Here is a 113,633-nt window from a genome sequence, read left to right on the forward strand (position 1 = left end):
TCCTCGCCGCGCCAGCGGATGGTGCCGGTGTCGGGCTGGTGGGCGCCGGCCAGCACCTTGATCAGGGTGGACTTACCGGCGCCGTTCTGGCCGAGCAGGCAGTGCACCTCGCCGGCCTGGACGTCGAGGTCGACGCCGTCCAGGGCCCGGACTCCGGGGAACGACTTGGTGATGCCGGACATGCTGAGCAGCGGTGGTTGTGGTGCCATGCGGATTCCCCTCGGCGGGCGTTCGGGCCGGTGTCAGGGCGATCCCCTTGCGGGGCAGGCGTTTTCGGGCAGGGCGGAGCAGGGCGTTGACGGTGCCTGGGTATGGGTGGAGGTTGCTGTGACGGGCGGGTGCGGTGGTACACGGCGTGCGGGTGGTGCGAGTGCGGGACAGACGGGTGGTGCGGGTGCGGTCGCAGGTGGTGCGGGACGCGCGGGTGGTGCGGGTGCGGGCCGTGCAGGGTGCGCGGGTGGAGCGAGTGCCGTGGTGCGGGTGCGGTGGGGCTGCCGGTCTACGCGGGTGAGAACAGGTGGTCGCTGATGAGGCGGGCCGCGCCGATGACTCCGGCGGTGGGGCCCAACTCCCCCAGGACGATGGGCAGGTTGCCCGTCGCCAGGGGCAGTGAGCCGCGGTAGACCTGGGTGCGGATCGCGGCGAGCAGGGTGTGGCCGAGGCCGGTCACCCCGCCGCCGATCACCACCAGGCCGGGGTTGAAGAAGCTGACCAGGCCGGCGATGACCTGGCCGGTGCGGTTGCCGCCCTCGCGGATGAGATCGAGGGCGGTGGCGTCACCGGCCGCGGCCGCGGCGGCGACGTCGACGGCGCTGAGCGTGCCGTTCGCCTCCAGCCGGCCGGCGAGTTCGGTGGAGAGCCGCTGCTCGGCGGCCTCCATGGCGTCCCGGGCGAGGGCCGCGCCGGAGAAGTGTGCCTCCAGGCAGCCCCGGTTGCCGCAGGCGCACGGACGGCCGTCGGGCACGGCCTGGATGTGTCCGATGTCGCCCGCGCTGCCCGTCGTACCGCGGTAGACCTCACCGCCGACGACGATGCCGCAGCCGATGCCGGTACCGATCTTGACGACGAGGAAGTCGTGCACGGTGCGGGCGACGCCCGCGTGCTGCTCCCCCATCGCCATCAGGTTCACGTCGTTGTCGACCATGACCGGGCAGCCGAGGTCCTGGCTGAGCGCCTCCCGTACGGGGAAGCCGTCCCAGCCGGGCATGATCGGCGGCGCGACCGGGATGCCCTCGGGGAAGCGGACCGGGCCCGGGACGCCGATACCGGCGCCGTCGAACCCCTCCGCGAGCCCGGAAGCCCTCAACTTCGCGGCCATGGCGAGTACTTGCTCGAAGACCGCGACGGGCCCCTCGCGTACGTCCATGGGCTGGTTGATGTGCCCGAGGATCTCCAGCTCGGCGTTGGTGACGGCGACGTCGACCGAGGTCGCGCCGATGTCCACGCCGAGGAACCGAAGGTGCGGGTTGAGGCGGATGTTGTGGGAGCGCCGGCCACCGCGCGAGGCGGCGAGTCCGTCGGCCACGACGAGTTCCGTCTCCAGCAGCCGGTCCACCTCCACGGCCAGTTTCGACCGGGAGAGGTCGACCTGGTCGCCCAGCTGGGCACGGGAGTTGGGTCCACCGTCGCGCAGCAGCCTGAGCAGTCGCGCCTGGTGGGCGTTGGCGGGTCGGGCTGTCATACGTCTCACGAACCCCTCCCCGCCTCGATCGGCTTGTGCGCGCCGGATTCCGGCCACGTGTGTGGCGTGCTTTCGGATGGGAAAGTAGCAGCGCCTGCCGGAGGTGGGAAGAAGTCGCGCAGGAATTGACCCCTACTTTTTCCACTCACAGGACAAAGGAGCGGACGGGGTGCCGGACATCGGCCGACAAGGCGGGCGAAAAGGTGCGGGCCGCGGACTCAGGACGTCTCGCGTGCGTGGTACGAGCGCCGCGTGTGTTCGGTGTGTTCACGCATCAGCCGGGTGGCCAGCTGCTCATCGTGCGCGGCGACGGCCGCGATCAGCTCGCGGTGCTCCACCCAGGACTGGCCGCCGCGCTGCCGGGCGACGGGTGTGTAGTACCAGCGCACGCGCCGGTCGACCTGCGCGGCGAGCTCCGCGAGCACGGCGTTGCCGGCCAACTCCATGATCTTGGCGTGGAACCGTGCGTTGAGGACGACGGCGGCATCCACGTCGTCGGCGTCGACGGCCTTCAGCCCTTCGGCGAGGATCTCCTCGAGGGCCGCGACGCCCGCCTCGTCGGCGTTGCCCGCGGCGAGCCGGGCCGCCTCCGCCTCCAACAGCGTACGCACCGTGAGGAGCTGGTCGGCCTCCTGCTCGGTCGGCTCGTGCACGAACGCGCCCTGGGCGGGCCGCAGATCGACCCAGCCCTCGGTGTTGAGCCGCTGCAGCGCCTCCCGCACCGGCTGGCGGGAGACGCCGAGATGGCCTGCGAGTTCACTCTCGACGAGATGCTGGCCGGGCTGGAGGGCGCGGGTGGTGATGAGTTCGAGCAGTGCCTCGTAGACCCGGTCGCGCAGCGGGCCCGGCCTCTCCAGCCGGGGCACCGCCCCCTGGGGCAGTCCGGTGGACAACATCACGGTCCCCCTCCTCCGCCGCGCACCGCCGCGAACGCCGGTGCACCGCAACGCCGGTAGCGATTGTCTTTCGTCTACAGTCTACGGCGCATCGAGGGCCGGTGGGCGGACGAGTCGGCCACGTCACACCCGTCCGGGGGGCCGAACAGACTCCGGCTCAGGGGCAGCGTACGACCTGCCCCGCGTACGACAGGTTCCCGCCGAAGCCGAACAGCAGCACCGGGTCGCCGGTCGTGACCGCGCCCTGTTCGACGAGCTTGGAGAAGGCGAGCGGGATGCTGGCGGCCGAGGTGTTGCCGGAGTCGGTGACATCGCGGGCGACGACGGCGTTGACGGCGCCGAGCCGGCGCGCAAGGGGTTCGATGATCCGCAGGTTGGCCTGGTGCAGCACCACACCGGCGAGATCCTCGGGGGCCAGTCCCGCCTTCTCGCAGGCCTGGCGGGCGACGACCGGCAGCTGCGTGGCGGCCCAGCGGTAGACGCTCTGGCCCTCCTGGGCGAACCGGGGCGGTGTGCCCTCGATCCGCACCGCGTGCCCCATCTCGGGCACCGAGCCCCACAGCACCGGGCCGATCCCGGCCTCCGCGCCCGGTGCGCAGGCCTCGACGACGGCCGCGCCCGCACCGTCGCCGACGAGGACGCAGGTGGTGCGGTCGGTCCAGTCGGTCACGTCGGTCATCTTGTCGGCGCCGATCACCAGGACCCGGCCGGCGCCGCCGGCCCGTACGGCGTGGTCGGCGGTGGCGAGGGCGTGGGTGAACCCGGCACAGACCACGTTGATGTCCATGACGGCGGGGCCCGGCATGCCGAGGCGGGCCGCGACACGGGCGGCCATGTTGGGCGAGCGGTCGATCGCGGTGGATGTGGCGACCAGGACCAGGTCGATCTCGGCGGGGGTCCGGCCGGCCGCCGCGAGGGCCTTGGCGGCGGCGTGCGCGGCGAGTTCGTCGACCGGCTCGTCGGGTCCCGCGATGTGACGGGTGCGGATGCCCACCCGGCTCGTGATCCACTCGTCGCTGGTGTCCACCATGCCCGCCAGGTCCTCGTTGGTGAGGACCCGTGCGGGCTGGTAGTGGCCGACGGCGACGATGCGCGAGCCGATCATGGGTGGATCCCCCTCGGTGGGTCAGGTGCGGGATGCACCAGTCTGATCAGTGACTCACCGGTACGAGGACAGGTGAAGCGACAGGAAACGGGGGTGAGCCTTGTCGGCTTCCGTCAGCCCCCGGGCGGTCCCGTGACCGCCCGGGAACCCCCGGTCACCCGGTGAACAGCTGCGTCGCCTTCCGTACGAGTTCGTACAGGCCGTAGGCAAGGGGCAGGCCCACCCACAGCCAGGCGAAGGTGATCAGCGCGCGGCGGTCCGGGCTAGGCGGACTCTGGCTGTTCTCGCCGGTCATCGGCGGCCTCCTTCGGGGTGTCGGTGCCGGGGACGTGGTGGCGGGGGTCGACGGGCCGGACCAGTTCGTTGGCGATGAAGCCGACGACGAGCAGCCCGATCATGATGATCAGCGACACCCCGTACAGCGAGGCGCCGTGCCGGCCGGCCGCCTCCTGCCGGTCGGCGACCCAGTTGACGATCAGCGGGCCGAGCACACCGGCGGTGGACCAGGCGGTGAGCAGCCGGCCGTGGATCGCGCCGACCTCGTAGGTGCCGAAGAGATCCTTCAGATACGCCGGGACCGTGGCGAAGCCGCCGCCGTAGAAGGAGAGGATCACCAGCGCGCACAGCACGAACAGCGGCTTGGAGGAGTCGCCGAGCAGGGCGATGAGCGCGTACATCAGCGCGCCGACGCCGAGGTAGACGCGGTAGATGTTCTTCCGGCCGATCAGGTCGGAGGTGGTCGACCAGCCGATCCGGCCGGCCATGTTGGCCGCCGACAGCAGGGCGACGAACCCGGCGGCCGCGGTCGCCGACACCGGCGCGGAGGTGTCCGCGAAGAAGTCGGTGATCATCGGCGCGGCCTTCTCCAGGATGCCGATGCCCGCGGTCACGTTCATGGTGAGCACGATCCACAGCAGCCAGAACTGCGGGGTGCGCACGGCGGAACGCGCCGACACCTGCGGCCCCGAGAGCGCGGCGGGCGCGCCCTCCACCGGCCGCGCGCTGCGCGGCACCCGGACCAACAGCACGCCGAGCAGCATGAACACGGCGTACGTCAGCCCGTGCACGAGGAACGCGTAGGCGATGCCGACGTTGTCCGTGCCGAAGGACTCGAGCATCTGCGCCGACCAGGGCGAGGCGATCAGCGCGCCGCCGCCGAAGCCCATGATGGCGATGCCGGTGGCCATGCCGGGACGGTCCGGGAACCACTTGATGAGCGTCGAGACGGGTGAGATGTAGCCGATACCGAGTCCGATGCCGCCGACGAAGCCGTAGCCGAACACGATCAGCCAGTACTGCTCGGTGGCCGCGCCCAGCGCGGAGAGCAGGAAGCCGGAGGAGAAGCAGATCAGGGCGACGGTCATGGCCCAGCGAGGGCCCCGGCGTTCCACGAGCGTGCCGCCGAACGCGGCGGACAGGCCGAGCATGACGATGCCGAGCTGGAAGGGCAGTGCGCTCTGGGTGCCGCTGAGATCGAGCGCGGACTCCAGCGGCGGCTTGAACACGCTCCACGCGTAGGCCTGGCCGATGGAGAGATGGACGGAGAGTGCGGCGGGCGGCACGAGCCAGCGGCTCCAGCCCGGCGGTGCGACGGGGGGACTCATGAGTCCCCAACCGTAGGGACGACGGGGGCCCTTGAGAAGACAGTTGAGCGGACAACCACCGGGACTGCACAAAGCCCTTGCGGAAAGCCTTGTCGGCACCCCCTCCATACTGTAGACAATATTTCGTCGACAGAGATTCGGCTGTTCCCGTCGTTCCTCGGTATCCCTCGACCGGACGGAGCTCCTCTCGCCATGAAAGTCGCAGTCCTCGGCGCCGGGGCGATCGGCGCCTACGTCGGTGCCGCCCTCCACCGTGCGGGCGCCGACGTGCATCTCATCGCCCGTGGACCCCATCTGGCGGCCATGAGGCAGTACGGAGTACGGGTGCGCAGCCCGCGCGGTGACTTCACCGCGCACGCCCGCGCCACCGACGACCCGGCCGAAGTCGGCCCGGTCGACTATGTGTTCCTGGGTCTGAAGGCCAACTCGTACGCGGCGTGCGGGCCGCTGATCGAGCCGCTGCTGCACGACACCACGGCGGTCGTGGCCGCCCAGAACGGCATCCCCTGGTGGTACTTCCACCGGCACGGCGGGCCGTACGACGGCCGTCGGCTGGAGAGTGTGGACCCGGACGGCGCGGTCAGTGCGGTGCTCGCGCCCGAACGGGCCGTCGGCTGCGTCGTCTACGCGGCCACCGAGCTCGAACAGCCCGGTGTCGTACGGCATGTGGAAGGCACCCGGTTCTCGATCGGCGAGCCCGGCCGTGCCGTCTCGGCACGCTGTCTGGCGCTGAGCGAGGCGATGCGGGCGGGCGGGCTGAAGTGCCCGGTCGAACCGGATCTGCGCAACGACATCTGGCTGAAGCTCCTGGGCAACATCTCCTTCAACCCGATCAGCGCCCTGGTGCGCGCCACCATGCGGCAGATGTGCCTGCACGGCGGCACCCGCCAGGTGATCGAGACGATGATGGCCGAGACGCTGGCGGTCGCCGGGGCCCTCGGCTGCGAGGTCGGCGTCTCCATCGAGCGCCGGCTCGCGGGCGCCGAGAAGGTCGGCGACCACCGCACCTCCACGCTCCAGGACCTGGAGCGCGGCAAGCCGCTGGAACTCGACGTGCTGCTCGCGGCCGTCGTGGAACTGGCGGAGATCACCGGTGTGCCGGTGCCCACCCTGCGCACGGTGCACGCCCTGTCGGACCTGCTCGCGCTGAGGAGCGCCGCATGAGCGAACGCGACCGAGACCGAGGCGGCCGCAAGCGCCGCGACCGGAGCCCGAAGACCTACACCCGCCTCACCCACCCACTCGTGCGGGACTCCCGCGACGAGCCCTTCCGCCGGGCGACATGGGACGAGGCCCTGGACCGTACCGCGCGGGGCCTGGCGGCGGCACAGGGTGCCTTCGGGATGTTCTCCTGCTCCCGCGCGACCAACGAGATGAACTACGTGGCGCAGAAGTTCGCCCGCGTGGTGATGCGCACCAACAACGTCGACTCCTGCAACCGTACCTGCCACGCCCCGTCCGTCGCCGGTCTGTCGGCGGCGTTCGGCTCCGGCGGCGGCACCTCCTCCTACGAGGAGATCGAGCACACCGACGTCATCGTGATGTGGGGCTCCAACGCCCGCTTCGCGCACCCCATCTTCTTCCAGCACGTGCTGAAGGGCATCCGGGGCGGCGCCCGGATGTACGCGGTGGACCCGCGCCGCACGTCCACCGCCGAGTGGGCGGAGAGCTGGCTCGGGCTCAACGTCGGCACGGACATCGCGATGGCGCACGCGATCGGCCGCGAGATCATCCACGCGGGCCTGGTCAACGAGGCGTTCGTCCGGCGGGCCACCACCGGCTTCGAGGAGTACCGGGAGCTGGTCGAACCGTGGACCCTGTCCCTCGCGGAGAAGGTGACGGGCGTACCGGCGGCGGCGATCAGGGAGCTGGCGCACGCCTACGCCCGCGCGGAGCGCGCCCAGCTGTGCTGGACCCTCGGCATCACCGAGCACCACAACGGCACGGACAACGTCCGCGCGCTGATCAACCTCTCCCTGCTGACCGGCCATGTGGGCCGCTACGGCTCGGGACTTCAGCCCCTGCGCGGCCAGAACAACGTCCAGGGCGGCGGCGACATGGGCGCGATCCCCAACCGTCTGCCCGGCTTCCAGGATCTCCTCGACCCGGGCATCCGGCTGAAGTTCGAGTCCGCCTGGGACTCCGCCATCCAGCCGCGCTACGGCATGACCCTCACCGAGATGTTCGAGGCGATGGAGGACGGCTCCCTGCGGGCCGTGTACTGCATCGGCGAGAACCCGGCCCAGTCGGAGGCGGACAGCGAACAGGCGGTACGCCGCCTGCGGTCGCTGGACTTCCTGGTGGTCCAGGACATCTTCCTGACGAAGACCGCCGAACTCGCCGACGTCGTCCTCCCCGCGACCGCCGGCTGGGCCGAGACCGAGGGCACCACCACCAACAGCGAGCGCAGGGTGCAGCGGGTGCGCCGGGCGGTACTGCCGCCCGGCGAGGCCCGCGAGGACATCGACATCCTCTGCGACCTCGCCGGCCGTCTCGGCCACGACTGGAAGTACGCGGACGCCGAGGCGGTGTGGAACGAGCTGCGCTCGGTCTCCCCGGACCACTACGGGATGACGTACGACCGCCTGGACGAACACCAGGGCATCCAGTGGCCGTGCCCCACCACGGACGGCCTCGAACCCCCCTATCTGCACGGCAGGTTGTGGGAGAAGGACCCGGAACTGCGCGGCCGGGCGGCGCCCTTCGGCATCGTGCGGCACGATCCGCCGGTCGACCTCACGGACGAGCACTATCCGATCCGGCTGACCACGGGCCGGCGTCTCGACTCCTACAACACCGGTGTGCAGAGCGGCAGTTTCGCCTCCCCGCTGCGGCGCGGCGAGTACGTCGAGCTGTGCCCGGAGGACGCCGAGCGGTACGGGGTCGTGGTGGGCGAACAGGTACGGGTGTCCTCACGCCGGGGTTCCGTGCTGGCTCCGGTGTGGGTGGACACGGGACTGCGGCCGGGCCTCGCGTTCATGACGTTCCACTTCCCCGACGAGGTGGACACCAACCAGCTGACGATCGAGGCGAACTGCCCGATCGCGGGGACGGCGGAGTTCAAGGCGTCGGCGATCCGGATCGAGAAGGTGAGCACCAGTGGACCTGCACTTCGGTGACAGCAAGCCGACGGACGACGAGCGCGCGGCCGTGGACGCCCTGCTCGGCCCGCCCGAGTCGTCCTGGGAGGGCGCCGACCGCTCCGACGCGGACCTCAGGTGGGCCCGCGGCGGCCGCGAGGCCCGTGACCGCCGCGACCTGCTGCTACCGGGACTGCACGCCGTCAACGACCGGATCGGCTGGATCAGCGAGGGCGCCCTGGACTACCTCTGCCGCCGTCTGACGGTCCCCCCGGCAGAGGCGTACGGAGTGGCCACCTTCTACGCGATGTTCTCCCTCCGCCCCCGCCCGTCCACGGTCCTGCACCTCTGCACGGACCTGGCCTGCACGGCGGCGGGCGCGGCGAGGCTGTGCACGGAGGTCGAATCCGGCCTGGGCCCGGGTTCCGGAGTACACGTGGAACGCAGCCCCTGCCTGGGCCTGTGCGAACGAGCACCGGCGGCACTGGTGATCCGGGCCGGTGAACCGGCCCGTCCGGCGCTCGAGGACGAGGCCCGAAGGGCCGAAGAGGGGTCCGGGGGCGAAGCCCCCGGGGACGGGACCGGCAAGGGGCGGCGGGGGCGAACCACAGCGGTATGCGCCCCGGCCACCCCCACCACGGCGATCGAAGCGGCGACCGCCCCCGAAAACGCGCCCCCCGAACCCGCCCCCGCCACCGCGGTCCCCCAATCCGGAGACCCGGCCCTCACCCTCCTCCACCGCATAGCCACCACGGACCCCACCGACCTCGACGACTACCGGGCGCACGGCGGCTACACAGCCCTGCGACGGGCTTTCGACATCGGCCCCGCCGCGGTCATCCGCGAAGTCACCGACGCCGGCCTCGTGGGCCGGGGCGGCGCCGCCTTCCCCACCGGCCGCAAATGGCAGGCCACGGCCTCCCAGCCCGACCACCCCCACTATCTGGTCTGCAACGCGGACGAATCCGAACCGGGCACGTTCAAGGACCGCGTCCTCATGGAGGGCGACCCCTTCGCCCTCGTGGAAGCCATGACCATCGCCGCATACGCGACCGGAGCCCACCACGGCTACCTCTACCTCCGCGGCGAATACCCGCGGGCCACCGCCCGCATGGAGCACGCCATCGCCCAGGCCCGCTCCCGCGGCCTCCTCGGCGACGACATCCTCGGCCAGGGCTACACCTTCGACATGGAGATACGGCGCGGCGCGGGCGCGTACATCTGCGGCGAGGAGACCGCCCTCTTCAACAGCATCGAGGGCTACCGGGGCGAGCCCCGCACCAAACCCCCCTTCCCCGTGGAGAAGGGCCTGTTCGGGAAGCCGACGGTCGAGAACAACGTGGAGACGCTGGTCAACGTCCTGCCCATCCTCACCATGGGCGCCCAGGCGTACGCCGCGATCGGCACGGAGAAGTCCACCGGCCCCAAACTCTTCTGTGTCTCCGGCAGCGTGGCCCGGCCCGGCATCTACGAACTTCCCTTCGGCGCCACCCTGGGCGAACTCCTCGGCCTCGCGGGCGTCCGCGACAACCTCCGCGCGGTCCTCCTCGGCGGCGCCGCCGGCGGTTTCGTACGCCCCGACGAACTGGACATCCCGCTCACCTTCGAAGGCACCCGCGAGGCGGGCACGACCCTCGGTTCCGGTGTCGTGATGGCCTTCGACGACACGGTCCCGCTCCCCCGGCTGCTGCTGCGCATCGCCCAGTTCTTCCGCGACGAGTCGTGCGGCCAGTGCGTGCCCTGCCGGGTCGGCACCGTCCGCCAGGAGGAGGCCCTGCACCGGATCGTCGACCGGGCCGGCGCCGACGCCTGTGCCGACATCACCCTGCTGCGCGAGGTCGGCCGGGCGATGCGGGACGCCTCGATCTGCGGTCTGGGGCAGACCGCGTGGAACGCCGTGGAATCCGCCATCGACCGTCTGGGGGCGTACGAATGACCGTGACACCGCTGGGGATCCCCCGCCGACTGCTGGAGTTCACCCTCGACGGAGACCCGGTCCGGGCGCCCGAGGGGTCGACGATCCTGGACGCCTGCCGGGCCGCCGGGAAGGACGTCCCGACGCTCTGCGAGGGCGACACCCTCACCCCCAAGAACGCCTGCCGGGTCTGTGTGGTGGAGGTGGAGGGCTCCCGCACCCTGGTCCCCGCGTGCTCGCGCAAGGCCGAGCCGGGCATGGAGGTGCGCACCGGCACCGAGCGGGCCCGGCACAGCCGCAAGGTCGTCCTGGAACTCCTCGCGTCCTCGGTCGACCTGTCGACCACTCCCCGGGTCGCCGAGTGGCTCAAGGAGTACGAGGCGAAACCGGACCGCTTCGGCCCGGACGCGGCCCGCCTCGACGAGGAGCCGAGGGTCGACAACGACCTGTACGTCCGCGACTACGGCAAGTGCATCCTCTGCTACAAATGCGTGGACGCGTGCGGCGACCAATGGCAGAACAGCTTCGCGATCTCGGTGGCCGGCCGTGGTTTCGACGCCCGGATCGCCGTCGAGCACGACGGCCCGCTCACCGACTCGGCGTGCGTGTACTGCGGTAACTGCATCGAGGTGTGCCCCACCGGGGCCCTGTCGTTCAAGTCGGAGTTCGACATGCGGGCGGCGGGTACCTGGGACGAGGCACGGCAGACGGAGACCACGACCGTGTGCGCGTACTGCGGAGTGGGCTGCAACCTCACCCTCCACGTGCAGGACAATGAGATCGTGAAGGTCACCTCGCCGCACGACAATCCGGTGACCCACGGCAACCTGTGCATCAAGGGCCGCTTCGGCTATCAGCACGTACAGAACCGGGACTGAGCGGAACTGGTGGGACGATGGGACGAGTCACGGAACGACGCAAGGTGCTCCGCATCCGCGACGGGGTGGTCTCCAGCCGCCCCGACACGCTCGTCGCCGAGGAACCACTCGAGATCAGACTGAACGGCAAACCGCTCGCGATCACCATGCGCACGCCGGGCGACGACTTCGCGCTGGCGGCGGGCTTCCTGGTCAGCGAGGGTGTGCTCGCGCACGGCGCGGACCTGCAGAACATCGTCTACTGCGCCGGGGCGACCGAGGATGGTTCGAACACGTACAACGTCGTCGACGTGCGGACGGCGCCGGGGGTGGTGATCCCGGACATCACGCTGGAACGCAACGTCTACACCACGTCCTCCTGCGGGCTGTGCGGCAAGGCCAGCCTGGACGCCGTACGCACCACGGCCCGCCATCCCATCGCGGACACTCCCCCGCTGCGCGTGGAGCCGGAGCTCCTCGCGGGCCTGCCGGACCGGCTGCGCGCGGCCCAGCGGGTCTTCGACCGCACGGGCGGGCTGCACGCGGCGGCCCTGTTCGACGAGGCGGGCGAGCTGCTCGACGTACGGGAGGACGTGGGCCGGCACAACGCGGTCGACAAACTGGTCGGCCGTGCCCTGCAGAGCGGGAACCTGCCGCTGTCCCGGACGATCCTGCTGGTCTCCGGCCGGGCCTCGTTCGAGCTGGCGCAGAAGGCGGTCATGGCCGGCATCCCGATGCTGGCGGCGGTCTCCGCGCCGTCCTCCCTGGCTGTGGACCTGGCGGCGGAGACGGGCCTGACCCTGGTGGGATTCCTGCGGGGCGGTTCCATGAACGTGTACGCGGGTGAGGACCGCATAGCCCTGCGAGCCGCGGCCACCCAGGGCTGACCGATCCCCCCGCCACACGGCGGCGGGGCCCCACCCGGCGGGGAGCGCCCCCTGCGCCGAGGGCCCCGCCGCACCCTTCCCCGGGCAGCACACACCCGCGAGCAACATGCCCCCGGCCCACCACCCAACCCCCGCGACTACGGACAGTCGCGCCGCCCGGGCGACACCCCGACCCACCACCCAACCCCCGCCGCCGCAGACAGCCGCGCCGCCCGGGCGACACCCCGACCCACCACTCGACCCCCGCCGCCGCGGGCAGTCGTGCCGCTTGGGCGGCACGGGTGGGCGCAGCGGCACCGCGTCCCGGCGCGCACCGGAACTCAGCCGGAACGGGCCCCCGTACCCACCCCGGCCCGCGACCGCTCGCCCCGGTCCACGACCGCGACCTCCTCCGCGGCGGCGGAGTCCCGCGACCGCCGCTTGGCGATCACCGCACACACCATCAGCTGCATCTGATGGAACAGCATCAACGGCAACACGGCCAACGACGCCTGCGCCCCGAACAGCACACTCGCCATGGGCAGCCCCGCCGCCAGCGACTTCTTCGAGCCCGCGAACTGGATCGCGATCCGGTCCTCCCGCCCGAACCCCAGCCCCTTCGCCCCGTACCAGGTCAGCGCCAGCATCACGGCAAGCAGCACCGCCTCCACCACCAGCAGTCCCCCCAGCCGAGCCGCGCTCACCTGATGCCAGATCCCCCGCACCATCCCCTCACTGAACGCCGTATAGACGACCAGCAGGATCGACCCCCGGTCGACCAGCCCCAGCACCTTCCGATGCCGGGCGACGAACCCCCCGATCCACCGCCGCAGCACCTGCCCCGCCACGAACGGCACCAGCAGCTGGACGACGATGCTCCCCACCGACCCGCCGGAGAACCCGCCCCCGCTGCCGCCGAGCAGCGCCGCCGCGAGCAGTGGGGTGAGGACGATGCCGGCCAGCGAGGAGAAGGACCCGGCACAGATCGCGGCCGGCACGTTGCCGCGGGCGATGGAGGTGAAGGCGATCGACGACTGGATGGTGGACGGCACCAGGGTGAGGAAGAGCAGACCCTGATACAGCGGCTCGGTCAGCAGCACCGGCACCAACCCGCGAAAGGCCAGCCCCAGCAGCGGAAAGACGACGAACGTACAGGCCAGCACGGTCACATGGAGCCGCCAGTGCTTCAGCCCGTCCAGCGCCTCCCGGGTGGAGAGCCGGGCGCCGTACAGGAAGAACAGGAAGGCGATCGCCCCCGTGGAGGCCCCGGAGGCGACGTCCGCGCCGGCACCCCGCGCGGGAATCAGCGCGGCCAGCCCCACGGTCCCGAGCAGAAGCACGATATACGGGTCGACCGGCATCCAGCTCGGCCACTGCAGGCGTTTCACGGTGCTCCACTTACTCAGGTGCTCGGACGGTCACGGGTGTCCCCTCCCCATCCTGCTCCCCCGTTCCGTGATCGGGAATCCCGTACACCGCTCTCACTGTCATCACGTTCCGCGATGAGCACCCCTTACGCTTACCCGCATGTACGACCCGACGCAGCTGCGCACGTTCCTGTCGGTCGCGCAGACCCTGAGCTTCACGCAGGCGGCGCGGCGCCTCGGCCTGCGCCAGTCGACGGTGAGCCAGCACGTGCGGCGGCTGGAGGAGGCCACCGGGCGTCAGCTGTTCACGCGGGACACGCATTCGGTGGAGCTGACCGAGGACGGCGAGGCGATGCTCGGCTTCGCCCGGCGGATCCTGGACGTGCACGAGCAGGCGACGCAGTTCTTCGGCGGCACCCGGTTGCGCGGGCGGCTGCGGTTCGGCGCCTCGGAGGACTTCGTGCTGACCCGGCTGCCGGAGATCCTGGAGCGGTTCCGGCACGAGCACCCGGAGGTCGATCTGGAGCTGACGGTCGAGCTGTCGGGCACCCTGCACGAGCGGCTGGCGGCGGGCGGGCTGGACCTGGTGCTGGCGAAGCGGCGCCCGGAGGACCCGCGGGGCGAGCTGGTGTGGCACGACGAGCTGGTGTGGATCGGCGCGCCGGGACTGCGGCTGGACCCGAACCGCCCGGTGCCGCTGATCGTGTATCCGCCGCCGGGCATCACGCGTGCCCTCGCCCTGCGGGCGCTGGAGGAGGAGGGCCGCCCATGGCGGATCGTGTGCACCAGCGGCAGCCTCAACGGGCTGCTCGCGGCGGCCCGCGCCGGGCTGGGCGTGATGGTGCACTCGCGCGGGCTGATCCCGCCCGGGCTGGTGCGGATGCCGGAGCGGGCAGGGCTGCCGGAGCCCGGCGAGGTGGACTTCGTGGTGGTGCACGGGCGGCGCCGCCCCTCCGCGCAGGGCGCGGCGGACGCGCTGGCGGCGGCGATCCTCGCGGGCGGCGACCGGCTGCACCGGGGCGGCCGGGGGTGACGCCCGCGAGCCTCGGGGCCCCGGCCCTCGGCCCTCGGCCCCTCGCCCAAGCGCCGGTCATGGGGGCGTACAGATTCCGTGGAGATTAACGGCACCGATACTTACCCGACCGTCAGGTTTGTGTCCGACCCTTCCCCATGTGGGGGTTTTTTCCTTCACTGACCAGCGGGAACGAGAGCTTTGCTCAGCTCTCCACCCCCTCCCGCCCCCCGATCGCGTGGGGTAGCTTTCACGGCGCCGTGCGGGACGAGGGCGTCACCGCGTCAGTGCGAGCGCTGAGGAGCGGAGAGCGGGATTGCGCGAATTCACCAACCCTCCGTTGGCCTTGGAGCCTCCGGTGGGCGGTCTGGCCGACGTGGTCTTCCGCTATGCCGCGGAGGACCCGTCGCGCATCGCGCTCGGCCGCAAGGACGACTCCGGCGAGTGGCGGGACGTGACCAGCGCCGAGTTCCGCGACGAGGTGCTGGCCCTCGCCAAGGGCCTCCTCGCCGGCGGCGTCCGCTTCGGCGACCGCGTCGCGATCATGTCCCGTACCCGCTACGAGTGGACGCTGTTCGACTTCGCGCTGTGGGCGATCGGCGCGCAGGTCGTCCCCGTCTATCCCACGTCCTCCGCGGAACAGTGCTTCTGGATGCTGTACGACGCCGAGGTGACTGCCGCGATCGTGGAGCACGAGGACCACGCGATGACGATCGCCACGGTCATCGACCGGCTGCCGCACATGCGCCGGCTGTGGCAGCTCGACGCGGGCGCTGTGCAGGAGCTGTACGACGCGGGCGCGCACCTCGACGACGAGGTGGTGCACCGGCACCGGCGGGCGGTCACCCCCGAATCCGTGGCGACGATCATCTACACCTCGGGCACCACGGGCCGCCCCAAGGGCTGTGTGATCTCGCACGGCGGCTTCATGTACGAGGCGGACACCGTCATCGAGCGCTGGGAGCCGGTGTTCCACTCCCGCCGGGGCGACGAGGCGGCGACGCTGCTGTTCCTGCCGCTCGCGCATGTCTTCGGGCGGATGGTGCAGGTCGCGGCGATCCGCGGCAGGGTGAAGTTCGGGCATCAGCCGCAGCTGAACGCGGCGGCGCTGATGCCCGATCTGGCGGCGTTCCGGCCGACGTTCTTCCTGGCCGTGCCGTACATCTTCGAGAAGGTGTTCAACGCGGCGCGGCGCAAGGCCGAACGGGAGGGCCGCTCGGGGCCGTTCGAGAAGGCCGTCGACGTGGCCATCAAGTACGCGGACGCGATGGAGGCGAAGGCGTGGGGGGACGGGCCGGGCCCTTCGGCGTCACTGCGGATGCAGCACCAGCTCTTCGACAAGCTCGTCTACGCCAAGATCCGGGCGGCGATGGGCGGCAGGATCCGGCACGCCATGTCGGGCGGCTCGGCGATGGACCGGCGGCTCGGACTGTTCTTCGCGGGCGCGGGCGTGCACATCTACGAGGGGTACGGCCTCACCGAGTCGACGGCGGCGGCCACCGCCAACCCGCCCGAGCGCACCCGTTACGGCACGGTCGGTCAACCCATTCCCGGGGTCACCGTGCACATCGCGGACGACGGCGAGATCTGGCTGCACGGCGACAACATCTTCGACGGTTACCTCAACAACCCCAAGGCCACCGACGAGACGCTGCACGACGGCTGGCTGGCCACCGGTGACCTCGGCTCCCTCGACGAGGACGGCTATCTCACCATCACCGGCCGCAAGAAGGAGATCCTGGTGACCTCCGGCGGCAAGAGCGTCTCACCGGGGGTGCTGGAGGAGCGGGTGCGCGACCATCCGCTGGTCAACCAGTGCATCGTCGTCGGCAACGACCGCCCGTACGTGGCCGCGCTGGTCACCCTGGACCAGGAGGCCGTCGAGCACTGGCTGACGATGCGCGGCAAGCCGCGGATGCCGCCGTCCGAGCTGGTGCGCGACACGGATCTGGAGACGGAGGTGCGACGGGCCGTGGTCGCGGCCAACACCCTGGTCTCGCAGGCCGAGTCGATCCGCACCTTCCGCATCCTGGCGCAGCCGTTCACCGAGGAGCACGGGCTGCTCACCCCGTCGCTGAAGCTGAAGCGCAAGGCGATCGAGAAGACGTACGAGACCGAGGTGGAGGCGCTCTACCGGGCCTGAATTTCCCGGTCAGGAATGCGCGGCGGGCCGTGATCACCGACGATGGGGGGTGACACCTGTCCACAACCTAAGGATCGAGAGCTCGTGAGCAAGGTCCCCCCGATCATCCTGAACAACGGCGTCGCGATGCCCCAGCTGGGTTTCGGCGTCTGGCAGGTTCCGGACGCGGAGGCCGAGACGGCCGTGACGACGGCACTGGAGGCCGGCTACCGCAGCATCGACACCGCGGCGATCTACGGCAACGAGAAGGGCACCGGCAGGGCCATCGCCCGGTCCGGCGTGCCCCGCGAGGAACTCTTCGTCACCACCAAGCTCTGGAACAGCGACCAGGGGTACGACTCCACCCTGCGGGCGTTCGACACCTCGCTGTCGAAGCTCGGCCTCGACCACGTCGACCTGTATCTGATCCACTGGCCGATGCCCGCGCAGGGGCGGTACGTCGACACGTACAAGGCGTTCGAGAAGCTGCTCGCCGACGGCCGGGTCCGGGCCATCGGTGTGTCCAACTTCCTGCCCGACCACCTGGACCACCTGCTCGCCGAGACGTCGGTGGTCCCCGCGGTCAACCAGATCGAGCTGCACCCGCATCTGCAGCAGCACACCGCGCGTGAGCACCACGCGGAGCAGGGCATCGCGACCGAGGCGTGGTCGCCGCTGGGTTCCGGCAAGGGCATCCTGGAGATCCCGGCGATCGTGGCGATCGCGCAGAAGCACGGCAGGACGCCGGCGCAGATCGTGCTGCGCTGGCATCTGCAGCTGGGCAACGTCGTCATCCCGAAGTCGGTGACGCCGTCGCGGATCGCGGAGAACATCGACGTCTTCGGGTTCACCCTGGACACCGAGGACCTCGCCGCGATCAGCGCGCTGAACGAGGACCGGCGCACCGGTTCGGACCCGGCGGACGTCAACAGCTGACCGTACGCGTGCGACGGCCCTCCCCGCGGTGGGGAGGGCCGTCGCACGTTCGCGGGTCAGTTGGGCTGGCCGAGCGGCCGTACGACCACGGTGTTGACGTCGACACCGGCCGGCTGTTCCAGGGCCCAGACGATCGAGTCGGCGAGCTGGTCGGCGGTCAGCAGGTGGCCGGGCGGGAGGCTGCCGAGGGAGTCCCAGAAGGGGGTCTCCACGCGGCCGGGAGCGATCAGGGTGACGCCGACGCCCCAGTCGGTGACCTGCCGCCGGGTGTTCTCGGCGAGCCCGGTCACCGCGTACTTGGTGGCGCCGTAGATGTTGCCGGGTGTCGGCACGAAGCCCGCGACGCTGCCCACCAGGACGATCCGGCCGCGCGTCTCCTTGAGGGCGTCGATCGAGGCCCTGATCAGCAGGGCGGGCCCGAGAACATTGGTCAGCACCATGTCGGTCCAGCCCACCGGGTCACCCTCCGCGACCGAATCGCCGGTGGCGAAACCGGCGTTGGCGACGACGGCGTCGAGCCGGCCGAACTCCGCCAGCGTCGTCTCCACCGCCGTCGTCACGTCGTCGTACTCTGCCGCGTTCCCGGTGAGCGTCAACAGCTCGCCGGGCTCCCCCAGTTCCTTGGCGAAACGGCGCAGCCGTTCCTCGCCGCGCCCGGTGACGGTCACCCGCCATCCTGTGTCGAGCAGCCGTCGGGCGACGGCGGCGCCGATGCCACTGCCGCCGCCGGTGATGAGCGCGACCGGAGAGTCGGTCATGGAAACCCCCTGTGTTGTCGTTGCGTGCCGGGGAGTCCATCACTTGGAGTGCTCTCCAGGTCAAGTCGTCACACGGGCCGTACCGCCGCGTGCACGGTGTGCGCCGCGAGGACGAACACGTCGGGGCGGTGGTGGACGCTCGCCTTGTCGTCGGCGTCGAGGAGCCGGTCCAGAGTGGCGCGGTCATCGGCGTCGAGGTGTTCGCCGATGACCGCGCGGGTGCGGGTGAGGGCATCGGTGACGTAGGCGCGGGCGCGGTCCGTGGCCGGGGCGGGGAGATCGAGGAGGAAGGTGCGCGAGCGGGTGTGGCGCAGTCCGGCCGAGGCCAGCAGGGCCTGCCAGTCCTCGACGACGGCCACCGAGCCCGGCAGTTCGGCGCGCATCAGGCTGAACCGTTCCTCCTCCACCGCGTCGATGCGCGCCTGGAGGCCGGGGCGGCCGAAGCCGATGTCGCGGGGCAGGAACCGGGGCGCCATACCGCCCTCCATCACGGCCAGCGTGCCGCCGGGCGCCAGCCGCTCGGCGCAGGCGGCCAGTGCGGCGGCCTGGTCGCCCAGGTGGTGCACACTGCGGCTGGCCCACAACAGGTCGGCCGGATAGTCCAGTTCGCCCAGCACCTCGGGGAGGTCACCGGCGAGGGTGTCGAAACGGTCGGCGGCGCCCCGGCGTGCGGCCCGGTCCCTGGCCCGCTCCAGCAGCGGGGCGGAACCGTCGACGGCCACGACCCGGGCGCCCGGGAAGGTCTCGGCGAACAGAGAGGCGATGACTCCGGGGCCGCTGCCCGCGTCCACGATCAGTCCCGGTTCCGTCACCTCCTTCGCCAGCCAGTTCAGGGCCCGCTCGTACAGCGGGGTGAACAGCTCCGCCTGGGATTCGAGCAGGGGCGCCATCTCGGCCCAGTCGATGTCACCGTGGTCGTGGCCGTGACTGTGCCCGTGCCGCTGCTCGCGGTCGTTCCCGTGGCGGTCGTGCCCCTCGTCGTGCCTGTGGTCGTGCTTGTGGTCGTGCGCCATGGTGGTCAGCCTCTCCGCTCGGATGCCGTCAGGGTGCGACGACGCACCGGGAGGAAGCAAACGGTGTTGCCACTCCCGCAAAAGAGCGGGGAAGCGCGCGGTGGTCCGCCGGGGCGGGGCCCCGGCGGACCGGTGGTTCAGCCCGTCACGACAGCGGCGGGTACGCGTTCTTCATCAGCTCCTGGAACTGGGCGGAGAACCAGTGCCCGGAGATCGGGGCGTCGGGCAGCGCACCCGACATGTTGTCGTTGTTGCGCGGGTTACCGGTGTACGTCGGGTCGCACATCCGGTCGAAGCCCTTGCCCTCGTCGTTGTCGATGGCCTCGCTCGCGCCGTCGGACTCACCCGGCGGCTTCATCCAGACGTAGGCGTCGATCCCGGTCGCCGGGGAGGCCTGGGGCCGCTCGCCCAGTCCCGCACCCGACTGGTTGCACCAGTTGCCGGTGTTGAAGCGGCGGTCGTAGCGGCCGCCGTCGACGTAGGTGTTCACATCGGTCGTGGCACCCGGTCCGGTGGGCCGGTCCGCGCCGCCCCAGCCGTTGCGGGAGGTGTCGATCAGCATGCCGATGTTCGAGTCGAAGCCGATCGAGACCAGCTGGCTGCGCAGGGCCTGGGCGTACGACAGCTCGTCGACGTAGCGGTTCCAGCTGACCCAGTCCGACTCGCGCACCGACTTGCCGGCCACGTTGTCGTTGATGGAGAAGTTCTGCTCCTTCAGCGCGCTGTAGTTGGCCGTGTTGGCGATGAAGCCGTGCACGTCGGCGACGGTCGCGCCCTCGGCGGTCGCGGCCTGCTTGAACATCTGGGCGGAGGGGGCGAAGTTGTCGTCCCAGCCCAGCCAGCCGTGGTGGCCGGCGTCCACGTAGTTGTAGACGTTGCCCACGTCGCCCAGCTTGTTCAGGGCGTAGCCGACGCCCTTCACGTAGTTGCCGTTGGCCTTCATCACATCGCAGTTGGGCGTGACGGTGGGCCGCGGACTGACGTTGGTGACCAGGTTGGGCAGGGAGTCGATCTCGACCGTGGTGACGATCCGCAGCGAGGCGTACTTCGAGTCGGAGAGGATCTCCGCGATCGGGTCGATGTACTCCGTCTTGTAGCGGTCGATCTCCGTCGGGCCGAGCTCGCCGTTGGAGGCCAGGGCGGCACAGTCACGGCCGGGCAGGTTGTAGATGACGAGCTGGACGACCATCTCGCCCGAGCCCTTCTGGGCGAGCGCCTCGTCGAGGTGGTCGCGCAGGCTCATCTTGCCGCCCGCGCCGTTGATGGCGGCGATGCGGTCCAGCCAGACACCGGTCGGCTCGTCCGCGATACGGCTGCCGCCCGGCTCGGCGGCGGCGTTCGCGGACCATTCCGGGTTCACGTACACCTGGGCGCCCTCGTACGGGTTGTTCACCCGGTCGCCCTCTGGCGGATCGGTCGGGTCCGGCGGGTCGGTGGGGCCGCCGGAGTCGACGTTGCAGGTCACGCCGTCGAGGGTGAAGGTGGCGGGGATCGCGTTGCTGCCGCTGTACGTGCCCTGGAAGCCGAAGGAGGCCGATCCCCCGGTGGCCAGGGTGCCGTTGTAGGACTCGTTGGCGGCGGTGACGTTCGCTCCGGACTGGCTCACCTTGGCGTTCCAGCCGCTGGTGACCTTCTGGCTCCCGGCGTACGACCACTTCAGCGACCACGACGACTTGGCGGCGCTGTTGTTGGTGATCGTCACGGCTGCGGTGAAGCCGGAGCCCCAGTCGTTCTGGATCTTGTAGTCCACGGTACAGGGGACGGCTGCCGCGCCGGTGTCGCCGGGGACGGCGGCGATCGCCGTCCCGGTGGCGCCGGCGACCAGCGCCATGGCGGCGAGAAGCGCGGTTCTGGTGCGACTCATGGTGCGGGTTTCCTATCCGTAGGGGGCTGTCCTTCTCGGGCGCGCGCAGACGATCGCGCGGCCTGGTGCCTTACGGGGTGGGGGTACCGTCCGGGCCCGGTCGGGACAGGCCCGCGGTGCCGGCCGGAGATTCCGGGCAGCACGGACGGCAAGGGGATCCCACGGGATGAGCGACCCCGCGTCAGGTGCTCCACACAAACACGGGGAAGGCTAAAAGTACTGAACGCGGGGGGTGGCGCATGAGCGACTCCTTGCAGCTCGGACGCGTCGTGGCGGACGCGTCGACTGATGGAACCGCTCCCACTGGTGCACATGAAGCTAGCGCCAAGTGACGGCAAAGAACAGAGGGACCGCTGACTTTCACTCAGCGGGAACCGTCGAATGTTTTCGATTCGCCACAAGGCTTGACCGCTCACTACCCCATCCCCACTATGGGAGCGCTCCCACTGGTTCAAGGCTTGACATCTCCGAGTCGCAGGAGGAACCAGCACCATGCATCCCCCACCCAGGAGACCCCGAGGCTTACGGCGGTTGCTGACCGTCGCCGCCGCTGCTCTCGCGCTTCCGCTGGCGATGCTGTCGGCCGGTTCGACCCCCGCCCAGGCGGCGGCCGTCCAGTGCAGCGTCGACTACAAGGCGAACGACTGGGGCTCCGGCTTCACCGCGGAGCTGACCCTCACCAACCGCGGTACGGACGCCATCGACGGCTGGACCCTGACGTACGACTACGCGGGCAACCAGAAGCTCTCGAACGGCTGGAACGGCAGCTGGTCGCAGTCCGGCCGGACCGTCACCGTGAAGGACGCCGGGTACAACGCCCGGATCGCCGTCGGCGCCGCCGTCACGACCGGCGGCCAGTTCACCTACAGCGGCAGCAACGCCGCTCCCACGTCCTTCGCGATCAACGGCACCACGTGCGCCGGCGCCCACCAGCCGCCGATCGCCGTGCTGACCAGCCCGCAGGCCGGCGCCGTCTACTCGCAGGGCGAGACGGTCCCGCTCGCCGCCACCGCGGCGGCGGCCGACCAGGCCACCATCAGCAAGGTGGAGTTCTACGACGACACCGAACTGCTCGGCTCCGACAGCAGCGCGCCCTTCACTCTCTCGGTCGCTGGTTTGACCGTGGGCAGTCATTCGCTGGTGGCGAAGGCGTACGACAGCATGGGCGCCTCCGCCTCCTCCACCCCGGTCGGCATCACCATCGCCTCGGGTCCCGCCGTGGTGGCGACGCCGTCCCAACTCGGCGTGCAGCAGGGCGAGTCGGGCACGTACGAGGTAAAGCTGTCCAAGCAGCCCAGTTCGAACGTGACGGTCACGACGGCCCGCGCGAGCGGCAACTCGGGGCTGTCGGTGTCGGGCGGCGCGTCGCTCACCTTCACCTCGTCCAACTGGAACACCGCGCAGAAGGTGACGATCGCGGCCGACGCCTCGGGCAGCGGTACGGCGGTCTTCGAGTCCTCGGCGCCCGGTCACGCCAAGGCGGCGGTCACGGTGACGCAGCTGGGCGCCCAGAAGGCGTACGACGCGCGCTTCCTGGAGCTGTACGGGAAGATCACCGATCCGGCGAACGGCTACTTCTCGCCGGAGGGCATCCCGTACCACTCGGTGGAGACACTGATCGTCGAGGCGCCGGACCACGGCCACGAGACCACCTCGGAGGCGTACAGCTATCTGCTGTGGCTGCAGGCGATGTACGGCAAGGTGACCGGTGACTGGACGAAGTTCAACGGGGCCTGGGACATCATGGAGAAGTTCATGATCCCGACCCACGCCGACCAGGCGACGAACTCCTTCTACAACGCCTCCAAGCCGGCGACGTACGCGCCCGAGCACGACACCCCGAACGAGTACCCGTCGCAGCTCGACTCGGGTGTCTCGGTCGGCCCCGACCCGATCGCGTCCGAGCTGAAGTCCGCGTACGGCACCGACGACGTCTACGGCATGCACTGGATCCAGGACGTCGACAACGTGTACGGCTACGGCAACTCGCCCGGCAAGTGCGAGGCGGGCCCCTCGGACACCGGACCGTCGTACATCAACACCTTCCAGCGCGGCCCGCAGGAGTCGGTGTGGGAGACCGTCCCGCAGCCCACCTGCGACGCCTTCAAGTACGGCGGTAGCAACGGCTATCTGGACCTGTTCACCAAGGACGCGTCCTACGCCAAGCAGTGGAAGTTCACCAACGCCCCGGACGCCGACGCGCGCGCCGTGCAGGCCGCGTACTGGGCGGACCTGTGGGCGGAGGAGCAGGGCAAGGCCGGTCAGATCGCCGGTACCGTCGCCAAGGCCGCGAAGATGGGCGACTATCTGCGCTACGCCATGTACGACAAGTACTTCAAGAAGATCGGCAACTGCACCAGCCCGTCCTGCCCGGCCGGCACCGGCAAGGACGCCTCGCACTATCTGCTCTCCTGGTACTACGCCTGGGGCGGTGCCACCGACACCTCGGCCGGCTGGGCCTGGCGCATCGGCTCCAGCCACGCGCACGGCGGCTACCAGAACCCGCTGGCCGCGTACGCGCTGAGCTCCTACGCCGACCTGAAGCCGAAGTCGGCCTCCGGCCAGGCGGACTGGGCCAAGTCCCTCGACCGGCAGCTGGAGTTCTACCGCTGGCTGCAGTCCGACGAGGGTGCCATCGCGGGCGGCGCGACCAACAGCTGGGGCGGCAGGTACACCGCGCCGCCGTCCGGGACGCCGACCTTCTACGGCATGTACTACGACGAGAAGCCGGTGTACCACGACCCGCCGTCCAACCAGTGGTTCGGCTTCCAGGCGTGGTCCATGGAGCGGGTCGCCGAGTACTACCAGCAGACGGGTGACGCCGACGCCGGAACGGTCCTCGACAAGTGGGTCGACTGGGCGCTGTCGGAGACCACGGTCAACCCGGACGGATCCTTCCGGATCCCGGCGACGCTGCAGTGGTCGGGCAAGCCCGACACCTGGAACGCGTCGTCGCCCGGCGCCAACAGCGGGCTGCACGTCACTGTCGCCGACTACACCAACGACGTCGGTGTGGCCGCGGCGTACGCCAAGACGCTGACGTACTACGCCGACCGCTCCGGTGACACGGAGGCCGCCTCGACCGCGAAGGCGCTGCTCGACGGCATGTGGGAGAACAACCAGGACGCGCTCGGTATCGCCGTCCCGGAGACCCGCTCCGACTACAACCGCTTCGACGACCCGCTCTACGTCCCGAACGGCTGGAGCGGCACGATGCCGAACGGCGACACGGTCGACTCGTCGTCGACGTTCCAGTCGATCCGGTCCTTCTACCAGGACGACCCGGCGTGGTCGAAGATCGAGTCCTACCTCGAGGGTGGCGCGGCACCCACCTTCACGTACCACCGGTTCTGGGCCCAGGCCGACATCGCGCTGGCCATGGGCTCGTACGCGGAGCTTCTGGAATAGCCCCCGCGAAGCGCTCCGCGGGGTAGGCGGTACTTCTACCGGGCTGTGTGCGTGGCTGGGCGCGCACACGCGGCGGCAGCCGCACATCGATACAGCCCCGCGCCCCTCGAAGGGGCGTTGCAGTACCGCTCTTCATCCGTTGAGCGCTTGACGGCTCCGCAGCTGGTCCCGTCACAGGACGGCGGGATCGTCCGGCCGGGCGGCCCCCACCCACGCCAAGGGCCGCCCGGCCCTCGCACGCTCTCCCCGCTCCCCCTCCCCCCAAGAGGAAGGAACCCCGTGCGAAGAACCCGTGTTCTCACGGCCGTGCTCGCGCTGGCGGCCGGTCTGCTCGCGGGCGGCCCGCCCGCCCTCGCGGCCGACGCCCCACAGCCGGCCGCCCCGCTCGCCGCCGACACCTACACCTGGAAGAACGCGCGCATCGACGGCGGCGGCTTCGTGCCCGGCATCGTCTTCAACCGCGGCGAGAAGGACCTCGCCTACGCCCGCACCGACATCGGCGGCGCCTACCGCTGGCAGGAGTCGTCCCACACCTGGACGCCCCTGCTCGACCACGTCGGCTGGGACGACTGGGGGCACACCGGTGTGGTGAGCCTCGCCTCCGACTCCGCCGACCCCGACCGGGTGTACGCGGCGGTCGGCACGTACACCAACGACTGGGACCCGACGAACGGAGCCGTACTGCGCTCCACCGACCGGGGCGCCAGCTGGAAGAAGGCCGATCTTCCGTTCAAGCTGGGCGGCAACATGCCCGGCCGGGGCATGGGCGAACGGCTGGCGGTCGACCCGCACGACAACGACGTGCTGTACCTGGGCACGCCCAGCGGCCACGGGCTGTGGCGGTCCACCGACGCGGGGGCCACCTGGGCCGAGGTGACGTCCTTCCCCAACCCCGGGAACTACGTACAGGATCCGAGCGACACGTCCGGGTACGCGTCCGACAACCAGGGCATCACCTGGGTCACCTTCGACGAGTCCACGGGCAGCGGCGGCACGGCGACGAGGACCGTCTACGTCGGCGTCGCCGACAAGGAGAACGCCGTCTACCGGTCGGCCGACGCGGGCGCGACCTGGCAGCGCGTCGCCGGGCAGCCCACCGGATACCTGGCGCACAAGGGCGTCCTGGACGCCGGGAACGGCTACCTGTACCTCGCCTACAGCGACACCGGCGGCCCGTACGACGGCGGCAAGGGCCGGCTGTACCGGTACGCGACGGCGACCGGCACCTGGACGGACATCAGCCCGGTGGCGGAGGCCGACACCTACTACGGTTTCAGCGGACTGACCGTGGACCGGCAGCACCCGGGCACGGTGATGGCGACGGCGTACAGCTCCTGGTGGCCGGACACCCAGATCTTCCGCTCGACGGACAGCGGCGGCACGTGGACGCAGGCGTGGAGCTACACGTCGTACCCGAACCGGGAGAACCGCTACACGATGGACGTCTCGTCGTCCCCCTGGCTGACCTGGGGCGCGAACCCGTCCCCGCCGGAACAGACGCCGAAACTGGGCTGGATGACGGAGGCGCTGGAGATCGACCCGTTCGACTCGGACCGGATGATGTACGGGACGGGCGCGACGGTCTACGGCACGGAGTCCCTGACGAACTGGGACGACGACACGTCGTTCACCATCACGCCGATGGTGCGCGGCCTGGAGGAGACGGCCGTCAACGACCTGATCTCCCCGCCGTCGGGCGCCCCGCTGGTCAGCGCGCTCGGTGACATCGGCGGCTTCCGGCACACGGACCTCGCCAAGGTCCCGGCGATGATGTTCACCCAGCCGAACTTCACCTCGACGACCAGTCTCGACTTCGCCGAGTCCAACCCGAACACGATGGTACGGTCCGGCAACCTCGACTCCGGTCCGCACATCGCGTTCTCGACGGACAACGGCGCCAACTGGTTCGCGGGCACCGACCCTTCGGGCGTGAGCGGCGGCGGCACGGTCGCGGCGGCGGCCGACGGCAGCCGCTTCGTGTGGAGCCCGCAGGGCGCCGGTGTGCACTACGCGACCGGCTTCGGTACGTCCTGGTCGGCGTCGTCGGGCATCCCGGCGGGGGCGGTCGTCGAGTCCGACCGGGTGGACCCGAAGACGTTCTACGGTTTCAAGTCCGGGAAGTTCTACGTCAGTACGGACGGCGGCGCGACCTTCACCGCGTCGGCGGCGACAGGCCTCCCCGCCGGTGACAGCGTGCGCTTCAAAGCGCTGCCGGGTGCGAAGGGCGACGTGTGGCTGGCCGGCGGGGCGGCTGACGGCCCGTACGGGCTGTGGCACTCCACCGACTCGGGGACGACCTTCACCAAACTGCCGAACGTCGAGGCCGCCGACACCGTGGGCTTCGGCAAGGCGGCACCGGGCGCCTCGTACCGGACGCTGTTCACCAGCGCGGAGATCGACGGCGTTCGCGGCATCTTCCGCTCGACGGACAAGGGCGTGAGCTGGACCCGGGTCAACGACGACACCCACCAGTGGGGTTGGACGGGCGCGGCCATCACGGGTGACCCGAGGGTGTACGGCCGGGTCTATGTGGCGACCAACGGACGCGGTGTCGTGTACGGCGACACCTCGGACACCGGCGGCACCGACCCGGACCCGGAGGACCCCGACCCCGAGGACCCGGACCCCGGGCCGACGGGGGCCTGCGAGGTGACCTACACGATCACCAACCAGTGGCCCGACGGCTTCCAGGCCGACGTCAAGCTGACCAACACGGGCTCCAGCGCCTGGAACGGCTGGTCCCTGAACTGGTCCTTCGCCGATGGCCAGAAGATCTCCCAGTTGTGGAACGCCTCCCACACCCAGTCGGGCGCGGCGGTGACGGTCCGCAACACCGACTGGAACGGCACGGTGGCGGCGGGCTCCTCGGCCGCCTTCGGTTTCACGGCGACCAGGTCGGCGGCCAACGGTGAGCCCACCACCTTCCAGGTGGGCGGGGAGACCTGCACGGTAGGTTGACCCCCACTGAGCCCCGGCCCGTCCGTACCCGGTACGGACGGGCCGGAGTCGTGGGGCACCACCGGAGGGGAAAATGATCACCAACAGGCTTGTGAGACCCGCTCTCGCCGTCGCGATGCTGACGGCGGTCGCCGCGTGCGGGGGATCGTCCGAACCGGAGCGGGCGGCGGACCGTGCGGAGAAGCCGTCCGCCGAGGCGAGCGCCCCGGCGGACGCCACGCCGGTCACCGCCGCGATGCCCGACCTGACCGGGGGCAACGCCGGACGCGCCGCCGAGCAGTTGAACATGGGACGCGAGCTCGTCTTCGAGGACGCGAGCGGGCAGGGCCGCCCGGTGGACGACCCCGCCGGCTGGAAGGTCTGCGGTTCCCACCCGGGCCCCAACCAGCAGATCACCGTCTACCCGGTGGTCCTCGACGTGGTGAAGACCTCCGAGGACTGCGCCTAGTACGGCCAGAAGGCCACGGCGGCACATGCCACGGCCCCGAACCGGACCGGTTCGGGGCCGTGGCGGAGCGGAGCGGGTCAGGCGGCGACGTCGATGTACGTCGAGGGCCCGTAGCTGCCGCCCTTGACCGGGGTGACGTACATGCGGACGCCCTTGCCCTCGGGCAGGTCCCCGCCCTTCCAGGGGCTGCAGTAACCGGCGTTGTGGCCGCGGGTGTCGACGTACCGGTCGATGACACCGTCGTAGTTGTAGTCGAGGGCGGCTTCGATGCCCCAGCCGTCCGACTTGGTGTCACAGGCCCGGATGGCGTCACCGGGGGTCGAACCGGACGGGTCCTGGTTCCAGGTGGCGCTGCCCGCGTCGCCGGGGGCGTAGATGGTGACGGTCCCCGCCCATGCCTGGCCCTGCAGACCGACGGCCAGACCGATCGCGCAGGCGCCGGTGACCAGCGTCCGGAGTGCGGCTCTTCCGGTCTTCATACTGACTCCTCCCCAGGCCCGGGACCCACGCCCTGGCATGCGCGGATCAATATGCCACACCTTGATCAACTTCAGTAGTGCCTGGTGACACCGCGTGGCCGCGGCCGCTCGGGTTACGGCGTGTACACCGACGGCCTGGGCGGGGCCGGCATGTCGGCGCCGATGAAGAAGCCCGTGTGCGGGGGCTGGTTGTACGCCGTGTTCTGCCAGGCCAGGGCCGTGCGGTAGAGGGTGTCGTGGAGGAGCGTGGTGATCCTGCGGTCCGTGTCGTGCGGGGTGGAGTAGATCCGCAGGTTCTTGTTGTCGCCGGTCCGCCAGACGACCTCCTCGCGCCAGTCGCCCAGGATGTCACCGGACAGCACGGGCGTGGCCTTGGTGCCGTTGTTCGACGCCACGCCGGAGCCGGTCAGCAGACGGGTGTCGGACGACGTGCCGTACTTGTCGATGTGGGTCTGGTCGAGGAGTTCGCGGACCGGGTCACCGTCCCACCAGGCAAGGAAGTTGGTGGAGGAGGGCTTACGGCCCTTGGTGCCGCCGCCCTCGTCCCGGATGCTGCCGTCGGACGAGGACCACATCTCCGGACCGGAGTTGCCGGCGTGGATGTCCCCGGCGACGCCACGGCCGTTGTCGCAGCACGCGGAGAGCTTCCAGCGCACCGAGCCGTTCGAGGGGTTGATGTACAGCGCGGCGGGCTGGCCGGTGGATTCGGAGACCTTGTAGTACTCCAGGCCGGACGTCGACGCGTCCAGGTCGCCGAGGTGCTGGGCGTCGCCGTGGCCGGTCCTGGTGGTCCACAGACCGTTGCCGTTGTCGTCCACGGCCATCGCGCCGTAGACGATCTCGTCCCGGCCGTCGTTGTCGACGTCGCCCACGGAGAGGCTGTGGGAGCCCTGACCGTCGTACCCCTTGCCGCTGTTGGTGGAGGAGTTGGTGTCGAAGGTCCAGCGGCGGGTGAACTGCCCGTTGCGCCAGTCCCAGGCGGCGATCACCGTCCGCGTGTAGTAGCCGCGGGCCATGATCAGGGAGGGGCGGGCGCCGTCCAGATAGGCGGTGCCGGCAAGGAAGCGGTCGACGCGGTTGCCGTAGGAGTCGCCCCAGGAGGAGACGGTGCCGCGGGCCGGGACGTAGTCGACGGTGCCCATCGCCCTGCCGGTCTGCCCGTCGAACATGGTCAGGTACTCGGGGCCGGACAGGATGTAGCCGCCGGAGTTGCGGTGGTCGGCGGAGGAGCTGCCGATGACCGCGCCGGTGCCGTCCTTGGTGCCGTCGGCGGTCTTCATGGCGACCTCGGCCTTGCCGTCGCCGTCGTAGTCGTACACCTGGAACTGTGTGTAGTGGGCGCCCGAGCGGATGTTGCGGCCCAGGTCGATCCGCCACAGCCGGGTGCCGTCCAGCTTGACGCCGTCGACGATCGTGTTGCCGGTGTAGCCGGACTGCGAGTTGTCCTTGGCGTTGGTCGGCTGCCACTTGAGGACGATGTCGAGGGCGCCGTCACCGTCCAGGTCGCCCACCGAGGCGTCGTTGGCCTCGTAGGTGTACGCGACGCCGTCGGGGGTGGTGCCGCCGGACGGGGCGCTGACCGGTACGTCCTTGTAGCCGGCCCGGAACTGGATGGCGTGCGGCGAGTCACCCTGCTCGGTGCCGTTCACCACCGCGCGGACGGTGTAGTCGGCGTGGGACGGGGCGCCGGAATGGAAGTAGGTCGTGGTACCGGTGATCGGACTGGAGTTGACCTTGGTGCCGGCCCGGTAGACGTTGAAGGCGACGTTGTCCGGATCGGTGCCGAGCCAGCGCCAGCTGACCAGGTTGCCGCTGCCGTTGTGGACGCTGACGACGCCGCGGTCCAGCTTCTCGACCTGCCGTGCGGTCGCGGCCTGGGCGGGCGTGCCCGACAGCGCGGTCAGACCGGCGCCGGCCAGGACCGCCGCGGCGAGCGCCGCCGGCAGCACGAAACGGCGTCTGCGGTGACTGTGGGGGTGGGTCACGGGACGGACCTCCTGGGAGGACGGATGGATTCCGCCTCTCAGTCGCCGCCGGAGCGCTCCGGGTTGCCGTCGAACGGTTTCCGGTACGCCCGGAGCCGGAACACGGGGTCGGGGCGGGGCCGGTCCTGGTCGGGGAGCCCCGCCAGCCGGGCCGCGAACCCGTCGGCGGCCGGTGCGCCCGGCGGCAGGGTGACGAACCAGCCGCGGCGCAGGTCCGCGAGGGCGCGGCGGGGGCTGCGCCCCTGGCCGTGCCCCCGGAAGCGGGCCTCCCCGGCGGGCAGCAGCCCCTGTGCGGCGGCGCGTTCGTCGACGGCGTCGGCGGCGTCGGACACCGGGCTGGGCGGGCGGTCGGCGAGCACGGCGTCGATGTCGCTGCCGACGTTGTGCGAGGCACCCTTGTGGACGCTGGTGATGTACACCCCGCCGGGCCGCAGTACCCGGGCGCACTCGCCGACGACCGCGTCCACGTCCTCGGGGCCGGACATCAGATGCAGCAGCCACACACTGACGACGGCGTCGAACCGGGCGCCGGCGAAGGGCAGCCGGCGGCTGTCGGCGCGGAGCACTCCGCCGGGCAGGCGGGCCGCGGCCATTCGGGTCATCGCCGGGGAGAGGTCGACGCCCGTCACCCGGAGCCCGGCGCGGGCGGCGGCGAACCGCCGGGTCACGATGCCGGTGCCGCAGGCCACGTCCAGCAGTTCCCGCGCCCGCCCCGGTATCAGGCCCAGTACGGCGTCCGCGGCGGCCGCCGCCCGTGGTTCACCGCCGCGCAGGACGTCGTAGCGTTCCGCTTCCTCGTCGTAGTCCAGCACACGCCTCAGTGTGCACCGTGTCCGGGCGCCAGGTCCTCCACCCTGCGGGCGAGCCCGAGGTCCTTCTCGGTGACGGCGCCGCCCGCGCTGTGGGTGTGCACGGACAGGGCCACGGTGTTGTAGCCGAGGGTGAGGTCGGAGTGGTGGTCGAGCTCCTCCTGCACCTGGGCGATGTGCACGACCATCGCGGTCGCCGCGAAGTGCGAGGCGAGCCGGTAGGAGCGGGTGAGCCGGCCGCCGTCGAGCGACCAGCCCGGCAGTTCGGCCAGCCGGTCCTCGATCTGCTGCCGCGACAGCGGTTCCACGGGCATGGGCTGCGCTCCTTCGCCGGTGACGGTCTCCTGCCGGGTCCCAGGCTGCCACAAAAAGCACCGGCTCCCCGGTGGAGCCGTTTCTCGATTACGGTCCTGGCATGACTGTGACGTCCGGTACCGCTTCCCGCACGGGAGGCGTGGGACCGCTGCTGCGCTCCTGGCGGGACCGGCGGCGGGTCAGCCAGCTGGAGCTGGCCCTGCGCGCCGACTCCTCCGCCCGCCACATCAGCTTCATCGAGACCGGCCGCTCCCGGCCCAGCGAGGAGATGCTGCTGCGGCTGGCCGAACACCTGGACGTGCCGGTGCGTGAGCGCAACGCCCTGCTCCTGGCGGCCGGTTACGCGCCCCACTACCCGAAGACCCCGCTGGACGACCCCGCGCTGGACGTGGTGCGCGAGGGCATCGAACGGCTGATCACCGGCTTCGAGCCGTATCCGGCTCTGGTGGTCGACGCGATGTACGACGTCGTGGCGGCCAACCGGGGGGTCGTGAAGCTGTTCGACGGTGTTCCTCAGGAACTGCTGACGCCGCCGCTGAACTCGGTACGGCTCACCCTGCACCCGCGCGGGCTGGCACCGCGGATCCGGAATCTGCGGGAGTGGCGCGGCCATCTGCTGGAGCAGATGCGGCGGCAGATCGCCCTGCACCGCTCGGACGGGCTGCGGGCACTGTACGAGGAGGTGGCCGCCTACCCCGTACCGGACGACACCGCCGACGGGCCGAGGGAGCCGTCCCGGCCTGTGGCGCACTTCGCGCTGCCGATGGTGATCGACCACGAGGGGCGGACGCTGTCGTTCGTGTCGTCGATCTCCACGTTCAACACCCCCATGGACGTGACCGTGGCCGAGCTGGCCATAGAAACGCTGCTCCCGGCGGACCCGGCGACGGCAGCGTACGTCAGGTCCTGGCTGTGACGGCGCGGACCAGTGAAACTGGGCGGCGGCCCGCGGCGCGTGAGAGTGTCGGGGCAACATGACAGACTGAGCGCATGCCCGGGCGCGTTGGGGAGGCGTGGCGTGAGTGAGCGGCGGGCCGCACCGACCGTGGGCCAGGTGGTTCTGGGAAGGCGGCTGCAGGAGCTGAGGGAGTCCGCGGACCTCTCGCGTGAGGAGGCGGCCCGCATTCTGCGGGTGGCGCCCGCGACCGTACGGCGGATGGAGACCGCCGAGGTAGCGCTGAAGATTCCGTACGTCCAGCTGCTGCTGAGCGCGTACGGAGTGCCCGAGGAGGACTCCGAGGCGTTCGTGGAGCTCGCCGAGGAGGCGAACCGGCCGGGCTGGTGGCAGCGGTACCACGATGTGCTGCCCGAGTGGTTCAGCATGTATGTGAGCCTGGAGGGCGCCGCCCGTATCATCCGCGCCTACGAGCCGCACTTCGTGCCGGGGCTGCTGCAGACCGAGGGGTACGCGCGCGCGGTGCTGGAGGCCGGGACGATCGGGAACATCGGGCCCGAGGCGGTCGAGCGGCATGTGGCGCTGCGGCTGGAGCGGCAGCGGCTGCTGGAGCGGGCCGATCCGCCGCATCTGTGGGTGCTGATGGAGGAGACCGTGCTGCGGCGTCCGGTGAGCATCGACGGGCGGGTGATGCGGGACCAGTTGGACAAGCTGCTCGAATACTCCGAGCGGGACCGGGTCACGCTGCAGATCGCCGAGTTCGCGGACGGGCCGCATCCGGGGACGTACGCGCCGTTCTCGCTCTTCCGGTTCGCGGAGCCGGAGCTGCCGGACATGGTGTTCACGGAGTACCTCACCGGGGCGCTGTACCTGGACTCCCGGCGGGAGGTCTCGGCGCACCTCGAGGTCCTGGACCACATGACGGCCCGAGCGGCCTCGACCCATCGCACGCAGAAACTCCTCCGCGAATGCAGAGAGCACTACTGACCGCACCCCGCCGACACCACGCTCCGCCGACACCGCCCAGCCGCCCAGCCGCCCAGCCGCCCAGCCGCCCAGCCGCCGGCCATCGTGCCGCGTTCCGCCCCTCCGCGCGCAGGGCACGCCCCACTCCGCCCCTCCGCGCGCAGGGCACGCCCCACTCCGCCCCTCCGCGGGCAGGCGTGCCGCACTCCGCCGATCCGCGGGCAGGCGTGCCGCAGGGCGGCACGGGTGGGCGCGACGGCACCCGCCGGCGCCGGGCTGCGCTCCGTCCCCCCGCTCAGCCGTCACCCCGGGTGACTGCTGGACGGGGGTGGGTGAGCGCTCGCCCCGCTGGAGGGGGTGCCGCTGCGCCCACCCGTGCCGCCCCAGCGGCACGACTGCCCGCAGCTACGCGGACTGCGGCGGGGTGCGGCGGCACGACTGCCCGCAGCCACGCGGCAGGGCCGCACGCAGCGGCGGGGGTGCGGCGAGCGTTCAGGCCGGGTCGTTCGGGCGGGAGTTCGAGCTCCGCTCGTCGTCGACTATCTCCGCGTCGACGACTCCGTCGTCCGAGGGCTCTTCCGTCGGCGACGCCGACGGCGACGCGCTCGCGTTCGCGTACATCGCCTGTCCCATCCGCTGACTGACCGCGCCCAACTTCTCGACCGCCGCACGCAGTTCGGTGGCGTCCCCGTCCAGAAGCCCCTTCACCGACTCCACCGCCGCCTCCACCTCCGCCCGCGTCTCCCCCGGCACCTTGTCCCCGTTGTCCCGCAGGAACCGCTCGGTCTGGTAGACGAGTTGCTCCGCCTGGTTGCGCGTCTCGGCCGTCTCGCGCCGCTTGCGGTCCTCTTCCGCGTACTGCTCGGCATCCCGCATCATCCGGTCGATGTCGTCCTTGGGAAGCGCCGACCCCCCGGTCACGGTCATCTTCTGCTCGCGCCCGGTGGCGAGATCCTTGGCCGACACATGCATGATCCCGTTCGCGTCGATGTCGAACGCCACCTCGATCTGCGGCACACCACGCGGCGCCGGCGGCAGCCCGGTGAGATCGAAGACGCCGAGCTTCTTGTTGTACGCGGCGATCTCCCGTTCACCCTGATAGACCTGGATGCCCACCGACGGCTGATTGTCCGTCGCCGTGGTGAAGATCTCCGAACGCCGGGTGGGAATCGTCGTGTTGCGCTCGATCAGCGTGGTCATGATCCCGCCCTTCGTCTCGATCCCCAGAGACAGCGGCGTGACGTCGAGCAGCAGCACGTCCTTCACATCACCCCGCAGCACACCCGCCTGCAGAGCCGCACCGACGGCGACCACCTCATCGGGGTTGACGCCCTTGTGCGGGTCCTTCCCGGTGAGTTCACGCACCAGGTCGGTCACCGCCGGCATGCGCGTGGAACCCCCCACCAGAATCACGTGATCGATCGCGGAGAGCTCCACACCGGCGTCCTTGACGGCCTGGTGGAACGGCTTCTTGCAGCGCTCCAGCAGATCCTCGGTCAGCTCCTGGAACTGTGCACGCGTCAGCTTCTCGTCCAGATGCAGCGGGCCGCCCGCGGAAGCCGTGATGTACGGCAGATTGACCGTCGTCTCCGTCGACGACGACAGCTCGATCTTCGCCTTCTCCGCCGCCTCCCGCAGCCGCTGCACCGCCATCCTGTCCTGCGCGAGGTCCACGCCGTACTGCCCCTTGAACCGCTTCGCGAGGTACTCCACTACCCGCTGGTCCCAGTCGTCGCCACCGAGACGCGTGTCACCGTTGGTGGCCTTCACCTCGATGACGCCCTCGCCGATGTCGAGCAGCGACACGTCGAAGGTGCCACCGCCCAGGTCGAACACCAGGACGGTCTGGTCGTTCTCCTTGTCCAGGCCGTACGCCAGTGCCGCCGCCGTAGGCTCGTTGACGATCCTCAGCACCTTCAGGCCGGCTATCTCGCCGGCCTCCTTGGTGGCCTGCCGCTGGGTGTCGTCGAAGTACGCCGGTACGGTGATCACCGCGTCGGCGACATCCTCGCCGAGGTAGGACTCCGCGTCCCGCCGCAGCTTCTGCAGCACCCGCGCGGACAGCTCCTGCGCCGTGTAGCGGGTGCCGTCGACCGAGCCCTGGTCGGGGAACCGCCAGTGCGCGTCGCCCATGTACCGCTTGACCGAGCGGGCGGTGCGGTCGACGTTCGTCACGGCCTGCCGTTTGGCGACCTCGCCGACCAGCACCTCCCCGTTCTTGGCGAAGGCCACCACCGAGGGGGTGGTCCGGGCGCCCTCCGCGTTGGCGATGACGGCGGGCTCACCGCCCTCCAGTACCGCGACCACCGAGTTCGTGGTTCCCAGGTCGATTCCGACCGCCCGTCCCATCGCTGTCCCCTTCCGCCAGGGCACCTCTCCGGACTTCCAGCACAAAACTTGAGCGGCTCATTGTCAAGACCGCATGCCGGTCAGCGGGAGGGGCGGGCGTCACGCAGTGCCACCGCGCGGCGCGGACGGTCGGTGATCAGCACGTCCACACGCGGGTCACCGAGGAAGCCGCGCAGCGCCGCGTCCTCGTTGACGGTCCACACCATGGTGAACAGTCCGTTACGGGCCGCCTCGCGCAGCACTCCGGCGCGGGCCAGCCGCCAGTGCGCGGCGACCCCGTGGGCGCCGCAGGCGCGGACGCGGCGCATGGGCAGCAGCTCGGCGATCCGGGTCCGCACCAGCCGGCCGGGGGTGATGCCGTCGCCGTCGCGGCCGAGGGAGAGCAGGGTGCGTACGCGCGGGCGCGCGGCGGTGAGGGCGGCGACGGAGCGGTCCTCGAGGGTGGTGGCGACAAGTCCGTCCTCGCCGAGCACGGCGACCGCGCGGTCGATCAGCTCCCGCTCGTGCCCGGTCTCCTTGAGGTCCAGCTGGGCGACGAGCCTCCCGGCGACCAGCTCCATCACCTCGTCCGCGACGGGCACACGGTGCCCGGCGCGGGCGTTCAGCTCGGCGTGGGTGAGTGTGGACAGCGGCGGCCCGGTGCGCCCCGCGCGGGCGTCGTGGTGGACGACGAACACCCCGTCGGCCGTACGCCGTACATCGAACTCGACGTACTCCGCGCCGGACGCGAGCGCGTCCTCGTACGCCTCCCAGGTCGCCGGGGCGGCATGTTCGCAGCCGCCCCGGTGGGCGGAGACGGCGGGGCGTGGCGTCATGGCGGCGGCTCCGGGGGCGGGACGTGCCGCAGGCCGCCCCGGAAAAAAGGGGGCGGCCTGCGGTGGTGCGGCGGGCTGATCAGGCGAGCTTCGCCGTCAGGGTGATGTTCGTGCCCTTGAGGGCCTGGCTGACGGGGCAGTTCACCTTGGCGTCCTCGGCGGCGGCGGTGAAGCCGGCCTCGTCCAGGCCGGGGACGGTGCCCTCGACGGTGAGGTGGATGCCGGTGATGCCCTCACCAGGCACGAAGGTGACGTCGGCGGAGGTGGTCAGCTTGGTCGGCGGGGTGCCGGCCTTGTCGAGGCCGTTGGAGAGGGCCATGGAGAAGCAGCTGGAGTGGGCGGCGGCGATCAGCTCCTCGGGGCTGGTCCTCCCGTTCGCCTCCTCGGCACGCGACGCCCAGGTGACCGGCTGCTCGGCGATGGCGCCGGAGGAGTCGAAGGCGACGACCCCGCTGCCCTTGAAGAGACTGCCTTCCCAAACGGTGTGTGCGGAGCGCGTGGCTGCCATGACGCATCCTTTCGAAAATTCCGGCCGTGTGTCCGGGGTGCTGGGTCCGGGCGCCCATGTCACCGGGTGCCCTCCCCCATCCGATCACATCACGGCTCAACTCACCCGGAAGACGGGCCCTCTCGCGGTGAACGGCAGCCGCGCCCCGCGCGGAATCAGATAGGCGTGCTCACGCCGGACCCGCAGCACGTCGCACCAGCCGTCGGTGATGACGAGGACCGGCGCGCCGGGCGGGAAGTCGTCGGCGCGCTGGAGGAGGTCGACGCCGGGCTGCAGAACGGTGCCGCCCCGCCCGTGCACCCGCACACGTCCGGCGATCTCGGTGACCGGCACATAGCCGGCGTCGTGGGGTGCCGCGTCGCAGAACACCACGCGCGCGGCCGGTACGTCCCGGGCCTCGGCGTAGGAGGCGATGGCACCGAGCGCCTTGCCGAGCAGGACGCGGTCCATGGAGCCGGAGGTGTCCAGGACCACGCCGAAGGTGCAGCGGGCGATCTCCTCGGGCGGGAAGTGGCGTCCCGCGCGGGGGACGTCGGGGGTGGACGCCTGGCGCCGGGAGGGACGCGCGTACGACCGCAGCGGTTCGGGGCGGGGCACGAACTCGTCGAACCAGCGGGCGAGCCGGGCGTCCCAGGGCAGCGGCGGATGGCTGAGCGCGCGGATCTCCTGGACCAGGCCGGCGGGCAGGAAGCCGCGCTCCTGCCGGTCGTGCAGGTCCAGACCCTGGGCAAGACCCCGGCGGTAGAAGCCGTCGAGGTCGACACAGTCGCGGGGCGGGCCGAGGGGGCCGCCGAGGATGTCTCCGAGCCCCTTGCCGCGCGGAGTGGCGAGCCGGCGCATCCGGCGGAGGTCGCCGGCGATCCGGTCGTAGACCTCCTCGGCGGACAGTCCGGCCAGCTCCTTGTCGTGGAGCAGGCCCTCGGGCATGGTGCCGACGCGCATCTCCTCGAGCCAGCCGTTGATGACGAAGTCGCAGGCCACGTTGAAGAGATAGGGGTCGCGGCCGCCGCAGCGGTCGCCGTGGCGCAGGGCGGCGTGCAGCATCTCGTGGGCGAGGACGAAGCGCCACTCCTCGTCGTCGTACCGGCGCAGCGGGTTGATGTAGATCTCGCCGGCCTCGGCGTCGACGGCGGCGACGGAGATGCCGTGGGCGCGGGCGAGTTCGGCGTCGGCGACGATCGTGATGCCGGAGGCGATGCCGCCGAGCAGCGGGTAGGAGGAGACGAACCAGCCGAGCGCGCGCTCCCAGGGGCGCCGCGGGACCGGTGTGCCGTCCAGGCTGTCGAGGCGGCCGGCGGCCATGTCCATCGCGGCGGACACGGTGCGGGTGAGGGCGGTGGCGAACGCCAGCTGGTGGTCGGGCGGCTGCCCGTACCAGCCGTGCCACTCCTGGAGGAACAGGTCCGCCTCGCCGCCCGCCGTGCCGCAGCGCTCGTACACGGCCGGGACGCCGTCGCGGCGCCAGCGGGCGGCGAGCCGCTCCTCGTCGCCGTCGGGGTAGGCGGCGGGCAGGTGGTCGGGGGTCCGGCCGATGGGAAAGCCGAGCAGGAAGCGGTCGACGACGACGCAGCGGGCGGCGAGCTCGCAGTGGTCCGGCTGCTCACGGGTTCCCTTGGCGGCCGGGACGTGACCGAAGCCGAGGTGGAGGACGGCGTGGGCGAGGGCCCACGCCCAGGCGTCCGGGTCGGCCATGCGGTCCGGGTGGGCGTGCAGCACGGCCTCGGAGTCGACGCGCACCAGTCCGTCGCGGGGCGCGAGCGCGCAGTCCTCCCGGCGGCAGACGTCGAAGTCGACGGCGGCCAGTGCGGGGTTCGCCCGCACAAGCCGCAGTCCCGCGTCGAACGCCTCCTGGGCGAGGTCGCGCTTCTTCGGCCCCTTCGCGCGGGCGCGGCTCACCGGCGGGCCTCCACCAGGCGGGGCATGTCGCGGGCCGCCTCGACGAGGAACCAGGAGGGCAGCACCGGGTTGCCGTCACGGTCGGAGGCGATGACGGTCTGGGCGACCTCGACGGAGATCTCGGCGAGCTGCACCAGCAGCGACTTGGCGCGGTACGCGGTCTGGCGGCCGTTCGCCGACATGTGCTCCTTGGTCGCCGGGAGTTCCTTGACGAGGCGGCCGCGGAACGACTCGGCGAGGTAGTAGAGCAGGTCGCGGTCCTCCAGGCGGTGCGGCCAGCGGGCGTCGCCCTTGATGACGGCGTCGATGCCGAAGCGGCTGCGGACGATCTTGACGTAGCCGCAGAAGGCGGTGGCGTGCGCCGGGGTGAGGGTGCCGTGGGCGAGGACCTTCAGGGTGTCCTCGTCGAGGTCGCGGCCGAAGGAGTGCAGCGCGTCGGAGAGCATGTGCCAGGAGCGGGGCGTGGAGAACGGCTCCTCGGTCTTCGGCGGCTTGGACCACAGCTGGTCGGGGCGGTCGGTGAGGTGGTCGGTGATCCACGGGTGGATGCCGTTGTTCGCCGCCCAGACGAGCCAGTCCGTGGAGGACGCCTCCAGGTGGACATGGGTGAGGCGGTTGACGAGGGCCGAGGCGATGGGGCGGGCGAGCGCGTTGTCGGTGGAGCGGTTGCCGGCGCCGATGACGATGGAGCCCTTGGGCAGTTCGTAGTCGCCGATGCGGCGGTCGAGGATCAGCGAGTAGAACGCCTTCTGCACGTCCGGGGTGGCCGCGTTGAGCTCGTCCAGGAAGAGGCAGTACGGCTCGTCGCGGGCGATGGCCTCGGGCGGGCAGAACACCGAGCGGCCGTCGCGGATCTGCGGGACGCCGATCAGGTCCTCGGGGGCGAGCTGGGTGCCCAGCAGGCTCACGCACTCCAGCCCCAGCGACTCGGCGAACTCCCTGACCAGGGAGGACTTTCCGATGCCGGGCGCTCCCCACAGGAACACCGGCCGCACGGTCGCGAGACCGAGCAGCAGCTCCGGGATACGGGCGGGGGTGACGGTGACGGCTGCCTGCACGCGGCGAACTCCAGGGTCCGGAAACGGTCGAACACGCCCAGTGTGGGCCGGGCCGGACGCTCACGCAGCCGAATTTCCGGCGCCCGGCGGGGTGTTCAGGCCGCGCGTTCCTGATCCGGGGCCGCCGGTATGTCCGACTCGTCCGCCTCGGTGAGCCAGCGGCGCAGCACCCGGTGGATCTGTTCGGCGCCGGCGAGGTCCGTGCCGTCGTGGACCGGCGGGGACAGTACGAGCGGGGACAGCAGGAAGGGGCGGGACTGGGCGCCGCCGAGGCCGCCGTGGGAGCCGATCTGCTCCTCGAAGGCGAGGACCTCGCCGTCGGCGGGGTCGTGGAAGGAGTTGACCATGATGTCGGCGGTGTGCGGGAAGGTGTGCGTGCGGCGTACGGCGTCGGCGGCGCCGGGGCCGAACGCGGCCAGCGGGCCGGGGTCTTCGTCCAGCCGGTCCAGCGGGATCTCCGCGCCGTACGCGCCGAGGACGACCCCGCCGTGGCGTTCGCTGCGGACGAGCAGGAAGCCGATGCCGGGGTGGTTGGCGAGGGTCGCCAGCAGCGCGGGGTGGCGGGCGTCGATCTCCTCCTTGGTCATCCGGTGCGGCACGTCCGGGAAGGAGATCAGGCCCAGGTTGCCGGAGGCGAGCACGATCGGTTCGGAGCCGCGGGAGGGCCGGTACTGCCCTGCGCCCTCCTCGACGGGCCGGCGCAGCGCCGCGCGGACGGCGGCGCGGGCCTCGGCGCCGCTGTGGGTGCGGCCGGCGCTGCGCGGCACGGGCAGTCCGCAGCCGGCCCGCACCAGGTCGCCCAGGGTGAGGCCGTAGCGGAAGCGGAAGGTCTCGCCGGGGCTCTGGCCGTGGTCGGAGAGGACGACGATCCGGTACGGGCGGGGGGCGTGCTCGGCGACGTGCTCGATCAGGGCGAGGGCGCGGTCGAGGCGCTGGAGGACCTTCTCGGTGTCCCTGCCGGCCGGCCCGGAGTGGTGGGCGACCTCGTCGTAGGCCACCAGGTCGGCGTAGACGGAGGTGCGGCCGGCCAGCAGGTCGCCGGTGACGGCGGCGACCACGACGTCCCGCTGGACGACGGTGGCGAAGGCCCGGACGAGCGGGTAGAGGCCGCCGCGCGAGACCCGCGGACGCTGCCCGCGGAACCGGGTCCGGGTGGACTGGCCGATCTCCCGGCCGACCTCGGCGATGAAGGACAGCGCGGTGCGTACCGCGTTGGCGGGGTCGGAGAAGTAGGCGAAGTAGCCCGCGCGGGAGCGGGCGGCGGGGTCGCGTCGGCGGGTGGCGATGGACAGCACCAGGGCCTGCTCGTCGGCGCCGCCGCTGAAGAGGTTGCCGCGGCTGGCGCCGTCGTCGGCGAGGAGTCCGGCATGCCCGGAGTTCTCGATGGCGCGGGCCTGGAGTTCGGCGGCGCTGGTGGGCCGGTTGCAGACCATGACCTCGCGGCGGGCCTTCTCGTACCAGCGGAAGGCGGGGATGTCGTGGTTGCTGCCGTGCAAGATGCCGAGCTGGCTGGAGCCGGTCTGGCTGGACCAGTCGGTGCGCCAGGGGGTGAGCCGGTGGGAGGGGTGGTCGCCGCCGGTGCCGGTGCCGAGCCAGCGGGCGACGGTGGGCATGAGCCCCTTGTCGACGGCGGCGAGCAGGATGTCGTGGCCGACGCCGTCGAGCTGCACGAAGACGGTGCCGGGGGTGGTGGGGCAGGGCGGGGCGGAGCCGCGTCTGCGGTGGGCGAGGCGGTAGAGGCGGCGGCGGTAGGCGTCGTCGTCGCGTACGGCGAGGGCTCCGCCGGTGGCGGAGGCGACGGCGGACATCACGGCGGCGACCACGACCGCCGTCTCCGGCGCCGCGGCGCCCCGTTCGACGGGGTTGACCCGCAGAGCGAGCCACAGCAGGGCGCCGTTGAGGAAGAACACCAGCAGGCCGAGGACGAGCGCCGGCACGAGCAGCAGCAGTCGGACGAGCAACGGCCAGACCAGGGCGGAGAGCAGACCGAAGGCGCCGGCGCCGAGCGCCGCGGTGACCGCGATGTCGGTGGCGCTGTCGCCGTCGGCCGAGCGCAGCCGGAAGTCGGGCAGGATGCCGGCGAGCAGCAGCATGGTGAGGGTGGAGACCACCCATACGGCGACACTCCGCCCGATCTGACTGGCGACCCGTCGCCACCGCCCGCCACCCACGCCCCGCACACCTCACGTCCCGGCCGACCTGGCCCTCTCCACCCTGTCACAACGGCCGGACGGGGCGTTTCGTCCCCGTACGCCGCCGTGGTTCAGCGGCCGTCGTAGCCGGCCGTGGGCAGCGACAGCCGCCGGTGCACGCATGCCTTCATCGCCGCGTCGTACGACGGTTCGGCGGTGCCGGCCGTCTCCAGCCGGGCGCCCCGCCGGGCGCACTCCTCGGTGAACTCCGCCACCGAGGACAGCGCGCGTTCCAGTACCCGCAGACTGGGCGCCACGAACAGATCCGTTCCGGGCCGCACGCCGTCCCACAGCAGGCAGTGGTCGGAACGCAGTCCCCGTACGAGGAGTTCCCTGGCCACCTCGTAGCCGTGCTCGGCGGCCCAGCGGGCGCACATGGCGTGCTGGCTGCGGGAATCCACCAGGAAGGGATCGGCGTCCAGTTCCTCCAGCGGCGTCAGACTCGCGATCGCCGTCACCCGCACCGGCCCCATGGCGCCCCCTCACCTCCGGTTTCCGCCGCCGACCCTACTCCTGCGCGTAGGCTTCGGGGAGTCGTGCGAAGGAGGCGGAGAGGTGCCGGTGGAGGTCACCTGGTGGGGTCACGCGACCTGCACGGTCGAGGACTCGCACACGCGCGTGCTCACCGACCCCCTGTTCGCGCGCCGGCTCGCGCATCTGCGGCGCCGGCGCGGGGAGGTGCCGCCGCCGGAGGCCCGGTACGCGGACGTGGCCCTGGTCTCCCATCTGCACGCCGACCATCTGCATGTGCCGTCGCTGGCCCGGCTCGCCCCCGGCACCCGTCTGCTCGTGCCCCGGGGCGCGGCCCGCGCGGTGCCGGGACTGCGCCGGCTGACGCATCTCGCCGTGCGCGAGATGGTGCCCGGCGATGTGACGACCGTCGGGGCGCTGGCCGTGAGGGCCGTGCCCGCGCGGCACGACGGGCGCCGGCTGCCGGTGGGACCGCACCGCGCCCCCGCCCTGGGGTATGTCCTGGAGGGCGAGGCGCGCACGTACTTCGCCGGGGACACCGGTCTGTACGACGAGATGGCCAAGGAGGTCGGGCCGGTCGACGTGGCGCTGCTCCCGGTGGGTGGCTGGGGGCCGTATCTGGGCGAGGGGCATCTGGACGCCGGACGCGCGGCCGAGGCGCTGGCCCGGCTGGGGGCGTCCAGCGCGGTGCCGGTGCACTACGGCACGTACTGGCCGATCGGGATGGACGCCGTGCGCCCGCACGAGTTCCACGCGCCGGGGTACGAGTTCGAGCGGCAGGCGGCCCGGCACGCACCGGGTGCGTCGGTCCACCGGCTGGGGCACGGGGAGCGCGTGCGCCTGGAGGCCGCGCGGTGATACTACCCGCGCTGGGCCGGGCGGCCGGTGCGTCGCTGTCGCCGGTGGCCGGCGTACCGTCGGTGGCGCCCGACTTCACCCAGCAGGCCGTCGGTTATCCCTCGCTGTTCCTGCTGGTGCTGATCGGGGCGCTGGTGCCGGTGGTGCCGACGGGCGCGCTGGTGAGTTCGGCGGCCGTGGTCGCCTTCCACCGGGCGGCCCCGCTGTCGATGCTGCTGGTGTTCGTGACGGCGTCGCTGGCTGCGTTCCTCGGTGACGTGGCGCTGTACTGGCTGGGGCGGCGCGGCATGAAGTCGAAGAACGGCTCCCGCTGGCTGGAGGCGATCCGGGACCGTGCCCCGGAGGACCGGCTGGAGCAGGCGCAGGGCAAGCTCGCCGACCACGGGGTGGCGGTGCTGGTGCTGTCCCGGCTGGTCCCGGCCGGGCGGCTGCCGGTGATGCTGGCCTGTCTGGTCGCGAAGTGGCCGCTGCGCCGCTTCGTCCGCGGCAATCTGCCGGCCTGTCTGGCCTGGGCGGCGACGTACCAGCTGATCGGCGTGGTCGGCGGTTCCCTGTTCGACCGCCCGTGGGAGGGCGTACTGGCGGCGATCGTCCTGACGGTGCTGATCAGCGTGACCCCGGGACTGTGGCGTCGGCTGCGGGGGACGGCGACGGGGTGACGCGCGGGGCGGCCCCGGTCACGCGGCGAGGGCAGCGGCAGGTCCGGCAGGGTGTACGCCGTGTCATCGTCGGGTGTCGTCGTGGAGTTCGGCGAAGGCTGCCGTCAGGCGGTTCAACGCGTCGCGCACCCGGGGGAGTTCCAGGGGGGCGTGCGAGGTCAGGGCCTCGGCGCGCAGGACGGGGGTGTCGCCCAGCAGGGGGGCGGTGGACAGGCGCACGCGCGGGGCTTCGAGGTCGTCGCCGAAGCGGTGGCCGCCCGGTGCGGGCATGCCGAGCCGGGCGGTGAGGAACTCCTCCAGTTCCTGGGCGTCCCCGATGCCGCGCGCGTGCAGCGCGGGGGCCAGGGGGGCGAGGTCGACGTACAGGTGCCGGCCGCAGCTCGGGGGGCGGGCGAGCGCGCCCCCGGCGACGACGGCGGCGTGCGCGGCGGCGGCCACGCGCGCGTGCAGCCGTACGGCGTCGGTGACCCGCGCGGTGACCGGTTCGGGCTCGGACAGGGCGTATCCGGCCGCGGCGGCGACGGGCGCGGCGACCTGCGCGTCCAGCGCGGTGAGGATGTCGAGCACCCGCGCGTGGAGCGCGTTCCCGTCCTCGCCGGCCGGGAAGCGGGCCACGGCCGCCGGCCACCCCGGCGGGAGCAGGGCGCCGGCCAGGTCGGTGACGACGGTGACCCGGTCCGGCAGCATCTCGGCGGGGCTGAGCAGCACGGTGGCGTGCGGGTCGTGCAGGGTGTCGCGCCAGGTCTCGTCGCTGACCAGGTACAGCCCCTCGGCGACGGCGGCCTCCAGGGTCTCGTGGAGCAGCTCGGGCGGGGTGACGCCGGCGGTGGGGTCGTCGGCGACGGAGAGCACCAGCAGCCGCGGGTCACCACCCTCGTTCCGCAGCCGGCGCACGGTCTCCAGCAGGGCGTACGGATCGGGCACGCCGCCGCCCTCCGCCGGGGTCGGTACATGGAAGGCGGGGCGGCCGAGCACCCGCGCGTAGGGGGCCCACCAGGCGGCGCAGGGCCGGGGCACCAGGACGTCGCCGCCGAGCGCGGCGGTGAGCGCCACCAGCAGGGCGGGCGCGCCGGGGGCCACCGCCACCCGGTCGGGGGCGGCGGGCAGTCCGCGCCGGTCGCCGTAACCGCAGGCCGCCTCCAGCAGGGCGGGCCCGCCGCCGACCGGTTCGACGCCCGCGCGGGAGGCCGCTGCGGCGAGTACGGCGGCCAGTTCGGGCAGCACGGGAAGCCCGTCCTCGGGCAGCGTCGGCCCGAACCGGACGGGGCCATGGCCTTCCGGATCCGTCCGCCGCATGTGCACCTCCGTACGGTCCCTGTACCCGGCGTGCCGTGTGCCATGGCCCGGCTGCCGGAACCGCGGCACGCGTCAGCCGTCCGCGCGGGTGGTGCGGTCCCGGTGGAGACGGTGGGCGGCGGCGCCGAACGCGCCCGCGATCAGCAGACCACCGGCGGCCAGGGCGGACACGGAGTCGGTGAAGGTGCCGCCCCCGCCGGCGTGGACCCCGTGGTGCGCGGGCGGTGTGGCACAGGGGGTGCCCTTCGACGCGGTGGGCTTCGGGGCGGGGGGCTTGGATTCGGTGGGCTTCGGGGCAGGGGCCTTGGATTCGGTGGGCCCCGGCTTCACGGCCTTCGGTTCGACGGGCTCGTAGGCGTCGCCGTCCTCGGGGCCGGGGATCGCCGCGTCGAGGCCGGGTTCGGCGTCGAGGCCGGGTTCGGCGTCGAGGCCGTCCGGGGTCGTGCCCTCCGGGAGGTCCGCGTCGTGCTCGAGCGGGTCCGGTACGGCGCTCAGCGGTTCGTAGCCCTCCCACGCGTCGTCGTCCGGCTCGTGTTCCGTGGGCTCGGGGCAGGGCGTGCGGGAGGCGCTGCCCCAGGAGGCCACGGCGTCCGGTACGGAGCCGGCGGACGCGCCCGGTGCGCAGACCGCGAGGACGGCGCCGGTGACGGCGGCGAGGGACAGGGCACGGACGGTGCGGCGCATGGTGCGGGCTCCTTCGAGCGACGGCGGCGGGGCCACGGCGTTCGGTCACGCCCCACCCCCATCTCAGCCCCGTCGCCTCCGCGCCGCCCGCCGCCGGACACCATTGGCGGGACCGGGCACACCCAAACGGGTGAGGAAGGGCTACGTCTCCTCGCCGGTGTCCCGCATGACCTGGTCGCGTACCCGGCCGCAGCAGCGGCTGATCAGGCGGGAGACGTGCATCTGGGAGATGCCCAGCTCGTCGGCGATGCTGCTCTGCGTCATGTCGTCGAAGAACCGCATGTAGAGGATGGCCCGCTCCCGCTCGGGCAGCGCGGCCAGCTGCTCCCTGACCGCCTGGCGGTCGACCACCGTGTCCAGCGCCGGGTCGGGCGCGCCGAGGGCGTCGCCGAGCGAGTAGCCGTCGTCGCTGCCGGGCAGCTCGGCGTCCAGGGAGAGCGCGCTGAAGCTCTCCAGCGCCTCCTGTCCCGTACGGACGTCCTCCTCGCTGAGATCGGCCTGCTCGGCGATCTCGGCCACGGTGGGCCGGCGGCCGGGGAGGGTCTGGGACAGGTCCTGTGAGGCGTGCCGCACCCGGTTGCGCAGCTCCTGGACCCGGCGCGGTACGTGCAGGGTCCACATGTGGTCGCGGAAGTGCCGTTTGATCTCGCCGGTGATGGTCGGCACGGCGTAGCTCTCGAAGGCGTTGCCGAGCTCGGGGTCGTACCGGTCGACGGCCTTGACCAGGCCGAGCGCGGCGACCTGGCGCAGGTCGTCGACGTTCTCGCCGCGGCTGCGGAAGCGTCCGGCGAGGCGGTCGGCCATGGGCAGCCAGGCCTCGACGATCTCCTCACGCAGGGCGTCCCGCTCCGCTCCGGCGGGCAGGGCGGCGAGTTCGCGGAAGGCGGACGCGGTGTCGGGGGCGTCGTCGTGGGGGTGGGATGTCGCGGTCGCTCGGATCGGCATCGTGCGTCACAGCTCCCTCGGGGTGCCAGGGCCGGTCCGGCGGATCGAGTCGCACAGGCCCCAGGGGACGGACGGTCACCGTGGTGAACGCACCGCGCGGGAAGAGGTGCGCCCGCGGCGGCGTGAATCGCCGCTTCCACGGGCGTGCCTGCTGTCCGAAGCACTGTGCCTGCGCCTGCCCCCGTCTCACCGTCCCAAACCGGCCGGTCCGGTCTCGGCGGGATCGGCCTCGGGCGGTACGGGCGGCAGCAGGAAGTCCTCGTAGCGGCCCAGCATGAGGAGCACACCGAGCATGACGGGCGGGATGAGCAGGGCGAGCACCACCATGGCCTGTCCTCTCCAGGAGGCGCGTGGGGGGCGTGGGGGGGGCGTGGCGGTCCGGGTCTCCCGCCGTACGGCGGCCAAACCCCGGACCGGGACGAAACGGAACCCGAACTCCCGTGTCGCCCTCCGCTCGCCGGGTACGCGGTCCGCACCCCGAAGGATGTGGAGGGAGACATGCAGCGAGGCAGCGACCGGCTCAGCGTCCACCGCGACGACGAGATGAAGCACGAACTGCAGGGTCTGCTGCGGTCCGGGCACCCCACCCGTACCGAGGAGTGGCACGACCCCGAGCCGTTCGCCGACGACGACCCCGAGGTCGCCTACGGTCCGGTGACACCGGGCCGCGGCCCGACGTCGCTGGAGTCGGTGCGACTGGATCTGGCCAGGATCCTGGGCCGCGGGGCGTTCCCCGCGGGTCCGCGCGAGCTGATGCGCGCCCTGGACCGGCGGTACGCGCCCGACGCGCTCATCGAGGCGCTCGAGCGGCTGCCGCGCCGGGACCGGTACGGCAGCGTCCAGGAGCTGGCCGAGGCACTGACGCGGGTGCGGGAGACGGAGACCGCGTGAGCGGTGCGTCCGGCTCGGCCGGGGTGTCGCGGTGGTTTCGCGGCGCCCCGGTCCGGCGCCCGGCACGATCGGACGTGCGGGAACATCCGAGACGAGAGGAGACAGAAGCATGCGTATCGCATTCCTGACCGCGCCCGAGGGCGTCGAGCAGGTCGAGCTGACGGAGCCGTGGCAGGCGGCCGCGGACGCCGGTCACGAACCCGTGCTCGTGTCGACGAGCCCGGGCAGGGTCCAGGCGTTCGACCATCTCGACAAGGCGGACACGTTTCCCGTGCAGGAGGTGGTCGGCGAGACGTCGGCGGACTCCTTCGGCGGACTGGTGCTGCCGGGCGGGGTGGCCAACCCGGACTTCCTCCGCATGGACGACAGGGCCGTCGCGTTCGTGCGGGACTTCTTCGAGCAGGGCCGGCCCGTCGCCGCGATCTGTCACGCGCCGTGGACACTGATCGAGGCCGATGTCGTGCGGGGGCGGGTGCTGACCAGTTGGCCCAGTCTGCGGACGGATCTGCGGAATGCCGGTGCGACCTGGGTCGACGAGCAGGTGAAGGTCTGCGACCACGGGGCTGGCAAGCTGGTCACCAGCCGTAAGCCGGATGATCTGAAGGCGTTCTGCGAGACGTATCTCGAGGTGTTCGGGGCCGCAGCCTGAGGAGGCTCGACGCCGGGTCGTCAGGTGCCCGGGGTGGTGGGGGTCGTGGTGTCCGCGGCCGTCCGCTCCCGGGCGCCTTCGCGTGTGCGGGACGCGGCGACCAGGCGGCGGGGGTTGCGGCGCAGGTATTCGCCCTCGAGTCGGGCCATGCGGTCGTTGTGGGTGCGCAGGGCGTCGTTGGAGCCGTACAGCAGGGTGTCGTGGCGGGTGCGGTGGATCGTTTCCAGCTCTTTCATGAGCTGCTGGTCGTCCAGGCGGTCGGGCTCGACTCCGGTCATCGTGGGGCCCCGTTCGTCGGGTGCGTGCTCGCTGTTCCTGGGTCCACTGTACGAACGTCCTGGCGGGTGGGCCTCATGGGCGGGGGGCGGGGGTTCTTTTCTTCGCCCCCGCCGCCCCTTCCCTTCCCGTCCCTGGGGCTTCGCCCCCAGACCCCCTTCGCGCGGTTCCCCGCGCCCCTGGGGAGGGCGGGCCCGCTTCGCGTCCGCGCGGGTGGGCGTGACTCCGTGCGCCTTTCAGCGGGCGCGTTCCACTCTGCGTTCGTCCCAGACGGGGGCCGGGGTTTCCTTGATCCGGCCGTCGGCTGCGAAGAGCAGGTAGCGGTCGAAGGTTCGGGCGAACCAGCGGTCGTGGGTCACGGCCAGGACCGTGCCTTGGAAGCTCTCCAGGCCTTCCTGGAGGGCCTCCGCCGATTCCAGGTCCAGGTTGTCGGTCGGCTCGTCGAGGAGGAGGGCCGTGACGCCCTGGAGTTCCAGGAGCAGGATCTGGAAGCGGGCCTGCTGGCCGCCGGAGAGGCGGTCGAAGGTCTGTTCGGCCTGCTGCGTCAGTTCGTAGCGGCGCAGGCGTGACATGGCGGCGCCCCGGTCCTGGGAGTGCTCGGTCCACAGGATGTCCAGGAGGGTGCGGCCCCGGAGTTCGGGGTGCGCGTGGGTCTGCGCGAAGTGGCCGGGCACCACGCGCGCGCCGAGCCTCCAGGTCCCCGTGTGGGCCACGTCGTCGCCGGCGAGCAGGCGCAGGAAGTGGGACTTGCCGGAGCCGTTGGAGCCGAGGACGGCGACCCGTTCGCCGTAGAAGACCTCCAGGTCGAAGGGTTTCATCAGGCCGGTCAGTTCCAACTGCTCGCAGGTGACCGCGCGTACGCCCGTACGGCCGCCCTTCAGACGCATCCTGATGTCCTGCTCGCGCGGCGGCTCCGGCGGGGGCCCGGCCTCCTCGAACTTGCGCAGCCTGGTCTGGGCGGCACGGTAACGGGACGCCATGTCCGGGCTGTTCTCGGCGGCCTGGCGGAGTGTCAGGACCAGCTTCTTCAACTGCGCGTGCTTCTCGTCCCAGCGGCGGCGCAGTTCCTCGAAGCGGGCGAAGCGCTCCTGCCGGGCCTGGTGGAAGGTGGCGAAGCCGCCACCGTGCACCCACGCGTCGGCACCCGCTGGGCCCGGTTCGAGGGAGACGATCTTCTGGGCGGCGCGGGCGAGGAGTTCGCGGTCGTGGGAGACGAAGAGAACGGTCTTGCGGGTCTCGGCGAGCCGCTCCTCGAGCCAGCGCTTGCCTGGCACGTCGAGGTAGTTGTCCGGCTCGTCGAGCAGCAGCACCTCGTCGGTGCCGCGCAGCAGCGCCTCGAGGACCAGGCGCTTCTGCTCGCCCCCGGAGAGGGTGCGGACCTCGCGCCACTGCGCCTTCTCGTACGGCACGCCCAGCGCGGCCATGGTGCAGATGTCCCACAGGGTCTCGGCCTCGTAGCCGCGCACCTCGGCCCAGTCGGCGAGGGCCTGCGCGTACGCCAGCTGCGCGGCCTCGTCGTCGACCGTCATGATCGCGTGTTCGGCGGCGTCGACGACGCGGGCGGCGTCGCGGATCCTGGGCTGCGCCACGGACACCAGCAGGTCCCGTACGGTCGTGGCGTCCCGTACGGAGCCGACGAACTGGCGCATCACGCCCAGTCCGCCGGTGACGGTGACGGAGCCGCCGTGCGGCTTCAGCTCGCCGGACAGGAGGCGCAGCAGGGTGGTCTTGCCGGCCCCGTTGGGTCCGACGAGGGCCACCACGGCACCCTCTCCCACCCGGAAGGAGGCATCGCCCAGGAGGGCCCTCCCGTCGGGGAGGTAGTACTCGAGGTGCGCGGCTTCCAGGTGACCCATGGTGGGGATTGTGCGGGGTCGTCGGTGCAGGTGGCAAACGGGTTTCCGGTCCCGCCGTACCAGCATATGAAACGTCGGTCTCACTATGCGGGTGACGGGCGTACCGTGAGTGCCCTCCTACGGCAAGGGAAGGGGTGGGCTCGTCATGCCGGAAGCGCGGGAGACCGCTGTCTACACGCACGGCCACCACGAGTCGGTGCTGCGGTCGCACACCTGGCGGACCGCCGAGAACTCGGCGGCGTATCTTCTCGGGGCCCTGCGGCCCCATATGCGGATCCTCGACATCGGGTGCGGCCCCGGCACCATCACCGCCGACCTCGCGGAACGCGTCCCCGACGGGCATGTCACCGGCCTCGACCGGGAGCCGGGCATCCTGGAGCAGGCCCGCGCGGTGGCCGGCGGACGGGGCCTGACGAACACCGCCTTCACGGTGGGGGACGTGCACGCGCTGGACTTCCCGGACGACACCTTCTGTGTCGTGCACGCCCATCAGGTGCTCCAGCACGTGGGCGATCCGGTGGGGGCGCTGCGCGAGATGCGGCGGGTGACCAGGCCGGGCGGGATCGTCGCAGTCCGGGACTCGGACTACGCGGCGATGACCTGGTATCCCCCGTCACCGGGCATGGACGACTGGCTGGACCTCTACCGGCGGGTGGCCCGGGCCAACGGGGGCGAGCCGGACGCCGGGCGGCGGCTGAAGTCCTGGGCGCTCACCGCGGGGTTCACGGACATCACCGCGACCTCGGCCACCTGGACCTTCTCCACCTCCGACGAGCGGGCCTGGTGGAGCGGCCTGTGGGCGGACCGTACCGTGGCGTCCGCCTATGCCGAGCGGGCGGTCGACGGTGGCCACGCCACCCGGCAGCGGTTGCGGGACGTGGCCGAAGCCTGGCGGAAATGGGGCGAACGGGACGACGGCTGGTTCGGTGTACTGCACGGCGAAATTCTTTGCCGCAAGGACGTCTGAATCCAGCTTTCGGGGCAATCAGAATGTCAGGAGGTACGACATTATGGTTCCCATTCTTCTTGTCCTGTTGCTGGCCCTGATCCTCTTCGGCGCCGGGTTCGCGGTAAAGATTCTCTGGTGGATAGCCCTGGCGGTTCTCGTCGTATGGCTGCTGGGGTTCTTCATGCGCAGTACGTCGGCAGGCGGCGGCAGGGGCCGCTGGTACCGATGGTGAAGTGACATGGCACGACTGAGTCCCCGGGACAGGGTCCCGGGGACTCAGTCGTGCTCAGTCACGCGGAAGCAGCGGCCCGAGCGGCCCGAGGTCCAGATTCAGGTCCTCGGGCCGCAGTCCGTAGCGGTCGCGCAGCTCGGCCATGCGGTCCTCGAGCAGCATGAGGGTGAGACCGACCCGCTCCTCCTGCTCCTCCGTCAGATCACCCTCGTCGAACCGGCGTACCGCCTGGCGTTCCATGAGCTGGCGCAGCAGCTCCACGACGGTGAGCACCAGTTTGATCAGGTCGCGTTCGACCGTGTCCGGCTCCAGGTCCAGGCTGCGGCGCCGGCCGTCGTGCGGCTCCGGGCGCCGGTCGCCGTCGGGGGCGGCCGTCACCGCGAATCCTCGAAGGGGGAGGGGACCCGCGCGTTCACCGAGCTGATGAGCGCGTTGAGGTCGATACGGACCAGGTCGACGTCCGCGATGCGCAGCGTGATGTCCCCCTTGATGACGACCCCGCCGGCCAGCAGCCGGTCGAGCAGATCCACCAGGGCTATCTCGCGGCGTTCGACGACGGTCAAGACCCCTCCTCCTCGGCGATTTCCTCACCGGCGAACGAATAGGCGGCCCAGGGGCCGGTGAGCTGCACCCGAATTCCGGGCGTGCCGTCCTTCGTGCGGTCGACCTTCTCCACGAATTCCTCGGATTTCACACGGGGCACGAGATAGGCGGCATTGAGCACATTGCGCCCGGAGGCGCCGGAGAGCGTGGGATTCTGCGGGGCGTGCAGCCGGGAGTCCTCGGCGGCCCCGGAAAGGGTGTCGTGCAACCGCGTCGCGAACGACTCGGCGCGCTGCCACAGATCGTCCTGCGATTTCGTCCGCATCCGCCGCTGTCGCAGATAGTCCCGGCCGGACGCCGGCTTCGGCGCGGGCGTGGCGGACGCCGCGGGTTCCGGTTCGGCCTCGACGTAGACCTTGACGCCCCATTCGACCCGGCCGTCCAGCCGGTCCAGGGTGCGCAGAAAGCTCTCCTCCCGCGCCTCCATCATGGTCCGTACACCGCTGTCGTCGCGGAACACGGTGCCGAGCCGCAGCGGCAGCGGGCTGGTGACGGTGGTGAGCGCGTCGATCACCCCCTGGTGGGCGCGGGCGACGGCGGTCAGCCAGTCCAGATCCTCCAGGTGCGCGCGCAGCGGGTCCTCGGCGAAGTCCGCCTCGTCCACATGGCTGACGACCGCCACCAGGCCGCGGTGGGCCAGCAGCCGGGGCGGATCGCCGCCGACCCCGGTCAGCTGGGCCTGGAGCGGCTTGCCGTAGGGGCGGCAGACCGCGTAGACGTACCGCAGTCCGGTCACGGGGACTCCTCCTGTGCGCGGCGGGGTTCGAGTTCCTCCAGCCGGGCCAGCCGCTCGCGAAGCTCCGCGTTCTCCCTGGCCAGTTCGTCGCGCCGGGCGCGCGAGGACAGCGCCGGGTCGGACTCCCACCAGTCGATGCCCATCTCCTTCGCCTTGTCGACGGAGGCGACGACGAGGCGCAGCTTGATGGTGAGGAGTTCGATGTCCAGCAGGTTGATGCGGATGTCGCCCGCGATCACGACGCCCTTGTCGAGCACCCTCTCCAGGATGTCGGCGAGGTTGGCGCCGCCGCCCTGCCCGTACGGCTCGGGAAGCCGGCTGGGGGTGGTCATCGGCGGCTCCGGCTCTCAGGCCGCCCGGCCTCGTCCTCGTACTCGTCCTGCGGCTCCTCGTCCTCCTCGTACTCGTCGTCGTACTCGTCGGCGGGCCCGTCGGACTCCTCGGACTCCTCGGGTTCCTCCTCGTACTCGTCCGCGGGTTCCTCGTCCTCGGACTCCGGCTCGTACTCCTCGTCCTCGGGTTCGGTGGACTCGTCCTCGTCGGCGCCCTCGGACTCCTCCTCGTACTCGTCCTGCCCGCCCTCGTTCTCCTCCTCGGCGACGGCGTCCTCATGGCTGCGGACGACCTCGCCGTCGCGGATCTCGCCCCGCCAGCTGTCCTCGGCCTCGCCCTTGATGGTGATGAAGCGGGCGAAGTGCTTCAGGTCGAGGCGGGCGCGGCGGCCCTGGGCGCGCCAGATGTTGCCCGTCTTCTCGAAGAAGCCCGACGGGTAGTACTCGATGACCAGCAGGACGCGGGTGAGATTGTCGTCGAGGCGGTGGAAGGAGACGACGCCCCTCGTGGTGCCCTTGGCCCCCTCGGAGGACCAGGCGATGCGGTCGTCGGGGACCTGCTCGGTGGTCTTCGCCTTCCAGCTGCGGCTGGACCAGAGGACCTTCGCCTGCCAGTCCGACGTCACGTCGTCGGCCTTGTTGGCGCTCTTGACGCCCTTGGCGAAGGTGCTGAAGTCCTGGAACTGGGTCCACTGGTCGTAGGCCGTGCGCAGCGGCACCCCGACATCGATGTGCTCCATGATGACGGTGGGTTTCTGGCCCGCGGAGCTCTTGCGCTTGCCCTTACCGCCGCCCAGACCCTTGAGTGCGCCCATCACATTGTCCTTGGCCTTCGACGCCCCGAGTTCGACCGCGCTGCGCAGCGGGCTCTTCCCCTCGGCGATCTTCCGGCCGCCGTCGAGGGCGAGCTTGGCGAAGCCCGGGCTGTTGCCGTCGGCGATGTCGTTGAGTTTGTTCGTGGTATCGCCGAGCTTGTGGCCGAGGCCGGTCAGCAGCCGGGTGGCCTGGGCCGCGAGATAGTCCTGCAGTTCGGCCTTGAGCCGGTCGGCGGCCTCGCTGTGGGCCACGTCGGCGAGCGGGTTCTTCGCCGCCCCGTTCGCACTGTCCCGCGCGGCCGAGCCGGCCCGTCCCAGGGTCTCGGTCATCGCTCACCGCCTCCCTTCGCCGTACGGGAGCGGGCGCCCCGGGACGCGGGCGCCGCCTTCTTGGCGGCCGTCCGCCTCGCGGGGGCGGTCTTCTTCGCCGCCGCCTTCTTGGCGGGGGCCGCCTTCTTCGCCGGGGCCGCCTTCTTCGCGGCCGCCTTCTTCGCCGGCCGCTCGGGTTCCGGTTCCGCGGCGTCCCGGTCCTCTTCGTCCGTGGCCTCGTCACCGTCGGCCCCGGACCTCTCCTCGGCCTCGTCCTCGGCCCCGTTTTCGTCCTCGTCCTCGTCCTGCGGGACGACGCCCGACAGCCGGTCCCGCACATCGGCGGTACGGCCGTGCAGCCGGTCCGCGAGGGAGTCGAGCTGCCGTGTGACCAGCGCCCCGGAGGCCGCCTTGCCGACGCCCCGCAGATCGCCGCGCAGCTGGTCGCCTATCTCCTTGAACTGCGGGTTGTCCCGCAGCTGCTGGGACACCAGGTCGGCGACCATGCGCGGGCTGAGGTTCAGCTTCTTGCCCGCCACCAGGCCACCGACGGCGACCGCCATCTTCAGCTTCTTGGTCCGCCCGAGGAGATATCCGGCCCCTATCGCGAGGCCCAGTCCCATTCGCTTCATCGTGGTGCCGTCCCGTCCCCTGTACCCGCGCCGGTGCGCGTCGCCGTCTCCAACCGGTCCAGAAGTTCGTCCTCCTGCCGGTCGAACTCCTCCTCGCTCATCTCTCCGGACTCCAACCGCTCCTCCAGACGCGCCAGTTCGGCCCGTATCGTGGCGGGGTCGTAGTAGATGCGCTCGGCTTCCCGCAGCACCTGCTGGACGACCCAGCCGCTGCCGCGCACCGGTGCGAACGGCAGCAGCAGCACCTCCGAGATCAGGCCCATGTCGTCACCCCGCTCCGGTGTCCGTTCCGCCGGCCGCGGCGCCCGCCGGCTCGGCCGGGCCGGGCTCGACGAAGCTGTACGGCGGCAGCGGGCCGTTCAGACGCACTTCCAGGTGGGGCAGGTCCTTGCGGGCCCGTTCCACCGCTTCCAGGAACTCCCCCGCCGTGTCCCGCGGTACCAGGTACGACACATTGGCGAGCCAGCCCGTGGACTCGGGGCCCACGCTCACCGCGTCGGCCTCCGGTTCCAGGACGCCCTCCAGCGTGCGGGCGTCCTCCGCCTCCTTGGCCTTGACGGCGGCGGCGACCATCTCGCCCAGCTGGATCTTCTGCTCGTAACTGCCGCCGCCGGACTTGCGGTTGGCCTCCGCGAGGGCGCGTATCTCCGGGTTGCCGGCCATCACGTGGTGCAGTACCGCGTCCTCGACGTGAGTGGCCTTGACGTTGTACTCGACCCTGCCGTCCAGGGCCCGCAGCCGCTCCTGGTAGTGCTCGGCGCGCTCGGCGAGGACCGCGGTCACGGCGTCGTCGTCGGGGGCCACGCTGCCGAACCGCATGGGCAGCACGCAGTCGGCCGCTCCGGCCTCGCTGAGCACGTTCTGGTGGGCGAGCAGTTCCCGGCGCTTGGGCCGCAGGCCCTCGGGGGCGTCGCTGACGAGGGCCGCCAGCCCGCCCTCGCGCAGGACGCGCACCGGCAGCGACGGGTCACCGACGCCGCCCACGCCCTCGGGGAGGCCGGGGTGCGAGGTCGCCGTGATGCCGTAGATGTACGTGCTCACTCCTGCTCCTCCTTCCGGCGGGACGAGGTGCTCTTACGGGCCCGCGGACGCGACTCGGTCTCGCGCTCTGAGCCGCCGCCCTCGCGCGCCTGCCTGAAGGCGTCGGAGACGGTCTCGGCGGCGCCGGACAGCGCCCCCTTGGACTTGCCGCGGGCGCCGGACTCGGTGACCTCGCCGACGATCTCGGGCAGGCCCGGGCTCTTGCGGGGCCCGGCCTCCAGGTCGAGCCGGTTGCACGCCTCCGCGAAGCGGAGATAGGTGTCGACGCTCGCGACGACGACACGGACGTCGATCTTGAGGATCTCGATGCCGACCAGGGACACGCGCACGAAGGCGTCGATGACGAGCCCCCTGTCCAGGACGAGCTCGAGCACGTCGTAGAGACCGCTGCTGCCGCCTCCACCACCGGTCTGCTGTGCCGGTACGACTGTCATGCCGACGTTTCCTCCTTGGCTGTGGAAGTGTCTGTGGATGTGTCTGTGTTTGTGTGTGGGCCCGGTCGGGCGGCCTACCGGCCGCCGGACCTGTGTGCGTCGGCCCGCCCGCGTTCGTAGCGGCGGACCCTCCGGTACCCGGTGAGCTGGCCTTCGGGGTCCAGCTCGACCTGGTAGCTCGCCATCAGGCTCATCGTGTCGGGCACCCGCTCGAGTTCGAGGACCTCGACCTCGAGGGACCAGCCCTCCTCCGTCTGCTCGAAGGACGACACGGACTCGACTTCCATCCCGGTGAGCTCGGCGAGCTGCCCGCGTGCCTGTCGCAGCAGCTCCATCGGGCTGTGCCGGCGGGTGGTTCCGCTGCTCTTCGTTCTGTTGTGGGATGCGTGGGAGTCCCGGGGTTCCTGTGCACCCTGTGACTCTTCGGTGTTCTTCGTGTTCGACATGGCCACCTCGCACTTCGGGTGGCCGCAAGAGTGTTCGCCAAACCTCTGTGCGCCCTCCTGTTCCCCGGGGCCGGGCATCGTGCCCGGTCACGAGGGGGGTGCGGGCGCGGTTCAGTCGCGGAGCGCGGCCAGCCGGCGGCGGGCCGGTGCGAGGGCGCGTCCCCGGCGCGGCAGGTCCGACCAGGGGTCGGCGCATGCCTGCCCGACGGCGTCGGCGACGGTCCAGCGGCGGGCGTGCAGCTCCGGATCGTCCAGTTCGTCCCGGGAAATGGGCACGGCGACGGGGGCGCCGGGCAGGGCGCGGACAGTGTAGGGGGCGACTGCGGTCTGCGCGTAGGCGTTGCGCTGGATGTCGAGGTAGAGCCGGTCGCCGCGGTCCTTCTTGCGGGCGGCGGTGGTGAGCCGGTCGGGGTGGGCGGCAGCGAGGGTGTCGGCGACCTCGCGGGCGAAGGCGCGTACGTCGTCGAAGCCCTCGGCCGCGTTCAGGGGCACGATCACATGCAGGCCCCGGGAGCCGGTGGTCATCAGCGCGGACGGCAGCTTCAGCTCGTCGAGGAGTTCCCCCAGCAGCCTGGCGGCCTCCCGTACGGTCTCGAAGTCGTCGCCGGACGGGTCCAGGTCGAACACCAGCCGGTCCGGACGGTCGATCCGGTCCGTGCGCGACAGCCAGCGGTGCAGCGTGATGCTCGCCTGGTCGACCAGATAGAGAAGGGTGGCGGTGTCGTCGCACACCGTGTGTGTGACGGTGCCGCCCTCCTTGGCGACCTCGGTCCGGGTGATCCAGTCCGGATAGCCCTCCGGGGTGTTCTTCTGCATGAAAGCCGGACCGTCGATGCCGTCCGGGCGCCGGTCCAGCATCAGCGGGCGGCCCCGCAGGTGCGGCAGCAGATACGGGGCGACGGCGCGGTGGTACTCGACGAGGTCGCCCTTGGTGTACTCCTTCGTGCCCCCGCCGCCGGGGAAGAGCGCTTTCCCCGGCCGGTGGATCTCCAGGGTGCGACGGCCCGCCCGAACGATGCGCGCACCGCCGTCGCTCACGACACGATCGCCTCCCCCACCAGCAGCCGCCCGGCCGCCGCGATCGACTCGGCGTCGATCCCGGCCGCGTGCAGCTGCTCCCCGGGGGAGGCCGACCCCGGCATGGTGCGCACACCGAGCCGTACCAGACGCGGTACCGGACGCCCGTCGGCGAAGGCCTCCGCCACGGCGTCCCCGAGGCCGCCCTCCGGATGGTGGTCCTCCACCGTCATCAGACAGCCGGTCTCCTCGGCGGCCCCGCGCAGCGTCTCCCGGTCGACCGGCTTCACCGAGTACAGATCGATCACCCGTACGGCGATGCCCTCGCCGTCCAGCGCCTCGGCGGCGGCCAGCGCCTCGGGCACGGTGACACCCGCGGCGACGAGAGTGAGCCGGTCGCGGCCGGAGGAGCGCAGCACCTTGCTGCCACCGACGGGGAACTCCTCGTCGGGGCCGTAGATCACCTCGCTCGCCCCGCGCGAGGTGCGCAGATAGCGGATGCCGTCGAGGCCGGCCATCCCGGCGACCAGCCGCGCGGTCTGGTTGGCGTCGCACGGGTACAGCACGGTGGAGCCGTGCACCGCCCGCATCATCGCCAGATCCTCCAGACCCATCTGGCTGGGCCCGTCCTGACCGATGGCGACACCCGCGTGGGAGCCGACGAGGGCGAGGCCGGAGCCGCTGACCGACGCCATGCGGATGAAGTCGTGGGCGCGGGTGAGGAACGCGGCGAAGGTCGCGGCGTACGGTGTCCAGCCGCGCGCGGCCATGCCGACGGCGGCGGCGACCATCTGCTGCTCGGCGATGTAGCACTCGAAGTAGCGCTCGGGGTGTTCCTTGGCGAAGGCCTCCGCGCGCGTGGAGTCGCCGACCTCCCCGTCCAGGACCACGATGTCGTCGCGCGCGGTGCCGAGGGCGGACAGTGCCTCGCCGAAGGCGTCGCGGGTGGCCACCTCCTCGCCCTTGTCCCAGCGGGGCAGCTCCGGCCGCCCGCGGCCTCCCGGGCGCGGTGCCACGTCGGCGGACGGCGGCCGGACGCGGACGCGCAGATCGCGGGGGCCGCCGAGTTCGGCGATGGCCTCGTCGGCCTCCGGCAGCGGTTTGCCGTGCAGTCCCTCGCGGTCCTGGACCGAGGCGACGCCCTTGCCCTTGAGGGTGCGGGCGAGGATCACGGTGGGCTGGCCCCTGGTGGACAGGGCCTCCCCGTAGGCGCGGTCCACGGCGTCCACGTCATGGCCGTCCACCTCGACGGTGTGCCAGCCGAAGCCCTGGAAGCGGCGCGCGTAGGCGTCCAGGTCGTGGCCGTGCCGGGTGGGTCCGCGCTGTCCGAGCCGGTTGACGTCCACGATCAGCGTGAGGTTGTCCAGATGCTCGTGGGCGCCGTGTTCGGCGGCCTCCCACACCGATCCCTCGGCCAGCTCGCTGTCGCCGCACAGTACCCACACCCGGTAGCCGGCGTGCTCCAGCCGCTTCCCGGCCATCGCGATGCCGACGCCGACGGGGAACCCCTGGCCGAGCGAGCCGGTGGCCGTCTCGACCCACGGCAGTCGCCGTGGCGTGGGGTGGCCTTCGAGACGGCTGCCGTTCTCGCGGAAGGTGAGCAGCTCCTCGTCGTCGATGGCGCCGGCCGCCTTGTAGACGGCGTACATCAGGGGCGACGCGTGACCCTTGGAGAGGACGAAGCGGTCGTTGCCGGGGTGGTCGGGGCGTTCGAAGTCGTAGTGGAAGTGGCGGGCGAACAGTACGGCCATGAGGTCCGCCGCGGACATCGACGACGTGGGGTGCCCGGAGCCGGCGGCCGCCGCGGCGCGGACGCTGTCCACCCGCAACTGCTGTCCCAGCTCGACGAGTTCACCGGTGTTCATGAGTCTCCTTCGGTGGGTCGGTCGGTACGCCTGACAGGGCCGGGCGCGATATCGGGGCCGGGCGCCGGCTGCCCGGGCGGCGGGGTCACGGCGGGCCGGCCCTCGGCCGGTACCCGCGCGAGTTCCGGGGACGCCGTGTCGAGTGGCACGGACCAGGACCGTACGAGCCCCAACTGGACCGCCTGGCGCGGCAGTACGGCGTCGAGGAACCAGTCCGCGGCCACCCGCACCCGGTTGCCCGGCATCGCCGCGAGGTGGTAGCCGCGGGTGACCGCGCCCGCCGCCACCCCGGACAGATTGACGCCGAGCGGGTTCGCGGCGGCCTTGACGCCGCCCAGGTCCACCACGAACCCCATGTCCTTGTGCCGGTAGACCCGCCGCCGGCCGTCGCCGAACGACGCGGCGATGTTGTGCGCGCACACCTTGCCCTGCCGCCAGGCGTGCTGCGCGGTCATCGGGGTGTACGAGCCCGGCTTCTCCAGGTCCGGCACGGCCGCCGCGTCACCGCAGGCGAACACCTCGGGCCTGCCCGGCACTCGCAGGTGTGTGTCGACGAGCAGCCGACCGCGTTCCAGGGGCAGTCCGAGGGATTCGGCGAGCGGGTCGGGGCGTACGCCCACGCACCACACCAGGGTGTGGGTGTCGACGAATTCCCCGTCGGTCAGCAGCACTCCGTCGTGCGTGGCCTCCTTCACGGAGGTGCCCATCCGCACGTCGACGCCCCGTTCCCGCAGCACGGTGTCGGCCGTGCGGGAGAGGCGTTCGTCCAGTTCGGGCAGGACCCGGTCGGCGATGTCGAGGAGCAGCCAGCGTGGCCGCATGCCGGTGCGCATCGGGTGCTTGTCGACTTGCGCGTCGGTGAACAGCTGTCCGTGCGCGGCGACTTCGGTGCCGGTGTAGCCGGCGCCGACCACGACGAACGTACAGCGGGCCGCGCACCGTTTGGGGTCGTCGGCCGCGGTGGCCAGCTCGACCTGGCGGGTCACGTGGTCGCGCAGGTACAGCGCCTCGGGCAGGCCGCGGAAGCCGTGGGCGTGTTCGGCGACACCGGGGATGGGGAGCAGCTTGTTGACACTGCCGGCGGCGAGGACCAGGCGGTCGTAGTCGAGGGTGCCGCCCTCGCCCTCCGGGCCGGTGTAGTGCACCTGCCGGGCGTCGAGATCGATGCGGTCGGACTCCCCCAGCACCAGCTTGACGTGCGGCAGCGTGCCGGAGAGGGAGACGGTGACCCGGCGGGGTTCCAGGATGCCCGCGGCGACCTGGGGCAGCAGGGGCAGGTAGAGGAAGTAGTCGGTCGGGTTGAGGAGGGTGATGTCGGCTCGGCCCCGGGCCAGGCGGGAGAGCGTCTGGGCCGTGCGGTAGCCGGCGAAGCCGGCACCGACGATCACAATGCGGGGTCGACTCACGGTTCGCCTCCGGCGTACGTCGGGAGACTTCCGCGTCCCCCTGGGCGGGGGGCCCAAACGTGTGGGGGGTTCTCGGCGGGGGCCACGGGGGTGCTGTGCCGTGCCCGGCGGGCCGGGGCGGTGGCGATCGCCCAGGTCGGGTTTGCGGGGTGCCCGGTGTGGGTGCGGGGCGGGGGGCTCGCGCGGCCCGGCGCTTGCGGGGTGCCGTCGCGCCCACCCGTGCCGCCCCAGCGGCACGACTGCCCGCGGAGGGCGAGGGGCGGGGGCGGAGGCGGGTGGGGCGGGGGGCGGTGGCGGGTGGGCGGGGATGTCCGCCGAGCGTGGGTGGGGGTGAGGGGGTTCGGGGGGCGGAGGCGGGCGTGGATGTCCGACCAGGGCGGGGCGGGGTGAGGGGGTTCGGGGGCGGAGACGGGCGTGGATGTCCGACCAGGGCGGGGCGGGGTGAGGGGGCTCGGGGGCGCAACTAGGGTCGGGGGTATGGAGATTCTGGGTGCCACACTGCGTGTCTGCGTTGGCGACATCGAGGCCGCCATCCCCTTCTATGAACGGCTGGCGGGCGGTACGGCCCTCCGGTTCGAGCGGGGTGGTGTCCAAGTCGCCGCGGTGGGCTGCTTCCTGCTGATGAGCGGCCCCGCGGCCGAGCTGGACGTGCTGCGCAAGGTCGCCGCGACCATCGCGGTGAACGACGTCGAGGAGACCGGGCGGGTGCTCGCCGAGATGGGCGCCGACATTCTCGCGGGTCCGCTGCCGACGCCGGTGGGCCGCAACCTCATCGCCCGGCACCCCGACGGGGCGGTCTACGAGTACGCGGACCGCCACGCCTGACCGCCGGGTTCACGGCGTGGGCCGCATCCGGAAGTCGTAGTGCTCCGGCAGCGGTTCGCCGGTGACGCCCGCCCACAGCAGCCCGATCACCTCGTCCCCCTCCCGCAGGTCGGCGACCTCGAAGCCCGCGTCGAACACGGCACGGGCCCGCTCGACCCGCCCCTCGGCGAGCAGCAGCCCGGCCTCGACCAGCCGGAACCTGCCGCGGGCCCGGGTCGTGGGGTCCAGCCGCTGCCACACGGAGCGCGCGTCCCCGGTGCGGCCGACGGCGAGCAGTGCCTCGATCGCCTCCCGTCCGAGCGCGGCGGTGACGGCGGTCCACGGGACGTCGCCGCCGCGCACCCGGCAGAGGTCGTCGAAGGCGTCCGCGTAACGCTCGGCGGCCCGCTCGGGGTGGCGGTCCTCCTGGTCGGCGACCGCGAGGCAGCGCAGCGCCGGCCAGGCCGCCGGGGCGTGCCGCAGCCCGCGCTCCCAGCTGCGTACCGCCTGCGCCCGGTCGCCGGCGTGCCATTGGGCGACGCCGAGGTGGTACTCGGTGAGGGGCGTGGCGGGCGCGGTCTCCAGCATGTCGCGCCAGTGCCGGGCGACGAGCGTCGCGCCGGGCGGGAGGCCGCCGGGCGGCTCGGGGAAGGAGCCGGCGCGCAGCAGGTGCAGCCACGGTCGCTGCTCCTCGCCGACGGTGTTCTCGTCGAAGGGTGTGCCGGGCAGTTTCCAGCCGGCCCGCAGCACCTCCAGGGCACCCCAGCCGGAACCGGTGGCGAGCCGTTCGCCGGGTTCGGTGTCGGCGTACGGCTCCCAGGCCGCGTACGCCGCGTCGACCTCGGCGCGCGGCAGGACCGCCTCGAGCCGGTTCTCCGCCTCGGTCAGTACGCCGTTCCACTCCCCGTCGGGCCGCGACTCGAACGGCCCGTACGCCTCCAGCCAGGACACCTCGCTCTCCGCGTCCAGCCGGACGTGTTCCAGCTGGGTGCGGGCGAGGCCCGCCTGGATCTCGCAGTAGCCGCCGGTGCCGGGCTCGGTGAGCCACTGCTGCCAGCTGCGCCCGCCGGGCCCGCCGCCCCATACGAACAGCTTCCGGCCGCGCAGTACGTCGGTGGAGGTCTGCACGAGGCCGTGGCCGTCGGCGTCCAGTGCGGCGATCCAGCGTCTGCGGTGTCCGGGGACGTCGTAGAAGTAGTCGGCGGGGTACGTGCTGTTCGGCGGGTAGGTGCGGTCGACACCGTCGTACTCCGGGACGGGCACCCTGCGCAGCCGCCGCTCGTAGCCGAAGTGGTAGGCCTCCTCGGCGGGGGCGAGGACCCGGCACTTCTCGGGGACGGCGATGTTGGACCACCAGTAGGTCGGCACCGGCTTCTCGTGCGGGTTGCGGACGCGGGCTCCGACGTACAGGAAGTCGGAGCCGTCCGGCAGCCACAGGTCGACCTGGAAGGGCAGGTCGCGCAGCCGCTCCCACTCCCACAGGCGCAGCATCTCCCCGCCGTCGGGGGCGGGGACGCGGGCGGCGTGGACGGGTGAGCAGGACAGGGTGGTATGGCCGGTGGCGCCGATGTTCCATTCGACGCCGCCGGAGAACCAGGCGCCGTTGAGGGCGAAGTTGGCGGGCTGGAACACCGGGTTGCGGTAGAGGAGTTCACGGCCGGTGGGTGTGTGGACGAGGGAGGAGATCCGGCCGCCGAGGGCGGGCAGCACGGTGGCGCGCAGCCGGTCGTTCTCGATGACGAGGGCGTCGAGCGCGCGGGGTTCGCGGCGGCGGTCGTAGCCGTCGCGGACACGGACGGGCAGCAGACCGTGCAGGGGCTCGTAGCCGATCTGCCGGGCCATGTCGCGCGGCAGAACCCGCTTGTCGCGGTCCTCGATGCGGTGTGTCTCGTCGAGTGGCCGCAGGGGCGGCAGCGGGTTGTCGGGGCCCAGGAGTGCGGCGGGCAGCGTCAGTACCTCACGTCGGATCGTCGTCACGATCTCCATGGAAGCCTCCGCGTGCCCGCCTGAACAGGGGCGCCGCGCGTCAGGTTTCCGCAAAGGCGGAGACCACCGTGTCGGCCAGAAGCGCGCCCGCCGTCCCGTCCGGGTCGAGGTCGGGGTCGTAGATGGTGACGGTGAGGCCGGCACAGTGCGGGGAGGTGAGCAACGGGCGCAGCAGGGCGAGGAGTTCGGCGGGCTGCAGACCGTCGGGGTCGGGGCTGTCGACGGCGGGCATGACGGCCGGGTCGAGGACATCGGCGTCCAGATGCACCCAGAAGCCGTCGAGTCCGGGCGCGGCGTAGGACCGGGCGGCGGCGCGGGCCAGTTCTCCGGCGTCCCCCGCGCGCAGGTCCCCCACGGTGACGACGGGGATCTTCAGCGCGGCGAGCTCGGCGCGGTCCTCCTCGAAGTAGTCGCGGATGCCGAAGAACCGCACGTCCTCGTCGCGCAGATAGGGCCCCAGCCCCTCCAGGTCTGTGAGGTCCCTCTGCCCGCGCCCGGTGGCCAGCGCGACCTCCTCGCCCCCTGCCGCGCCGACCCCGTCGGCGCTGCCGGGGTGCCGGAAGTCCGGGGAGGCGTCCAGGGCGACCAGCCCGTACCGTCCGACGCGGCGCAGCGCGCGCGTGGCACCGAGCTGGACGGAACAGTCACCGCCGAGGACGACGGTCAGATCACCGGCGCGCACATGGTGCTCCACGCGGTCGGCGAGTTTGACGGTGTAGGCGGCGAGAGCGGCCGCGTTGAAGACGCCGTCGCCCTCCTGCCAGTCGCCCCGGTCGTAGCGGGGCGGCACGACCACCCCGCCCTCCATGGCGTGCAGTCGTTGGACGATCCGCTGCTCACGCAGTGCGCCGGCCAGTTTGTAGCAGCCGGGCACGGTGCCGGGGGCGGGCGGGCGCAGGCCCAGGTTGGAGGGGGCGTCGACCACGACGATGTTGCGCATGCGGATCATCCTCGCCCACGGGCGGTCCGGTCCTCAACGGCTCGTGGCCCTGTCACTGGTCCTCGCCCAGCGCTGGTGGTCGCGCCAGGCGCCGTCGATGAAGAGCATCTTCGGGGAGAAGCCCTCCAGCTGGAATCCGCAGGCGCGGGCGAGGGCGATGGAGGCGGCGTTCCCGGGCTGCACGTTGATCTCCAGCCGGTGCAGTCGCATCGGGCCGAAGGCGTACCGCACCACGAGGTCCAGGCCCTCGCGCATCAGCCCGCGCCCGGCCGCGTGGGCGAAGGCGCCGTAGCCGAGCGCCCCGCACAGGAAGCCGCCCTCGACGATGTTGTTGATGTTGATGAATCCGGCGAGGGCGCCGTCCGCGTCCTTCTCGCAGACCAGGAATCCGGCCTTCGTACGGTCCTCGATCAGCCGCCCGGCGTACGCGGAGTACGCGCCCTGGCTGTCCGGCGGGAACAGCCAGGGATGGTGCAGGTCCTTGCTCTCCCGGGCGCGGGCGGTGAACTCGGCGCCGTCCGCGTGGGTGAAGTGACGCAGGCCCACGCGGGGGCCTTCGGCCAGGTAGCGGGAAGCGGTGTGCGGCACCCTGCCACCCTACGACGGACGGTCAGCGCAGCGCCGGTTCGTCCAGCGTCAGCGTGCCCGCTCCGGCGTCGAGTTCGGCCGGGACGCCGAACGGGACGGTCAGCGCGTCGTCGCAGTGACCGAACCCGAACTGCTCGGCCACCGGCACTCCGAGACCGCCGAGCCGGTCGGTGAGCAGCGCCCGCACCCTGTCGTACGGCCCGCACTCCGCCCACGAGCCGAGCAGCAGCCCGGACACCCCCTCCAGCCACCCGGCCCGCAGCAGCTGGGTGAGACAGCGGTCGAGCCGGTACGTCTCCTCCCCCACGTCCTCCAGGCAGAGCAGTCCGCCGCGCGCGGCGGGCCTGGCGTACGGGGTGCCGAGGTCACCGGCGAGCAGGGCGAGGCAGCCGCCGAGGGTGACCCCGCGTGCCCGGCCGGGGACGAGCGCTGTGCCGTCGGAGTGGAGCGTGCGGACCGTCTCGGGAGCGAAGAGGGTCGCCTTGAGATGCCGCTGCGCCCGTTCGCTCTTGATGAAGTCGATGCCCGCGGCCATCGGTCCGTGCAGGGTTACCAGGCCGAGCCGGACGGCGAACGCCTCGTGCAGCGCGGTGATGTCGCTGAACCCGACGAGGACCTTGGGCCCGGCGGCCCGCATGGCGTCCCAGTCGAGCAGGTCGGCCATGCGCTGGACGCCGTAGCCGCCGCGGGCGCAGATCACCGCGTCGACGGCGGGGTCGCACCAGGCGGACTGGAGGTCGGCGGCCCGGTCGGCGTCGGTGCCCGCGAGGTAGCCGAACTCGCTGTGCCGGTTCAGGACATGCGGGGCGACGACCGGGTCGAGGTCCCAGCCGCGCAGCACGTCGAGCCCGGCCTGGAGCCGCTCCTCGGGCACCGGACCGCTGGGCGCGACCACGGCCACCCGGGCGCCGGGGGCGAGCCGGGCCGGCCGGCGCAGAGCTTCCACCGCGGTCATGCTTCGAGCTCCAGGATCGGTACGCCGGGCGGTTCCATGCCGAACACCTGGGCGTACAGGGACAGTTCCGCCTCCAGGGCGCGCACCATGGTGTCCGCCCGCCGGAAGCCGTGTCCCTCGCCCTCGAAGGTGAGGTAGGCGTGCGGGATGCCCCGGCCGGCCAGCCGGGCGAGGAACCGCTCGCACTGGACGGGCGGGCAGATCACGTCGTCCAGTCCCTGGAGCATCAGGAAGGGGACGGAGAGCCGGTCGGCGTGCTCGACGGGCGAGCGCTGTGTGTACCGCTCGGGAACCTCGGCGCGCGGCCCGATCAGGCTCTCCAGGTACTGGGACTCGAAGTCGTGGGTCTCCCCCGTGCCCCAGCCGGCCAGGTCGAGCACCGGATAGCTGATGGTGCCGCAGGCGTAGACGTCGGTGCCGGTGAGCGAGGCGGCGGTGGTCCAGCCGCCGGCGCTGCCGCCGCGGACGGCGAGCCGGTCACGGTCGGCGGTGCCCTCGTCCGCGAGGGCGAGCGCGACGGCGGCGCAGTCCTCGACGTCGACCACGCCCCACTGCCCGCGCAGCCGGTTGCGGTACTCCCGCCCGTACCCGGTGGAGCCGCCGTAGTTGACCTCGGCGACGCCGATGCCGCGCGAGGTGAAGTAGGCGATCTCCAGGTCGAGCACCAGCGGCACCCGGCCGGTGGGGCCGCCGTGCGCCCAGATGACGTACGGGGGCAGCTCGCCCGCGGGGCCGGTGTGCCCGGGGTGGTGCGGCGGGTAGACCTGGGCGTGGATCTCCCGGCCGTCCGGTCCCGTGAAGGTGCGGACCTGCGGCTCGGGGTAGTACGCGGGGTCCACGGCGTCCTCGTGGCGGGCGCCGATCACCCGGGCGCGGCCCGTGCGGGTGTCCAGCTCCACCACCTCGTGACCGCTGCGCGGCCCGGCCCCGACGGAGACGACCCGTTCGCCGAGGGCCGCCACGGACGGGGCGAACTCCGACCAGGGGCCGACGGCGTCGACGACCTCGCCGGTCTCGGGGTCGAGGATGCCGAGCACGGGGGCGCCCCGGCCGTGCAGGACCGCTATCAGTCCGCCGTCCAGCGGGGCGAACCAGTTGTGGCCCAGCTTCCACAGCGGTCCGCCGAACTCCTCCTCGCGCGGGCAGAGCGGTTCCCCGTCCCGGTAGAGGTTCCACCAGCCGGTACGGTCGCGCGCGTACAGCAGTCGGCCGTCGTGGGCCCAGTCGGCCTGGGCGATCGACTCCTCGGGCCCGCCGGCCACCGTGCGGGCGTCGCGCAGGGTGCCGTCGCCGGCGACGTCGGCGACGAGCAGCTCGGTGCCGTCCCACGGCATGCGCGGATGGTCCCAGCCGATCCAGCAGGCGCGCCGCCCGTCCGGTGACAGGCGCGGCCCGGTGACGAACCGGTGCCGCCCGTCGCTCAGTTCCCGTACGGCGTCCCGGTCCCCTGCGGCGGAGCCGTCCAGCGGTACGGCGGCCAGGACCCGGCGCACATCGCTGGGGCCGTCGCCGGTGAACTCCTCGAGGACGCACCACACCTCGCCGCGCTCCGGCAGCAGTACCGGATCGGCCCAGCGCAGCCCCTCCCCGACCGGGGACACGGGCGTGAGCGGGTGGGGCTCGCCGCCGGGCTCGTACCGGTAGAGCCGCTGGTCGGCGAAGTTCACGAACACCACCAGCGGGGTGCCGTCCCGCACGGTGCCGGCCCAGGGGCGGCCGCCGTACTCGATGACGCGGGTCCGCACGTTCCACGGCGCCGCCAGGACCGGTTCCTCGGTCCCGTCGGCGTGTCGCCGTACGAGGGTGCGCCGGCCCGCCTCGGTGGGCCGGGGCTCGGTCCACCACACCTCGTCCCCGACGAAGCCCGTGTACTCGGGGCTGCCGTCATGGGCCGCGGCCGTCGCCGCGTCGACGGGCGAGGGCCACTCGCCGTACGCCAGGGTCGTCACTGTCTCCCTCATCCGCTCAGGCCGTCCGCATGAACCGGTCGAGGACGCGGACACCGAACCGGAGCGCCTCCACCGGCACCCGTTCGTCGACCCCGTGGAACAGGGCCTGGTAGTCGAAGCCCTCCGGCAGCTTCAGCGGCGCGAACCCGTAGCCGGTGATGCCGAGCCGGGAGAACTGCTTGGCGTCCGTGCCGCCGGACATGCAGTACGGCACCACATGTCCCTCGGGCGCGAACTCCTCGATGGCGGCCCGCATCCGGGCGAACGTGGGCGTGTCCACCGGCGCCTGGAGCGCCACCTCGTGGTGCGCGAACTCCCAGTCGACGTCCGGCCCGGTGAGCCGGTCCATGGTCGCCCGGAACTCGTCCTCGGCCCCCGACAGATAGCGGCCGTCGACATGCGCCACGGCCTCCCCGGGAATCACGTTGACCTTGTAGCCGGCGTCGAGCATCGTCGGATTGGCGCTGTTGCGGACGGTGGCCTCGACGAGCTTGCCGGCCGTGCCGAGCTTCTCCAGCAGCGCGTCCACGTCGGACAGGTCCGTCCGGATGCCGTACACGGCGGCGAGTTCGGTGAGCGCGGCCCGCACGGTCGGGGTGAGCCGCAGCGGCCACTCGTGCTCGCCGATGCGGGTGATGGCGGCGGCGAGCCGCGTCACCGCGTTCTCCCGGTTGACCTTGGAGCCGTGTCCGGCCCGGCCGCGCGCGGTGAGCTTCATCCAGGCCGTGCCCCGCTCACCGGCCGCGACGGGGTAGATCTGCCGGCCGCCGCCGTCGTGGAAGGTGAACGCGCCGGACTCGCTGATGCCCTCGGTGCAGCCCTCGAAGAGGTGCGCGTGCCGGTCGGCGAGGAATCCGGAGCCGTCCTCGGCGCTGGCCTCCTCGTCCGCGGTGAACGCGATCACCACGTCGCGCCGGGGCCGTATGCCCTCGCGCGCCCAGGACCGCACCACGGCAAGGATCATCGCGTCCATGTTCTTCATGTCGACGGCGCCACGCCCCCAGACCACGCCGTCGCGGACCTCACCGGAGAACGGGTGAACGCTCCAGTCGGCGGCCTCGGCCGGGACGACGTCCAGATGCCCGTGGACGAGCAACGCGTCGGCGGACGGGTCACTGCCCTCCAGCCGGGCGACGACGTTGGTGCGGCCCGGGGTGCGCTCCAGGAGCACCGGCTCGAGACCGGCCTCGGCGAGCCGCGCGGCCGCGTACTCGGCGGCGGGCCGCTCCTGGCAGTCGCCCCCGCCCCTGTTGGTCGTGTCGATCCGGATCAGGTCGGACGTGAAGGTCACGACCTCGTCCAGGGCCCGCTCGTCAGCCATACTGCTCCTCCACCGCGGCCGAGGCGATCGTGGTGACCGCCTTGAAGGTGCGGATCCCGTCGTACATGGTCCCGCTGGTGTACGCCACCTTCCGCTCGCCGGTGCGGGTGACGCCCGGCACGACGGTGGCGGCCATCGCCAGATGCTCGGCGTCGAACTCCACCGCGACGGTGAAGGGCCCGCCGTCGACCGGCTCCCCGCGCACCGCGAGCGCGGCGGCGTCCTTGGCCGCGGCACGGATGTCGGCGGCCGTCCGGGCCGGGGTGCGGCACACGGCCGCGTATCGGGACACATGGTCCTTGACGGCGACCTTCAGCGCCTCGGGCGCATAGCCGAGCGCGTCCTCGCAGGCCACGTCGTCGCCGGTGACGAGAACGACCGGCACCCCGTACTCGGCGACCACATGCGCGTTGAGCAGGCCCTCGCTGGCCCTGACGTCGTTGATCCAGACGCCGGTGATGGAGTTGGCGAGGAAGGTGTGGGCGAGGACGCCCTCCATGCCGGCGCCCGCGTGGTAGCCGATGAAGGCGATGCCGTCCACGTCGCCGTGCTGGACGCCCTCGACCATGGACAGGGACTTGTGCCGCCCGGTGAGCATCTGGGCCCGCTCGTCCAGCTGCTCGAGGAGCAGGTTGCGCATCGTCCAGTGGGCTTCGTTGATCAGCACCTCGTCGGCGCCGCCGTCGAAGAAGCCCTGGACGGCGGCGTTGACGTCGGAGGTGAACATGGACCGGCACCGCTCCCACTGGGGAGTCCCCGGCAGCACGTCGGCCGGCCAGGTGACACCGGTGGCGCCCTCCATGTCGGCGCTGATGAGGATCTTCATACGGGACACGCTACGTGGTTCCGGCGAATCCCGGCCAGCCTGTGGATAACTCCCACAGGTCCAGACCAGTGAAGGTGACATGCCTCCTCACCAGGGGTTACCTCATGCGGCGCGTCCCGTCACGTACCAGGTCGACGGGAGTTCGATGCGGATGCCGTCGGGGCCGTGCTCGGTCGTGGTCAGTGGCAGGGCGCCGGTGGCCAGCACGGTCAGTCCGGCCGCGGAGAGGAACCCGGGCACCGCCGCGTCGGCGACCTCGCCGGGGGCTATGCCGTGCCGCAGCACGGGCGCGAGTTTGGGCGGCGGACCGCCGGGGCCCGTCGCGAAATCGCGCAGAACGGACCCCGCCGCCTCGGACGGCTCGACGAGGAAGGCCCGGCCGCGCTCGCCGACCACCGCGGCGATGCCGTCCACCAGCGCCTGCCGGTCGTCGGCCTCGCACTGGTGCAGCACCCCGCGCATATACACGTTGGCGTCGCCGAGTTCGGCGTGCAGCGCCTGCGAATGGGTCTTCTCCACGGCGTCCAGCCGCCGGTACACCGCCTGCCCGGCCGGGTCGGCGGCGCGGGCTCGGTCGAGCGCGGCGGCGGACAGGTCGGCGCCGATCACCCGCGGGAACCGGTCGGCGAGGAAACGGGTCTGGGTGCCGTTGCCGCAGCCGAGGTCCACCAGGGGCAGCCCGGGGTCGTTCAACCGCGGCTCGAACAGGGCGAGATGGCGGGCCGCGGTCAGCGCGGGCTCGGCGTCCCAGAACACCGCCCCCGGTTCGTCCGGCGCCTCACGCCAGAACCCCTCCCATGCCTCCCGGTACCGACTGGTCACGCTCATGCCCGACTCCCCAGGGTGCGACGCCGGCCCGCCCCGTGCGACGGGCGAGTACGGTGTATCGCGCTCCGGGCGCGCGGACAAGCGCGCGGCGCGTACTTTCACGGCTCGTTCGCTCCCGGAACGCGCCCCTGTACCACCGGAGTTCAGCGTCGGCGCGGCAGAGTCAGCTCGAACCAGACGCTCTTGCCTGCCGCCGTCCGGCTGGTGCCCCACTCCCTCGCGAGAGTGCTGACCACGCGCAGTCCGCGCCCGAACTCGTCCGTCGGCCGGGCGTTCAGCAGCGTCGGCAGTTCGTGGTCGTCGTCCTCCACCTCGCACAGCAGGGTGTCGCCGCGCACCAGCCGCAGGGCGACGGGGCGGGCGTGGGAGTGCAGTACGGCGTTCGTGACGAGTTCGCTGACCATCAGCTCGGCGCTTTCGACGAGCTTCGGCAGGCCCCACTCGTACAGCTGCTCGCGGACCACCGCGCGGGCCCGGCCGGCCTCGGACGGCTCGGGAGCGATCCGCCATTCGGCGACGTCGTCGGGCTCGATGCCGCCGAGGCGGGCCATCAGCAGCGCCACGTCGTCCTTGCGGCCGCCACGTGTGTTGAGCGCGCGGATGATGGTGTCGCAGGCGTCGTCCATGGAGGCGGCCGGATGGGCGGCGGACTCGCAGAGCGTGGCGAGCCCGACACCGATGTCCTCGCCGCGCACCTCGACCAGTCCGTCGGTGCACATCACCAGCCGGTCGCCGGGTTCCACGGGCAGCCGCACCGCCTCGAAGGGCACCCCGCCGACGCCGATGGGCGCTCCGGTGGGCAGGTCGAGGAGTTCGCTGCGGCCGTCGGCGGCGCGCACCAGTACCGGCGGGATGTGTCCGGCGTTGGCGAGGCACAGTTCGCTCGCGATGGGGTCGTAGACGCCGTACAGACAGGTCGCGAGATGGGTGTCGCCCAGCCGCTGCGCCAAGTCGTCCAGGTTGCGCAGCAGTTGCGCGGGCGGCAGGTCGAGCGCGGCCATGGTCTGTACGGCGGTGCGCAGCTGCCCCATCATGGCCGCCGAGTTGAGTCCGTGTCCCATGACGTCGCCTACGACGAACGCGGTGCGGGCTCCGGGCAGTTTGACCGCGTCGAACCAGTCGCCGCCGATGCGCCCGAGGAGGGTGCCCGGCAGATAGCGGGTGGCGATGTCGCAGCCCGCCATGCGCGGCGGGATGTGCGGCAGCATGCTGTCCTGGAGTGTCTCGGCGACGTTCTCCTGGTACGTGTACATCCGCGCGTTGTCGAGGACGAGGCCCGCGCGGGCGGCGAGTTCGGCGCCGGTGGCCCGGTCCATGTCGTTGAAGACCTGCCGCTCCGGATGGCGCAGCAGGATCATGAAGCCGAGGACGACCTGGCGTGCCTTCAGCGGGACGACCAGCATGGAGCGGCCGGTGATCAGCGGCCGGATGTCCCGCTTCTCGAACTGCGAGGCGACGGCGTGGCCCATCTCCTCGCTGATGCGCGGGACGAGAACGGGTTCGCCGGTGGTCATGCACTGGAAGAAGGGGGTGTGCGCCGGAAAGGGCATGGCCTCGCCGACGGGGACGACGTCGTCCCAGCGGCCGGGTTCGTCGGTGTGTTCCAGGGCGACCCGGTGCCACATGGTGGTGGTGTCCGGCACGCCCTCGTCGAATCCCTCGCCGGCTACGACCTGTTCGCGCAGATAGGTGCCGGCGACGTCGGTGAAGCGGGGCACGACGGCCTTGCTGACCTCGACGATGGTGCGGGACAGGTCGAGGGAGGTGCCGATGCGGGAGCTGACCTCGTTGAGGAACTCCAGGCGTTCGCGGACGGCCGCGTACTCCAGGTCCTCGATCTCGTCGAGCGGTTCCCCGGGGACCGGTTCGCCGGCCGCCCGCGCACGGGCGGCCCGTTCGCGCCGCTCGCGGCGTTCGGCGCGCCGGGGCACACCCCAGTCGGGGGTCACCGGCACCCGGTCGTTCTGGCTGAACTCCATTATGGGATAGCCCAGTTCCAGAACCTGTGCGGCGATGCGGGCGCCGTCACCGACGCTCATGCTGGGGAGGATCTCGGGGAGCCGCCGGGCGAGGTCCTCGGAGCCGGGGAGGTCGGTGTGCCGGGCGAAACCGGGCGCGATGCGTTCGAACGCCCCGGCCCCGTCCGTGTGCGGCCCGTCCGCGTCGGCTGCCAGCACCAGCAGCCGCTCGCTTCCCGGGCCGACCAACGGGTAGGCCCACCACAGCACGTCGACCCGTCCGGTCCCGTCCGCGGCCAGCCGGGCCCGGCCCGCCGCGGGGTAGGAGAGGCCTTGGCCGAGTGAGGCGCCGAGGCCGGGTCCCGGACCGTCGTAGGCCCCGTACGGCTCCTCGTCCCCGGTTTCCCCCGGCTCCTCGGGCAGGGCCCCGGTCACGGGCAGCAGGTCGACCGCCGGGCGGCCGAGCGCCTCCTCCTTGGGGAGCGCGAACAGACGGCGCGCGCCCCTGCTCCAGTGGGAGACGAGTCCGTCGCGGTCGACCACGACCACGGCCAGCGGGATACGGCCGGCGCTCGCCGCGCGGTCGTCCGGAGGTGTGTCCCGCTCGGTGCCACGGTCCATGGCCCAGGCCCTCTCTCCCCCGGCTGCGCAAGATCTGTCCCGCCGTCACCAACCGTACGGGCACGGTCGGCCACGATGTGTGCCAACGCGGGAATTGCCCGCCCGTGCTCGCACCGGCGCGTGTTCCCGCGCGTGAGCGACCGTTTCAGTCCTCGTGCCCCAGCTGGAGGTCGCGTTCGGTACGGCCGCCGCCGGCCACTTGGAGCACGGTCGCGACCGGCGGATAACCGGCGGCGATGACGGTGTACTCGCCGGAGGACAGGTCGACGAACCGGAAGGTGCCGTCGGGTCCGGTGGTGAGGGTGTCGACGACGTTGCCCGCCGCGTCCAGCAGGGTCACCCGCGCCTCCTCGACGGGCCGTCCGCCGCCCGCCCGCACCGTGCCGCGCAGCACGGCGCCGCCGGCCAGCTCGACGTCCTGACGCGTCTCACGCGCGGCCTGGACGGTGACGGGGAGGGCGGCGGGGCGGAACGCGGGCGCGCTCGCGGCGAGCGTGTACTCCCCCGCCACCAGCTCGGTGATGACATAGCCGCCCTCGCGGCCGCTGCGGGTGCTCGCGACGACCTCCCCGTGGACGTTGGTGAGGGTGACGGCCGCGTCCCGCACCGGTGTGCCGTCGGCGGTGACGACCGTACCGGCGAGGCGGCCCGCGCCGCCGAGGACGACGTCGAGTTCGACGGGCCGCTCGCCCACGGTCACGGAGACCGCCTGCGGCTGGTGGCCGCCCGCGGCGGCGATCAGGACGTACGCTCCCGGCCCCGGCGTCGCCAGCGCGTACCGGCCGTCCGCGCCGCTGGCGCCCCGTCCGGTCTGCTGTCCGGTGACGTCGATGAGGGTGAGCGCGGCACGCGGTACGGCGGTGCCGTCGGGGTGCTGCACGGTGCCGCAGACGGGGATGCCACCGGTGTGCGGCGAGCGAAGCGAGGTGGGGGTCCCCCCGCCCGCAGGGTGGCGAAGGGCGTGCGGCACGTGTGCCGTGAGGTCGGCCGGGTCGGCGGTGGGGGCGTGGTGGGACACCAGCGGTTTCTCCTTGAGGAAGAAGGCGATGAGCAGGCCGAGGACGAGCACCGGCACGAGGTGGAGGAAGATGCGCGGCATGGCGTCGGCGTAGGCCTGGACGTAGGCGTCGCGCAGCTCGGGCGGCAGCGCGCGCACGAGCTCGGGGGTGATCGACTCGGCGTCGGGGGCGCTTGCGTGCGCGGGGAGGCGCTCCTCGAGCGCGTCGGTGAGCCGGCCGGCGAAGAGGGTGCCGAAGACGGCGGCGCCGACGCTGCCGCCGATCTGCCGGAAGTAGTTGTTGGCGCTGGTGGCGGTGCCGAGGTCGGCGGGGCGCACGGAGTTCTGCACGGCGAGGATCAGTACCGGCATCACCATGCCGATACCGGCGCCGAGGACGGCCATCCAGACGCTGTAGTGCAGCCGGGGCGTGCCGGTCTCCAGGCGGGACAGCAGCCACATGCCGACGACGGCGAGGGCGGTACCGGTGACGGGGTGCCACCGGTAGCGGCCGGTGCGGCTGATGAGCTGCCCCGAGACGACCGAGGCGCCGACGATGCCGCCCATCATGGGCAGCATCAGCAGTCCCGACTCGGTGGCGGAGGCCCCGTCGACCATCTGCAGATACGTCGGGAGGTAGCTGGCGGCGCCGAACAGGGCGACGCCGATCACCAGCCCCACCAGGGCGCTGACGTTGAAGACGGAGTCCCGGAACAGCCGCAGCGGGATGAGGGGTTCGGCGGCGAACCGCTCGACGACGAGAAAGAGCACGGCGCTCACGGCGGCGCCCGCGCCGAGTCCGAGCACCGTGCGGGAGCCCCAGGCGTACTCGGTGCCGCCCCAGCTGGTCAGCAGCACCAGGCAGGTGGAGGAGGCTGCCAGCAGCAGGGTGCCGAGGACGTCGAAGCGGGCCCGCGTGGCCGGCTTGGGGAGCTTGAGGACGACGGCGACGACGGCCATGGTGACGAGGCCGAACGGCACGTTGACGTAGAAGCACCAGCGCCAGGAGAGATGGTCCGTGAAGTAGCCGCCGAGCAACGGTCCGGCGACGGAGGCGAGGCCGAAGGCTGCGCCGATCAGGCCCATGAAGCGGCCGCGCTGCCGCGCGGGCACGATATCGGCCATGATCGCCTGGACGCCGATCATCAGACCGCCCGCGCCGACGCCCTGCACCGCGCGGTAGGCGATCAGCTGGTCCATGGTGGACGCGCGGCCGGCCAGCGCGGAGCCGACGACGAAGACGAGGATCGCGAACTGGAAGACGCCCTTGCGGCCGAGCAGATCGCCGAGCTTGCCGTAGACGGGCAGTCCGACGGTGGCGGTGAGCAGATAGGCGGTGATCGCCCAGGACATCCGGTCCAGGCCGTGCAGCTCGCCGACGATCCTCGGGAGCGCGGTGGCGACGATCATCTGCTCCAGGGCGGCGAGGAGCAGCGCCAGCATCAGGGCGAGGAAGACGAACCGGACCCGGCGCGGGCTCAGGCCCTGTTCGACCACCGGGGCCGGGGGCGGCGGGCCCCCGGCCGGTGGTGCCGTGACCGGCTCGTCCTGCGTCAGAGTGATCCCGCCCACGTGCCGCTCCCCTCGTCGCGCCGCCGGACGATTCCCGCGTAAAAGCGACAACTACGAGCAAGCGCGGAGAGTTACGGGACAGAGAAGGACCGTATCGAGATCACTCGAACCGGTGAGGAGTCAACTCCCCACTGTCTACGAGGTGTTGCGGCCGCTCACTTCTCGACCTGGGCGGCCAGCCTGGCCAGCAGGGCGTCGTGGATGCGGGCGAGGCCCTTGGGTGCGAAGGTCTTCTCGAAGAAGCCTCCGATGCCTCCGGCGCCGTTCCAGACGGTGGTCACGACGACCCGGGAGCGGCCCTCGCCGGCCGGGGTGACCCGCCAGGTGGTGACCATGGAGGAGTTGCGGTCCTTCTCGACCAGCTCGCCGTCGGTCGGCTCGGTGACCTCGACGAGGCAGTCACGGACGCGCTTGCTGGTGGCCTGGAGCTTCCAGTGCACGAGGGTGCCCTCGCCGTCGCCGCCCTCGCGGACCTCGTACTCGCTGTACTGCTCGGGCATCAGTTCGGCGCGGGTGCCGCTGTAGTCGGCGAGCGTGTCGAACACCGTCTCCGCGTCCGCCGCGACGATCCGCTCCGTAGTGGCCTCGACCTGCGCCATCGCAATCCTCCAGGGCATGGGTTATCGGGGTCGGGGCAAGCCAACCACCCCCGGGCCCGGCCGCCCAAATCGGGGTTCCGTATGTGACCGAAGATGTCGCCCGCACGATCAAGGGAACACTTGTTCTATTGTGTGCCGCAGCGATACCGAGGAGGCGTCATGCGCTGGGAGAACCTCTCACCGGAGTCCGAACACAGCAGGGCCGACACCGCGCTGTTCGGCGCGGACGCGGTCACGACCCGCACCTTCGACACACCCGAATTCGCCGGCATCACGTTCCACGAGATCCGGGCCCGCTCGATCGTCAACCGGGTGCCGGGGGCGTCCCGTATGCCGTTCGAGTGGACGGTGAACCCGTACCGCGGCTGCTCGCACGCGTGCGTCTACTGTTTCGCGCGCAAGACGCACAGCTATCTGGACCTGGACACGGGGCTGGGTTTCGACAGCCAGATCGTGGTGAAGGTGAACGCGCCCGAGCTGCTGCGCCACCGGCTGGCGTCGCGCGGCTGGCAGGGCGAGCACATAGCGATGGGCACCAACGTCGACTGCTACCAGCGCGCGGAGGGCCGCTACCGGCTGATGCCGGGCATCCTCGCCGCCCTGCGCGACCACGCCAACCCGTTCTCGATCCTCACCAAGGGCACGCTGATCCTGCGGGACCTCCCGCTGCTGCGACAGGCAGCCGAGGTGACCGACGTGGGCGTCTCGGTCTCGGTCGGCTTCGTCGACGAGCGGCTGTGGCGCACGGTCGAGCCGGGCACCCCGGCGCCGGAACGGCGCCTGGACGTGGTGAGGACGTTCACCGAGCACGGCCTCGGCTGCGGGGTCCTGATGGCACCGGTGATCCCGTTCCTCGGCGACCGCCCGGAGCAACTGCGGGCGACCGTGCGGGCCGTCGCGGCGTCGGGCGCCACCTCCGTCACCCCGCTGGTGCTGCATCTCCGGCCGGGCGCCCGCGAGTGGTTCATGTCCTGGCTCGGCCGGCACCACCCGTATCTGGTGGCCCGCTACGAGCGGCTGTACGCGGACGGCGCCTACGCCCCGAAGTGGTACCAGCGCCGCATCACCCGCCAGGTGCACGAGCTGGCCCAGGAGTACGGCATCGGCCCCACGCGCACGGAGACGCCCCACCGCCTCCGCGCGGCCGAAGCCGCCGGTCCCCCGACGGTGGAGCCGACGGAGCCGACCCAACTCACGCTTCTTTAGGCGCGTTCGAGCGCATCCGGCGACCCGATCGGGTCAAGAATCCACAGAAGACGTTCACAAAGGGCTCCATATCGGGACGATGCCGCGTGAACCGTGAGTCCCGCGGTCCGCAGCACCCGCGTCCTGGGAGGACCCCGTCATGAGAAAACGCGCAGCCGTGCTGTGCGGAGCCGCCGTCGTCCTGGCCGGAAGCCTCACGGCCGCTCCCGCCGAGGCCGGCACCCCGCGCGCGCCGGAGACCTTCCACGCCGCGAAGCCCGCGTGGAAGAAGTGCGGCACCGACGACTTCCCGACGCTGCAGTGCGCGTCCGTCCGGGTACCGCTCGACCACACCGACCCCGCCGGGAGGAAGATCACCCTCGCCCTGTCCCGTGTCCCGCACACCGCGAAGAAGTACCAGGGCCCCCTGCTGGTGAACCCCGGCGGCCCCGGCGGCAGCGGTCTGGCGCTCGCCGGGTTCGTCGCGTCGGCGCTGCCCAAGCAGGTGGCCGCCGAGTACGACGTCGTCGGCTTCGACCCGCGCGGGGTGGGCGCGAGCGAGCCGGCGCTGGACTGCGCGCCCGGCCACTTCGACCCGGTGCGGCCCGACCCGGTGCCGACCTCGCCCGAGGTCGAGCGGGCCAACCTCGGGCGTGTGCAGTCGTTCGCCGCGGCCTGCGGCCGCAAGTACGCGAACCTGCTGCCGTACATCGACACCAACAGCACCGTGCGCGACATCGACGTGATCCGGCGGGCGCTGGGCGCGAAGAAGATCAACTACTTCGGCTACTCGTACGGCACCTATCTCGGCGCCGTGTACGCCAAGCTGTTCCCGGAGCGGGTACGGCGGCTGGTGCTGGACTCGGTGGTCGACCCCACCGGGGTCTGGTACGACGCCAACCTCGAGCAGGACTACGCCTTCAACGACCGCCACCGCGCCTTCATGGCCTGGGTCGCCGAGCACGACGCGGCGTACGGGCTGGGCACCGACCCGGAGAAGGTCGAGGCGGCCTGGTACGCGATGCGCGCGGCCCTGAAGAAGGACCCGGCCGGCGGGAAGGTGGGCGCCGCCGAACTGGAGGACACCTTCATCCCCGGCGGCTACTACAACGGCTACTGGCCCTACCTCGCGGAGGCGTTCTCGGCGTACGCGAAGAACGAGGACACCGGCCCGCTGGTCCGGGCGTACGAGAACTTCGCCGCGAGCGACGCCGCCGCCGACAACGGCTTCAGCGTCTACTCGGCCGTGGAGTGCCGGGACGCCGTCTGGCCGCGTGACTGGAGTCAGTGGCGCAAGGACAACTGGGAGGTGTACGAGCGGGCGCCCTTCATGGCCTGGAACAACGCCTGGTACAACGCGGCGTGCGCGTTCTGGCCGGTGGAGCCGCTGCGTCCGGAGCGCGTCCGCAACGGCAAGCTGCCGCCGGCGCTGCTGTTCCAGGCGACGGACGACGCGGCGACCCCCTACCAGGGCGGTGTCACCGTCCACCGGCTGCTGGCGAACTCCAGCCTGGTCGTCGAGTCCGGCGGCGGCAACCACGGCATCACGCTGAGCGGGAACGCCTGCCTCGACCGGCATCTGGCGGCCTATCTGACGGACGGGACCGTGCCGCGCGGAGGCAGTGGCGTGGCCGACGCGGTGTGCGCGGCGCTGCCCGACCCGGAGCCGCTGACATCGAAGGCGGCACCGTCGTCGGCCCGCGGCTCGACCCTGCACGGCCTGCTCGGCTTCCGCGGCTGACGCACCGTCGGGGGCGGGACTGTCGTACCCATGGGTCATGATGGCTCCATGAACGACCTGTCCAGGATTCCCGTCCCCGACGGCGTGGCCCCCGCGGCCCGGTACACCCATGTGGTGACGGGCACGGGCCGGCTCGTCGCCGTCGCCGGCCGGCTGCCCCTGGACGAGGACGGCGCGCCGGTCGGCGAGGGCGACGCCGCCGCGACCTTCGACGACGCGGTGCAACCGGCCTTCCTCGTCCCGGACATGGCGCACATGCCGGCCGTTGGCGGGGCCCGCGCCGCGCGTGTACCGGACGGCCTGCTGATCGAGGCCCTGGCGGTGGTGCCCGCGTGAGCGGGTACGTGCTGCGCCCGATGACGCCGGCCGACTGCGACGGCGTGGCCGGGATACGGATAGGGGGCTGGCGGCACGCCTACCGGGGGCTGATGCCGCAGCCGTATCTCGACCGCCTGGACGTGGGCGCGGACTCCGAGCGGCACCGCGCCCGGCTGCTGCGGGGCGACGGCGGCGTGGTGAACCTGGTCGCCGAGACGGACGGCGGCGCGCTCGCCGGCTGGGCCGCGTTCGGCCCGTACCGGGACGGCGGGACGCGCACCGCCGACGCCGAGCTGTACGCCCTGTACCTCCCGCCCGAGCGCATCGGCCAGGGCGTGGGACGGGCCCTCCTCACCGAGGCGGTCCGCCGCGGCGCCGCCGCCGGACACGCCCGCATGTACCTGTGGGTCCTCAAGCACAACACCCGCGCCCGCCGCTTCTACGAGCGCGCGGGCTTCGGCGCGGACGGCGCGGAGGAACCCTTCGAGGTGGACGGCGTCGAGGTCCCCGAGGTGCGGTACGCGCGCAGGCTCACCGGCTGACGTCCCTACCTCGGCCGGGGAATCCGGGCCAGGGCGCGCACCGCCGCCTCGGCCAGTGCCGGATGGGCGAGGGCGTCGTTGAGCACGGGCTCGGCGCGCCGGTCACCGAGCTCGCCCAGCCCCTCCACACAGGCCAGCGCCACCCGGCGGTACGGATCGTGGGGTCGCAGCCGCCGCCGCAGGGTGGTGATCAGGGCGGGAACCGCCTCGGGCGCACGCAGCTCGGTGAGCAGCCGCACCGGATGCAGGGCGTAGGCGACCCGCAGTTCATTGGTGGCGAGCGCGGCGGCCGCACGGGCGGTGCGCGGGTCCCCCAGCCGGGCCAGAGCATGCGCGGCGGCGGCACAGCGCGGCGGATCCCGGTGATTGAGCAGCAGCACGAGCGCCTCGAACGCCCGCGGGTCCCCCGCCACCCCCAGCCGGAACGCCACCAACTCCCGCGCCCACAACGGCTGCCCACCCTCGGTGAGCACACCGGCCAGGGCATCGAGGTCGCCCGTATCCAGAAGACGGTCGTACGCCGCCGATCCGCCCGACTCCTGTCTCAGCCGCTCCAGGGTGGACCGGTCCGTATCGCCGCGCGTCATCAGCCGCGGCCGAGGGACTCGAGTTCGCGTGAGAGCACGGTTTGCCCGATCAAGCCGAAATGATCGAGCTCGGTGATATTGAAATGGACCTGATCCGTTGTACAGCCGTGCCGCCTTGCGGCCGCCCGCATCTCGGGCAAGTGTTCCTCATAGTCGGCCGACAGTACAATGTTGACCTTGCCCGCCATTTTCGCAACAGCGGAAACACGGGCACCAAACTGGTCGTACCCGGCAGCATCCCAGTAACTCATCATATCGTCGGCGAGTTGATGAACTTGACCGAAATCTTTCGATGCGATTCTGCTCGCATAGCTGCACAACGTTCGAAAACCATCGAGATCCGGTGCGAGATCGACCAGTTTCTTGAGCGCGGGGAGCGGATCCCGGTGATCGGCGGCGGCGAACAACCGGGAGATGGTCATCGTCGACCGGTTCACATTGGGATCCAGCAGCAGTGCACCGGCGAGGTCGGGCTGCCTGTGAGCGAGGGCCCCCGTCCAGTGCTCCGCCAACTGGAGCACCAGGTCGGCACCCAGAGAGAACCCCACCAGGAGGATCCGCTTGTCGGGATTCTGACGACCGATCCGCTCCACGAGCTCGGCGACCATCTCCACGTGCCGGTTCACGGGCACCGGCGGCAGATGGCCTCCGGCCCTGGGCGCGTAGCCGGCGAGATTCACGGCGACGGCATGGGTGTCGTGCAGCTCCAGATACTCCTGGTAATCCGTGGCGTCCAGCCCCAACCCATGAAAGAACACAATCAGCGTACGGGAATCGGCCACGCGTTCCAAATAGGTCAACTGCCTGAAATGCCGGTTGGTCAAACGGTCGGAGGACAGAAGGGTTTTCACAGGATCGGCCACTCTCTGACAAGACGGAAGCGATGCACATCTCTGATACGTCAGAATAGTCCAGTACCCGGTCCCGAGGTGAGGGAATCCGCTTCTCCCCCCGCTTCCGCCGGACGTGCTTCAGAGCCGTCCAACGCGGGTAGTAAGGCTCTCACCCGAAAGATTCCTGCACGGTCCCGCGAGCGCCGATCACGCGCCGCGAGCGAACAGTAATGGAACACCGCAATCCATTTACGTCAGGACGATCCAACGGGCCGGGGGGAGAAGCCGCATTGAAAGCTGCACTGAGTGAGGCCGAAGCAGCGGGACTGATCTTCAGAAACTCACTGTGCCGGGACCGGGTGGGGCGGACCGGGGTGGAGCTCGAATGGTTCGTCGTCCCGGACGCGAATCCCGCCCGCCGGGCCACCGGCGAGGAACTGGCGTCGCTCGCACGCCGCTTCGACACGCCGCTCCCCTCGTCGGGCAGCGTCTCGTGGGAACCCGGCGGTCAGCTGGAGCTGAGCAGCGCCCCGCACGAGTCGCTGCAGTCCTGTGTGGACGCCGTCGCCGCGGACCTCGCCGTCGTACGGGAGCGGGCCCGTACGGTGGGAATGAGTCTCGTCGGCGGCGGGCTGGACCCCCGTCCGCCGGGTTTCACGGTCTCCCTGCCCCGCTACCAGGCCCTGCGCCGCTACTACGCACGTTGGGGGAACGGCGGTGACACGCTCCTGTGCAACACCGCCTCCGTGCAGATCAACCTGGATGCCGGGGACGCGTCCCACGGCTGGCGCGGACGGTCCCGCAGGTGGCTGGTCGCCAATGCGCTGGGGCCCGCGCTGATGGCGATGTTCGCCAACTCGCCCGTAGGGCACGGACCGGAGCACGAGGAGGAGACCGCGTCGTCGGGGCGGCAGCTGCTGCGGCTCCGCACGGACCGCTTGCGCAGCGGTCCCCTTCCCCACCACGGTGATCCGCGGCGCACCTGGACCCGCTACGCCCTGGACACGAACGTCGTGGCCATTCACAGGCCGGTCACCGATGACACCCCTCTCGCGTGGTCACCGGCACCCGACGGGCTGTCCCTGCGACAGTGGCTGCGCGGAGCGGGGCCCCGGGGCGTTCGCCCCGAGGACGTCCACCACCATCTCAAGTCGCTGGTTCCGCCCGTACGCGCCTGCGGGCATCTGGAATTCCGCATGATCGACGCCCAGCACGCCGACGACTGGGTGGTGCCCGTGGCCGTGGTCGCGGCCCTGATGGACGACGAGACGACGTCCGACGCCGCCGCGTCGCTCATCACCGACCGAGTCCCCCAGCCCACGTGGCAGGACTGGATCGTCGCGGCGCGCGAGGGCATGGCGCACCCCGGCACGGCCGACGTCGCTGAGCGGGTCCTGCGGCTGGCGCTGGCAGGGCTGCGCCGGCTCGAGGTGTCCCCGGCCGTCATCGAAACCGTCGGGCTTTTCGCCGAACGCCATACGTTACGGGGGCTCGCTCCCGCGCACCTTCGGTGCCCGCGTCGTACGGCCGTGGCGTGACCGTCCGTCCGCGAAGGAGTGAGCAGTCTGTGTTCTCCGCTCGGAAGAAGGCACTGGGCGAGGCAGTGGCCGACATGTGCAACCACCAGCAGGGCAGCCACGGATGGTTCGCGTTCCACGAGTGCCTGGGCGAGGTGGCCGCCTCCCGGGAGGCCGCGGGACTCGACCGGCTGCTGGCCTCGCTGTGGCGGAGCCGCCCCTACATCAGCGACGCCCACACCATCACCCTGCTCGGCATAGCGGTGCGCCATCATCTGCTGGGGCACAACGGTCCCGGGGACGTGTTCGACCCGCGCCTGCCGCTCTCCCGCCGCACGTCCGCGCTCACGGACCTGCTGGAACGCCGGGGCGACGTCATCGCCCGCCACATGGAGTCGTACTCGAACTCCTACACCGGGGCCCGGCGGTTCCTGCTCCCGCAGCTCGTCATCGGGGCCTTCGCCGACCGTTTCGCCGTCCCCGGTGTCCGGCTGCTCGATCTGGGAACCAGCATCGGGCTGCTTCCCCGGCAGCTGAACAACGAGGCGGTCTTCCGCCGCTTCGCGCCGGACCTGCGCTGGCATCCGGCGGCGCCCCCGTACCGCTCCATCCCGCTGGAGTTCGTCTGCGGAGTCGATCGTCCGCCCCTGCCCACACTCGACTGGGTGCGTACCTGCCACGGCCCGTCGGACTACTACGAGCAGAGGTTCGAGGAAGTGCTGTGGTCACTGGAGCAGTCCGAGCGGGCAGGCCGCGACGTGCAGCTGCTGCCGCTCGACCTGCTGGACTCGCCGGGCCTGGCCGCGTTCCTGACGGAGCACCGCGTCAACGTGGTGACGTGCAACTTCGTGCTCTACCAGTACGGGGAGGACGTCAGACGGGAGCTGGTGCGGACAGTGACCGGCGCACTGGACGCTCCAGGACTGCTGCTGCTCATGGACCCCAGTCACGCGCTGGCCCGGCAGGGGTGCGCCGTCCACGCGTACCGGGACGGCAGCACGGAGGCGCTGCACATAGCCGATGTGTCGGACGCGCACTTCATGGGCGACGTGACCGTCCACCCGGACATGGGCGTGGTGGCCGGGCCGGAGGCGTACCGATGATCAGCCGTGTGCCGCACCTGGAGCGACTGGCGTCCTTCGTCAGCCGGCATCGGGCTGCCGTGGCCGTCTTCGGCGGCGTCACCGGCGCCGCCATCGGCATCTACAGCGACGAGGCACGCGCGGTGATCGCTTGGACCTGGAGCCATGTCATCGCCGGCGGGACGCTGGTGGTTCTGGCGGTGGCCGCCGTCTTCTCTCTGGCCTGGTGGGGCCGCGGGCTGGCGGAGCGCCACCGCGAGCAGCGGCGCGAGGTCGTGCGGCGGTTCTTCGACATCCACGCAGACGACTTCGAGGAGGATCTGCCGTCGGACAACGCGGTCATCGGCCGGCAGTTGTGGTATCTGGAGCGCAGCACCGACTCGCCCGACCTGGTCGTCCTGCTGCACGGCCTGGGTCTGGACGCGGACGACTTCCGTCCGTACATGAACGTCGCCCGCCAGCACACCGCCGCCATCACCCTGTTCGGGCACAACACCGAGGAGGCCAGGGACGGGCGCTACCGGCCGATCGGCATCGGCGTGCACGCGGATCTCATCAGCGGGGCCATCAACAACCTGCAACGGCAGTATCCGTACAAGCGGTTGACGCTCGTCGGTTTCTCCGTGGGCTGCGACATGCTCTTCCGGCTGGCCGAACTGTGGCGGGACCATCCTGAGCGGCAGCCGAAGATCCGGTCCGTCCTGCTGCTGGACCCGAACATCAACCACTCCACCATGGTCATCTCCGGGAAGGTGGCAGCGCTCAATCCCGAGCAGCCGCTCGCGGAGCTGAAGCGCATAGCGCAGATCCCGGAGGCACTCGTGGAGTTCCAGAACTTCTGCGAGTACCTGCACAAGATCAGCGGCAAGGACCTGGGGCAGGTGAAGCGTTACGCGACCGATCTGTGGGACTACTGGCAGCCGGACGGTCAGTACGACATGTTCTTCCAGCGTCTGGAGCGCATACGGGCCATCAGCGACACGACGAGAGTCTTCTTCTCCCTCCACTTCGAGCAGCGATTCAACGACGTGGTCGCACTGGCCCGGCAGAGGGGCATCCGGCAGGTCTTCGATCTGCGCAGAGTGGACCATTTCGAGTTCTGCCAGGACTCCTTCCTCAAGCACGAGGTCGGCACCCTGGTGCGGGGGCGCTGACCCGCCAGGAGGCCCACGTCACATCATCCGGGGGCTGGCGCGCTCGTTACCGGCGAGTTAAGCTCAGACGAGCGAGTTATCCACTCGTGGTTCTTCTCAGGGCGGTCTGGTGACGCGGTCGTTCTGAGTGGCAGTCGGTTCGGTACTCCGCGTACCGCGGTAGGGCTCGGCCCCGGGACAGGGCCGGTCGGACCCGCCGTCGTCGCCGGGCGTGTGTGCGGCGGCCCGGTTCACACCCGCATCCCGCACGCACCCGGTGCGCCGCTCGGCGCACCCGGGCGTGTTTCCCGTCGTCACCCACATTCCTGGAGTCCCGCGATGGCCACTCCCCTGTCCCACACCCCTCTTCGGACCGTCGCCGTGGTCGGCCTCGGCACGATGGGCACCGGTATCGCCGAGGTCCTGGCCGGCGCCGGCCGCGATGTGATCGGCATCGACGTCAGTGAGGCGCAGGCCGCCCGCTGCGTCGCCGCCCTGGAGGCCTCGACCGCCCGTGCCGTGGAGCGCGGCCGGCTGACCGTCGAGCGGCGCGCGGAGCTGCTGGCCCGCGTCACCACGTCCACCCGCCTCTCGGCGGCGGCCGACGCCGACCTGGTCGTCGAGGTGGCGCCGGAGTCGTACGAGATCAAGCAGCAGATCTTCCGTGAGCTGGACGGGATCGTGCGGCCGGAGACCGTGCTGGCGACCGGCACCAACGCGCTGTCCGTCACCCGGCTCGCCGCCGACTCGGCCCACCCCGAGCGGGTGCTGGGCATGCACTTCTTCAACCCGGCCCCGGCGATGAAGCTGGTCGAGATCGTGTCCAGTGTGCTGACCGCCCCGGCGGCCGTCACCGCCGTCACCGATCTCGCGATGGACCTCGGCAAGGAGCCCGTGGCGGTCGGCGACCGGCCCGGATTCGTCGCCGACGGGCTGCTGTTCGGCTATCTCAACCAGGCCGCCGCGATGTACGAGGCGAACTACGCCTCCCGCGAGGACATCGACGCCGCGATGAAACTGGGCTGCGGGCTGCCCATGGGCCCGCTGGCACTGCTCGACCTGATCGGCGTGGACACCGCGCGTACGGTCCTGGAGGCCATGTACGCCGAGTCCCGCGACCGGCTGCACGCCCCCGCCCCGGTGCTCAAGCAGCTCAGCGAGGCGGGTCTGACGGGCCGCAAGGCGGGGCGCGGCTTCTACACGTACGAGGCTCCGGGCAGCGGCACGGTGGTGCGGGACGCGCTGACCCCGCTGTCGGGCGGTTCGTTCACCGTCGGCCGCCCGGTGCGTGCGGTGGGGGTGGCGGGATCCGGCACGATGGCCTCCGGTATCGCGGAGGTGTTCGCGAAGGCGGGCTACGAGGTGGTCCTGGCCGCCCGCAGCGAGGAGAAGGCACTCGGTGCCAAGGCGCGGATCGGGAAGTCCCTGGCGCGCTCCGTGGACAAGGGCCGGATGACCGGCGAGGCGGCCGCCCGGACCCTGGAACGGGTCCGGGCGACGGGCAGCTACGACGATTTCGCCGACGTCGATCTCGCGGTCGAGGCGGTCGCCGAGGACCTGGACGTCAAGCGGCAGCTGTTCGCGACACTGGACAAGGTCTGCAAGCCGGGCTCGGTGCTCGCCACCACCACCTCCTCCCTCCCGGTCGTCGCCTGCGCCCGCGCCACCTCACGCCCGCAGGACGTGATCGGCATGCACTTCTTCAACCCCGCCCCGGCGATGAAGCTGGTCGAGGTCGTGCGCACCGTGCTGACCGCCGACGACGTCCACGCGACCGTGCGCGAGGTCTGTGCCACCGTCCGTAAACACGCCGTGGACTGCGGCGACCGGGCCGGGTTCATCGTGAACGCGCTGCTGTTCCCGTATCTCAACAACGCGATCAAGATGGTGCAGGAGCACTACGCCTCCCTCGACGACATCGACGCCGCGATGAAGCTGGGCGGCGGCTACCCGATGGGGCCGTTCGAACTGCTCGACGTGGTCGGCCTCGATGTCTCGCTCGCCATCGAGAAGGTGCTGCACCGGGAGTTCCGCGACCCGGGTCTCGCGCCGGCGCCGCTGCTGGAGCATCTGGTGGCCGCCGGCTGCCTCGGCCGCAAGACCGGCCGTGGCTTCCGCGAATATGCCAAGCGCTGAGACGCGTCCCGGCGACCGGTTCGGTGATGGCACGGAGTGGGGCGGGCTGCTCGATCCCGAGCGGTTCCCGCCCCCGGCTCCCGGCGCCCCTCCCCCGTCCGGCGAGGGCGGGGCAGGCCCCGGTCATGAGCGTCGAGCTGCGCACATGCAGTACGTTCAGGGCATGTCCCAGCCCGCCAAGTCAGCACGTACCCCCGCCACGGCCGAGCCTCCGGAAAGCGCCGCGGGCTCCCGCGCCGCCGCCCAGCGGCTCAAAATGCGCCGGGAACTGGCGGCCGCCGCGATGGAACTGTTCGCGACGAAGGGGTACGAGGCCACCACCGTCGACGAGATCGCGGCCGCCGCCGGGGTCGCCCGCCGCACCTTCTTCCGCCACTTCCGTTCCAAGGAGGAGGCGATCTTCCCGGACCACGACGACACCCTGGTCCGCGCCGAGGCGGTGCTCAACGCCGCCCCCGCGCACGAGCATCCGCTCGACACGGTGTGCCGTGGCATCAAGGAGGTCATGAAGATGTACGCGGCGCGGCCGGAGATCTCGGTCGCCCGCTACAAGCTGACGCGCGAGGTGCCCACCCTGCGCGAGGCGGAGATCGCGTCGGTGGCCCGCTACGAGCGTCTGTTCACCCGCTATCTGCTCGGCCACTTCGACGAGCACGCGCACGAAGACGACGCCGGCGACGACCCGCTGCTGGCGGAGGTCGCCGCGTCCGCCGTGGTCACCGCGCACAACCATGTGCTGCGGCGCTGGCTGCGGGCGGACGGCAAGGGTGATGTGGAGGCCGGGCTGGACCACGCGTTCGCCATCGTCCGCAAGACCTTCGGCACCGGCATCATGGCGGGTCGGCGTACGGTGCCCGCGCGGCCGCCCTCCGCCTCGGTCGCCTCGCACGGCGAGGTGCTGGTGACGGTCGCCCGCACCGACGCCCCGCTGGACGAGGTGATGCGGACCATCGAGCAGGCGCTCAAGGAGCGCTGAACCGCCCGCTCACCGCTGTGTCGACGGCCACCCCACGGGGTGGCCGTTTTGCCATGTCAGGGCCCCTTTTCACACCGTCTCCGAAGGCCGTTCGATCGATCATCGCTCATCTGATACGTAAAGATTTCACCTGAGCCCAGGTTCTGACACTCAGTGCCTTGCGGCCTGACACGGCGTGCCATACGTTGAAGGAGTCCGGGCGAACCGTCCCGGCGGGCCCACCGCCCGCACGTCCGGACGCCTGCGTCACAGGCACCCTCCCGCGCACACCAAGCGCTGCCGAAGCACCACCGCCGAACCGACGGCACCCCCAACCCTCAGCAGCACACCGACGTACCCCTCAGCGCCCCTCCCTCAGGGCGCTCACCGCCGGAGGCAACACCGTGACCATGAAGAACATCCTGGCCGCGATCCAGTCACCCGACTCCACGCCGGAGGACTTCGCCGCCCTGCCGCTCCCCGACTCGTACCGCGCGATCACCGTGCACAAGGACGAGACGGAGATGTTCGCGGGCCTCGAGACCCGCGACAAGGACCCCCGCAAGTCGCTCCACCTCGACGAGGTGCCGCTGCCCGAACTGGGCCCGGGTGAGGCCCTGGTGGCCGTGATGGCCTCCTCGGTCAACTACAACTCGGTGTGGACCTCGATCTTCGAGCCGCTGTCGACGTTCGGCTTCCTGGAGCGTTACGGCAGGGTCAGCGAGCTGACCAGGCGGCACGACCTGCCGTACCACGTCATCGGCTCCGACCTCGCGGGCGTGGTGCTGCGTACCGGCCCCGGCGTCAACGCCTGGCGGCCCGGCGACGAGGTCGTCGCGCACTGTCTCTCCGTCGAGCTGGAGTCGTCGGACGGGCACAACGACACGATGCTCGACCCGGAGCAGCGCATCTGGGGCTTCGAGACCAACTTCGGCGGCCTCGCCGAGGTCGCGCTGGTGAAGTCCAACCAGCTGATGCCGAAGCCGGACCATCTGTCGTGGGAGGAGGCGGCGGCGCCGGGCCTCGTCAACTCCACCGCCTACCGCCAGCTGGTCTCCCGCAACGGCGCCGGCATGAAGCAGGGCGACAACGTGCTCATCTGGGGCGCGAGCGGCGGACTCGGCTCGTACGCCACCCAGTTCGCGCTGGCCGGCGGCGCCAATCCGATCTGTGTCGTCTCCAGCGACCGGAAGGCGGAGATCTGCCGGGCGATGGGCGCCGAGGCGATCATCGACCGCAACGCCGAGGGCTACCGGTTCTGGAAGGACGAGAACTCCCAGGACCCGCGCGAGTGGAAGCGGTTCGGCAAGCGCATCCGTGAACTCACCGACGGCGAGGACGTGGACATCGTCTTCGAGCACCCGGGCCGTGAGACCTTCGGCGCCTCGGTGTACGTCACGCGCAAGGGCGGCACCATCGTCACCTGCGCCTCGACGTCCGGCTACAACCACGAGTACGACAACCGCTACCTGTGGATGTCGCTGAAGCGCATCATCGGCTCGCACTTCGCCAACTACCGCGAGGCCTGGGAGGCCAACCGGCTGGTCGCGAAGGGCAAAATCCACCCGACGCTGTCGAAGGTGTACTCCCTGGAGGACACCGGCCAGGCCGCCCACGACGTTCACCGCAACGCGCACCAGGGCAAGGTCGGTGTGCTGTGCCTGGCGCCCGAGGAGGGCCTGGGCGTGCGCGACCACGCCAAGCGCGCGCAGCACGCCGACGCCATCAACCGCTTCCGGAACATCTGAGGGCGGAAAGATGACAGAACGTCAGAAGGACCGGCCGTGGCTGATGCGGACGTACGCCGGTCACTCCACCGCCGAGGCGTCCAACGAGCTGTACCGGCGCAACCTCGCCAAGGGACAGACCGGGCTGTCGGTCGCCTTCGATCTGCCGACGCAGACCGGATACGACTCCGACCACGTGCTCGCCCGCGGCGAGGTCGGCCGGGTGGGTGTGCCGGTCGCGCACCTCGGTGACATGCGCCGGCTGTTCCAGGACATCCCCCTGGAGCAGATGAACACCTCGATGACGATCAACGCCACCGCCATGTGGCTGCTGGCGCTCTACCAGGTCGTCGCCGAGGAACAGGGCGCGGACATCACCCGGTTGCAGGGCACCACCCAGAACGACATCGTCAAGGAGTACCTGTCCCGGGGCACGCACGTCTTCCCGCCGGGCCCCTCGCTCCGCCTGACGACGGACATGATCGCGTACACGGTCTCCCACCTCCCCAGATGGAACCCGATCAACATCTGCAGCTACCACCTGCAGGAGGCGGGCGCCACGCCGGTGCAGGAGATCGCGTACGCGATGTCCACCGCGATCGCCGTGCTCGACGCCGTACGCGACAGTGGCCAGGTGCCGCGGGAGCGCATGGGCGATGTCGTCGGCCGTATCTCCTTCTTCGTGAACGCGGGCGTCCGCTTCGTCGAGGAGATGTGCAAGATGCGCGCGTTCGGACGCATCTGGGACCAGGTCACACGCGAGCGGTACGGCATCGAGAACCCCAAGCACCGCCGCTTCCGCTACGGCGTCCAGGTCAACTCCCTCGGCCTGACCGAGGCACAGCCGGAGAACAACGTCCAGCGGATCGTCCTCGAGATGCTGGCCGTCACCCTCTCCAAGGACGCCCGCGCCCGTGCCGTACAGCTGCCGGCCTGGAACGAGGCCCTCGGCCTGCCCCGCCCCTGGGACCAGCAGTGGTCGCTGCGCATCCAGCAGGTCCTGGCGTACGAGAGCGATCTGCTCGAGTACGACGACATCTTCGAGGGGTCGAAGGTGATCGAGGCGAAGGTGGAGCAGCTGGTCGCGGACTCGTTCGCGGAGATGGGGCGGATCGAGGAGATGGGCGGCGCGATGGCGGCCGTCGAGTCCGGCTACCTCAAGTCCCAGCTGGTCTCCTCGCACGCCGAACGCCGCGCGCGGATCGAGTCGGGCGCGGAGAAGATCATCGGTGTGAACGCCTTCGAGGGGACCGAGCCCAATCCGCTGACCGCCGATCTGGACACCGCGATCCAGACGGTCGACCCCGCGGTGGAGGCCAGGGTCGTCGCCGCGCTGCGGAACTGGCGCGACAGCCGCTATCAGCCGCCCTTCAACCACCCGCGTCCCTGCAAGGCGCTGGAGAAGCTGAAGGAGGCCGCGCGCGGCACCGCCAACCTGATGGAGGCGACCCTGGAGTGCGCCAGGGCCGGCGCGACGACCGGCGAGTGGGCCGGGGCACTGCGCGAGGTGTTCGGCGAGTTCCGGGCGCCGACGGGCGTGTCCTCGGCACCGGTCGCGATCGCCGCCGAGGAGGGCTCGGCCCTGTCCGAGGTGCGCCGCGGGGTGGAGCTCACGGCGAAGGACCTGGGCGTGGGCAAGCTGCGCTTCCTGGTCGGCAAGCCGGGCCTGGACGGGCACTCCAACGGCGCCGAGCAGATCGCCGTACGGGCCCGGGACGCCGGGTTCGAGGTGGTCTACCAGGGCATCCGGCTCACCCCGGAGCAGATCGTGGACGCCGCCCTCGCGGAGGACGTCCACGCGGTGGGCCTGTCCATCCTGTCCGGCTCGCACGCCCAACTGGTGCCGGACGTACTCGAACGGCTGCGTGTGGCAGGCGCCACAGACATACCGGTGATCGCCGGTGGCATCATCCCGAACGGTGACGCCGAACAACTGCGGGCCGCGGGAGTCGCCGCGGTCTTCACCCCGAAGGACTTCGACATCACCGGGATCATCGGCCGCATCGTCGACGAGATCCGCACCGCGAACAGGCTCGACCCCCTGGAGGTCCCCGCATGACGGCCCATCCGTCGCCCGCCACCGCCCTTCCAACGGGCGGCTCCGCCGCACCCCCTTCCTTCAACCGCCTTCGCCCCCGGCGCTCCTGCCTGGCGGTACCGGGCTCGAACCCGCGCTTCCTGGAGAAGGCCCAGGGGCTCCCGGCGGACCAGGTCTTCCTCGACCTGGAGGACGCCTGCGCGCCGCTCGCCAAGCCCGAGGCGCGGCACACCATCGTGAAGTTCCTCAACGAGGGCGACTGGACCGGCAAGACCCGTGTGGTGCGCGTCAACGACTGGACCACGGAGTGGACGTACCGGGACGTCGTGACGGTCGTCGAGGGCGCCGGCCAGAACCTCGACTGCATCATGCTGCCGAAGGTGCAGACGGCCGAGCAGATCGTCGCCCTGGACCTGCTGCTGACGCAGATCGAGAAGACGATGGGCTTCGAGGTCGGCCGGATCGGCATCGAGGCGCAGATCGAGAACGCGCAGGGCCTGAACAACGTCAACGAGATCGCGACCGCGTCCCAGCGTGTCGAGACCATCATCTTCGGCCCGGCCGACTTCATGGCCTCCATCAACATGAAGTCCCTCGTCGTGGGCGAGCAGCCGCCCGGCTACCCGGCGGACGCCTACCACTACATCCTGATGAAGATCCTGATGGCCGCCCGGGCCAACGACCTCCAGGCGATCGACGGCCCCTACCTGCAGATCCGCAACGTGGACGGTTACCGCGAGGTCGCCGGGCGCGCCGCCGCCCTCGGCTTCGACGGCAAGTGGGTGCTGCACCCCGGCCAGGTGGAGGCGTCCAACGAGATCTTCTCGCCCTCCCAGGAGGACTACGACCACGCCGAACTGATCCTGGACGCGTACGACTACTACACGTCCGAGGCCGGCGGCAGGAAGGGCTCGGCCATGCTCGGCGACGAGATGATCGACGAGGCCAGCCGCAAGATGGCCCTGGTCATCTCGGGCAAGGGACGCGCGGCCGGCCTGCGGCGCACGTCGAAGTTCGAGATCCCGGAGGGCTGAGGGCGATGCAGTTCGGACGCACCTACGAGGAGTTCGAGGTCGGGGCCGTGTACAGGCACTGGCCGGGGAAGACGGTCACCGAGTACGACGACCATCTGTTCTGTCTCCTCACCATGAACCACCACCCGCTCCACATGGACGCCAACTACGCCGAGAAGACGACGGACTTCGGCAGGAACGTGGTGGTCGGGAACTACGTCTACTCCCTGCTGCTCGGCATGTCGGTGCCCGACGTCTCCGGCAAGGCGATCGCCAACCTGGAGATCGAGTCGCTGAAGCACGTGGCACCGACCTTCCACGGCGACACGGTGTACGGCCAGACGACCGTGCTCGACAAGTGGCCGTCCAAGTCGAAGAACGACCGCGGGATCGTGTACGTCGAGACCAGGGGCTACAAGCAGGACGGCACGCTGGTCTGCGTGTTCCGCCGCAAGGTGATGGTGCCGACCGAGACGTACATCAAGGAGCGCGGCGGCGAGCAGCCCGGCCGCCCGGAGCCGCTGGACATCTCACAGCGTGAGCAGGAGAAGTAGCCATGGCGCGACTCGCCCGGACGGCCGGTCTGACCGACGTCCAGCAGGAGATCCTGTCCACCGTCCGCGACTTCGTGGACAAGGAGATCATCCCGGTCGCCACCGGGCTGGAGCACCGCGACGAGTACCCGCAGCAGATCGTCGACGGCCTCAAGGAACTGGGCCTCTTCGGCCTGATGATTCCGGAGGAGTACGGCGGCCTGGGCGAGTCCCTCCTCACCTACGCGCTGTGCGTCGAGGAGATCGCCCGCGGCTGGATGTCGGTGTCCGGCATCATCAACACCCACTTCATCGTGGCGTACATGCTCAAGCAGCACGGCACGCAGGAACAGAAGGACCACTTCCTTCCCAGGATGGCGGCCGGTGACATCCGGGGCGCGTTCTCGATGTCGGAGCCGGGCCTGGGCTCCGATGTGTCGGCGATCACCTCGAAGGCGGTGAAGGACGGTGACTCGTACGTCCTGAACGGCCAGAAGATGTGGCTGACCAACGGCGGCACGTCGTCCCTCGTGGCCGTTCTGGTCCGAAGTGACGAGGGTCACCCCGAGGGCACGGCGCCGCACAGGTCGATGACGACCTTCCTGGTGGAGAAGGAGCCCGGCTTCGGTGAGGTGCGCCCGGGTCTCACCATCCCCGGCAAGATCGACAAGATGGGCTACAAGGGCGTCGACACGACCGAGCTCATCATGGATGGCCTGCGGGTTTCCGCCGACCGGGTGCTCGGCGGGGCCACCGGCCGAGGTTTTTACCAAATGATGGACGGGGTCGAGGTGGGCCGTGTCAACGTGGCGGCGCGTGGCTGCGGCGTCGCTCAGCGTGCCTTCGAGCTCGGCGTGCGGTACGCCCAGCAGCGGCACACTTTCGGCAAGCCGATCGCCCAGCACCAGGCCATCCAGTTCAAGCTGGCGGAGATGGCTACCAAGGTGGAGGCCGCGCATGCGATGATGGTGAACGCGGCACGCAAAAAGGACTCCGGTGAACGAAACGACCTTGAAGCGGGGATGGCGAAGTACCTCGCCTCCGAATACTGCAAGGAGGTCGTGGAGGACTCCTTCCGGATCCACGGCGGCTACGGCTTCTCCAAGGAGTACGAGATCGAGCGCCTCTACCGCGAGGCACCGATGCTGCTGATCGGCGAAGGCACCGCCGAGATCCAGAAAATGATCATTGGCCGCCGACTGCTCGAAGAGTATCGATTCCAGGGTTAGATGTCCGGATACGGGGTGTTTTCTTGGAGAAGAGGATCACACCCCGTACGCACTCTTCGGCCGTCGACTCGACTGACTGGCTTACCCAGTTGCGGCCGGGAGCCGCTACGATCGCCGGAAAGCCGCCGTCCCCCGCAAGTGCGCGGCATCATCCGCTACGAAGGTCATCCATGCCCCACAGCCAAACCTCTGCACCTCGCGACAGCCGCACCGGCGTACGCCTCGCGCGCGGAGCCTCGCCGTGGCTCCTGCCGACCGTCGCCACCGCAGCCGTCAGCCTGCTGCGCGCCCGCCGCTCGGGTGCCGCCAAGGCCGTCGCCGTCCCCGCCACCGCCCTGGCGGCGGGGATGCTGTGGTTCTTCCGCGACCCCGAGCGTGAGATCGCCCAGGGCAGGGTCATCTCGCCCGCCGACGGTGTGGTGCAGAGCATCATGCCGTGGAAGGACGGGCGTACCCGCGTCGCGATCTTCATGAGCCCGCTCAACGTCCACGTGAACCGGGCCCCGCTGGCCGGTACCGTGACGTCGGTCGAGCACGTGCCCGGTGGCTTCGTTCCCGCCTTCAACAAGGAGAGCGAGAACAACGAGCGCGTCGTGTGGCACTTCGACACCGAGCTCGGCGACATCGAGATGATCCAGATCGCCGGCGCGGTCGCCCGCCGTATCGTCCCCTACGTGCCGCAGGGCACCAAGGTCGAGCAGGGCGAGCGCATCGGTCTGATCCGCTTCGGCTCGCGTGTCGACATCTACCTGCCGGAAGGCGTGGAGGTGGCCGTCGAGGTCGGTCAGAAGACGGTGGCTGGGGTGACTCGAATTGACCGTGGTTGATCCCGAGACACAGACCGGCTGGGTGCCGGAGGCCGACGAGGCGGACGACGAGGAGGAGATGCCTCTCTCGCTCCGCCTCTCGATAGCGGACACGCTCACGCTCGGCAACGCGACGTGCGGCTTCATGGCGGTGTACTTCACCACCACCGGCATCCTGATCCCGCACCTGCAGGGCAGCCAGGAGACGGGCATGGCCCGCCACAGCGCGGCCACGGCCGTCATCCTGATGCTGTGCGCGGCGGTCTTCGACCTCTTCGACGGTCTGGTGGCGCGCAAGCTGCGCTCGTCGCCGATGGGTGCGGAGCTGGACAACCTGTCCGACCTGATCAGCTTCGGCCTGGCGCCGGCGTACTTCGTCCTCGTCTACGGCATGGTCGCGGACGACGCGCACCAGAGAGTGGCCGCGGTCGGGGCGATCGTGGTGCTGCTGGCGGTGGTGCTGAGGCTGGCGCGGTTCTCCTGCGTCACGGTGAAGGACGGCACCTTCCAGGGCATGCCGTCGCCGTTCGGCGCGCTGACGGTCGTGTCGATCGTGCTGCTCGAGCTGCCGTTCGTGGCGACGCTGCTGGCGATCATCGGGACGGCGTGGCTGATGGTGAGCCGGGTGGAGTACCCGAAGCCGCGGGGGCGTCTGGCGGTGGCCATGCTGTCGTGGATCGTGCTGTCGATGGGGCTGCTGGCGGCGTGGGCGTTCGACGCGCCGAGCGGGCAGCTGTTGCTGCAGACGGGGTGCGCGCTGCAGCTGGTGATGGGTGCGGTGATTCCGCTGTTCGCCACGGCTCGCCGTGTGAACAACTTCCGCGACAACCGTCGCGAGGCGCGGGCGGCACAGCTGCCGTAACGCCGCCGTTCTTCGAGGGCCCCGGACCCGGGCAGGGTCCGGGGCCCTCGTCCGTCCGGCGCCCGGCCGCGGCGGTGCGGGCGTTTCACAGGCTCTGCTCGTCCCTCTCGGGGGTCTTGCGGTTCCGGTCGGCCATCACCTCCCAGAAGGCGTGCAGCTCCTTCACCGGGATGCTCACCCACGGCGCGGTGCGGCGGGTGAAGACCGGTACGTGCCAGCGGGAGCGGCTGTGCAGGAGGGCCTGCTGCTGCCGGCAGAACGGCTCCTCGATCTCCGTCTGCGCCTTTCCGGCCTTGGGGGGGTAGGGGCACAGACGGAGCTTGCAGGTCGGCAGGCAGGTGGAACCCGGCCCGCCCCGGTCGGCCCGGCCCACACTGAGCTCGGGGTGGAGCGGGCCGCGGTCGTGGGTGAGGCAGGGCGGTAGGGCGTCCCTGTTCGCGCGGTCCAGACGTTCCTCGATGTCGTCCGGGCTCCCGTCGCGCTCGGTGAGGTTGAGCATGATCAGGACGTCGGCGAGAAGGCGCTGTGCCCGCGGGTGCAGGCTGCTCCAGCCGGACGACGGGGCGATCCACAGGTTGTGCTTGCGGTAGCGCTCCGGGTCGGCCGGAGTGGACCCCACGTTGTCGATGGCACTGTGCTCGTCGGTCCAGAGGAACTGCTCCGGGTGTCCCGTCTCCAGGGCGAGGGTCACCAGATCACCCGCTTCGGCTACGAACGGGTGGAGGACCTCGCCGGCGTGACGGTCGTGTGCCCTGCCGGCCGCCGCGGTGCCGTGTGTGCTCCCTGCTATCGCGAGCCATCGGTTGACCGTCCGCACGGGCTCGACGGGAGCGCCGGACGCCGTGGAGACGTCCGTTCCGGAGCCGGTCGCCGGCGTCGTGGCGCTGTGCCGGTACTCCGCCGCTCCGGGCCGGGCCGCACGCCCGACGGTGTCGGGGAGCTCCCACAGGCACAGTGCGTGGAGCAGGCTCAGCTGCGCGTACCAGGAGCGGCTGGAGACGAGCATCCGCTCCGCCTGCCTCACCAGGTGGGCCCGGGTCTCCTCGTGGACGTCCGGGTGCCGTCTCCTGCGGTTCGCCGCGTTCTTGAAGCCCTGGGCCATGGCGTTCTCCAGGGAGAGCGGCAGGTCCGGCTCGCCGGGCCCGGCGGACGGCAGGAGGGCGTCGGGCCGTCCGGCCGGGGTGGCCAGGTGCCGCAGCCAGAGGTTCAGCCGCTCCTTCGCCTCGTCGCGGTACTTGTCGGAGACGGACCCGAGGAACATGGGAACGAGCCAGGCCCGCAGGGCGAAGTGGCGCCACTGCGTGGTACGGCGCTGCTCGTACTCCCGCACGAACCGGTCGTGCTTCTGCTGCCTCCGCGCCGCCGCGCTCGGGTCGGGGGCATGGCCGGCGTTCGCTTCCTCGAGCCAGGCGGTGTAGTCGTCGTTCAGCCTCCGCTTGGCCTCGTGGGTCCTCGCCAGGTACTGCTCCACGGGATCGGTTCCGAGGGGGAACCACGGCCTCAGGCTCTGGAAGGCCGTGTCACCGCCGGCGGCAATCTGGTGCGCGATCGCGGTCCGGACCGGCTGGGAGGTCTCGTTCGTGCCGATCCGGAAGAGGCGCTCGTAAGGGAGGTGCGGTCGCGCGGGCGCCTTCCCCGGGAGCGGACCGCTTTCCCCGCAGCGGCGCTCCCGTTCGCGCAGAGCGGCTCCGAAGCGCCGCACCAGCCCGAGTTTCGCGTCCTCGACGGTCCGCTGATCGCCCTTGATGTCCAGGTGCGCCCATTGTTCGTCGAGGTCCCGGGCCAGCTCCTCCTGTATCGGCGCCGGGTCGACACTGTCGATCTCCAAGGCCGCGGCGTACAGGTCGAAGTACTTCGCGTCGTGCCGGTCCGCCGCGGCCTCCCTGAGCAGCTCGGCCGGCCTCGGTGGCGTTCTCGGGCCGCGGAGAAGACGCCGGGACCGGCCCTGATCCGGCCGGACGGCCGCCTGCGGGGAAGGGGGCGCCGCACGGTGACGGGAGAGCAGCACCAGGGCGATGAGGAGTTCCCGGGACGGGCCCGGGCTGTGCAGAGCCGGTTCGACGACGGCGGCCACTCCGTCGGCCTCGACCTCGCTCAGCAGCCGGTAACCCAGGTACGCCTGGATGATGCTGTGGGGGAAGCGGACCTTGTTCTCGTAGCCCCTCACCAGCCCGAGGAGCTGCGCGTTGGCGGCGTACCGCGCCAGCTCGGTGTAGCACTCGTTGGGGTATCCCAGGGGATCGGTCCAGGACGACGACTCGCCGAACTTCCGGCCCAGCACCCTCCATATCGCCTGTCGTTGCGCGGGCGAGACGGCCGGACGGAGCACGTCCTGCCGGCCGCCGGCCGTCGGCTCCCCGGGGTGCTCCGGGGAGCCCGCACGGTCGCGCAGGTCGTTCAGGTACGCGCCGACGAAGTCGTCGAACGACACCTCGATGCTGTCCTGCACCAGCCCGAGACAGGCCAGCGCCGACGCCACCCACAGGGTCTCGCGGCGTTCCTCCCGGTCCATCACCAGTTGGTCGCACACGAGGCCGTTCTCCATGGCCTGGCGGTAGGTGTCGATGAGCCAGAGCCTGATGGTGGAACAGTCGTTGCTGCGTGTGTTCAGCCGGCCGTTCCGCTCGCGGAGCGTCAGGTGCTCCAGCAGTCCGCGCTGTTGCAGCAGACGGGCGATCCGCAGGTAGATCGGTGAATCCGTGACCTCGGCGGTCTCCACCACCCAGTCCAGCCGGCGTTCGTCCGCCTCGCCGGGTTCGCGGACCAGGTACTCCAGGGCCGCCTCCTCGCTCAGCGGCTCCAGAGCGGTGATCGCGGCCCTGGTTCCCTCCAGCGGCGCGTGCGGGCGCGAGGCGATGACCACGGGGAGGTTCTGACGGTCCGCCCGGTCTATGGCCCGCCGGATGATGTTGTCGCGGTCCTCCCGGTACCGCTCGTCGAGGAGGGCCTCCTCCAGACCGTCGGCGATGACCACGGCCTTGTCGTCCAGCCGTAGTTGCCGCCACGCCTTGTCGATGTTGCCGCCGGCGAACACTCCTTGGTCCGCCTCTTCCGCGAAGCGGCGCCGTGCCATCTTCTCGAAGTCGAGTTCGCCGTCGCCGTCCATGTCGCGCAGGCGCAAGGGGAGGGGAACGGCGGACTGTTGCGCCAGCATCCGGGTGAGTTCCACGAGAACGGCCGTCTTGCCGACGCCCACCCCGCCGACGAGCAGATAGGGCCTGCGTGTCCTCCGGTCACGGATCGTCTGGGCTATCACCTGGGTCAGTTCGCGGCGGCCGACGATCCGGTCGACGAGCGTTCCGGCCGTGGGGACCAGGTCGTGCGGCTTGGTGCGCGCCTTCGTGACGAGCGGTTTCTTGGCCTTGTGGTACCAGTGGAGCAGGAAGATCGCCAGGAGGAAGGCGCCCGTCAGGATGGGACTCGTCAACGAGTAGAGGGTGTTGACCGCATCGTTCCCGCTCAGGGTTTCGAACCACGAGGGGTGGAAGGCCTTCAGCGTCACCCAGGTGATCAGCAGGGCCGTCCCGAGGAAGGCGAAGACGCGCAGAAGGCGGCCGAGGGAGAGCCGCCAGGGGTGCCAGCTGCGGTTCGGGACGATGCTCTTGCGGGCCTCCCTGTCGGTCCTGAACGTGCGCCACCGTCTGCCCACCGCCCCGGCGGTCCGGGCCAGCCACCGCCTCGGATACAACGTGTACCAGGGGGCGTCGCGCGGTCGTTCCCTTCCCTCAGGGCTTCGGATGACCTTGGTGGGCATGGGGTCCGTTCCCTCCGTGCTGCGCCTGTCGGCGAGACGTCATGGAACAACAGCAGTCGCCGTGGCCGGATGGCGCCGCCCCGCCCCGCGTCGGCAAGGACGTCTCGGACGTCTGCCCGCGCGTGTGCCTCCCTTCCATGGAACCACTGATGAGACGGATCGCAACACGGTCCGGCCGTGCCCCCCGGACCCGCGCGGCGCGAGGGGTGAGACGGCGTCAGGTCCGGTGGAGGGCCACGGGTCGTCAGCTCAGGAAGTCGCGCGCGATCCGTTCCGCCGTGCGTTCCAGGATCGGACCCGCCTCCGCGACGCACTTCGCCACGTCCGGCTCGAGGTCGGTCAGCGCGTACGCCCGCCGGATCCCGGCCCGGCCCAGCACCTCCGGCGGCAGCGTCAGCCGCCCGCACACCGCGACGACCTCCTTGTCCGCCGCACGCGCCGCCGCGGCGACTCCCGCGGGAGCCTTCCCGTGCAGCGTCTGCTCGTCCAGGGAGCCCTCTCCGGTGATCACCAGATCCGCCCGGTCCAGCGCCGGCGCGAACCCGAGCACGTCCAGCATGACCTCGATGCCCGGCCGGAAGACGGCGCCCAGCAGCAGCGCGCCGTAGCCGATGCCGCCGGCCGCGCCCGCGCCGGGGGACGCGGCGTACTCCGCGGCCTTCGGCCCCACCGCCCCCTCCAGCACCTTCGCGAAGTGCGCGAGCGCCGCGTCCAGCCGCTCCACGTCCTCCGGCGAGGCCCCCTTCTGCGGCCCGTACACCGCGGGCGCGCCCTTCGGCCCGGTCAGCGGGTTGTCGACGTCACTGGCCAGCACGAACTCCACGGAGCCCAGCCGCGGGTCCAGCCCGGACAGATCGGCGGACGCCAGCTCGGCGAGACCCCCGCCGCCGGGAGCCACCGGCTCACCGGACGCCGTCACGAACCGCGCCCCCAGCGCCGACAGCATCCCCGCGCCACCGTCCGTGGTGGCACTGCCGCCCACCCCGAACACGATGCTCCGCGCCCCCGCGTCCAGCGCGGCCCGCAGCAGCTCACCGGAGCCGTACGTGGACGCCGTGAGCGGTGCGAGGACGCCGGACGGCAGCCGCTGCAACCCGCTCGCCTCCGCCATCTCCACGACGGCGGTGCCGTCACGCAGCGCGTACGCCGCGGTCACCTGGTCGCCGAGAGGGCCGGCGACCCGTACCTCGCGCCGTTGGAATCCGGCCGCGACCGCGGCGGCCACGGTGCCGTCGCCGCCGTCCGCCACCGGAAGTGCCTCGACCGTCAGGTCCGGTACGATCCGGCGCAGCCCGGCCGTCACCCGCTCGGCGACCTCCACGGCCGTCAGCGACCCCTTGAACTTGTCCGCGGCGACGAGCACCCGCTGTGCCGACTGCGCCGTACGAGTGCCGCTTGCTGCAGCGTCAGCCACTTGCCTACCCCTTGTTCTCCGGGCCTCGCACGCTCGGCAAGGCCAGTCGCGCCGCTGTGACCTTAACCGGCGGCCACGGTCGCCGCCACGCCTCGCCCAGCCCGTGAAACGGCCCGGAAGCGGGTAGACCGGTCCCATGACCGCGATGAGCACGGGGGACACGGGACCGGGACTCGCCGACCGGATCCTCGGGGGCTGGCTGGGCCGGATCGCGGGCAACATGCTCGGCAAACCGGTGGAGCAGGGCGAGGTGTGGACGCGCGAGCGCATCGACGGCTACCTCCGCGGGGCGGACGCCCTCCCGCTCACCGACTACCTCCCCGCGCCGCCGACCGAGCGCGACGGCCGCGACCTGCGGCCCGAGTGGCGGGACTGCGTCCGCGGCCGCGTCCACGGCAGCTGCCGGGACGACGACGTCGACTACGCGATCCTCGGCCTCGACCTGCTGGAGACCCACGGCTTCGCCTTCACCACCGAGCAGGTCGGCGACCTGTGGCTGCTGCGACTGCCGTATCTCCAGACCTTCACCGCCGAACGGGCCGCCTACCGCAATCTCGCGAACGGCCTCAAGCCCCCGCTCACGGCCACCTACGACAACCCGTACCAGGAGTGGATCGGCGCCCTCATCCGCGCCGACGTCCACGGCTGGACCTATCCGGGCGCCCCGCACCGCGCCGCCTCGTCGGCCCGCAGGGACGCGGTGCTGTCCCACACCGGCAACGGCGTGTACGGGGCGATGTGGGCGGCGGCGCTGATCTCGGCGGCGTTCACGGCGCCCACGGTGCGGCAGGCGGTGGACGAGGCGCTGACGGTGATCCCGGCGGGCTGCCGCCTCGCCCGCACCGTGCGCCGGGTGGCCTCCCTGCACGAGGCCGGGCTGCCCTGGGAGGACACGCTCGGCACGCTGGCGCGGGAGACGGCGGGCCTGGGCTGGATCCACACGGTCCCGAACGCGGCCGTCCTCACCGCCGGCCTGCTGTACGGCGACGGCGACTTCACCACCACCATCGCCCTGACCGTGCGCGGCGGCCTGGACACCGACTCCAACGGCGCGACGGCGGGCTCGGTGGCCGGCGTCCACCGCGGCGCCCGGGGCATCCCCGGCCAGTGGAAGGACCCCCTCCGGGACACGGTCCGCAGCGCCGTATTCGGCTTCGACGGCGCCCGCATCGGCGACCTGGCGCAACGCACACTGCGGCTGGCGCGCACGGAGACCTGAGACCCGGGCCCCGGCGTACGCGCCGTCCGGTGCCGGTCATGGGACGGCGTGTGCTGTCGTGCGCCCGGCTCCGTGCGCTGTGCCGCGGTTACCCTTCCCGGCATGACCACCACCCAGCCCGTCCAGGACTACGCCACCTACATCGCCTCCCTCCCCCGTGTCCTCGCCGGCGCCGGCGTCCTCTTCCGCGACGGGGAGGGGCGGGTGCTGCTCGTCGAGCCGAATTACCGGGAGGGGTGGGGGCTGCCCGGCGGGACGATCGAGTCGGACGACGGCGAGAGTCCGCGCGACGGGGCACGCCGGGAGACCCTGGAGGAGATCGGACTGGACCGGGAACCGGGCCGGCTGCTGGTGGTGGACTGGGTGAAGGGGCCCGGCCGGCCGCCGGTGGTGCTGTATCTCTACGACGGTGGCGTGCTCGGTGAGGACGACCTCGGCGCGATCCGGTTGCAGGAGTCGGAGCTGCTGTCCTGGCGGCTCGTACCGCGCGAGGAGCTGACCGGGTACCTGCGCGGCTCCCTGGGCTGGCGCGCGCTGGCCGCCCTGGACGTCCTCGCCGACGGTTCGGGCACGGCGGAACTGGAGGACGGCCACCGGGTGCCCTGAGCCCGCGGCCTTTATCCGCTCGCCGCGCCCTCGCCGCTCCGCCTACCCTCACCCGCATGAGCAAGCCCCTCGTCGCCCTTCTCACCGGTGCCGGTGTCAGCACGGACTCCGGTATCCCGGACTACCGCGGTCCGGACGGTCTGTGGCGCCGTGATCCCGAGGCCGAGAAGCTGGTGACGTACGAGTACTACATGGGCGACCCGGAGATCCGCCGCCGTTCCTGGCGGATGCGGCGCGAGAACTTCTCCCGCACCATCGAGCCGAACGCGGCGCACCGCGCGGTGGCCGAGCTGGAGCGCTCCGGGGTGCCGGTGCGGGTGATCACGCAGAACGTGGACGGTCTGCACCAGCTCGCCGGCATGCCGGACCGCAAGGTGCTCGAACTCCACGGCACGGTACGGACCGTGGTGTGTACCAAGTGCCGCGCACGCGGCCCGATGTCGGACGCCCTCGCCCGGGTCGCGGCCGGCGAGACCGACCCTCCGTGCCGGGACTGCGGTGGCGTCCTGAAGCCGGCGACGGTGATGTTCGGCGAGCACCTCGACCCCGTGGTGCTGGGCCAGGCGGCGGCGATCAGCAAGGCCTGCACCGTCTTCGTCGCCGCCGGCACCAGCCTCCAGGTCCACCCCGCCGCCGGCCTCGCCCAGGTCGCGGCCGACCACGGCGCCCGCCTGATCGTCGTCAACGCGGAACCGACCCCGTACGACGACCTGGCCGCCGAGGTCGTCCGCGAACCGCTCGGCACCTCACTGCCCGAGCTGTTGCGCAGGATCGCCGCCTAGAACAAGGCGGTTCCGCGTTCGTGGTCCAGCAGGCGTCGTTTGCGGTCCAGGCCGCCGCCGTAGCCGGTGAGGCTGCCGCTGGTGCCGATGACGCGGTGGCAGGGGACGATGATGCCGATCGGGTTGCGCCCGTTGGCGAGGCCCACCGCGCGGGAGGCCCTGGAGTTGCCGAGGGTGCCGGCGAGTTGGCCGTAGGTGCGGGTCTCGCCGTACGGGATGCGGGTCAGCTGGTCCCAGACGCCGCGCTGGAACGGGGTGCCGTGCAGGCGCAGTCGGAGGGTGAACTCCTTGAGCTCCCCTGAGAAGTAGGCGGTCAGCTGCTCCCGCGCCTCGGCGAAGGGGATGTCGTCGGGGGCGCCGAAGGTCTCCTCGGGCGGGCGGTGGCGCTGGCCGGTCATGTAGAGGCCGCACAGGACGCCGTCGTCGGCGACGAGTGTCAGGGGACCGTAGGGGCTGTCCGTCACGGTGTGGTGTCTCATCGGTTTCGGTCCTTGGTCTCGCTACACCGGCAGGAAGTTGATCGGGTGGCTGTCCGTCGCCCACAGGTACTGGACGGCGTACGCCCGCCAGGGCCGCCAGGCCGCGGCGCGGGCGGTGAGGGCGGCGGGGGTGGAGGGCAGGCCCAGGTCGCGGGCGGCGCGGCGGATGCCGAGGTCGGTGGGGAGGAAGGCGTCCGGGTCGCCCAGGGCGCGCATGGCGATGACGTCGGCGGTCCAGGGGCCGAAGCCGGGCAGGGCGAGGAGCAGGGCGCGGGTCTCGGCCCAGTCGCTCTCGACGCCCAGGTTGACCGAACCGTCGGCCAGGTGGGCCACCAGGGTGGTGAAGGTGGTGCGGCGGGTGCGCGGCATGGCCAGGGTCTCGGGGTCGAGGGCGGCCAGCGCCTCGGGGGACGGGAAGAGGTGGGTGAGGCCGCCCTCCGGGTCGTCGACGGGTGTGCCGTGCGCGGTGACCAGGCGGGCCGCGTGCGTGCGGGCGGCGGCCGTGGAGACCTGCTGGCCGAGGACGGCCCGTACGGCGAACTCGTCCGCGTCGACCGTACGCGGCACCCGGCGCCCCGGCGCCTTGTCCACCAGGGGTGCGAGCACCGGGTCCGTCCGCAGCAGGCCGTCGACGGCGACCGGGTCGGCGTCCAGGTCGAGCAGGCGGCGGCAGCGGCTGATGGCGACGGTGAGGTCGCGGAGGTCGCCGAGGGTGAGGCGGCAGGCGATGTGGTCGGGGCGCGGGGTGAGGGCCGCGATGCCGTGCCCGTACGGCAGGCGCAGGGTGCGCCGGTAGGAGCCGTCCCGCCACTCCTCGACACCGGGTACGGCGGTGGCGGCGAGGTGGCCGAAGAGGTTGTCGGGGTTGAGGGGGGCGCGGAACGGCAGCCGCAGGGAGAGCACGCCGGGGGTGCCGTGGGAGGCGTCCCGGGGCACTCGGGCGCGCAGGTCGGTCGGGGCGAGCGCGTAGACCTCACGGACGGTGTCGTTGAAGGTGCGGATGGAGGAGAAGCCCGCCGCGAAGGCGATCTCCGCCATGGGCAGCCGGGTCGTCTCGATGAGCAGCCGGGCGGTCTGGGCGCGCTGGGCGCGGGCGAGCGCGAGGGGGCCCGCGCCCAGCTCGGCGAGGAGCTGGCGTTCGATCTGCCGGGGGCTGTAGCCGAGCCGGGCGGCGAGTCCGGGGACGCCGTCGCGGTCCACGACGCCGTCGGCGATCAGACGCATGGCGCGGGCGACGAGGTCGGCGCGCTCGTTCCACTCGGGCGAGCCGGGGCTGGTGTCGGGGCGGCAGCGCTTGCAGGCCCGGAATCCTGCCTGCTGGCAGGCGGCCGCGCTGGGGTGGAAGACCATGTTCTCGGGCTTGGGCGGGACCACCGGGCAGCTGGGCCGGCAGTAGATGCCGGTGGTCAGGACGGCGGTGAAGAACCATCCGTCGAACCGCGCGTCCTTCGACCGGACGGCGCGCACGCAGCGCTCGGTGTCGGTGTGCATCCCCTTCTGCATGCCTCAAGGATCCGGCATGGACGGCGTCCGGGTCCGGCGGGAATCCGACATCGACCTCATGTGTGCTGCGGCTGCCCGGATCGCCGTGCCGGCTCACGGAGCAGCCGCGGTCCGTCGAGACGGACCAGGGCCGTGGAACCCTCGTGGCCCGCGACGCCGAGCGGCAGCGGGAGGTGGCCACGGAGGTCCCACAGGGCGGTCCGTGGGATCCTCCCGCTCACTCCCCCGCTGTGGGCCTGCGGGACAGGGCGGTCGCCTCGTCCACGTCGGTGAGCGGGCGCAGCCGGTAGGTGTAGGTGTGGTCGCGGTCGGCGAGGAGTTTGAACTCGTCGTGGGTGTGCGCGCCCCAGCTGTTGTCGCCGCCGACGCCCATCTGCCGGTGGTTGACCCGCAGGACCACCGCGTCCCGTGGAGTGAGCTGGTAGTCGTGCCGGACTCCGGCCGACAGGTCCTCCGGGGTGAAGTGCGAGGCGTTGATCTCCAGGAGGGGTTCGCCCGACACCAGCAGGCCGCGCCCCCGTCCGTCGGTGAGGGCCGCCCAGCGGACGTCCGTCTTGTTGCCGTTCTCCTGGGGGCGGATGTAGGGGGTCCACTGGTCGGCGACGGTGGACGTGTAACGGCCCACGTCCGTGCCGGTGTTGCGGTCCCAGTGGTTCTCCTCGGGGCCGCGCCCGTAGTAGTGCAGGCGGTCCAGGCCGCGCGGCAGGAACAGCAGCGTGCCGACCTCCGGGATGTAGGGGAGGTCCGGGGCGCCGGGGTGGAGGGTGTTGTCGACCTTGATCTCGGCGTTGCCGAACACCGTGTAGCGGGTGGTGTACGTCGATTCCGTCGAGGTGGGCAGAGTGCCGGCGACCGTGATCTCGACGGCCCGGTCGTCCAGGGTCCGTACGGTGACGCCGGTGACCTCGCGGCGGGCGCCGGCGTCGCGCCAGGTCTGGTTGCGGGTGTGGTGGCCGTTGCCGTGGTCGTTGTCGGTGGGGGCCCGCCAGTAGTTGGGCACGGGCCCGGAGGTGATCAGGCGGGTGCCCTTCGCCTCGTAGGAGGTGATGGTGCCGGTGCGCCTGTCGACGGTGACGGAGAAGCCCCTCCCGGTGACGCGGATGTCCTCGTCGCGGTCCTCGTGGCGCAGGGCCGGAACGCGCGACAGGGGTACGGGGGTGACGGCCGGCCCTTTGGCGTCGAGCGGGAGCTGCTGCCGTGCCACCTCGTGACCGGCCTTCGCCCACGGGGTGGACTCCTTGGTGGTGAAGGACAGCTGGAGGAAGTACTCCGTGCCCGGTGCCGGGTCCCCGGGGAGGTGTACGGGCAGGGTGATGTCCTTCTCGGACAGCGGCGGCACGTTCAGCTGGTCGCGGGTGAGCCGCCCTCGCCGGACCACCTCGCCGTCGGCGACGAGTTCCCAACGGGCCTCGAACTCACGGAGTTCGGTGAACAGATACTCGTTGGTGAGGGTGACGGCGCCGGGGTCGGACGCGCCGGAGGTGCGGGCGGCGTGGACCGCCTGGTAGACGCGTTTGATCTCGGCGGCCTTGCCGGTGTGGCCCCGGTCGGCGGTGACGATGCCGTCGGCGACGAACGCGCCGTCGTTGGGGTTGTCGCCCCAGTCTCCGCCGTAGGCGAGGAACGTCCGTTCCGCGGGCCGCCGTCGGCCGGTCTTCACCGTGGCGGCGTCGAACCAGAACCGTACGCCGTCGTCGCCCGGTCCCCGGTCGTCCGAGGCCAGTTCGGCGGCGGTGAGGGAGCGGGCGTAGACGCGGGCGCGGCGGATCGTGCCGCTGAACTCGCGGGTCTGGTTGTCGGCATCGGAGGCGAGCGCGAGCGGCGCCGTGTTGTTGGCGGGGCGCCGGTCGGTGGTGCGGGTGGCCTTCACGGCGCCGTCGGCGTACAGGGTGAGTGTGCCGGTGTCCGCGTCGAAGACGCCCGCCACATGGTGTTCGCGGCCGGTCCAGTCGTCGGGCACGGTCCAGTTCGCGGCGATCCACTGTCCGCCGCCGTAGATGAAGAACTCCAGGGTCCGGCCGCTCTGTTTGAGCGCGTACTGGGTGTCGCCCTTGGCGATGATGGGCTGGTGATCTCCCGTCACCCCGGGTGTGACCCAGGCCTCCAGGGTCAGGGAGCCCGTGAGGTCGAGGCTGTCGTGGCGTTCGAAGACGGTGATGCCGGACAGGCCCTTGTCGCGGTCGAGTTCGCCGCGAGTGGCGAGGATCTCGCCGCGCAGTCCGGCCGGTCCCGACTCGGTGAGCAGGGTACGGACGGGAACGGGTGTGTAGAGGGACTGGTCGACGAAGTCCCAGATCCAGCCGCCCTGAAGGACGTCGTGACGGCGGACGGTGTCCCAGTACTTCTTGAAGTTGCCGTTGGAGTTCCCCATCGCGTGGGAGTACTCGATCATGACGTACGGCCGGGTGTCGGCGGTGTCGGCGGCGCGCTGCTCGATACGGGACGGGCTCTCGTACATCCGGGAGCGGATGTCGCTGATCCCCGGCCGGTCGTCGCCCTCGTACTGGATGACGCGGGTGGTGTCGTAGGAGCGGATCCAGTCGTGCATGGCGGTGAAGGTGGAACCGCCGCCGGCCTCGTTGCCGAGCGACCAGATGACGACCGACGGGTGGTTCTTGTCCCGGTGGACCATGTTCTGGGCGCGGGCGACACAGGCCGCCGTCCACTCCGGGTGGTCGCCCGGGTACTCGTCCCGGATGCCGTGGGTCTCGAGGTTGGTCTCGTCGACGAGGTAGAGACCGTACTCGTCGGCGAGTTCGTACCACAGCGGGTTGTTCGGGTAGTGCGAGGTGCGGACGGAGTTGATGTTCATCCGCTTGATGATCCCGATGTCCTCGACCAGGTCCTCGCGGGTGAGCGCGGTGCCGCGGGACGGGTGCATCTCGTGGCGGTTGGTGCCGCGGAAGGAGACGGGCCTGCCGTTGATCCGCATCAGCCCGTCCACGAGGGCGAACTCGCGGAAGCCGACACGGTGGGACAGCGTCTCGGTCACCTTGCCGGCCGGGTCGCGGAGCCGGAGAACGGCCGTGTAGAGGTTCGGGTGTTCGGCCGACCACAGCCGGGGCTCGCGTACGGCCTTCGCCGCGCGTACGGTGACGTCCGCGCCCGCGCCGGCCGTGCCCAGGTCGGCGGTCTGCTCCAGCGGACGGGACCAGACGGCGTGGCCCCGGTCGTCGTACAGCTGGGTCTCGACGGTGTAGCGGCCCGACTCCGCGCCGCCGTACGCCCGTACGCTGGCCGTGACCGCCAGCTCTCCCTGTGTATAGGCGTCGTTCAGCGGGGTGTCCAGCCTGAAGTCGCGCAGGTGCACGGCCGGGGTGGAGTAGAGATGGACCGAGCGGAAGATGCCGCTCAGCCGGATCATGTCCTGGTCCTCCAGCCAGTCGCCGTCGGAGTAGCGGTACACCTCGACGGCGATCTGGTTGGTGCCGGGCTTCAGGTGGTCGGTGATGTCGTACTCGGACGGTGTGTAGGAGTCCTCGTCGTAGCCGACGAGTTCGCCGTTGATCCACACGTAGTGGGCGGACTTGACGCCCTCGAAGTGGAGGAACGTGCGCCGGCCCTTCCAGTCGCGCGGGACGGTGAAGGTGCGGCGGTACTGGCCGACCGGGTTGTAGCGGGTGGGGGCGGCGGGCGGCCGGGGTTCCTCGCCGCGGCCGTTGGGGCCCCAGTACGGGTAGGTGATGTTCAGGTAGATCGGGAAGTCGTGGCCGTGCAGCTGCCACACGGACGGGACCGGGATGGTGTCCCAGTCGCCGTCGTCGGTGTCGGTGCGGTGGAAGTCGGGGTCGCGGTCCTCGGGACGGTCGGCGTAGGCGAACTTCCAGGTGCCGTCGAGGCTCAGCCGGTAGGGCGAGCGGGTACGGTCGGCGGCGAGGGCCTGTCCGACGTCCGCGTACGGCATGAGTGTGGTGTGCGGGGGCTCGGTGCCGAGCCGGAAGACGCCGAAGTCGTTCCACTCCGGGGGCGCGTCGGCCGCCGTCCGCCGGCCGGCCGCGCCCGCGGGGACGGCCGACGTGGACAGGGCGAGGGCGCCGAGCACGGCGGCGCCGGACTCGAGGAGCCGGCGGCGGCTGACGGCCGGCCGGGCGAAGCGGGCGGACCGGTCGGCGGGAGACATGGGGGGATGCGGCATGGCCGTGGCCTTCCTCGGTACGACAGAGCACTGCGCGGACTGAGGGCACGTCGGACTTCTCCTCAACACGCCGAGGAACGGAGCGCGTTACGGCAGGGAGAGATCGCGACTGCTGGTGACGGAGCAACTACTGAGCCAGCCACACCCTAGAACTCGAACACAACCGAAGCAACGATCCCGTCGGACTCTGTGCGGTCCTGATGGTTCGACCCGGAACGGGACGCCCGACCCGTCTGGAATGATCGGGTCATGCCACGAAGTCGTCGCCGGTTCCTCGTCGCCGTGCCGTTGGTCCTGCTGGCCGTGGTCACGGCCGGGTGCGGGAACGCCGAGCGGCCGCGCGCCGAGCCGCAGGCCTACTGTCCGCTCCCCGAGGAGCAGGGGCCGACTCCTTCCCCCTGCATCCCCTTCGACTGGAACCAGCGGGTGGCGGAGAACCATGCCTACCGCGACCGGATATCGATCACCGCCGAGCAGAAGGAGGCGGCCGCACCGCGGGCGAGGGCGCTGACCGCCGTCCTCGGCGGGTCGGCGGGCGACGGGCTCGGCGCGGCGGTCGCCGAGGCCCTCGGAGTACGGCCGGAGCAGGTCGAACTGCGCAGGCAGGGCTACGGAGTCCCCGATCACGGTGTCCTGGTCGGCTCCGGTGAGGGCCGGGTGTGCGTCAACGGCGAGGTCGACGGCGCGGGCCATGTCGAGGTGGAGATCGTCGGCCGCACCCTCGAGGGCACCTGCCTGCCGGGCGAGGGCGGCCACTGACGCCGGGGGCGGGGCGCGCGGAAGCGGCGCCGTACGGACGAGTACCGCTCCGTCCGTGCGGCGGCGCCGCCGTGCGCGCACGCACGGTGCCGGACACGCGTGTACGGCGCCGTGCAGACGGACCCTGGGCACGCGTCAGCGGACGTGCTCCGCGAACGCCGTGTACGCCCGGTCGTCGAAGAGGACGAACCTGACCTCCTCGACCGCCGTGCCGGCGGCTCGGACGGCCTCCACCGCGATGCGGGCCGCGTCGTCCATCGGCCAGCCGTAGACACCTGTCGAGACGGCGGGGAACGCGACCGTGCGGGCGCCCAGTTCGTCGGCGACGCGCAGCGACTCGCGGTAGCAGGAGGCGAGCAGGGCGGAGCGGTCCTCGCCGGCGCTGTGCACCGGGCCGACGGTGTGGATCACCCAGCGGGCGTCGAGGCGGCCCGCTGTGGTGGCGACCGCCTGGCCGGTACGGAGCCCCTTGCCGTACCGCGAGGCGCGCAGGGCGCGGCACTCGGCCAGGATCTCCGGGCCGCCCCGGCGGTGGATCGCGCCGTCGACGCCCCCGCCGCCGAGCAGGGACGAATTGGCCGCGTTGACGATCGCGTCGGCACTCTGCTCGGTGATGTCGCCCTGGACGAGGGTGAGGGTGGGGGTCATGACTGTCGCAGCCTCTTCCAGACGGCTTTCGCCGCGTTGTGACCCGACATGCCGTGCACTCCGGGGCCGGGCGGGGTGGCCGACGAGCAGATGAACACGGCGGGGTGCGGGGTGGTGTACGGGGACAGGGAGAGCTTCGGGCGCAGCATCAGCTGGAGTCCGGAGGCCGCACCGGAGGCGATGTCGCCGCCGACGTAGTTGGCGTTGCGGGCGGCGAGTTCGGGCGGGCCGGCGGTGGCGCGGGCGAGGACGCGGTCACGGAAACCGGGGGCGAAGCGCTCCAGTTGGCGTTCGATGGCGTCGGTGAGGTCGCCGGTCCAGCCGTTGGGCACATGGCCGTACGCCCAGAAGACGTGCTTGCCCGCCGGGGCCCGGGTGGGGTCGACGACACCGGGCTGCACGGTGATGAGGAACGGCGCGTCGGGGGCCCGGCCCTCGCGGGACGCGGCGCGCAGGGCGGCGCCGATCTCGCCGCTGTCCGCGCCGATCTGTACGGTGCCGGCGGTGCGGGCCTGGGGGGCGGTCCAGGGGACGGGTCCGTCCAGCGCGTAGTCGATCTTGAAGACGCCTGGGCCGTAGCGGTAGCGCGCGTAG

At 71.6% G+C, this 113,633-nt stretch carries 99 protein-coding genes and 1 pseudogene (2 of these 100 running past the window's edge); 40 read left to right on the top strand and 60 right to left on the bottom strand.

Features of this window, described 5'->3' with window-relative positions; all coding sequences use genetic code 11:
- From ACGFR9_RS01380 to ACGFR9_RS01405, 6 genes are all read right to left on the bottom strand, one after another.
- Positions 1–209: the beginning of a sugar ABC transporter ATP-binding protein gene (locus ACGFR9_RS01380; RefSeq protein ID WP_393201779.1), read on the bottom strand. Its footprint begins 1,309 nt before the window's first position; 209 of the gene's 1,518 nt are visible here — the first part of the coding sequence; the start codon lies at positions 207–209; its stop codon lies off the left edge, out of view.
- Positions 210–499: 290 nt separating this feature from the next.
- The gene (locus ACGFR9_RS01385; protein WP_030219628.1) at positions 500–1,681 is read right to left on the bottom strand and encodes an ROK family protein; all 1,182 of its coding nucleotides are present in this window, start codon (positions 1,679–1,681) and stop codon (positions 500–502) included.
- Positions 1,682–1,899: 218 nt separating this feature from the next.
- Positions 1,900–2,577, bottom strand: a complete 678-nt coding sequence (locus tag ACGFR9_RS01390; RefSeq protein WP_393202736.1) for a GntR family transcriptional regulator — start codon at positions 2,575–2,577, stop codon at positions 1,900–1,902.
- Positions 2,578–2,734: 157 nt separating this feature from the next.
- The gene (locus ACGFR9_RS01395) at positions 2,735–3,682 is read right to left on the bottom strand and encodes a beta-ketoacyl-ACP synthase III (RefSeq protein ID WP_393201781.1); all 948 of its coding nucleotides are present in this window, start codon (positions 3,680–3,682) and stop codon (positions 2,735–2,737) included.
- A 154-nt stretch (positions 3,683–3,836) separates the two neighbouring features.
- Positions 3,837–3,977 carry a hypothetical protein gene (locus tag ACGFR9_RS01400; RefSeq protein ID WP_311644926.1) on the bottom strand — a complete coding sequence of 47 codons (141 nt, stop codon included), beginning with the start codon at positions 3,975–3,977 and terminating at the stop codon, positions 3,837–3,839.
- Complete coding sequence (locus ACGFR9_RS01405; protein WP_393201783.1) at positions 3,946–5,286, bottom strand: OFA family MFS transporter; 1,341 nt, start codon at positions 5,284–5,286, stop codon at positions 3,946–3,948. The genes ACGFR9_RS01400 and ACGFR9_RS01405 overlap by 32 nt, the downstream gene beginning before the upstream one ends.
- 192 nt (positions 5,287–5,478) lie before the next feature.
- Here ACGFR9_RS01405 and ACGFR9_RS01410 point away from each other — a divergent pair, with 192 nt between their 5' ends.
- The 5 genes from ACGFR9_RS01410 to fdhD are packed head-to-tail and all read left to right on the top strand — an operon-like array spanning position 5,479 to position 12,025.
- On the top strand, positions 5,479–6,450 hold the full coding sequence (locus ACGFR9_RS01410) for a 2-dehydropantoate 2-reductase (protein WP_030219643.1): 972 nt from the start codon (positions 5,479–5,481) through the stop codon (positions 6,448–6,450).
- Positions 6,447–8,405 carry a molybdopterin oxidoreductase family protein gene (locus ACGFR9_RS01415; RefSeq protein WP_393201785.1) on the top strand — a complete coding sequence of 653 codons (1,959 nt, stop codon included), beginning with the start codon at positions 6,447–6,449 and terminating at the stop codon, positions 8,403–8,405. The genes ACGFR9_RS01410 and ACGFR9_RS01415 overlap by 4 nt, the downstream gene beginning before the upstream one ends.
- Positions 8,386–10,302: an NAD(P)H-dependent oxidoreductase subunit E gene (locus ACGFR9_RS01420; protein ID WP_393201787.1), complete on the top strand. Its 1,917-nt coding sequence runs from the start codon at positions 8,386–8,388 to the stop codon at positions 10,300–10,302. Before ACGFR9_RS01415 ends, ACGFR9_RS01420 begins: the two co-directional genes overlap by 20 nt.
- Positions 10,299–11,159, top strand: coding sequence for a 2Fe-2S iron-sulfur cluster-binding protein (locus tag ACGFR9_RS01425; protein WP_393201789.1), 861 nt, complete (start codon positions 10,299–10,301; stop codon positions 11,157–11,159). The genes ACGFR9_RS01420 and ACGFR9_RS01425 overlap by 4 nt, the downstream gene beginning before the upstream one ends.
- A gap of 17 nt (positions 11,160–11,176) precedes the next feature.
- Positions 11,177–12,025, top strand: coding sequence for a formate dehydrogenase accessory sulfurtransferase FdhD (gene fdhD / locus ACGFR9_RS01430; protein WP_393201791.1), 849 nt, complete (start codon positions 11,177–11,179; stop codon positions 12,023–12,025).
- A gap of 320 nt (positions 12,026–12,345) precedes the next feature.
- On the opposite strand, the gene ACGFR9_RS01435 is transcribed toward fdhD, so the two are convergent.
- Positions 12,346–13,392 carry a bile acid:sodium symporter family protein gene (locus tag ACGFR9_RS01435; protein WP_393201793.1) on the bottom strand — a complete coding sequence of 349 codons (1,047 nt, stop codon included), beginning with the start codon at positions 13,390–13,392 and terminating at the stop codon, positions 12,346–12,348.
- Between the two features lie 139 nt (positions 13,393–13,531).
- Here ACGFR9_RS01435 and ACGFR9_RS01440 point away from each other — a divergent pair, with 139 nt between their 5' ends.
- The 3 genes from ACGFR9_RS01440 to ACGFR9_RS01450 all read left to right on the top strand — a co-directional run bounded on the left by ACGFR9_RS01440 (position 13,532) and on the right by ACGFR9_RS01450 (position 17,441).
- Positions 13,532–14,404 (top strand): LysR family transcriptional regulator, encoded by an 873-nt coding sequence (locus ACGFR9_RS01440; RefSeq protein ID WP_393201795.1) that lies wholly within the window; start codon positions 13,532–13,534, stop codon positions 14,402–14,404.
- Between the two features lie 295 nt (positions 14,405–14,699).
- Positions 14,700–16,526 carry an AMP-dependent synthetase/ligase gene (locus tag ACGFR9_RS01445; protein ID WP_393201797.1) on the top strand — a complete coding sequence of 609 codons (1,827 nt, stop codon included), beginning with the start codon at positions 14,700–14,702 and terminating at the stop codon, positions 16,524–16,526.
- A gap of 42 nt (positions 16,527–16,568) precedes the next feature.
- On the top strand, positions 16,569–17,441 hold the full coding sequence (locus ACGFR9_RS01450) for an aldo/keto reductase (RefSeq protein ID WP_393201799.1): 873 nt from the start codon (positions 16,569–16,571) through the stop codon (positions 17,439–17,441).
- Between the two features lie 56 nt (positions 17,442–17,497).
- Here ACGFR9_RS01450 and ACGFR9_RS01455 read toward each other — a convergent pair whose 3' ends face one another.
- The 3 genes from ACGFR9_RS01455 to ACGFR9_RS01465 all read right to left on the bottom strand — a co-directional run bounded on the left by ACGFR9_RS01455 (position 17,498) and on the right by ACGFR9_RS01465 (position 21,076).
- The gene (locus ACGFR9_RS01455) at positions 17,498–18,199 is read right to left on the bottom strand and encodes an SDR family oxidoreductase (protein WP_393201801.1); all 702 of its coding nucleotides are present in this window, start codon (positions 18,197–18,199) and stop codon (positions 17,498–17,500) included.
- Positions 18,200–18,267: 68 nt separating this feature from the next.
- Positions 18,268–19,212 (bottom strand): class I SAM-dependent methyltransferase, encoded by a 945-nt coding sequence (locus tag ACGFR9_RS01460; RefSeq protein WP_393201803.1) that lies wholly within the window; start codon positions 19,210–19,212, stop codon positions 18,268–18,270.
- Positions 19,213–19,357: 145 nt separating this feature from the next.
- Positions 19,358–21,076, bottom strand: coding sequence for a glycoside hydrolase family 6 protein (locus ACGFR9_RS01465; RefSeq protein WP_393201805.1), 1,719 nt, complete (start codon positions 21,074–21,076; stop codon positions 19,358–19,360).
- Positions 21,077–21,568: 492 nt separating this feature from the next.
- On the opposite strand from ACGFR9_RS01465, the gene ACGFR9_RS01470 reads away from it, so the two are divergent.
- From ACGFR9_RS01470 to ACGFR9_RS01480, 3 genes are all read left to right on the top strand, one after another.
- The gene (locus ACGFR9_RS01470; protein ID WP_393201807.1) at positions 21,569–24,484 is read left to right on the top strand and encodes a glycoside hydrolase family 48 protein; all 2,916 of its coding nucleotides are present in this window, start codon (positions 21,569–21,571) and stop codon (positions 24,482–24,484) included.
- Positions 24,485–24,763: 279 nt separating this feature from the next.
- On the top strand, positions 24,764–27,442 hold the full coding sequence (locus tag ACGFR9_RS01475; protein WP_393201809.1) for a cellulose binding domain-containing protein: 2,679 nt from the start codon (positions 24,764–24,766) through the stop codon (positions 27,440–27,442).
- A gap of 73 nt (positions 27,443–27,515) precedes the next feature.
- Positions 27,516–27,890, top strand: coding sequence for a hypothetical protein (locus ACGFR9_RS01480; protein ID WP_393201811.1), 375 nt, complete (start codon positions 27,516–27,518; stop codon positions 27,888–27,890).
- 77 nt (positions 27,891–27,967) lie between these two features.
- On the opposite strand, the gene ACGFR9_RS01485 is transcribed toward ACGFR9_RS01480, so the two are convergent.
- The 4 genes from ACGFR9_RS01485 to ACGFR9_RS01500 form a co-directional block, all read right to left on the bottom strand.
- Positions 27,968–28,369 (bottom strand): hypothetical protein, encoded by a 402-nt coding sequence (locus ACGFR9_RS01485; RefSeq protein WP_393201813.1) that lies wholly within the window; start codon positions 28,367–28,369, stop codon positions 27,968–27,970.
- Positions 28,370–28,482: 113 nt separating this feature from the next.
- The gene (locus tag ACGFR9_RS01490) at positions 28,483–30,354 is read right to left on the bottom strand and encodes a rhamnogalacturonan lyase (RefSeq protein ID WP_393201815.1); all 1,872 of its coding nucleotides are present in this window, start codon (positions 30,352–30,354) and stop codon (positions 28,483–28,485) included.
- A 38-nt stretch (positions 30,355–30,392) separates the two neighbouring features.
- Positions 30,393–31,166: a class I SAM-dependent methyltransferase gene (locus ACGFR9_RS01495; protein WP_393201817.1), complete on the bottom strand. Its 774-nt coding sequence runs from the start codon at positions 31,164–31,166 to the stop codon at positions 30,393–30,395.
- Positions 31,167–31,171: 5 nt separating this feature from the next.
- Positions 31,172–31,477: a 4a-hydroxytetrahydrobiopterin dehydratase gene (locus ACGFR9_RS01500; RefSeq protein ID WP_393201819.1), complete on the bottom strand. Its 306-nt coding sequence runs from the start codon at positions 31,475–31,477 to the stop codon at positions 31,172–31,174.
- 101 nt (positions 31,478–31,578) lie between these two features.
- On the opposite strand from ACGFR9_RS01500, the gene ACGFR9_RS01505 reads away from it, so the two are divergent.
- Positions 31,579–32,394: a helix-turn-helix domain-containing protein gene (locus tag ACGFR9_RS01505; protein WP_393201821.1), complete on the top strand. Its 816-nt coding sequence runs from the start codon at positions 31,579–31,581 to the stop codon at positions 32,392–32,394.
- A gap of 102 nt (positions 32,395–32,496) precedes the next feature.
- Positions 32,497–33,360, top strand: a complete 864-nt coding sequence (locus tag ACGFR9_RS01510; RefSeq protein ID WP_393201823.1) for a helix-turn-helix domain-containing protein — start codon at positions 32,497–32,499, stop codon at positions 33,358–33,360.
- A 471-nt stretch (positions 33,361–33,831) separates the two neighbouring features.
- Here the strand turns inward: ACGFR9_RS01510 and dnaK are convergent, their stop codons facing one another.
- The 7 genes from dnaK to ACGFR9_RS01545 all read right to left on the bottom strand — a co-directional run bounded on the left by dnaK (position 33,832) and on the right by ACGFR9_RS01545 (position 42,630).
- Positions 33,832–35,688: a molecular chaperone DnaK gene (dnaK, locus tag ACGFR9_RS01515; RefSeq protein WP_393201825.1), complete on the bottom strand. Its 1,857-nt coding sequence runs from the start codon at positions 35,686–35,688 to the stop codon at positions 33,832–33,834.
- Positions 35,689–35,768: 80 nt separating this feature from the next.
- Positions 35,769–36,503 carry a glycerophosphodiester phosphodiesterase family protein gene (locus ACGFR9_RS01520; protein WP_393201827.1) on the bottom strand — a complete coding sequence of 245 codons (735 nt, stop codon included), beginning with the start codon at positions 36,501–36,503 and terminating at the stop codon, positions 35,769–35,771.
- A 79-nt stretch (positions 36,504–36,582) separates the two neighbouring features.
- A complete protein-coding gene (locus ACGFR9_RS01525; RefSeq protein WP_393201829.1) occupies positions 36,583–37,011 on the bottom strand; it encodes an OsmC family protein in 429 nt (142 codons plus the stop codon).
- Between the two features lie 96 nt (positions 37,012–37,107).
- Positions 37,108–38,907, bottom strand: coding sequence for a hypothetical protein (locus ACGFR9_RS01530; RefSeq protein ID WP_393201831.1), 1,800 nt, complete (start codon positions 38,905–38,907; stop codon positions 37,108–37,110).
- Positions 38,904–39,965 (bottom strand): ATP-binding protein, encoded by a 1,062-nt coding sequence (locus tag ACGFR9_RS01535; protein WP_393201833.1) that lies wholly within the window; start codon positions 39,963–39,965, stop codon positions 38,904–38,906. Before ACGFR9_RS01535 ends, ACGFR9_RS01530 begins: the two co-directional genes overlap by 4 nt.
- Positions 39,966–40,060: 95 nt before the next feature.
- Positions 40,061–42,145: a phage holin family protein gene (locus ACGFR9_RS01540; protein ID WP_393201835.1), complete on the bottom strand. Its 2,085-nt coding sequence runs from the start codon at positions 42,143–42,145 to the stop codon at positions 40,061–40,063.
- Positions 42,146–42,228: 83 nt separating this feature from the next.
- Positions 42,229–42,630, bottom strand: coding sequence for a hypothetical protein (locus tag ACGFR9_RS01545; RefSeq protein ID WP_393201837.1), 402 nt, complete (start codon positions 42,628–42,630; stop codon positions 42,229–42,231).
- Between the two features lie 82 nt (positions 42,631–42,712).
- On the opposite strand from ACGFR9_RS01545, the gene ACGFR9_RS01550 reads away from it, so the two are divergent.
- Both ACGFR9_RS01550 and ACGFR9_RS01555 read left to right on the top strand, forming a co-directional pair.
- On the top strand, positions 42,713–43,486 hold the full coding sequence (locus tag ACGFR9_RS01550; protein ID WP_393201839.1) for an MBL fold metallo-hydrolase: 774 nt from the start codon (positions 42,713–42,715) through the stop codon (positions 43,484–43,486).
- A 35-nt stretch (positions 43,487–43,521) separates the two neighbouring features.
- Positions 43,522–44,145: a DedA family protein gene (locus ACGFR9_RS01555; RefSeq protein WP_393202738.1), complete on the top strand. Its 624-nt coding sequence runs from the start codon at positions 43,522–43,524 to the stop codon at positions 44,143–44,145.
- A gap of 63 nt (positions 44,146–44,208) precedes the next feature.
- Here the strand turns inward: ACGFR9_RS01555 and ACGFR9_RS01560 are convergent, their stop codons facing one another.
- The 4 genes from ACGFR9_RS01560 to ACGFR9_RS01575 form a co-directional block, all read right to left on the bottom strand.
- Complete coding sequence (locus tag ACGFR9_RS01560) at positions 44,209–45,441, bottom strand: aminotransferase class I/II-fold pyridoxal phosphate-dependent enzyme (protein WP_393201841.1); 1,233 nt, start codon at positions 45,439–45,441, stop codon at positions 44,209–44,211.
- A gap of 72 nt (positions 45,442–45,513) precedes the next feature.
- Positions 45,514–46,125: a hypothetical protein gene (locus tag ACGFR9_RS01565; protein WP_393201843.1), complete on the bottom strand. Its 612-nt coding sequence runs from the start codon at positions 46,123–46,125 to the stop codon at positions 45,514–45,516.
- Between the two features lie 141 nt (positions 46,126–46,266).
- Positions 46,267–47,070, bottom strand: a complete 804-nt coding sequence (locus ACGFR9_RS01570) for an RNA polymerase sigma factor SigF (RefSeq protein WP_393201845.1) — start codon at positions 47,068–47,070, stop codon at positions 46,267–46,269.
- A 186-nt stretch (positions 47,071–47,256) separates the two neighbouring features.
- The gene (locus ACGFR9_RS01575) at positions 47,257–47,397 is read right to left on the bottom strand and encodes a hypothetical protein (RefSeq protein ID WP_311644981.1); all 141 of its coding nucleotides are present in this window, start codon (positions 47,395–47,397) and stop codon (positions 47,257–47,259) included.
- A gap of 171 nt (positions 47,398–47,568) precedes the next feature.
- Here ACGFR9_RS01575 and ACGFR9_RS01580 point away from each other — a divergent pair, with 171 nt between their 5' ends.
- Entirely contained in the window at positions 47,569–47,961 is a 393-nt protein-coding gene (locus ACGFR9_RS01580) for a DUF2795 domain-containing protein (RefSeq protein WP_393201847.1), read from the top strand.
- A gap of 109 nt (positions 47,962–48,070) precedes the next feature.
- Positions 48,071–48,610, top strand: coding sequence for a type 1 glutamine amidotransferase domain-containing protein (locus ACGFR9_RS01585; protein ID WP_393201849.1), 540 nt, complete (start codon positions 48,071–48,073; stop codon positions 48,608–48,610).
- Between the two features lie 20 nt (positions 48,611–48,630).
- On the opposite strand, the gene ACGFR9_RS01590 is transcribed toward ACGFR9_RS01585, so the two are convergent.
- Together ACGFR9_RS01590 and ACGFR9_RS01595 are read right to left on the bottom strand one after the other, a co-directional pair.
- Positions 48,631–48,888 carry a DUF6158 family protein gene (locus ACGFR9_RS01590; RefSeq protein WP_030219739.1) on the bottom strand — a complete coding sequence of 86 codons (258 nt, stop codon included), beginning with the start codon at positions 48,886–48,888 and terminating at the stop codon, positions 48,631–48,633.
- A 234-nt stretch (positions 48,889–49,122) separates the two neighbouring features.
- The gene (locus tag ACGFR9_RS01595) at positions 49,123–50,742 is read right to left on the bottom strand and encodes an ABC-F family ATP-binding cassette domain-containing protein (protein ID WP_393201851.1); all 1,620 of its coding nucleotides are present in this window, start codon (positions 50,740–50,742) and stop codon (positions 49,123–49,125) included.
- A gap of 145 nt (positions 50,743–50,887) precedes the next feature.
- Here ACGFR9_RS01595 and ACGFR9_RS01600 point away from each other — a divergent pair, with 145 nt between their 5' ends.
- Together ACGFR9_RS01600 and ACGFR9_RS01605 are read left to right on the top strand one after the other, a co-directional pair.
- Complete coding sequence (locus tag ACGFR9_RS01600; protein ID WP_393201853.1) at positions 50,888–51,709, top strand: methyltransferase domain-containing protein; 822 nt, start codon at positions 50,888–50,890, stop codon at positions 51,707–51,709.
- Positions 51,710–51,752: 43 nt separating this feature from the next.
- Positions 51,753–51,923 (top strand): hydrophobic protein, encoded by a 171-nt coding sequence (locus tag ACGFR9_RS01605; RefSeq protein ID WP_184762992.1) that lies wholly within the window; start codon positions 51,753–51,755, stop codon positions 51,921–51,923.
- Between the two features lie 54 nt (positions 51,924–51,977).
- Here the strand turns inward: ACGFR9_RS01605 and ACGFR9_RS01610 are convergent, their stop codons facing one another.
- From ACGFR9_RS01610 to ACGFR9_RS01670, 13 genes are all read right to left on the bottom strand, one after another.
- Positions 51,978–52,301 (bottom strand): gas vesicle protein K, encoded by a 324-nt coding sequence (locus ACGFR9_RS01610; RefSeq protein WP_393201855.1) that lies wholly within the window; start codon positions 52,299–52,301, stop codon positions 51,978–51,980.
- The gene (locus ACGFR9_RS01615) at positions 52,298–52,486 is read right to left on the bottom strand and encodes a gas vesicle protein (RefSeq protein WP_030219753.1); all 189 of its coding nucleotides are present in this window, start codon (positions 52,484–52,486) and stop codon (positions 52,298–52,300) included. Before ACGFR9_RS01615 ends, ACGFR9_RS01610 begins: the two co-directional genes overlap by 4 nt.
- On the bottom strand, positions 52,483–53,262 hold the full coding sequence (locus tag ACGFR9_RS01620; RefSeq protein ID WP_393201857.1) for a GvpL/GvpF family gas vesicle protein: 780 nt from the start codon (positions 53,260–53,262) through the stop codon (positions 52,483–52,485). The genes ACGFR9_RS01615 and ACGFR9_RS01620 overlap by 4 nt, the downstream gene beginning before the upstream one ends.
- Entirely contained in the window at positions 53,259–53,594 is a 336-nt protein-coding gene (locus ACGFR9_RS01625; protein WP_030219759.1) for a gas vesicle protein, read from the bottom strand. The genes ACGFR9_RS01620 and ACGFR9_RS01625 overlap by 4 nt, the downstream gene beginning before the upstream one ends.
- A complete protein-coding gene (locus tag ACGFR9_RS01630; protein ID WP_393201859.1) occupies positions 53,591–54,739 on the bottom strand; it encodes an SRPBCC family protein in 1,149 nt (382 codons plus the stop codon). Before ACGFR9_RS01630 ends, ACGFR9_RS01625 begins: the two co-directional genes overlap by 4 nt.
- Positions 54,736–55,350, bottom strand: a complete 615-nt coding sequence (locus ACGFR9_RS01635; RefSeq protein ID WP_393201861.1) for a DNA primase — start codon at positions 55,348–55,350, stop codon at positions 54,736–54,738. The genes ACGFR9_RS01630 and ACGFR9_RS01635 overlap by 4 nt, the downstream gene beginning before the upstream one ends.
- Positions 55,347–55,613, bottom strand: a complete 267-nt coding sequence (locus tag ACGFR9_RS01640; protein WP_393201863.1) for a gas vesicle protein GvpG — start codon at positions 55,611–55,613, stop codon at positions 55,347–55,349. The genes ACGFR9_RS01635 and ACGFR9_RS01640 overlap by 4 nt, the downstream gene beginning before the upstream one ends.
- 4 nt (positions 55,614–55,617) lie before the next feature.
- Complete coding sequence (locus ACGFR9_RS01645; protein WP_393201865.1) at positions 55,618–56,391, bottom strand: GvpL/GvpF family gas vesicle protein; 774 nt, start codon at positions 56,389–56,391, stop codon at positions 55,618–55,620.
- Positions 56,388–56,825 (bottom strand): gas vesicle structural protein GvpA, encoded by a 438-nt coding sequence (locus tag ACGFR9_RS01650; protein WP_311644998.1) that lies wholly within the window; start codon positions 56,823–56,825, stop codon positions 56,388–56,390. The genes ACGFR9_RS01645 and ACGFR9_RS01650 overlap by 4 nt, the downstream gene beginning before the upstream one ends.
- 74 nt (positions 56,826–56,899) lie before the next feature.
- Positions 56,900–57,271 carry a gas vesicle protein gene (locus ACGFR9_RS01655; protein ID WP_393201867.1) on the bottom strand — a complete coding sequence of 124 codons (372 nt, stop codon included), beginning with the start codon at positions 57,269–57,271 and terminating at the stop codon, positions 56,900–56,902.
- A gap of 111 nt (positions 57,272–57,382) precedes the next feature.
- The gene (gene ligD, locus ACGFR9_RS01660; RefSeq protein WP_393201869.1) at positions 57,383–58,309 is read right to left on the bottom strand and encodes a non-homologous end-joining DNA ligase; all 927 of its coding nucleotides are present in this window, start codon (positions 58,307–58,309) and stop codon (positions 57,383–57,385) included.
- Positions 58,306–60,153 carry a transketolase gene (locus ACGFR9_RS01665; protein ID WP_393201871.1) on the bottom strand — a complete coding sequence of 616 codons (1,848 nt, stop codon included), beginning with the start codon at positions 60,151–60,153 and terminating at the stop codon, positions 58,306–58,308. Before ACGFR9_RS01665 ends, ligD begins: the two co-directional genes overlap by 4 nt.
- Positions 60,150–61,559: an NAD(P)/FAD-dependent oxidoreductase gene (locus tag ACGFR9_RS01670; RefSeq protein ID WP_393201873.1), complete on the bottom strand. Its 1,410-nt coding sequence runs from the start codon at positions 61,557–61,559 to the stop codon at positions 60,150–60,152. Before ACGFR9_RS01670 ends, ACGFR9_RS01665 begins: the two co-directional genes overlap by 4 nt.
- A 477-nt stretch (positions 61,560–62,036) precedes the next feature.
- On the opposite strand from ACGFR9_RS01670, the gene ACGFR9_RS01675 reads away from it, so the two are divergent.
- Positions 62,037–62,384 (top strand): VOC family protein, encoded by a 348-nt coding sequence (locus ACGFR9_RS01675; protein WP_393201875.1) that lies wholly within the window; start codon positions 62,037–62,039, stop codon positions 62,382–62,384.
- Positions 62,385–62,393: 9 nt separating this feature from the next.
- On the opposite strand, the gene ACGFR9_RS01680 is transcribed toward ACGFR9_RS01675, so the two are convergent.
- The 11 genes from ACGFR9_RS01680 to ACGFR9_RS01730 form a co-directional block, all read right to left on the bottom strand.
- Positions 62,394–64,349 carry a DUF5107 domain-containing protein gene (locus ACGFR9_RS01680; protein WP_393201877.1) on the bottom strand — a complete coding sequence of 652 codons (1,956 nt, stop codon included), beginning with the start codon at positions 64,347–64,349 and terminating at the stop codon, positions 62,394–62,396.
- A 40-nt stretch (positions 64,350–64,389) separates the two neighbouring features.
- Complete coding sequence (locus ACGFR9_RS01685; protein WP_393201879.1) at positions 64,390–65,289, bottom strand: arginase family protein; 900 nt, start codon at positions 65,287–65,289, stop codon at positions 64,390–64,392.
- A 33-nt stretch (positions 65,290–65,322) separates the two neighbouring features.
- Positions 65,323–65,877 (bottom strand): GNAT family N-acetyltransferase, encoded by a 555-nt coding sequence (locus ACGFR9_RS01690; protein WP_393201881.1) that lies wholly within the window; start codon positions 65,875–65,877, stop codon positions 65,323–65,325.
- Positions 65,878–65,899: 22 nt separating this feature from the next.
- Positions 65,900–66,832 carry an LD-carboxypeptidase gene (locus tag ACGFR9_RS01695; protein WP_393201883.1) on the bottom strand — a complete coding sequence of 311 codons (933 nt, stop codon included), beginning with the start codon at positions 66,830–66,832 and terminating at the stop codon, positions 65,900–65,902.
- A complete protein-coding gene (locus ACGFR9_RS01700; RefSeq protein WP_393201885.1) occupies positions 66,829–68,793 on the bottom strand; it encodes a prolyl oligopeptidase family serine peptidase in 1,965 nt (654 codons plus the stop codon). The genes ACGFR9_RS01695 and ACGFR9_RS01700 overlap by 4 nt, the downstream gene beginning before the upstream one ends.
- A 4-nt stretch (positions 68,794–68,797) precedes the next feature.
- On the bottom strand, positions 68,798–70,102 hold the full coding sequence (locus ACGFR9_RS01705) for a M20/M25/M40 family metallo-hydrolase (protein ID WP_311646482.1): 1,305 nt from the start codon (positions 70,100–70,102) through the stop codon (positions 68,798–68,800).
- The gene (locus ACGFR9_RS01710) at positions 70,095–70,928 is read right to left on the bottom strand and encodes a M55 family metallopeptidase (RefSeq protein WP_030211795.1); all 834 of its coding nucleotides are present in this window, start codon (positions 70,926–70,928) and stop codon (positions 70,095–70,097) included. The genes ACGFR9_RS01705 and ACGFR9_RS01710 overlap by 8 nt, the downstream gene beginning before the upstream one ends.
- 102 nt (positions 70,929–71,030) lie before the next feature.
- Positions 71,031–71,756 carry a methyltransferase domain-containing protein gene (locus ACGFR9_RS01715; RefSeq protein WP_393201887.1) on the bottom strand — a complete coding sequence of 242 codons (726 nt, stop codon included), beginning with the start codon at positions 71,754–71,756 and terminating at the stop codon, positions 71,031–71,033.
- Positions 71,757–71,899: 143 nt separating this feature from the next.
- A complete protein-coding gene (locus ACGFR9_RS01720; protein ID WP_393201889.1) occupies positions 71,900–74,335 on the bottom strand; it encodes a SpoIIE family protein phosphatase in 2,436 nt (811 codons plus the stop codon).
- Between the two features lie 145 nt (positions 74,336–74,480).
- Entirely contained in the window at positions 74,481–76,904 is a 2,424-nt protein-coding gene (locus tag ACGFR9_RS01725) for an MFS transporter (RefSeq protein ID WP_393201891.1), read from the bottom strand.
- A 155-nt stretch (positions 76,905–77,059) separates the two neighbouring features.
- Positions 77,060–77,503, bottom strand: coding sequence for an SRPBCC family protein (locus ACGFR9_RS01730; RefSeq protein ID WP_393201893.1), 444 nt, complete (start codon positions 77,501–77,503; stop codon positions 77,060–77,062).
- 159 nt (positions 77,504–77,662) lie between these two features.
- On the opposite strand from ACGFR9_RS01730, the gene ACGFR9_RS01735 reads away from it, so the two are divergent.
- The 4 genes and pseudogenes from ACGFR9_RS01735 (at position 77,663) to ACGFR9_RS01750 (ending at position 81,289) form a co-directional block, all read left to right on the top strand.
- Entirely contained in the window at positions 77,663–78,709 is a 1,047-nt protein-coding gene (locus ACGFR9_RS01735; RefSeq protein ID WP_393201894.1) for an Rv2578c family radical SAM protein, read from the top strand.
- 139 nt (positions 78,710–78,848) lie between these two features.
- On the top strand, positions 78,849–80,429 hold the full coding sequence (locus ACGFR9_RS01740) for an alpha/beta hydrolase (RefSeq protein WP_393201896.1): 1,581 nt from the start codon (positions 78,849–78,851) through the stop codon (positions 80,427–80,429).
- 48 nt (positions 80,430–80,477) lie between these two features.
- A pseudogene (locus ACGFR9_RS01745) lies at positions 80,478–80,753 on the top strand (RidA family protein); the annotation flags it as partial.
- 32 nt (positions 80,754–80,785) lie between these two features.
- Positions 80,786–81,289: a GNAT family N-acetyltransferase gene (locus ACGFR9_RS01750; RefSeq protein WP_393202740.1), complete on the top strand. Its 504-nt coding sequence runs from the start codon at positions 80,786–80,788 to the stop codon at positions 81,287–81,289.
- A 5-nt stretch (positions 81,290–81,294) separates the two neighbouring features.
- Here ACGFR9_RS01750 and ACGFR9_RS01755 read toward each other — a convergent pair whose 3' ends face one another.
- The gene (locus ACGFR9_RS01755; RefSeq protein WP_393201898.1) at positions 81,295–81,876 is read right to left on the bottom strand and encodes an adenylosuccinate lyase; all 582 of its coding nucleotides are present in this window, start codon (positions 81,874–81,876) and stop codon (positions 81,295–81,297) included.
- Complete coding sequence (locus ACGFR9_RS01760) at positions 81,876–82,739, bottom strand: alpha/beta fold hydrolase (RefSeq protein WP_393201900.1); 864 nt, start codon at positions 82,737–82,739, stop codon at positions 81,876–81,878. Before ACGFR9_RS01760 ends, ACGFR9_RS01755 begins: the two co-directional genes overlap by 1 nt.
- Positions 82,740–82,999: 260 nt before the next feature.
- On the opposite strand from ACGFR9_RS01760, the gene ACGFR9_RS01765 reads away from it, so the two are divergent.
- From ACGFR9_RS01765 to pssA, 12 genes are all read left to right on the top strand, one after another.
- The gene (locus ACGFR9_RS01765; RefSeq protein WP_393201902.1) at positions 83,000–84,247 is read left to right on the top strand and encodes a glutamate-cysteine ligase family protein; all 1,248 of its coding nucleotides are present in this window, start codon (positions 83,000–83,002) and stop codon (positions 84,245–84,247) included.
- 29 nt (positions 84,248–84,276) lie between these two features.
- Positions 84,277–85,329, top strand: a complete 1,053-nt coding sequence (locus tag ACGFR9_RS01770; RefSeq protein WP_393201904.1) for a hypothetical protein — start codon at positions 84,277–84,279, stop codon at positions 85,327–85,329.
- Positions 85,326–86,462, top strand: coding sequence for a hypothetical protein (locus ACGFR9_RS01775; protein WP_393201906.1), 1,137 nt, complete (start codon positions 85,326–85,328; stop codon positions 86,460–86,462). Before ACGFR9_RS01770 ends, ACGFR9_RS01775 begins: the two co-directional genes overlap by 4 nt.
- Before the next feature lie 318 nt (positions 86,463–86,780).
- Positions 86,781–88,577: a 3-hydroxyacyl-CoA dehydrogenase family protein gene (locus ACGFR9_RS01780; RefSeq protein ID WP_393201908.1), complete on the top strand. Its 1,797-nt coding sequence runs from the start codon at positions 86,781–86,783 to the stop codon at positions 88,575–88,577.
- 163 nt (positions 88,578–88,740) lie between these two features.
- Positions 88,741–89,553 carry a TetR family transcriptional regulator gene (locus tag ACGFR9_RS01785; protein WP_393201910.1) on the top strand — a complete coding sequence of 271 codons (813 nt, stop codon included), beginning with the start codon at positions 88,741–88,743 and terminating at the stop codon, positions 89,551–89,553.
- A gap of 389 nt (positions 89,554–89,942) precedes the next feature.
- Entirely contained in the window at positions 89,943–91,280 is a 1,338-nt protein-coding gene (gene ccrA, locus ACGFR9_RS01790) for a crotonyl-CoA carboxylase/reductase (RefSeq protein ID WP_393202742.1), read from the top strand.
- Positions 91,281–91,290: 10 nt separating this feature from the next.
- A complete protein-coding gene (locus ACGFR9_RS01795; RefSeq protein WP_393201912.1) occupies positions 91,291–93,318 on the top strand; it encodes a protein meaA in 2,028 nt (675 codons plus the stop codon).
- The gene (locus ACGFR9_RS01800; protein WP_393201914.1) at positions 93,315–94,331 is read left to right on the top strand and encodes an HpcH/HpaI aldolase/citrate lyase family protein; all 1,017 of its coding nucleotides are present in this window, start codon (positions 93,315–93,317) and stop codon (positions 94,329–94,331) included. Before ACGFR9_RS01795 ends, ACGFR9_RS01800 begins: the two co-directional genes overlap by 4 nt.
- A 5-nt stretch (positions 94,332–94,336) precedes the next feature.
- Positions 94,337–94,864 (top strand): MaoC family dehydratase, encoded by a 528-nt coding sequence (locus tag ACGFR9_RS01805; RefSeq protein WP_393201916.1) that lies wholly within the window; start codon positions 94,337–94,339, stop codon positions 94,862–94,864.
- Positions 94,865–94,866: 2 nt separating this feature from the next.
- Positions 94,867–96,072 (top strand): acyl-CoA dehydrogenase family protein, encoded by a 1,206-nt coding sequence (locus ACGFR9_RS01810; RefSeq protein ID WP_393201918.1) that lies wholly within the window; start codon positions 94,867–94,869, stop codon positions 96,070–96,072.
- A gap of 170 nt (positions 96,073–96,242) precedes the next feature.
- Positions 96,243–96,899, top strand: coding sequence for a phosphatidylserine decarboxylase (locus ACGFR9_RS01815; RefSeq protein WP_030211849.1), 657 nt, complete (start codon positions 96,243–96,245; stop codon positions 96,897–96,899).
- Between the two features lie 22 nt (positions 96,900–96,921).
- Positions 96,922–97,740, top strand: coding sequence for a CDP-diacylglycerol--serine O-phosphatidyltransferase (pssA, locus tag ACGFR9_RS01820; protein WP_030211852.1), 819 nt, complete (start codon positions 96,922–96,924; stop codon positions 97,738–97,740).
- An 85-nt stretch (positions 97,741–97,825) separates the two neighbouring features.
- Here pssA and ACGFR9_RS01825 read toward each other — a convergent pair whose 3' ends face one another.
- Positions 97,826–101,494 (bottom strand): ATP-binding protein, encoded by a 3,669-nt coding sequence (locus tag ACGFR9_RS01825; RefSeq protein WP_393201920.1) that lies wholly within the window; start codon positions 101,492–101,494, stop codon positions 97,826–97,828.
- Between the two features lie 244 nt (positions 101,495–101,738).
- A complete protein-coding gene (locus ACGFR9_RS01830; protein WP_393201922.1) occupies positions 101,739–102,908 on the bottom strand; it encodes a glycerate kinase in 1,170 nt (389 codons plus the stop codon).
- A gap of 145 nt (positions 102,909–103,053) precedes the next feature.
- On the opposite strand from ACGFR9_RS01830, the gene ACGFR9_RS01835 reads away from it, so the two are divergent.
- The 3 genes from ACGFR9_RS01835 (at position 103,054) to ACGFR9_RS01845 (ending at position 105,515) form a co-directional block, all read left to right on the top strand.
- Positions 103,054–104,127, top strand: a complete 1,074-nt coding sequence (locus ACGFR9_RS01835; RefSeq protein WP_393202744.1) for an ADP-ribosylglycohydrolase family protein — start codon at positions 103,054–103,056, stop codon at positions 104,125–104,127.
- A gap of 102 nt (positions 104,128–104,229) precedes the next feature.
- Positions 104,230–104,733 carry an NUDIX domain-containing protein gene (locus ACGFR9_RS01840; RefSeq protein ID WP_393201924.1) on the top strand — a complete coding sequence of 168 codons (504 nt, stop codon included), beginning with the start codon at positions 104,230–104,232 and terminating at the stop codon, positions 104,731–104,733.
- Between the two features lie 56 nt (positions 104,734–104,789).
- Positions 104,790–105,515, top strand: coding sequence for an NAD-dependent deacetylase (locus tag ACGFR9_RS01845; RefSeq protein ID WP_393201926.1), 726 nt, complete (start codon positions 104,790–104,792; stop codon positions 105,513–105,515).
- On the opposite strand, the gene ACGFR9_RS01850 is transcribed toward ACGFR9_RS01845, so the two are convergent.
- The 3 genes from ACGFR9_RS01850 to ACGFR9_RS01860 form a co-directional block, all read right to left on the bottom strand.
- Positions 105,512–105,994 carry a methylated-DNA--[protein]-cysteine S-methyltransferase gene (locus tag ACGFR9_RS01850; RefSeq protein ID WP_393201928.1) on the bottom strand — a complete coding sequence of 161 codons (483 nt, stop codon included), beginning with the start codon at positions 105,992–105,994 and terminating at the stop codon, positions 105,512–105,514. The two genes, ACGFR9_RS01845 and ACGFR9_RS01850, sit on opposite strands and share 4 nt — an antisense overlap.
- Positions 105,995–106,015: 21 nt before the next feature.
- Positions 106,016–107,497, bottom strand: a complete 1,482-nt coding sequence (locus tag ACGFR9_RS01855) for an AlkA N-terminal domain-containing protein (RefSeq protein ID WP_393201930.1) — start codon at positions 107,495–107,497, stop codon at positions 106,016–106,018.
- 217 nt (positions 107,498–107,714) lie between these two features.
- Positions 107,715–111,632: a glycoside hydrolase family 2 TIM barrel-domain containing protein gene (locus ACGFR9_RS01860; protein WP_393201932.1), complete on the bottom strand. Its 3,918-nt coding sequence runs from the start codon at positions 111,630–111,632 to the stop codon at positions 107,715–107,717.
- A 249-nt stretch (positions 111,633–111,881) separates the two neighbouring features.
- On the opposite strand from ACGFR9_RS01860, the gene ACGFR9_RS01865 reads away from it, so the two are divergent.
- Positions 111,882–112,391, top strand: coding sequence for a precorrin-3B C(17)-methyltransferase (locus tag ACGFR9_RS01865; protein ID WP_393201933.1), 510 nt, complete (start codon positions 111,882–111,884; stop codon positions 112,389–112,391).
- A 135-nt stretch (positions 112,392–112,526) separates the two neighbouring features.
- Here ACGFR9_RS01865 and ACGFR9_RS01870 read toward each other — a convergent pair whose 3' ends face one another.
- The gene (locus ACGFR9_RS01870; protein WP_393201934.1) at positions 112,527–113,039 is read right to left on the bottom strand and encodes an O-acetyl-ADP-ribose deacetylase; all 513 of its coding nucleotides are present in this window, start codon (positions 113,037–113,039) and stop codon (positions 112,527–112,529) included.
- Positions 113,036–113,633, bottom strand: partial view of a phytoene desaturase family protein gene (locus ACGFR9_RS01875; protein ID WP_393201936.1) — the 3' portion only. It continues 812 nt past the right edge of the window; the window shows 598 of its 1,410 coding nt (coding positions 813–1,410); its start codon lies off the right edge, out of view; its stop codon occupies positions 113,036–113,038. Before ACGFR9_RS01875 ends, ACGFR9_RS01870 begins: the two co-directional genes overlap by 4 nt.

The sequence above is a fragment of the Streptomyces sp. NPDC048584 genome, assembly GCF_043199595.1.
Classification (GTDB): domain Bacteria; phylum Actinomycetota; class Actinomycetes; order Streptomycetales; family Streptomycetaceae; genus Streptomyces; species Streptomyces edwardsiae.

Coding starts and splice junctions, on each gene's coding strand:
- ACGFR9_RS01385 (WP_030219628.1), bottom strand. CDS start 1,681: ATGACAGCCCGACCCGCCAACGCCCACCAGGCGCGACTGCTCAGGCTG.
- ACGFR9_RS01390 (WP_393202736.1), bottom strand. CDS start 2,577: ATGTTGTCCACCGGACTGCCCCAGGGGGCGGTGCCCCGGCTGGAGAGG.
- ACGFR9_RS01395 (WP_393201781.1), bottom strand. CDS start 3,682: ATGATCGGCTCGCGCATCGTCGCCGTCGGCCACTACCAGCCCGCACGG.
- ACGFR9_RS01400 (WP_311644926.1), bottom strand. CDS start 3,977: ATGACCGGCGAGAACAGCCAGAGTCCGCCTAGCCCGGACCGCCGCGCG.
- ACGFR9_RS01405 (WP_393201783.1), bottom strand. CDS start 5,286: ATGAGTCCCCCCGTCGCACCGCCGGGCTGGAGCCGCTGGCTCGTGCCG.
- ACGFR9_RS01410 (WP_030219643.1), top strand. CDS start 5,479: ATGAAAGTCGCAGTCCTCGGCGCCGGGGCGATCGGCGCCTACGTCGGT.
- ACGFR9_RS01415 (WP_393201785.1), top strand. CDS start 6,447: ATGAGCGAACGCGACCGAGACCGAGGCGGCCGCAAGCGCCGCGACCGG.
- ACGFR9_RS01425 (WP_393201789.1), top strand. CDS start 10,299: ATGACCGTGACACCGCTGGGGATCCCCCGCCGACTGCTGGAGTTCACC.
- fdhD (WP_393201791.1), top strand. CDS start 11,177: ATGGGACGAGTCACGGAACGACGCAAGGTGCTCCGCATCCGCGACGGG.
- ACGFR9_RS01440 (WP_393201795.1), top strand. CDS start 13,532: ATGTACGACCCGACGCAGCTGCGCACGTTCCTGTCGGTCGCGCAGACC.
- ACGFR9_RS01450 (WP_393201799.1), top strand. CDS start 16,569: ATGGGGGGTGACACCTGTCCACAACCTAAGGATCGAGAGCTCGTGAGC.
- ACGFR9_RS01455 (WP_393201801.1), bottom strand. CDS start 18,199: ATGACCGACTCTCCGGTCGCGCTCATCACCGGCGGCGGCAGTGGCATC.
- ACGFR9_RS01460 (WP_393201803.1), bottom strand. CDS start 19,212: ATGGCGCACGACCACAAGCACGACCACAGGCACGACGAGGGGCACGAC.
- ACGFR9_RS01465 (WP_393201805.1), bottom strand. CDS start 21,076: ATGAGTCGCACCAGAACCGCGCTTCTCGCCGCCATGGCGCTGGTCGCC.
- ACGFR9_RS01470 (WP_393201807.1), top strand. CDS start 21,569: ATGCATCCCCCACCCAGGAGACCCCGAGGCTTACGGCGGTTGCTGACC.
- ACGFR9_RS01480 (WP_393201811.1), top strand. CDS start 27,516: ATGATCACCAACAGGCTTGTGAGACCCGCTCTCGCCGTCGCGATGCTG.
- ACGFR9_RS01485 (WP_393201813.1), bottom strand. CDS start 28,369: ATGAAGACCGGAAGAGCCGCACTCCGGACGCTGGTCACCGGCGCCTGC.
- ACGFR9_RS01500 (WP_393201819.1), bottom strand. CDS start 31,477: ATGCCCGTGGAACCGCTGTCGCGGCAGCAGATCGAGGACCGGCTGGCC.
- ACGFR9_RS01505 (WP_393201821.1), top strand. CDS start 31,579: ATGACTGTGACGTCCGGTACCGCTTCCCGCACGGGAGGCGTGGGACCG.
- dnaK (WP_393201825.1), bottom strand. CDS start 35,688: ATGGGACGGGCGGTCGGAATCGACCTGGGAACCACGAACTCGGTGGTC.
- ACGFR9_RS01520 (WP_393201827.1), bottom strand. CDS start 36,503: ATGACGCCACGCCCCGCCGTCTCCGCCCACCGGGGCGGCTGCGAACAT.
- ACGFR9_RS01525 (WP_393201829.1), bottom strand. CDS start 37,011: ATGGCAGCCACGCGCTCCGCACACACCGTTTGGGAAGGCAGTCTCTTC.
- ACGFR9_RS01545 (WP_393201837.1), bottom strand. CDS start 42,630: ATGGGGCCGGTGCGGGTGACGGCGATCGCGAGTCTGACGCCGCTGGAG.
- ACGFR9_RS01560 (WP_393201841.1), bottom strand. CDS start 45,441: ATGCGGCGGACGGATCCGGAAGGCCATGGCCCCGTCCGGTTCGGGCCG.
- ACGFR9_RS01565 (WP_393201843.1), bottom strand. CDS start 46,125: ATGCGCCGCACCGTCCGTGCCCTGTCCCTCGCCGCCGTCACCGGCGCC.
- ACGFR9_RS01570 (WP_393201845.1), bottom strand. CDS start 47,070: ATGCCGATCCGAGCGACCGCGACATCCCACCCCCACGACGACGCCCCC.
- ACGFR9_RS01575 (WP_311644981.1), bottom strand. CDS start 47,397: ATGGTGGTGCTCGCCCTGCTCATCCCGCCCGTCATGCTCGGTGTGCTC.
- ACGFR9_RS01580 (WP_393201847.1), top strand. CDS start 47,569: ATGCAGCGAGGCAGCGACCGGCTCAGCGTCCACCGCGACGACGAGATG.
- ACGFR9_RS01585 (WP_393201849.1), top strand. CDS start 48,071: ATGCGTATCGCATTCCTGACCGCGCCCGAGGGCGTCGAGCAGGTCGAG.
- ACGFR9_RS01590 (WP_030219739.1), bottom strand. CDS start 48,888: ATGACCGGAGTCGAGCCCGACCGCCTGGACGACCAGCAGCTCATGAAA.
- ACGFR9_RS01595 (WP_393201851.1), bottom strand. CDS start 50,742: ATGGGTCACCTGGAAGCCGCGCACCTCGAGTACTACCTCCCCGACGGG.
- ACGFR9_RS01600 (WP_393201853.1), top strand. CDS start 50,888: ATGCCGGAAGCGCGGGAGACCGCTGTCTACACGCACGGCCACCACGAG.
- ACGFR9_RS01605 (WP_184762992.1), top strand. CDS start 51,753: ATGGTTCCCATTCTTCTTGTCCTGTTGCTGGCCCTGATCCTCTTCGGC.
- ACGFR9_RS01625 (WP_030219759.1), bottom strand. CDS start 53,594: ATGACCACCCCCAGCCGGCTTCCCGAGCCGTACGGGCAGGGCGGCGGC.
- ACGFR9_RS01630 (WP_393201859.1), bottom strand. CDS start 54,739: ATGACCGAGACCCTGGGACGGGCCGGCTCGGCCGCGCGGGACAGTGCG.
- ACGFR9_RS01635 (WP_393201861.1), bottom strand. CDS start 55,350: ATGAAGCGAATGGGACTGGGCCTCGCGATAGGGGCCGGATATCTCCTC.
- ACGFR9_RS01640 (WP_393201863.1), bottom strand. CDS start 55,613: ATGGGCCTGATCTCGGAGGTGCTGCTGCTGCCGTTCGCACCGGTGCGC.
- ACGFR9_RS01650 (WP_311644998.1), bottom strand. CDS start 56,825: ATGACAGTCGTACCGGCACAGCAGACCGGTGGTGGAGGCGGCAGCAGC.
- ACGFR9_RS01655 (WP_393201867.1), bottom strand. CDS start 57,271: ATGTCGAACACGAAGAACACCGAAGAGTCACAGGGTGCACAGGAACCC.
- ACGFR9_RS01665 (WP_393201871.1), bottom strand. CDS start 60,153: ATGAACACCGGTGAACTCGTCGAGCTGGGACAGCAGTTGCGGGTGGAC.
- ACGFR9_RS01675 (WP_393201875.1), top strand. CDS start 62,037: ATGGAGATTCTGGGTGCCACACTGCGTGTCTGCGTTGGCGACATCGAG.
- ACGFR9_RS01680 (WP_393201877.1), bottom strand. CDS start 64,349: ATGGAGATCGTGACGACGATCCGACGTGAGGTACTGACGCTGCCCGCC.
- ACGFR9_RS01685 (WP_393201879.1), bottom strand. CDS start 65,289: ATGCGCAACATCGTCGTGGTCGACGCCCCCTCCAACCTGGGCCTGCGC.
- ACGFR9_RS01695 (WP_393201883.1), bottom strand. CDS start 66,832: ATGACCGCGGTGGAAGCTCTGCGCCGGCCGGCCCGGCTCGCCCCCGGC.
- ACGFR9_RS01700 (WP_393201885.1), bottom strand. CDS start 68,793: ATGAGGGAGACAGTGACGACCCTGGCGTACGGCGAGTGGCCCTCGCCC.
- ACGFR9_RS01705 (WP_311646482.1), bottom strand. CDS start 70,102: ATGGCTGACGAGCGGGCCCTGGACGAGGTCGTGACCTTCACGTCCGAC.
- ACGFR9_RS01710 (WP_030211795.1), bottom strand. CDS start 70,928: ATGAAGATCCTCATCAGCGCCGACATGGAGGGCGCCACCGGTGTCACC.
- ACGFR9_RS01715 (WP_393201887.1), bottom strand. CDS start 71,756: ATGAGCGTGACCAGTCGGTACCGGGAGGCATGGGAGGGGTTCTGGCGT.
- ACGFR9_RS01720 (WP_393201889.1), bottom strand. CDS start 74,335: ATGGACCGTGGCACCGAGCGGGACACACCTCCGGACGACCGCGCGGCG.
- ACGFR9_RS01730 (WP_393201893.1), bottom strand. CDS start 77,503: ATGGCGCAGGTCGAGGCCACTACGGAGCGGATCGTCGCGGCGGACGCG.
- ACGFR9_RS01735 (WP_393201894.1), top strand. CDS start 77,663: ATGCGCTGGGAGAACCTCTCACCGGAGTCCGAACACAGCAGGGCCGAC.
- ACGFR9_RS01740 (WP_393201896.1), top strand. CDS start 78,849: ATGAGAAAACGCGCAGCCGTGCTGTGCGGAGCCGCCGTCGTCCTGGCC.
- ACGFR9_RS01750 (WP_393202740.1), top strand. CDS start 80,786: ATGACGCCGGCCGACTGCGACGGCGTGGCCGGGATACGGATAGGGGGC.
- ACGFR9_RS01755 (WP_393201898.1), bottom strand. CDS start 81,876: ATGACGCGCGGCGATACGGACCGGTCCACCCTGGAGCGGCTGAGACAG.
- ACGFR9_RS01775 (WP_393201906.1), top strand. CDS start 85,326: ATGATCAGCCGTGTGCCGCACCTGGAGCGACTGGCGTCCTTCGTCAGC.
- ACGFR9_RS01780 (WP_393201908.1), top strand. CDS start 86,781: ATGGCCACTCCCCTGTCCCACACCCCTCTTCGGACCGTCGCCGTGGTC.
- ACGFR9_RS01785 (WP_393201910.1), top strand. CDS start 88,741: ATGTCCCAGCCCGCCAAGTCAGCACGTACCCCCGCCACGGCCGAGCCT.
- ccrA (WP_393202742.1), top strand. CDS start 89,943: ATGAAGAACATCCTGGCCGCGATCCAGTCACCCGACTCCACGCCGGAG.
- ACGFR9_RS01795 (WP_393201912.1), top strand. CDS start 91,291: ATGACAGAACGTCAGAAGGACCGGCCGTGGCTGATGCGGACGTACGCC.
- ACGFR9_RS01800 (WP_393201914.1), top strand. CDS start 93,315: ATGACGGCCCATCCGTCGCCCGCCACCGCCCTTCCAACGGGCGGCTCC.
- ACGFR9_RS01805 (WP_393201916.1), top strand. CDS start 94,337: ATGCAGTTCGGACGCACCTACGAGGAGTTCGAGGTCGGGGCCGTGTAC.
- ACGFR9_RS01810 (WP_393201918.1), top strand. CDS start 94,867: ATGGCGCGACTCGCCCGGACGGCCGGTCTGACCGACGTCCAGCAGGAG.
- ACGFR9_RS01815 (WP_030211849.1), top strand. CDS start 96,243: ATGCCCCACAGCCAAACCTCTGCACCTCGCGACAGCCGCACCGGCGTA.
- ACGFR9_RS01825 (WP_393201920.1), bottom strand. CDS start 101,494: ATGCCCACCAAGGTCATCCGAAGCCCTGAGGGAAGGGAACGACCGCGC.
- ACGFR9_RS01835 (WP_393202744.1), top strand. CDS start 103,054: ATGAGCACGGGGGACACGGGACCGGGACTCGCCGACCGGATCCTCGGG.
- ACGFR9_RS01840 (WP_393201924.1), top strand. CDS start 104,230: ATGACCACCACCCAGCCCGTCCAGGACTACGCCACCTACATCGCCTCC.
- ACGFR9_RS01845 (WP_393201926.1), top strand. CDS start 104,790: ATGAGCAAGCCCCTCGTCGCCCTTCTCACCGGTGCCGGTGTCAGCACG.
- ACGFR9_RS01850 (WP_393201928.1), bottom strand. CDS start 105,994: ATGAGACACCACACCGTGACGGACAGCCCCTACGGTCCCCTGACACTC.
- ACGFR9_RS01855 (WP_393201930.1), bottom strand. CDS start 107,497: ATGCAGAAGGGGATGCACACCGACACCGAGCGCTGCGTGCGCGCCGTC.
- ACGFR9_RS01860 (WP_393201932.1), bottom strand. CDS start 111,632: ATGCCGCATCCCCCCATGTCTCCCGCCGACCGGTCCGCCCGCTTCGCC.
- ACGFR9_RS01865 (WP_393201933.1), top strand. CDS start 111,882: ATGCCACGAAGTCGTCGCCGGTTCCTCGTCGCCGTGCCGTTGGTCCTG.
- ACGFR9_RS01870 (WP_393201934.1), bottom strand. CDS start 113,039: ATGACCCCCACCCTCACCCTCGTCCAGGGCGACATCACCGAGCAGAGT.